The organism is Pseudarthrobacter sp. RHLT3-21, from assembly GCF_059383495.1.
Map to the genome: position 1 here is coordinate 56,595 of NZ_JBWZCI010000009.1, position 112,286 is coordinate 168,880.

Below are 112,286 nucleotides of genomic sequence, written 5' to 3' on the forward strand. Positions count from 1 at the left end.
CCGTTTTCAGCACCGCGCGGCCGTGATGCAGGGCGCCGATGGCCATCTTCACCGGATCCTCCTCGCCCAGGGCGGAGCGGCGGGCGTCATCGAGCAGGTACTCGACGACGGCAGCATCCAGTACAGCGCGCGATCCGAAGGACCTGCCCGCCAAGGGGGACGCGAGGCCCCGCAGATCCAGCCGGTGCCGCGGCCCGACGTGCACGGCCAGGACGCTCTCCACCGCGGCCTCCCAGTTGGCGGCGCTGTGGGCATGCGGGCGCAGCGCCTCATCCAGTGCGGCCAGGAACGCGGACGCGTCGGGGACGGCCGCGGGCTGTGAGCGCACCAGGGTGGAGTAGTAGGCCCAGAGGGTGTCGCGGTGCAGCAGCGGCCAGAGGTCGTGGTCGAAACCCGGGCGGATCCCGGTGGCCGCGAACCGCTCCAGCGCGGCCTCGGTCAGGTACCGCAGCGTGACCGACGCCGGGTAGTAGCCGGCCAGCGCGGCCTTGGCCCGGTACGGGGTACCGCGGCGGGAGGCAGCAATGATCAGGGGCTCCTGGCCGGAAGGCTGATACTCAAGCCGGGTTCCGGCGTCGATGAACTTTCCGCCGCGGCCCTCCGTGAGCTGGCCCATCGCGTCGAAGAAGTTCAGCCCCATGCCCCGGACCAGGACCGGTTCACCGGCCGGAATCGCGGCCCAGTCGACGTCCGCCGGGACGGCCGGCGGGAAGTAGCTCAGGCCCAGCTGTCCAGCCGATGCCTTGAGTTCGCGCTGCTCAGGGTTCAGCCGGGACGGAAGGTGCCCCAAGGCCAGCACCACGGAATCGACCGTGAGGGAACCGCCGCCGGCGAGTCCGACGTCGAACGTTCCGGTATTTGGGGTTGCCTCGCCTGGGGTGCCCTCCCCCCGCGTACTGGCTGTTCCGTCGACTGACGGGCGCACCGACATAGCGGTCGTTTCGTGGAAACTGACGGTGACGCCGTGGGGCAGTTTTTCCGTCAACTCGTCCAGGGTGCAGCGCAGGTAGCGGCCGTACAGTGCCCGGCTGGGGAAGTCCCGCGATCCCAAGGCAGCCAGTTCGGACCGCTCGTCCGGCGTCAGGGACGGCGCCGGCTCACGCTGCTGCCGGACCCGCCAGCGGTCGAACGTGGTGCCCGCGACCGGCGGCGCCAGCCGGGAGTCTTCAGGGATGACCGTGGGATAGAAGGACTGGGTGTTCATGAGGTACAGCCGGGACTGGCCGGGCTGCCACACGTGCCCCGGACCCGCGGGATAGGGGTCGATGACGTCGATATGCAGGGCTGCGGAGCCGGGGTGGGCAGCGGCGTGTGCCGCTGCGTGTGCGAGCAGACGCTCCAGCACACTGGTTCCCCGGGGTCCGGCGCCGATGATGGCTGCCCGGATGCTCTTCGATTTACCCACGGCATCCAGAGTATCGGCATGCGCCCCGGGCACTTGACTTGCCTGCGGCGCGAAAATGTTGTTTGGATGGGGCGCATGACCACCACTGCAGCTGATCAAGCGCCCGGTCCATCGTCCGCCCCCGAACCCACTGATGAGAACGTCTGGCTGGAGGAAATTTACGGCGAGGCCCCGCTTGCCTGGGTCCGGGAGCAGAACGCGCGCACCGAGGACCTCCTGGAGGACGCCGACTACGCGGGCCTGGAAGGAAGCATCCTGGAGGTGCTGGACTCCACGGACCGAATCGCCATGGTGGGCAAGCGCGGCGAGTGGTACTACAACTTTTGGAAGGACCAGGCGAACCCTAAGGGGCTGTGGCGCCGCACCACCTGGGAAAGCTACCTGACGGACTCCCCCGACTGGGACGTCCTGCTGGATGTGGATGCCCTCGCCGCCGCCGAAGGTGAGGAGTGGGTGTTCCACGGTGCCACGTTCCTGCGCCCTGCCGATGGCGAACCGTACCGCCTGGCCCTGCTGGCGCTCTCCCCCGACGGCGGCGACGCCAACCGCTACCGCGAGTTCAACGTGGCGACCCGGACCTTTGTTGACCCCGCCAACGGCGGTTTCGACCTGCCGACGGCGAAGGGGAACGTCTCGTGGCTGGACGCAGACACGCTGCTGGTCGCCTCCACGGCCGGAACCCTGCCGCGGACCGCCTCCTCCTACGCCCGGACGGCCGTCACCCTGCGGCGCGGCCAAACCCTTGGTGCTGCACCGCGCTTGTTCGAGGTCCCCGAAGACCACATGATGGCCGTGGTGGCGCACGATTCCACTCCCGGCTTCGAGCGCACGTTCGCTGTGGACTACATCGATTTCTACAACCGCAGCACGTTTATCCGCTGGGACGACGCCTGGCTCGAGATCGACGCGCCGACAGACGTGAACCTCAGCGCGCACCGCGAGTGGCTCCTGTTCCGGCCCCAGCAGGACTGGTCCCTGGACGGGACGACATATCCCGCCGGTTCGCTGCTCGCCGCGACGTTCGAGGACTACCTTGCAGGGTCGCGGGATCTCTTGGTGCTTTTTGCCCCTGATGCGCACACGTCGCTGCAGTCGTGGAGCTGGACCCGGAATTTCCTGCTGTTGAACCTGCTGCGGGACGTCTCGTCCGAAATCCGGGTGCTGGATCCCTCCGCGCCGGGGGCAGCGGCCGACGGCGGCGCGGCCGACCGGGGCGCCTGGGCTTCCTCGCTGCTCGACGCCTGCCCGCCGCTGCACGACGTCAACGCCTACGCGGTGGACGATGAGGACGACGGACCGGCCGACGGCGGTGCGGGCGACGACTTCTGGCTGGTCGCCACCGGTTTCACCACCCCCAGCACACTGATGCGCGGAACACTGGAGCGCGTTGCTTCCGGGAGCAGTGATGAGGGGGCGCCTGGCGTGGTGAGCGATGGAGTGGCGACCGCTGGCGTGGTGAGCCATCATGCGGAAGTGAAGGCGTCGCCGTCGTTCTTTGATGACGACCAGTACGAGGTGCAGCAGCACTTCGCCGTGTCCGCGGACGGCACCCGGATCCCTTATTTCCAGGTGGCCTCGCGGGACCTGGTCCTGGACGGGCAGAACCCCACGCAACTCTCCGGCTACGGCGGCTTTGAAGTTTCCCGGACCCCTGCGTACAGCGGAACCGTCGGCAGGGCTTGGCTGGAACGCAGGACCGCCACCTCCGGCGGACCTGGCGAGGCAGCGCATTCCCGCGGCGGTGTCTACGTGGTGGCCAACATCCGAGGCGGCGGCGAATACGGGCCGTCATGGCACCGGGCCGCGCTCAAGGAAAACCGGCACCGCGCCTTCGAGGACTTTGCCGCCGTGGCGCAGCACCTCGTCCACCGTGGTGTCACCTCCCGGGAGCGGCTTGGCTGCGTGGGCGGGTCCAACGGCGGGCTGCTGGTGGGCAACATGCTCACGCGCTACCCGGAACTTTTCGGAGCTGTCTCCTGCGGCGTTCCGCTGCTGGACATGCGGCGCTACACCAAGCTCTCCGCCGGGCACTCCTGGATCGCGGAATACGGCGACCCGAACGTGGCGGCGGAATGGGAGTACATCAAGACCTTCTCGCCGTACCACCTGCTCAAGGACGGCGTGGAGTACCCCGAAACATTCATCTGGACGGCCACGTCGGATGACAGGGTGGGGCCGGTCCAGGCCCGCAAGATGGCTGCCCGGATGCAGGCAATGGGCATCCCGAATGTCTGGTTCCACGAGGCGCTGGAAGGCGGCCACGCCGGGGCTTCGGACAACCGGCAGGCCGCCGCGCTGCAGGCACGCAGCCAGCATTTCCTGTGGCGGACGCTGGCCGGCGGATGAGCGTAGCGGCCGGCGTGGACGTCCGGCAGGCCGCCGCGCTGCAGGCACGCAGCCAGCATTTCCTGTGGCGGACGCTGGCCGGCGGATGAGCGTAGCGGCCGGCGTGGGCGGCCGGCAGGCCGGCGTGGGCGGCCGGCAGGCCGCCGCGCTGCAGGCACGCAGCCAGCATTTCCTGTGGCGGACGCTGGCCGGCGGATGAGCGTAGCGGCCGGCGTGGGCGGCCGGCGGGCCACGCCGGCCGATGCCGTCCCCACTGGCCGAGGTCCACACCCGGTGCTGGCAGCAGACCTACCGTGGCTTAATGTCGGACGCATTCCTGGCTGCCCTGAAACCGGCCGACCGGCTGGCGACGTGGTGTCGGCTGCTGCTTGCCCCCGAGCCTGCGGCGTGGGTTGCGTGCGTGGACGGCTCAGTGGTGGGGTTCTCCGCAACCCGCGCAGTGCCGCAAGGGGACCTTGATCAGGACTTGCCCGCTTCAGGGAGCCTGGAGCTGTGGGGGCTCTATCTGCTGAGGGCCCATCAGGGCCTCGGTCTGGGACGGAGGCTGCTTGAGGCTTCAGTCGGTGCAGGGCCCGCCAGTCTCTGGGTGGCCGCGGGCAATGCCAAGGCCATCGGATTCTACGAACGGCTGGGATTCGCTCCTGACGGGGCCGAGGACCGCATGGCCGAGTGGGAAGACCTTCACGAAATCAGGATGATCCGCTCCTCTTGATCCGCTCCCGGCGCAGGTATTTGCGCCGGTATTTCCGCCGGTCGCACGGCGCCCCGGAGGTTGTGTGCTGGGGCTGAGCCAGGCGGTCGCTGGCCGTTTTGCACTGCGTGCCCCGTTCTGCGTATCCTTGGTGGGCTAGTAATAGCCATTGGAGACGTGCCAGAGCGGCCGAATGGGCTTCACTGCTAATGAAGTGTGGGGCACAACTCCACCGGGGGTTCAAATCCCCCCGTCTCCGCGTTTGGCCCCGGTCCTGGACCGGGGCCTTTTGCGTTCCCTGGGCAGGTTCCTTTGCGCCACCAGCCCAAAACTAGGTAGCAGTAACTGTCGTTATGAGCGCTCATAACGACAGTTACTGCTACCTACATGGGCGGGAGCCGGGGTGTGTGGGCGCATGGGCTGGGCAGGCCGTCCGGGGAACGGACGCACGAGGCTTCACCCGGGGCGGCGGTGGCAGGATGGTGGAATGGCAGCAAGCAATTCCCCGGGCGCGGAAACCAGCACAAGCCAGGCGTGGAATCCCCGCCTGGCGCTACTGGTGGCTGCCACGTTCTTTATGGAGTTCCTGGACGGCACCATCCTCACCACCGCGATCCCCAACATCGCCAGCGACTTTGGCGTTCCGGCCGCTGACGTAAACATCACCATGACGGCTTACCTCATGACCGTGGCCATGGGCATCCCGCTCAGCGGCTGGCTTGCTGAACGCGTGGGGGCGCGCAAAATATTCTGCGTCGCAATTGCCCTCTTTACGCTCGCCTCATTGGCCTGCGCCGTCAGCCCCGACCTGACCGTGCTGACGCTGAGCCGGATCCTGCAGGGCGCTGGTGGGGCCATGATGGTTCCGGTGGGCACCCTCCTGGTGCTGCGCGGCACACCCAAATCGGAGCTCCTGCGCGCCACGGCCTTCCTGGTGTGGCCCGCGCTGCTGGCGCCCGTACTGGCGCCGCTGGTGGGCGGCGCCTTGACCACCTACCTGTCGTGGCACTGGATCTTCCTCATCAACCTGCCATTGGGCGCGGCCGCCTTCATCGCCGCGCTCAGCCTGGTTCCAGCCGGTGCCGGAGACAGCACTCGCCGGCTGGACTGGCTGGGCCTGCTCCTCACGACAACCGGCGTGGGTGCCCTGGTGGTTGGCCTGGAACTGGCCACCGCACACCCCGACGGTCCATGGGCTGCACTGAGCGCCGCTGCAGGGGTATGCGCCCTCGCGGCCGCCGTGTTGTGGATGAGGCGGGCCAAAAACCCGCTGTTCGACCTCAGTGTTTTTTCCACCCGGACTTTCCGGGCCATGGCCACCGGCGGCTTTGTCTACCGCCTGACCATTTCTTCGGTGCCGTTCCTCCTGCCGCTTATGTTCCAGACCGGCTTCGGCTGGTCACCGCTGCACGCAGGAATCATGGTGGCTGCCGTGTTCATCGGCAACATTGGCATCAAGCCGGCCACCACGCCCCTAATCCGGCGTTTTGGTTTCCGGGCCATGCTGGTCTTCGGCTCGTTGGCCTCGGCGGTGACCTTCGCCCTGTGCGCCCTGCTCACTCCGGACACGCCGCAGGCCCTGATCTTCGCCTTGCTGGTCTGCAGCGGGGCTTTCCGCTCCATCGGCTTCTCCGCCTACGCGTCGGTGCAGTACGCGGACATCGCGCCCGCCCAGCTGACGTCGGCCAATTCCGTGTCAGCGACCCTGGTGCAGCTCGCCGCAGGCGCCGGCATCGCCGTTGGCGCCCTGCTGATCCGCATTTTCGACGGCGTGGCGGCCTTCCCCGCCGATCACGCCGGACCCTTCCGCGGAGCCTTCCTCACCATGGCCGTCCTGATGCTCTTCAGTACGGCGGACAGTCTGTCACTGCACCGGCATGCCGGTGCAGTGGTCAGCAGGCCTGGCAGTCCCGGACTCAATCAATCCGGCGATCGGAAACTCAGCCAATCCAGCGCCGAGGTCAGCCGGCCTGGGCAAGCACGAGCGGAAGAACAGCCCCCGCCCCCGCCTGGCGCAGGGCACGTCCAGCCACGGTAACGGTCCACCGGCTGTCCACGAGGTCGTCGATCAGCATCACGCCCTGGCCACGCAGTGATGCCATGGCAGCGTCCAACTCCGGCCCCACCACCACACGGTCCCAGACGCCCGCCAGCCGGTACGCGCTGTTGCCGCCGCGGCTTCCAGTGGGGCCGCCGTGGCCCAGGGCCAGCTCGCCCAGGTAAGGGATCCGGCCGATTTCCGAAATTCCCTGGGCAAGGGACCGGACCAGCTCGGGCTTGCTGCGGGAGGGCATGCTGACGATCGCGGCCGGCCGTCCCGCACCGCTCCAGCCCGGGTTCCGGCCGTCACCGGTGGCCCATTCCCGCAGGACCTGGACACAGGCCTGCAGCATGGCAGGATCCACCGGACGGTCCGCGGCGCCGGCCGCGAAGAGTTCCCGCAGCGCCCCGCCCCAGCCAAGATCAGTGAGCCTTGCCAGCACGCGGCCGTCCGCCAACCCTTCGTCCGGCTTGATCTTGCCCTTAACCGGAACACCAAGGCGGTCCATGCCGCTGGGCCACTGCAGCCGTGCCTCCAGGACACCGCCGGCGCGGGTGAGAGTCTGGCCCGCCGCTGCCGTGGCATCCGCGGCTATGTCCGCGCGGAACCAGCGGCCTGCGCAGTTGTCGCACCGCCCGCAGGGGTGCGCCGTCTCGTCGTCGAGGACCGAGGTGATGTATTCCATCCGGCACCCGGCGGTGTCCTGGTAGATCACCATGGAGTCCTGCTCGTCCACCCTGGCCTCGGCGATCCGGCGGTAGCGCTCGGCGTCGTAGATCCAGGGCTGGCCGGTGGAACGCCACCCGCCGCCGACCCGCTCGACGGCGCCGTCCACGGCAAGGACCTTCAGCAGCAGCTCCAGCGGAGTGCGGCGGAGATCAACCCGGGCCTCCAACGCAACCGTTGACACGGCAGTGCCGGCCTCACCCAACGCCGTCAGCACCGCTGTGGCTTTCTCCTCCGATGGCATGGAAGCGGTGGCGAAGTACTGCCAGATATCCCGGTCTTCAGAACCCGGCAGCAACAGGACGTCTGCGTTCGCCGCGCCACGGCCCGCACGGCCCACCTGCTGGTAGTACGCCACAGGGGAGGACGGCGCCCCCAGATGGACGACGAAGCCAAGGTCCGGTTTGTCAAAGCCCATGCCCAGCGCCGAGGTGGCTACCAGCGCCTTGACCTGGTTGTCTTTGAGCATCTGCTCTGCGCGCTCCCGGTCCGCGGGATCGGTCCTGCCGGTGTAGGCCTGCACGGTGTGCCCGGCTTCGGCGAGAAGCCGGGCGGTGTCCTCCGCGGCGGAGACTGTCAGCGTGTAGATGATGCCGCTGCCGGGCAGATCGGCCAGGTGCGTCAGGAGCCAGCCCAGCCGTTCGCGGGAATTCGGGAGTGTGAGGACGCCCAGCCGCAGGGAATCACGGCCAAGAGTTCCGCGGATGGTGAGGACGCCCGCGCCCAGCTGTTCCTCGATGTCGTGGACCACGCGCGAGTTGGCTGTGGCAGTGGTGGCCAGGACAGGCACGGACTCCGGCAGCTGGGTGATCAGGTCAGCGATCCGGCGGTAGTCCGGCCGGAAGTCGTGGCCCCAGTCCGAAATACAGTGTGCCTCGTCAATAACCAGCAGGCCTGTCCGCCGGATGAGCTCCGGCAGCTGGTTTTCACGGAAAGACGGGTTGGTCAGCCGTTCCGGCGAAACCAGCAGCACGTCGACTTCATCGGCGGCGAGCTGTTCCCGGACAGTGTCCCATTCCAGCTGGTTCGCGGAGTTGATGGCCACTGCACGCACTCCGGCGCGGGCGGCGGCAGCCACCTGATCCCGCATCAGGGCGAGCAGCGGAGAAACGATCAGGGTAGGGCCGGCCCCGCGGCGCCGGAGGAGCAGCGACGCCACAAAGTACACGGCCGATTTTCCCCAACCGGTGCGCTGCACCACCAAAGCCCGCCGGCCGCCGTCGACCAGCGCTTCAATCGCCTCAAACTGTCCGTCGTGGAAATCCGCCGCCGGATGCCCCACAAGTTCGCGGAGAACCTCCAAGGCCTGGGTTTTTGTGGCAGACAGTGAGTCAGGGGAAGCGGAAAGAAGGGCGGCGTTCTGGGTATCGACCATTGATTCAGTATCCCAGCCCGCACCGACACCCATAAAGCCGGGACCTCCGTATGTGGACAACCGGGAAGGTCCGCGGGTCCACGTAAGATAAGACCCGTGACTAGCGAACAGACAAAAACTTTTGACCTCTCGGCATCCTTCAAGGCCTACGACGTCCGGGGCATCGTGGGCGAATCCATCACCGCTGAAATCGTCGAAGCCGTGGGCGCCGCGTTCGTTGATGTCCTGGAACTGGAAGGCCAGACGATCCTGGTAGGCGGCGACATGCGTCCCTCCTCCCCCGAGTTCGCCAAGGCTTTCGCCGACGGTGCAGCCACCCGCGGCGCCGACGTCAAGCTCCTTGACCTGATCTCGACCGACGAGCTCTACTTCGCCTGCGGCTCCCTCAACGCCGCCGGCGCCACGTTCACCGCCAGCCACAACCCTGCCGAATACAACGGCATCAAGATGTCGAAGGCCGGCGCGCAGCCCATCTCCTCCGAATCAGGCCTCAAAGAGATCCAGGCCCTCGCCGAGCAGTACCTCAACGAAGGCTCCATCCCGGCGGCACCCGCCCGCGGCCTGATCGGCGTCCACGACGTCCTCAAGGACTACTCCGAGTACCTCCGCCAGCTGGTGGACCTCTCCGGATCCCGGCCGCTCAAGGTAGTTGTGGACGCAGGCAACGGCATGGCCGGCCTCACCACGCCGGCGGTGCTGGGCAACGCACTCCTGCCCAAGCTGCCGTTCAAGATCATCCCCCTCTACTTCGAGCTGGACGGCTCCTTCCCGAACCACCCGGCCAACCCCCTCGAGCCGGAGAACCTCCGCGACCTGCAGGCCGCCGTCATTGAGCACGGCGCCGATATCGGCCTGGCCTTCGACGGCGACGCCGACCGCTGCTTCGTCATCGACGAAAAGGGCGAGCCCGTGTCGCCGTCGGCCATCACCGGCATGGTGGCACGCCGCGAAATCGCCCGCGCCCAGGCGCAGGGCGAGGCAACGCCCACCGTCATCCACAATCTGCTCACCTCCCGTGCAGTGCCGGAACTGGTAGAGCACGACGGCGGCCGCGCCGTCCGCACGCGCGTGGGCCACTCGTTCATCAAGGCAGTCATGGCCGAGGAAGGTGCCGTGTTCGGCGGGGAGCACTCAGCCCACTTCTACTTCCGTGACTTCTGGAACGCGGACACCGGGATGCTCGCAGCAATGCACGTGCTCGCTGCCCTCGGCGAGCAGGACGGACCGCTGTCCGAGCTCGGCCGCGAGTACGAGCCCTATGTCTCCTCTGGCGAGATCAACTCCGAGATCGAGGACAAGGCCGGAGCCGTGGAGCGCGTCCGCACCGACTTCGCCGCCGAGGACATCACCGTGGACACCATGGATGGCAGCACGTTCACGGCAAATGACGGCAGCTTCTGGTTCAACCTGCGCCCGTCCAACACGGAGCCTTTCCTCCGGCTGAACGTGGAAGCAACGGACCGGGCCATGATGGAAAGCGTCCGCGACCGCGTATTGTCCAATGTCCGGCGCTAAGCCGGATCTGGCCCACGAAGCCACGGACGGCCCGGCTGCGGTGGCCTCTTGGCGGGATTCCGTTCCGGAAGCCTCAGCCACGGACCTGGAAAACCTGCTGGGCACGGGCGTCGGCGCAGCCCAGGAACAGCTCGAGCGAAACGGCGGCTTCCTGCCGTTCGCACTGGTGGTGGAGAACGACGGCGAAGTCCGCCTCGTGGCCGTCACACCGGCTGATGCCCAGGACGGCTCCGACGGTGACTTCGACGCGGACACGATGATCAGCGACCTCACCGAACTGCTCCGGCAGAACCGTGCTGATTTCCGCGCAGCCGCAATTGTCTGCGACATCCTCTTGGTCGAGGAAGAAACAGATGCCATCCATGTAGCTGCTGAACACCGCGACGGATCCGTTTTCGCCGCGGTCCTCCCTTACGCCGCCAACACCGGGACCCACGAACGGGAGTTTGGCCAGCTCGCCGCTGACACCAGCGAACCCACCGTCTGGGTGGACTAGACCGCACCCCGGTTGCCATGAAAATCAACGCTTTCGCAGACGTCAGCCTCCGGGCTCTGATGGTTCTGGCCGCCGCGCCCGGGGCGACCCTCCTGACCACGCAGAACATCGCCGATGCCGTGGGCACACCGTACAACCACGTCAGCAAGGCGATGGCCAGGCTGCGCAGCCTGGGCCTGATCGAGGTGGAGCGCGGCAGGTCGGGCGGATCCCGGCTCAGTTCCGCTGGCCGCCGGGCAACGGTGGGCCAGGTCCTGCGGGCCCTGGACACCCGGCCGGACGCCGCCGACTGTGTCGCTCCGGGCGGCGACTGCCCGCTGATCCATGAATGCAGGCTTCGCGCCGCGCTGGCCCGCGCCCGTGAGGCGTTTTACCGGGAACTTGATGCCGTGGTTGTGGCCGAACTTCCAGGATCGCGGCAGATGACACCCGTCTTCCAGATGATCGGCCTGCGCCCCGGCCTGTAGCCCGGCGCCGCGCCCACATCCCCCACCGATTTGATTCCAACTTCTACGAGGTGTAGAACTTGGGGTACGAATATACGCATTTCAAATGTAAGTATTCATATTGACCGGACGAAAACCCGGTCCCCTATCGCAGGAGTACACATGCTCTCGGACAAATCCCGCCCCGTCATTGAGGCCACCCTGCCGCTCGTCGGTTCCAGGATCGGCGCCATCACTCCCAAGTTCTATGCACGGCTGTTCGCCGCCCACCCTGAATTGCTGGACGGACTCTTCAGCCGCTCCAACCAGCGCTCGGGCAGCCAGCAGCAGGCGCTGGCCGGAAGCATCGCCGCTTTCGCCACGCACCTGGTCAACAACCCGGGCACCCTCCCCGAAACCGTGCTTTCCCGCATCGCCCACCGGCACGCGTCGCTCGGCATCACCGAGCCCCAGTACCAGGTGGTCTACGAGCACCTCTTCGCGGCCATCGCGGAGGACTTGGCCGAGGTCATCACACCGGAGATCGCCGAAGCCTGGACCGAGGTGTACTGGCTAATGGCCGACGCACTCATCAAGCTCGAAAAGGGCCTCTACGCAGCACAGGCCAACGGCACGATGTGGAGCCCCTGGAAGGTCGCCGCCAAGACCCCCGCCGGCACCGGCTCGATAACCTTCACCCTGGAACCGGCTGACGACACCCCCATCACGCCCGCCCTGCCCGGCCAGTACGTCAGCGTCAAGGTCACCCTCCCGGACGGGCTGCGCCAGGTCCGCCAGTATTCGCTCTCCGGCGACGCCGGCACGAGCCGCAGCTTCACTACCAAGAAGGACGACGGCGGCGAAGTCTCCCCCGTCCTGCACGACACCGTCCAGGTGGGCGACATCCTCGAGATCTCCAACCCCTACGGCGAGATCACGCTCAAGGAAGGCGAGGGCCCGGTGGTCCTGGCCTCCGCCGGCATTGGCTGCACGCCGACCGCGTCCATCCTGCGCTCCCTCGCGGACGCTGGTTCGGACCGCAAGGTCCTGGTGCTGCACGCGGAAAGCGATCTGGAGTCCTGGGCGCTGCGCTCCCAAATGACGGACGACGTCGAACGCCTCAAGGGGGCCGACCTCCAGCTCTGGCTGGAAGAACCGCAGGCCGGTTCCAACGCCGGCTTTATGTCACTGAGTGAAGTCGACCTGCCGGCCAACGCGTCGTTGTACCTCTGCGGACCGCTGCCGTTCATGAAGCACATCCGCAACGAGGCCATCAACGCCGGCATCCCGGCCACGAAGATCCACTACGAGGTCTTCGGTCCGGACATCTGGCTGGCCAGCTAAAACATTCATCGATTGTCCCCACCGCCCTTCTGACACCTCAAAAGGGCAGTTGCGGAGCAGTCGATGAGACAACGACGGCGGCCCCGCACCTTTCTTGCAAAAGGTGCGGGGCCGCCGTCGTAAGCGGGGCCTCCGTCTGGGCCCACGCTGCCGAGGGGCCCCAATCGAGCTTGCGAGATTGGGGAGGCAGCGGGGAGGGTTCCCTGGCTGAGCGGAGCGACGCGAGGGAGACGGTGGGGATTCAGCCCAGGCGGGACTTCAGGCCGGCAAGCTCGGACTGCAGTGCCTCGGGGAGGGAATCGCCGAAGTTGGCGAACCACTCCTCGATGGATGCGAGCTCGGTGGCCCACTCGGCCGGGTCAACGCGGACAGCTTCCTCGACCTGGGCGGGGGTCATGTCCAGGCCCTTGAGGTCGATGGATTCGCCGGTGGGAACAAAACCGATCGGCGTCTCGACGGCGTCCGCCTTGCCCTCCAGGCGCTCGATGGCCCACTTGAGGACGCGGGCGTTGTCGCCGAAGCCGGGCCAGGCGAAGCCACCCTCGGCCGTGCGCCGGAACCAGTTGACCAGGAAGATCTTGGGCAGGCGCTCCGGATTGCCCTTGGCCGACAGGTTCACCCAGTGGTTGAGGTAGTCACCGGCGTCGTAGCCGATGAAGGGCAGCATGGCCATGGGGTCGCGGCGCACAACGCCTACTGCTCCGGCTGCCGCGGCGGTGGTCTCGGAGGACAGCGTGGAGCCCATGAAGATGCCATTGGACCAGCTGCGGGCCTCGGTGACCAGCGGAATGGTGGTCTTGCGTCGGCCGCCGAACAGGATCGCGGAAAGCTCCACACCGTCGGGGCTGTTGTACTCCTCGGCCAGCATGTCGATCTGATCGATGGGGGTGCAGAAGCGCGAGTTCGGGTGGGCTGCGGGCTTGTCCGAGTCCGGGGTCCAGGAGTTGCCCTGCCAATCGGTCAGGTGCGCGGGCACTTCCTCGGTCATGCCCTCCCACCACACGCCGCCGTCGTCGGTCAGTGCGACGTTAGTGAAGACGCTGTTGCCCTTGGCGATGGCGCGCATCGCGTTGGGGTTGGTGCCCCAGCCGGTGCCCGGAGCCACGCCGAAGAGGCCGGCCTCGGGGTTGACGGCGCGGAGCTCGCCTTCCTTGCCGAAACGCATCCAGGTGATGTCGTCACCGAGCGTTTCCACCTTCCAGCCCTCGATGGTGGGATCGAGCAGCGCAAGGTTGGTCTTGCCGCAGGCGGAGGGGAAGGCAGCCGAGACGTAGTACGTCTTCTGCTCGGGCGAGGTCAGCTTCAGGATGAGCATGTGCTCGGCCAGCCAGCCTTCGTCGCGGGCCATGACGGAGGCGATACGCAGCGCGTAGCACTTCTTGCCCAGCAGGGCGTTGCCGCCGTAGCCGGAGCCGTAGGACCAGATGGAGCGTTCCTCGGGGAAGTGCACGATCCACTTGTCCGGGTTGCACGGCCACGGAACGTCCGCCTGGCCCGCTTCGAGAGGTGCACCCAGGGAGTGCAGGGCCGGGACGAAGAAGGCGTTGGTCTCGGTGATGCGGTTAAGCACGTCAGTGCCGATGCGGGCCATAATGCGCATCGAGGCAACAACGTAGGCGCTGTCGGTGATCTCGACGCCGAACTTGGGATCTTCGGCATCCAGGTGGCCCATGACGAACGGGATCACGTACATGGTGCGGCCGCGCATGGAGCCGGCGAACAGTCCGCGCAGCTTCTGCTTCATCTCGGCCGGGGCCATCCAGTTGTTGGTGAAGCCGGCGTCGCGTTCCTTTTCGGAACAGATAAACGTCTGCTCTTCGACGCGGGCTACATCCGCGGGATCGGAGAATGCAGCGAAAGAGTTGGGGAAAGTCTCCTGGTTCAGCCGGGTCAGCGTGCCCGCTGCGACGAGTTCATCGGTGAGGCGGCTGTTCTCTTCTTCGGATCCGTCAACCCAGTGGATGCGGTCCGGCTGCGTGAGTTCCGCAACCTCTTCGACCCATGCCAGCAGTGCAGCATGCGTGGTGGGTGCTTTCTCAAGCAGCGGCTTCTGCGCCAGATCGCCCATTGCGGTTCCCTTCCTCGGGTTCATCGGTGTGGACTAAATGCTATTGGCCACCCAGGCGCCCCAAGCCGGGCCAACCGTGCACGTTCGTGAGCGCTAGAGACGAAAACCGCGCAAATTCAAGGAAAACGCGCATAAATGGCTGAAATTAAGTGACGAAGGTCACGTAGACCGGTCTAGTCAGCTAGATTACATGCTCCTCGATTTGGTACTCCGGGCCCCCCTCGCGTAAAGTAATTCGAGGTTCGGGGAGCAAGAAACTCCGCGAAACACAAGATGCGCCCATAGCTCAGCTGGATAGAGCGTCTGTCTACGGAACAGAAGGCCGGGGGTTCGAATCCCTCTGGGCGCACAGAGAAAGGCCCGTATCGGTTCGCCGATGCGGGCTTTCTGACTTTAAGCGCTATGCCCCTGCCTGCCGCCCACCTCAGCAACAGGACGGACACCCTCGGGCTGCTCGACGAAAATGCGTCACTTTTGGTACCAACCCCCGCACCGCCCTTGGATTCGCGCGGGTGAGCCGGCCCTACGCGGTCAAAAGTTACGCAGTTCTGTCGCCCCTGATTGACGACGGCGGCGCCCCCGCCTCGAGGGAGGCGGGCGTAGGCTGGACGAATGACGCCTGAGCCGCTGCAACGTGAATTCGATGTCATTGTGATCGGCGCCGGCGCCGTGGGGGAAAACGTCGCCGACCGCGTGGTCCAGGGCGGCCTGACGGCTGTTCTTATTGAAGCCGAACTGGTGGGCGGCGAATGCTCCTACTGGGCCTGCATGCCGTCCAAAGCCCTGCTCCGCCCAGGCACAGCCCTGCACGGCGCACAGTCTGTGCCCGGCGCAGTAGAAGCCGTCACCCTGACACTGGATGCAGCCGCGGTCCTTAAGCGCAGGGACTATTTCACCGCCAACTGGCAGGACGACAGCCAGGTGAAATGGCTGGAGGACACAGGGATCGAGCTGATCCGTGGCCACGGCTGGATCACCGCGCCGCGCACTGTTGAAGTAGCCGGGCTGGACGGCAACACTTACGAGCTCAAGGCGCGTCACGCCGTCGTACTGGCCACCGGCTCCACACCAACCGCACCTCCCATCAACGGGCTGGCGGATCTGCAGGTCTGGGGTACCCGCGAGGCCACCTCGGCCAAGGAGGTGCCGGAGCGCCTGGCTGTGATCGGCGGGGGCGTAGCGGGCACCGAGTTGGCGCAGGCATTTGCGCGCCTGGGCTCGGACGTGACGCTGGTGGCGAGGGGCGGACTGCTGGGCACGTTCCCTGCAGAGGCCACCAAACTTGTGGCGGCGGGGCTGCGCGCGGACGGCGTGGCCGTCCGCCTCAACACGTCCACCGAAAGTGTCCGGGAAAACGACGACGGCACCTTCACCCTGACGCTTCAGGACCCGACGCCGGGCGGCCGAACCACTGTCACTGCGGACAAGGTGCTCGTTTCAACCGGCCGGCATCCCGCTCTTGAAGGGCTTGGACTGGAAAGCCTGGGCTTCGAGGCCCGGGACGGGCAGGCTCTGAAACTCACCACCGACTCCACTGGCCTAGTCCAGGGCGTTCAGAGCCTCCAGGGCGCCCCGGGCACCCTGGACGCGAACGACAACAAGCGCTCGAAGGGCGAGGATCCCTGGCTCTACGCCGTTGGCGACGTCGCCGGCAGGAACTTTTTCACCCACCAGGGCAAGTACGAGGCCCGCGCTACGGGCGACGCCATCGCCGCCCGCGCCAAGGGCGAGCTCAGCGGTGCACCGGCGGCCTGGAGCCGGTACGCCCAGACCGCCAACCAGCACGCCGTGCCCAGCGTGGTGTTCACCGATCCCGAGCTAGCCGCCGTGGGGCGCACGGTGGAGCAGGCGAAGCAGGACGGCTACAACGTGTCGTCCGTGGAGCTGCCCATCGAGGTGTCGGGTTCGTTCCTGCACTCCGAACACTACGAAGGCTGGGCACAACTGGTGGTGGACGAGGACCGCCGGGTCCTGCTGGGCGCCACTTTCGCCGGCCCGGACGTGGGTGAGCTGCTGCACGCCGCCACCATCGCCGTGGTGGGCGAGGTCCCGCTGGAGCGGCTGTGGCATGCCGTGCCGTCGTTTCCCACCGTCAGCGAGGTGTGGCTGCGGCTCCTGGAGAAGTACGGCTTGTAGGAGAAGGAGGGGGCCGCAAGTGTCCGTTCGCGCTGGCCCACTCCACCGGCGCTATTTGAACTGACCAGTCAGTTCAGTTAGGCTGGAGGCGGACATACCCCGTCGAAAGGCCACTTTTGCTCTCCGTACAGCAGCTCCTTGTGAAAGGCCGGCGCGACGATTTGCTCCCGCCCACCTCTCTGCGGGTCGGCCGGGGTGAGCTCCTCCTCGTCACCGCCGAACGCCAGGACCAGCGGACAGCCCTGGCCCTGACCATCAGCGGGCGCATGAAACCCACTGGCGGCCGGATCGCGTGGGACGCCAACGAACGCACCAAATCCCTCCGGCTGGCGAGCGCCCTTGTGGATTCCCCCAACGTGAACGAACCCGAGCAGCACCTCAGCGTCCGCGACCTTGTCACCGAGGACCTCGCGCTGATCCCCCGCCGCTACCGGGGCGCGCTCCTCAGCAAACCCTGGCTCAAAGTCAACAGTTTCGAGGACATCGCGGACCTGTGGACGGAACAGCTGGCGCCGGACCGGCGCATTGAACTGCTCACGGCCCTCGCCCTCGCCAACCCGCACACCGACCTCCTGGTGGTGGACTCCCCCGACAGGCACGGTGCCCACGCTGCGGACTGGCTCCCCCGGCTTGAGGAGCTGGCGTACGACGGCGGCCGGCCGCTCGCCGTCGTCGTCACCGTGACTGCCCTCCCGGCAGGGTGGACGGGGCCGGCCACGGTGATCGGCAACGCCGTCCCGGACGTCGACGAAGCGCCTGATGAACCTGACCTGACAGACGTAGAAACAGAAGCTCTCTTACTCGAAACCGAGGATGCCAAGTGACCGTGCTGCGGCTGGCCCGTTCCGAACTCAAGCGGATGACCGGCGGGTTGCTGCCGAAGCTGACCATCCTGGCACTGATCATGGTGCCGCTCCTGTACGGGGCTGTCTACCTGTACGCCAACTGGAATCCTTACGGGAACCTGAACCAGATCGAAGCCGCCCTGGTGGTGGAAGATACCGGTGCCACATCCAGCGACGGCACCGATCTCCAGGCGGGCAGGAAAGTGGCGGACGGCCTGGTGGAGGGCAACGTCTTCAACTGGCAGTCGGTCCCCACGGCGGCCGAGGCCGATGCAGGGGTCAGCAGCGGCAAGTACGCGTTTGCGCTGAAGATCCCGGCAGAGTTCTCCACGAACCTCGTCTCACCCGGCAGCTTCGATTCGGCCAGCCAGGCGATGCTGAACGTCACCACCAACGATGCCAACAACTACTTGCTGAGCACCATTGTGGACAAGCTGACCACTGCGGTGCACACAACTGTGGCCAAGGAAGTGGGCGAAGAGACGGCGAACGAGCTGCTCACCGGCTTCGGCACCATCCACGCCCAGATGCTCAAGGCCGCAGACGGCGCCGGGCAGCTGGCGGACGGTGTGGCCACCCTCCGCGACGGGACCGTCACCCTGCATACGGGCACCAGCGAGCTCAGCGCAGGAGCGGGCGAGCTCTACAACGGGCAGCTGAAATTACGTGACGGCGCCAACCAGCTGACCGACGGCGCCGGGCAGCTCAGCAGCGGGCTCTCCGTCCTGAAGGACAAGACCGCCACCCTGCCCACGGACACCCAGACGCTGGCCAACGGCGCGGCCCAGGTGGCCGCGGGGAACGCTCAGCTGAACACCAAGGTCCAGGACGTCGTCACGCAGCTTGATGCCGCGGACCAGGGGCTCCGGACGCGCGTGATCGAGTCGAATGCCCGCCTGGTCTCGTCCGAAGCGATCACCCAGGTGCAGGCCGACAAGATCCTGGCCGACTTCGATGCTGTGGCTGCCTCCAGCCCCGTGGCCGCAGCGAAGGCCCGAATCCAGACCGACGCCGGCCAGATCCAGCAGCTGGCGGACGGCTCCGAGGCTGTGAGCGTCGGCGCAGCCCAGCTGGCAACGGCCACCCCTGCGCTGAAGGACGCCATTGTCCAGGCCTCCGGTGGCGCTGACCAGCTCCATACCGGGGCGGCCACGCTGGCCACCGGCGAGCAGTCTGCGCTGGACGGCGCCGGACGCCTCGTCGAAGGGGCGCAAACGCTCGACGCCGGCGCGGGGCAGCTTGAGGCGGGGGCCGGCACCGCCGCTGACGGCTCACGGACGCTGGCCGACGAAATTGCCAAGGGAGCCGGACAGGTTCCCAACCCCGACGATTCGCAGAAGAGCAGCCTCTCAGAGGTGATTGCTGACCCGGTTGCCGTCAGCAATGTCTCCCAGGCAAAAGCGGATTCCTACGGCGCGGGGCTGGCACCGTTCTTCCTGACGCTCGCCCTCTGGATCGGTATCTTCATGCTGGTCCAGGCGATGCGGCCCATCACCCAACGGGCCCTGGCGTCGAACGCCCCGGCCTGGAAAATCGCCGTCGGCGGCTGGCTTCCGTTCCTGGCCGTCTCGGTGGTGCAGGCCAGCCTGCTGACCCTCGTGGTGAATCTGGCGCTGGGCCTGAACCCCGCGCATCCCGTGCTGATGTGGCTGTTTATGCTTGCCGCGGCCATGGCATTCAGCGCCATCATCCAAGGCATCGTGGCGCTGCTGGGGTCACCCGGCAAGCTGGTGGTGCTGATCCTGCTGGTGCTTCAGCTGGTGTCCTCGGGCGGCACGTTCCCCTGGCAGACCACCCCGCAGCCGCTCCACGTGGTCCACGAGATCCTGCCCATGGGCTATGTGGTCACGGGCATGCGGCACCTCATCTACGGTGCGGACCTGTCCATGATCGTGCCCACCGTCCTGGGGCTGCTCGGCTACACGTTGCTGGGCGCGGCGATGTCCACCTTTGCGGTCCGGGAGCACAAGTACTGGACCCTCAAAACGCTCAAGCCGGAGATCGCGGTATGAGCCAGCCCGTGCCCGGACCTGCCGCGCATGATCCTGTTGGGCATGACCCTGCAGTGCATGATCCTGCCGTGGATAACCCTGTTGGGCATGACCCGGCCATGCACGGTCCGGCGGAGAAGAAACTCCGCCCGGCCCGGACCAATGCCACCCGGCAGAAGCTCTTCGACGCGTCCATGGAGCTGATCGGCCAACGGGGCGCAGCGGGTGTCACGGTGGACGAGATCGCAGCGGCGGCGGGCGTCTCCAAAGGCACTGTCTACTACAACTTCGGCAGCAAATCGGATCTGATCGCGCAGCTGCTGCGGCACGGCGTGGACATCCTGAAGGCGCGCCTGCTCAGCGAGGCCGGGCAGCCAGGGACCGATCCCCTGGTGGCCATGGAGGCAATGATCGGGCAGGCCATGGATTTTATGGCCGACTACCCATCCTTCGCCCGTTTGTGGGTGAGCGAAAACTGGCGGACTCCCAGCGAATGGCGGGACACATTCGCTGTGCTCCGGTCTGAACTCCTGGCCGTCATCGGTACGGCCATAGAGGACGTGGCCGCTGTCTATCCTGTAGACAGGTCTGTCTCGCGGGGCAGCCTGGAGACAGCGATCTTTGGCGCCTGCTTTGTGGTGGGGCTTGACCGGCAGACCTACAACCCCGAACGCACCCGTGACCAAAGCGTTGCAGCAATCATGGCAATCATGCGCGGCTACGTGCTGAAGTAGCTTTTGCCTCATGGATGATTGGACACATGCGCCACATGGGTAACAGCGGGAAGTTCGCCTTGATCGCGGCCGTCGCCGCCTTGGGCATGCTGGTGCTCACCGCCATCACCCTGGAAGAGGCGGTGATGGTCACCTTCCTGGGCCTCGTTGCGCTGGCCTACATTGCGGCTGTGGCGGAGGTCCTTGCACGCGGGCGCCACTTTGCGTTGGTGGCCACCGCAGCGGGATCCAGCCTCACCATTGCCTTTTCCCTGGCGTTCGTCAGCACCTGGGAGCTGGCCTTCGCCGAGCAGTCGTCATTCTTCGGCACACCGCTCCCCACCGGGGATCCGGACAATTATTTCTACTGGGGTGCGGCCTCAGCAGTGGCCACGTTGGCGGTCCTGTTCCTTGGCGCAGTCTGGCCCGCGGGAAGGCGGCTGGGGACTGCGAAGCGGAAGCCCTCGCCAGCGAAGCGGCGTCCCGCTTCCGGAACTGGCAGGCCTGCAGCGCGGCGCCCGGCAGCCCGGGGCGCGGCCACAGCTCAGCGCGCGTCAGGGCTCCGCGCGCCCGCCCGGATGCCTGCCTCGGCAGCCAAGCGGCCGCCGTCGTCCGCATCTCCGGTCCGCAAGCCGGCACCCAAACCAGGCACCAAGACGGGTGCCAAACCGGCGCCACGCCGCTGACCCCGCCGGCCTCGGCCGGCGAGCACCGCCGTCGCCACCCCGCCCAGGAGGAGCAGCCCGCCAGCCAGTTCGGCCGGCGTCGGCACCTCCCCCAATGCCAGCCAGGCCGCGCTCATGCCCACCACGGGAACCAGCAGGGTAAAGGGCACCACGGCCGACGACGGGTAGCTGGCCAGGAGCCGGTTCCAGATTCCGTACCCCACCAGCGACGCGAAAATGGCCGTATACAGTGCACTCAGGATCGTGGCCGGCTGGAGGTCAGCCAGCGTGCCGAACACCGCATCCGGGCCGTCCACCAGCAGCGACAGCCCGGCGAGGGGCAGCGGCACCACTGCGCCGGACCAGACCACCAGCCCCAGTCCGGAGGCGGCCTTGGCCTGACGAGCAATGACGTTGCCGGCGGCCCAGGACAGCGCGGCTCCCAGGACGATGATGAGCGGCAGCAGCGGGGCCACGGCACTGCGGCCGACGGCCACCACGGCCAGGCCCACAACGCCAAGAACGACGCCGGCCAGCTGGCTCCGGCTGGGCCGCTCGCGCAGTAACCCGGCAGCCAGGAGGACCGTGAGCAGCACCTGCGCCTGGAGGACCAGGGAGGCGAGGCCCGCTGGCATGCCCAGCGCCATGGCCAGGTAGAGGAGTCCGAACTGGCCCGCGCTCATGAAGGTGCCGACGCCGATGATCGCCTTCCAGCTGACGTCCGGCTTCCTGATGAAGAAAATCCAGGGGAAGACCACCAGGAGGAAGCGCATAGCCACAAAAAGCAGCGGCGGAACCTCACGGCCGTTCGCATGAAGGCCAAAGTCGATGGCCACGAAGTTCAGGCCCCAGAGAACGGCGACCAGGGCGGCGAGGAGGGAGTGTCGGAGGTTCACGGTCCCACTCTTGCAGAACTGCAGATGAAGCACCAGCGTTGAATTCCGCGTCGAATCATGTACGTTTGCTTCATGATTGAGATCGGTTCGCTCCGGGCCCTGGCGGCAATTGAACAACACGGTTCGGTCGTAGCGGCGTCGGAGGTGATGGGCTTCAGTCCGTCGGCCGTCTCCCAGCAGATCAAGAAGCTGGAGAAGCAGACCGGGTTCCCCGTCCTGGAACGCCGCGGCCGCGGCGTGCTGTTGACCGAGCGGGGGCTCGCCCTGGCAGCCTACGGCCGGCGCATCCTGTCGGAACTCGAGGAACTGGAATCCACGCTGTTGGCGGATCCGGCCAAACCCACCGGGCACCTCAGGGTTGTCTCCTTTTCCACCGCCTGCCGGGGCCTCGTGGGGCCGCTGCTGGGACGGCTGGCTTCATCCGGAGCGGACCTGGACATCAGCGTGCTGGCCGAGGACCCGCGGGAAGCCGTGGCGCGGGTGGCCAACGGGGAGGCGGACCTGGGTTTGGTGCACAACTGGAACTCCGTCCCGCTGGTGATACCGGAGCACATGACGCTCGACTGGCTGTGCGAGGACGTTGCGGACGTCCTGGTGCACCGCGACCATCCGCTGGCTGGACGCAGCCAGGTGGAGCCGGCGGACCTCGTGGACGAACGGTGGATCAGCACGCCGCACGGCGCGATCTGCAACGAGGCGCTGCTGCGGATCTTCGCCGATCGTGGCCGGGTGCCGGACATCAAGGTCTACGATCCTGACTTCGCAACCCACATCGCCTTGGTGGAGCAGGGAGCCGTTGTGGCGCTGGTCCCCCGCCTCGGCCGGCCCGCACTGCCTGCGGATGTCGTCGGCCTGCCCTTGGTCAACCCCACGCAGGTCAGGCAGGTGGGCATCGTGTACCGCCGGACCATGGCGGCCAGCCCGGGCATCCAGCACATCGCCGGACTGCTGCGGGTGGTCGCTGAGTCCAGTGTGGTCGCTGAGTCCACTGGGGTCACCGGGTCCCCTGGTGTCAGTGGGCTCGCGGGACCTTGAACTTGGTCAGCCGGGCGTCCTGCCCGTCCAGCTCGGCCCAGGATTTTTCCGTTTCCAGCACCGTGAGGCCGCTGGTGGGGTAGCGGGTGGCGGCGTCCATGTAGGCGTCGTGGTTTGAGTCGCGTGACGCCAGGTGCATGGCGAGGTCCTGGACGCCCGGCATGTGCGAGATGAGCATCAGGGTGGTGACGGTGTCAGGCACATGGTTGACCACGGCGAGCATCCGCAGTGCAGAGGCGGCGTAGAGGCCGTCCTCAAGTTTCGGCGTCGGGGCCTTATCCCCCAACTCGGAGCACACCCAGGTGCAGGTCTGGCGGGTGCGCAGCGCACTGGAACACAGGATGAAGTCCGGGAGGATGCCGTGCTTGACCAGCCACTTGCCAGCCAGGGGCGCCTCGCGGTGCCCGCGTTCCTCCAGCGGCCGCTCATGATCCGCCACGCCGCCGGGCCAGTCGGCCTTGGCGTGCCGCATGATCACCAGGCGTTTGATGTGGTGGTCGCTCATCCCCCAAGCCTAGACCCGTAGGACCCACGGCACCGCCCGTCACGCCCAGCGCGCTTTTTGGAGGCACCCGTGTCACGCCAAGCGCGCTTTTAGCCGCACCAAGAGTGCCCACCCGCGGGATGACGGGCCGGACCTGCGTTGGGTAAGCCAAAAGCATGCTCCCCGTGACAAACCTGGGCCACCGCGCCGTCGAACAATAGCCGCGGAGGCCAACACTCGCTGGCCCGGACGCACGAAAGCGGCATTTCGCGTAGAGAGGGCACTGCAGCGAAGCGGGACATCCCGAAAGCGCCGTTGTTGCGCGAGGTACGAGCGCAGGCGCAGAGGGATCGTGCCGCGAAAGCGAAAGCGGCCGCCCCGATGGGTACGGCCGCTTTGGTGCGTCGCTGAAGGACTAGATCGAGTATTCCGGAGCGGCCCAGACAATAACTTCGGGGTGCTCGTAGAAGCGGTAGCCCTGGCCGCGGACGGTGCGGACGGTGTTGGCGAGGCGGCCCAGCTTGGAGCGGAGGCGGCGGATGTGGACGTCGATGGTGCGCTCGTTGGGGACTTCCTCGGCGTTGCGCCACAGGCCCTCGAGCAATTCATCGCGGCCAACCGTGCGGGTGCCGTTTTCCACCAGGTAGTTCAGGAGTTCGAATTCCTTGAAGGTCAGGTTCAGGGATTCGCCGTCAAGGTGGACTTCGCGGCGGGCAAGGTCGATCAGGACGCCGGACGGGCGCGGATCCTGGGGCTGCTGCAGCCGCGCAGTCTCGCTACGCTTCTGTGCGTTCACGGTGGGGTCGCCAAAGGTGGAACGGACGACGTCGAGCGCGGAACCGGGAGTGCCGGCCGGGGCCACGGCCACGGCCGCGTAGCTTTCGGCACCGGTCACGAGTGACTGTGCGTAAGCGCGGATTTCCTGGGCAAGTTTGGCAATGGAGGTTCCGGCAGCCGCTGCGGTTTCCTCGTCGATGCCCATGTAGAGGACAAATCCCCGGGCCACGGTGTCGTTGGCGACGGGCCGAACGGCGTTTGGCCCCGCGACAACTGGAGTAGGCGCGGTCAGCGGGGCGGCTTCGGCAGGCTGGACAGCGCGGAGCTGGCCGTAGGAATTGGGGTTGTAGCCCTGGGGTGCGTAGCCGGGGGCAGGAAAGCTGGCGCCGGGGGCAGCCGGGGCGAACGCCGGTCGGGCACCGAACCCCTGCCGAAGGCCGGAAGCCTGGCCTGCCTTGCCTGCGTTACGGACGGAGATGTGGACGTATCCGGATGCAACTGACATGAATGCTTACCTCAATGTGAATGGCCGTCATCGCGGCTCGAATGCTGATTGTCCCCGCAATGAGATCTGGGGAGGGCGCCCGACGCTGGGCTGGGGGAATGCCTAGGAACTTCGTGGGGTCTGAAGGTCAGGCGTGCATTCGGCAACAGCGCATGTCCGCAGCAGCGGATGTGCTGGGCCAATATTCTGCGGCTGCAGGTGCTGTTGAGTTCTTGTTCACAATTCAAAGTGTGCAACGTAACAATGGAAACTTGCAAGTAACAATGGGTGCCTTGTTCCGCATACTGAGACAGAATGCGGTTTTGTGTTACAGATCACCATTCTGAAATGGCGGCAAAACGGGAGCTGCTGTCCCCCAAGGGTGTGCAAATAGGCGCTGACGGCGAACAATCTTCGCCTTTTCGCAATACTGAGCCCTTGAAATTCACCCTGGCATGGCTTGCCGAAATTGCTTGTTGCCTTTTGCCGCCTGTCCAGCGGAAACGGCTCCGGCCCGCGCATTATCGGCACCCATCTCCCCCCACTCAGCTCGCTAGGCTGGGATTCACAGCGTGCACACAGGAACCCCATAGCGCGGGCTAACCGAATGATCGGAGAGTTGTCCCATGGCCACTTCGCACTCCATGACCAACAACCTTCCGCAACTGACCCACCCGGACGGCTCCCCCATCCGCGCCCTGGTGGTTGACGACGAACTCAGCCTTTCCGAACTCATGAGCATGGGGCTGCGCATGGCCGGATGGTCCGTTGCCGTGGCTTCGGATGGCCCGGAGGCCGTCAAGCTTGCCAAGGAGTTCCGCCCGGACGTCCTGGTGCTGGACGTGATGCTGCCAGGGTTCGACGGCGTTGAGCTGCTGGGCAGGATCCGCGCCTTCACGCCGGAGGTACCCGCGCTTTTCCTGACCGCCAAGGACGCCGTCCAGGACAGGATCGTGGGCCTGGCGGCCGGCGGGGACGATTATGTGACCAAGCCCTTCAGCATGGAGGAGGTCCTGCTGCGGCTGCACCGCCTGGTTCAGCGGTCCGGCGTTGCCGCGACGACCACTGCCGAACTGGTGGTGGGCGATCTGGTGCTCAACATCGACACCCGCGAAGTGACCCGTGCGGGCGATGACCTCCAGCTCACAACCACCCAGTTCGAGCTGCTCCGGTACCTCATGGAGAACCCCAAACGCGTGATCAGCAAGGCCCAGATCCTGGACCGCGTCTGGAAATATGACTTCGGCGGCCAGGCCAACATCGTGGAGCTCTACATCTCCTACCTGCGGAAGAAAGTGGATGCAGTGCACCCGCCCATGATCCATACCGTGCGGGGCGCCGGCTACGTCATCAAGCCGGCCGAGTAGCAGCTCCATGTCCGCCCGACGGCCCGCCAATCCGCTCTACGTGCGCAGCTGGCGGAAGCCTGACACGTGGCATCTGCGCACCCGCCTGATCCTGTTGGCCATGACGTTGCTGGTGGCCATCTGCGGCGCCGTTGGCCTGTTCAGCTATGCGTCGATGGATTCCTTTCTCACCGGCCAGCTGGATGACCAGCTGAGCCAGGCCGCCAAACGCTCGAACGATCCGGGCCGCCCGCCCCTGGGCGGATTCAACGGCAGGCCGGACCCGCTCGACTCCCGCGGGCAGAGTGTCGGAACGCTGAATGCACGGATCCTGAAAGGCCAGATCAACAGTGGCGGCTTCCTGGACTCGGACACCACACGCCTGGCCCTCGATGCCGAAGACAAGCAAACCCTGCTGGCCCTGACGCAGAACGGCATTCCCGTGGACCGCTCGCTGTCCAACGGGGATTACCGGATTGTGGCCGTGGAAACCGGCTACGGCGATGTCCTCGTCACGGGACTTCCGCTCGCGGCCAAGGAGAGCACGCTGGCGTCGCTGGTCTGGACTTTTGTGTTCGTTTCCCTTGGCGGCCTGGTGCTGATCGGGCTGGCAGGAACCGTGCTCATCCGGCGCACCATGAAGCCGTTGGAGCAGCTTTCCGAGGTTGCAACCCGGGTGGCCCGGCTCCCGCTGGATGCGGGCGAGGTGGCACTCGCGGTGCGCGTCCCGCCGTCGAACTCCAACCCCGGAACCGAAGTGGGCAGCGTAGGACACGCCCTCAATCTGAGGCTTGATAACGTCGCCAGTGCACTCGAAGCGCGGCAGCGGAGCGAGACCAAGGTGAGGCAGTTCGTTGCGGACGCGTCCCATGAACTGCGCACCCCGCTGACCGCCATCCGCGGGTACACGGAGCTGATGCGGATGACCGAGGACTTCACGCCGGACGGCCGGAAATCCCTGGCCCGCGTACAGAGCCAGTCCGAACGCATGACCACCCTGGTGGAGGACCTGCTCCTGCTGGCCCGGCTCGATGAGGGGCGGCCCCTGAAACTCAGCGAAGTGGACCTCACACAGCTTGTGATCGAAACCGTCAGCGACGAGAAAGTCATCGCCCCGGACCACCACTGGCGCCTCAAACTGCCTGACGAGCCGCTCGCCGTCACCGGGGATGCGTCCCAACTGCGTCAGGTGCTGGTCAACCTGCTCTCCAATGCGCGCAAGCACACGCCGCCCGGGACCACGGTGGTCACCGCTGTGATGAGGTCTTCCGATGGCAGCGCGGCGGTGACGGTAACGGAAGACGGCGGAGGCATCCCTGCGGAGTTCGTGGACCATGTTTTCTCCCGGTTTGCCCGCGCAGACGCGGCCCGCAAGGGCACGGCCTCGGGCGCCGGGGCGTCGGAGGGCACCAGTGGCCTGGGCCTGTCCATTGTCCAGTCCATCATGGAAGCCCACGGCGGGAGCGTGAAAGTGACATCGCGGGCCGGGCGGACAGAGTTCGCCTTGCTCCTCCCTGCCGGCGCCATGGCGCGACCAGCCGACGCCCGGGCGCAGCAAGGCGACACGCCGTCGTCGTGATTCCTGTTACCAAAATGTGACTTAAGCTTCCAGCTCCTGTAGCGTCGAACGGGTGCGGATCCCGTTCGGGCCGCATATCCGGATGACGCCAAGCTCTGCCGCTTCCCGGATTCCGTTTTCAGAGGCAGAGGCGGGGGACCCACCGTCCCGGGCACCAAGTGCCCTTTGGGGTTAAGCCAACACGTGATTGTGCCGTGTGGCCGGATGCCCTCATCCGAACCCGACAGCTAACTCCGCAGGTGTGAGAGGCGATCCATCATGTCTGAATCCAAGGTACAAACGCGCCCGCAGGGCGATCCAAAGTCCGACAGCCACCGCAAGCAGACCCGCTTCGGTGCAGCAATGTCCCCCCTGTCCAAGGTTGCCCGGATTCCCTCCGTGGGCCAGCGCGCCGCGGTGTTCGCCACGGCGTGCGCCCTGCTGATCGGAGTCAGCGCCGCTGGACACGCTTCCGAGTCTGCATCGCTTGCGGCCAGCGCGGACCAGGCCGCCGAAGAAACCGGCGCCCAGTCGAAGCTGAGCTTCGAAGCAGCCCAGCTCCAGCCGCCGGCCGCCCCGGAAGCTGCACCGGCCGAGATGAACGTCGCACCCCAGGCTGCCGACCCGGCACCTGCCCCGGCCCCAGAGGCCGCTCCGGCTCCTGCTCCCGAGCCCGCTCCTGCCCCTGTTGTGGCCGTCGATGACCCGGCAGGGGCACAAGCCTATGCAGCCGGCCAGCTGGCGACCTACGGCTGGTCCGCTGACCAGATGCAGTGCCTGCAGACGCTGTGGACCAAGGAATCCGAATGGACCACCACGGCCACCAACGCCAGCAGCGGCGCGTACGGCATCGTCCAGTCGCTGCCCGCTGAGAAGATGGCGAGCGCCGGCGCGGACTACCTCACCAACTACCGCACGCAGATCAACTGGGGCCTGAACTACATTCAGGAGCGCTACCAGTCACCGTGCGGCGCGTTGAACTTCCACCTGTCGCACAAATGGTACTAAGCCGACTCCCCCGCGCCGACTCCCCGCGCCGGGGCTTCCCGGCGTGGCGGTCAGGGGTTCGGCGGTCAGGGGTTTCCTGCCCAGCGGCTCCAGGCCATACTTGGGCCATGAAATTCACCACCACCATCCTGGGCAGCGGCAACAAGGCGGGCATCGAGGTTCCGGAGGTGGTCATCTCGGCGCTCGACGCAGGCAAGCGTCCGCCGGTTGTGGTGACCATCAACGGCAAGAGCTACCGGAGCAGCATCGCGGTCATGGGCGGACAGAACCTGATTGGGGTGAGCACCGCCAACCGGGAATTCACCGGAGTTGCCGCTGGCGACACCGTCGAGGTGGACGTGGAACTGGACACCCAGCCGCGCATCATCGAGGTCCCCGACGATCTGGCCGCAGCCCTGGCCGCCGAACCCGAAGCGCAGGCGTTCTATGCCGCGCTGAACTACAGCGCCCAGCGCCGGTACGTGGAGCCAATCGGCGATGCCAAGACGGACGAAACCCGGGCCCGGCGGATCACGAAGGTGGTCGCCGACCTCAAAGCCGGAAAGAAATAACCGGCTGTCCCCCGGCCACAGAGGCGGTCACGGCACTGTAGTCCGGGATGTGGAGCACGCCGGCCGGCAATTCGCCCGTATTGGGACCCACGGCCACCGTCCGGATCCCCGCGGCAACACCTGCTGCGATCCCTGCGGGCGCATCTTCGAACACCACGGCATCCTCCGGCTTCACGCCCAGCAGCGCGGCTGCCTTCAGATACCCTTCCGGGTGCGGTTTGCCCCGTGTGACCAGTTCCGCTGTCACGGCCGTGGCCGGCATGGCCAGTCCCGCGGCGTCCATGCGGATGTCCGCCAGGGTCCTGTCCGCTGAGGTCACCAGCGCCACTGCCTCGGCCGGGAGGCTGCGGAGCAGCTCGGCAGCCCCCGGCAACGCGACGATACCGGCAGTCCGCGCCCTTTCCATGGCGCCGAGTTCCGCGGTGAGCGCCGCGACGTCGGCTCCGGCCGGCGCGAACCGGCGCACGGTGTCGGCGGCCTGGATGCCGTGCGAAGTGCGCAGGATTTCGTCGATGTCCAGACCGTACCGGGCAGCGAATTCTCCCCATACCTCTTCGACAACTGCCGTGGAGTCCACCAGCGTGCCGTCCATGTCGAAAAGGACGGCCCGGCAGGTCAGCGTTCGCGTCGCGGCAGGTGTTCGCGTGGCGGCAGGTGTGGGGATGTTCATGCTGCCTATCTTGCCTTAGGCGTCGCGACCTTAGGTGTCACGGGCCTAGGCGTCACGGCCCGGGATGTACTGCACCGCCCACTTGTTGCCGTCGGGATCGGCGAAATAGACGAAGTGCCCCCAGTCCTGCACGTCAATGTCACTCACCTCCACACCGTTGCCCTTGAGGTGGTCGTGGGCGGCCTGGATGTCGCTGACCACCATCTGCAGGCTTGGGGCCGTACCCGGAGGGGCGTCATTGAGGCCCTCGCCAATACAAATGGAGCAGGCGGATCCCGGCGGGGTCAGTTGGACGAAGCGGATGCCATCCATGGGCCGCTCGTCGAAATCCGGGTTGAATCCAACTTTGTTGACGTAGAAATCCTTGGCGCGGTCCACGTCGGATACGGGCACAAAAACGAGTTCAAGTTTCCAGTCCATTCGCCACAGGCTAACGGCGGCGGCGGGAAAGCGGAAGACCTAAGTCCTGGAACAGCCCCGTACTAGCCGGCGATGCCGTACAGGCGGTCGCCGGCGTCGCCCAGCCCGGGAACGATGTAGGACTTCTCGTCGAGCCGTTCGTCAATGGAGGCCAGCACGATGGTCACATTGGCCTCGGCAAGCTCCTCTTCGAGCTTGGCCAGGCCTTCCGGCGCGGCCAGGAGGCAAATGCACGTGACGTCGGAGGCGCCGCGCTTGAAAAGGAACTTGATGGCTTCGCGCAGGGTTCCGCCGGTGGCAAGCATGGGATCCAGCACAAAGATCTGCCGGTCCGTCAGGTCTTCCGGGAGCCGCTCGGCATAGGTGATGATGTCCAGCGTTTCTTCGTCGCGGGCCATGCCCAGGAAGCCCACCTCAGCGGTGGGGACCAGTTTGGTCATGCCCTCGAGCATGCCGAGTCCAGCACGCAGGATGGGGACCACCAAAGGCGTTGGCTTGGTGAAAGCGGTGCCCACTGTGGTGCTGACCGGGGTCTCGATAGTGACCGGCTGAGTGCGGACCTCGCGGGTGGCCTCGTAGGCCAGGAGGGTCACCAGCTCTTCCGTCAGCTGCCTGAAGACCGGTGAAGGAGTGTTCTTGTCCCGCAGGACGGTGAGCTTATGGGCGACCAGCGGGTGGTCCACAACGAGAGTGCGCATGCGTCAAAACTATCACCCGGTACTCCCCCTGCCGGGCCCGGTGATGCCGCCATCCTGGACCGCATCCCGCACCACCGGCCGGTCGAACGTGGGGGCCGGGCCATCATGATCTCGCCGCCTGATGAAATGGAAGAGCCGGTGCGCCAGGATCACGATGCCCAGCCAGGCCAGGCCCAGCAGCCAGGCGGCAATGACGTCCGTGAGCCAATGGTGCCCCAGGAACACCCGGCTGAGCCCCATGGCGACGATAAACAGTGTGCCGGCTGCGATCAGGGACACCCGGACCAGAGTCTTTTGGTACTGCAGACAGGCCAGGTAGACCACCAGCCCAATCACCACCGTGGTGTTCAGCGTGTGGCCGCTTGGAAACGACGGTGACGTCTCAAACGGCGGCACCGCGTCTGCGTGATCCGGCCGCGTACGGCCCACCAGCTTCTTCCCGATGGTGGTGGCGGTGACGGAAAAAGCTGCCGCACCACCAATGAGGACGATGGGGCGCCAGGTCCGCCCCACAAACGTCAGCCAGGCGGTCAGGATACTGGCGAGGATGGGCATTCCGATGCCTCCGCCGACATTCGTAAACCCGGTCACCACCGAGTCCAGCACCGGATTCCGCAGGTCTTCGGCATACCGGAGCGCAGGCTTGTCCAGGTTTGCCAGGCCGGCCGCGTCCACCACGTTGTCGTACACCTCGGCACCGAGGAGGGCCAGCGCAACGATGATCACGCCGCCGATCAGGATGGTGATGGTCAGCGCCGCGTACGGCTTGAACCAAGTCCTCAACCGTCCGGTGAAGGTGTCCACAAGTTCCTCCCGGCGTCAATGCTTTGCAGGCTGGATATCCTTCGAAACTATCATTGAGCCATGGTATCCACAGAAAAGAACCACCTCGATTGGATGGGTCTTGCCCTGGACGAAGCCCGGCGCGCGCTGGCCACCGAGGACGTGCCCATCGGTGCCGTGGTGATAGGTCCCGACGGCGCCGTGCTGGGTTCCGGACGGAACCAGCGGGAAGAGCTGGGAGACCCCACTGCCCATGCGGAGGTGGTGGCCATCCGCCAGGCGGCGGACCGGTTGCGTGCCTTGTCCAAGGTCGACGGCGGCACTGGGGACGGCTGGCGGCTGGCGGACTGCACGCTTGTGGTGACTCTCGAGCCGTGTGCCATGTGCGCCGGCGCTGTGGTGCTGGCCAGGATTCCCCGCGTGGTCTTTGGCGCATGGGATGAGAAGGCCGGAGCAGCGGGCTCCGTGTTCGACGTCCTCCGCGAGCGCCGGCTCAACCACTGGGTTGAGGTGTACGGCGGCGTCAGGGAAGAGGAGTGCGGCGCGGTCCTCAGGGACTTTTTTGCAGCACACCGCAGCCAGCTGTAACGCGGCTCAGCCGGTCGCAACGCGCTCACCCGGCAGCACGGGACTCATCCTGCGGCATCCAGGGCGTCGATCCTGTCCTGGCGTGAGGCCGGTGAGTCCAGGCTGAACGAGCGGAAGTCGCCCAGTTCGTCCCGGATCCAGGCCTCCACCTCGGCGATGCGCCGGGAGACTGCGGGCGTGGCCCCGTCAAAGAGCCAATGGGCAATCCGTGATCTCCCCGGATCGTATTGCCACAGCCCGATGATCCGGCCGCGATCGAAGATGGGGTGGTCCGGCAGGTCAGCCTGCAACGCTAACGTGGTACCCAGGACGTTCTTCCCCTTGTCCTGGTCGGCAAACAGATCCCCAGAGTTCCTGCGGAGCAGGACCAACGAGTCCGTGCCGGCCAGCAGCTGAATCTGTTCCTCCGCCGGCGCCTTGAACGAGGCAAGGCGGCCGACGTCGTCGGGCATCATCCACAGCACCTCACCGCTGGCGGTGGGAACCTCCAACGCCCCGGTGGCTGCCAAGGCCGCCTTGGTGTGGGCAAGCGTGAACCCCGTGAACCATTGCGACTGCTTGACCGTGGCACCGCCAGTCCAGCCGAGATAGCGCCCCAGCAGGAGGCTTCGGGCGGCATCGTCGTCCATCGCGGTGGGCGGCAGCCCCCACAGTGTGTAGGCGTAACGCTGCTGATCCAGCCGGCCATTGGCGGGCACGCGCCGGATCCGGCCGTCCGCCTGGAGGAGGCCCAGGGCCGTGGGCAACGTGGTGGCGGCGCCCTTCTTTTTGCCCTCTTCGCCGAGGTTCCGGACTGAATCGCCCAGCAGGTCCTTGAGCTGCTTAGGATCCAGCGGGCTGCCGGCTTCGGCCAGGGCATGGAGGATCTCCTCCTCCAGCAGCGTGATCTCGCCGCGCTCGACCCCCATTCTTGCCAGCACCCGGAACGGTGCCACGGCGGCGTCCCTGCCGATCTGGAGGCCCCACGCAAAGTCATCCCTTCCCAGCACGTAGGTGCAGCCGCGGGCGGTGGGCAGCTCGTGGATTTTCAGGGACAGGACGTCGGCATCCGCCTGCGCGCGGCTTGTGCCGGCACGGGCAAAGAGCGTGAGGTACGGGTTGGCGCCGCCGACGGAACGGGCCCAGCCTGCTCTGGTAAACACGTCGGCGGCGTCCGCGCCCTGCATGGTCCCGTCGAGGCCCTGTTGGTGCCAGGCCCATGCCCTGAGGAGTTCAGGGGTGAGCACCCGCGGATCCGGGGCTTCCGGGCACGAGGCATCTGGGCCCGAGGCTTCCGGGCCCAGTGTTTGTGGGATCAAGACGGTGGCAGAGGTCGGGTGCGTGGTCATGGCTCATTGTCCACCGGAGTTCCCCGCGGCGGTAGGCACTACAGCGTGCACTTCCTTGGCGGGCACACCGAGGATCTCAAGGACATTCCAGGCGGTGGAGTCCCAGCCTGGCAATTGTTCCCGTGCAGCGAGGGCAGCCGCACGCCAGCCGGCGCGGAGGGTTCCGTCCAGCAGCCATTGCCGGATCACGGCAGCGAGCACACCAGCGCGGCTGTCTTCGTGTCCGCTGTCTCCAGTTCCTGCGAGTCCGACGGCGGCTCCTGGCACCGCATATGACCCGCCATCACGCTCACCACCACGCTCGCCGTCCAGTGCTCCCGCGGGCCTGCCGACCAGTCTGCAGGCCAGGCCCAACGCGTCCACGGCGCCGGTTCCCTCCCGCACGATGACGGGAATCCCGCGGGCCAGCGATTCCGTCACCACAAGTCCAAAGGCTTCGGCCCGCGACACCAGCAGGCTCAGGTCCGTCCGGTTCCACTCGTCCGCCAGGGCCGTCCCGGCGAGCTGGCCGGTCACGCGCACCCGGTCCTCCATTCCGTAGGAGGCAATGGCTGCCCGGACCTGTGCCGCATAGGCGGGGTCGGCGTCGTCCGTTCCCACCAGGGACGCTGTCCAGGTGAGGTCCTGGAGCCTGGCCAGCGCCGCCACGGTCAGCAGCTGGTCCTTGTTGGGCAGCAGCGCGGCCACCGCAACGATGTGGGGCGGCGCCGAACCCGGCGCCACCGGCGCAGGGTCCGTCCCGGGCAAGGCAACCCGGCTGGCGGGGAGCCCGTGTTTTTCTGTCGCCGAGGCCGCAGCGGACGAACTGGTGCAGATCACTCCGGCGGCCGCCCGCAGTGCCCGCCCTTCGCCGTCAGGGTGGCTGGGCGACGGCATGTGCTGCAGGACCCAGGTGTGTTGTCCGGCGGCCGCGGCGTACTCCAGTTCGGCAGGGGCACCGCACGCAATCAGCCCATCCAAAAGGGCGACGGTTTCTGGGGTGGTGTCCGACCACGGCTGACCCGCCCCGGGGTCCCGGGCACCCAGCAGGCCGCCGAGCCGCCGTCGTTCCCTGGCGCTGGAATCCGGCCAGGAACCAGCCACCGCCAGAACCTCCACGGCAACGCCCAACGTCCTCAGGCCTTGCGTGAGCCGGGCGTTGTAGACGTTGCCGCCGGAGTTGTGGCGGATGTTGGCGGGGACCAGGAACCTGACCGGCATGGGATCAGGCGGACAGGTCGTGGGTGTAGGTTGCCCACGCGTCCGGATTTTCGCGCAGGGTGACGTCGATCCCCGCGAGCTCCCGGCCGTCGTCGTCATCTTTGAGCTTGGCTGCGACGGCGTGGGCGATGTACTCGGCGACTGCCTCGGTGGTGCTGAGCTTGCCCACGAAGTCCGGGTGCTCGTCCAGGTTTTTGTAGTTAAGGCCGGACAGCACGTCCTCGATGATGCCGCCGGCGGCCCCGATGTCCAGGACGATCGAGTCCTGGTTCAGCGCACGACGGCGGAACGTCACCTCCGCCACAAAGGTCGCCCCGTGGAGGGCCTGGGCCGGGCCAAATGCCTCCCGTGGGAGGCTGTGGGCGATCATAAAATGGCGGCGAACGGTCAGGCTGAACACGGCTACTTCCTGTCTTTGGGGTCGGCTTCTGCCGGGCTGTCCTGCCTGGGGTTGTACGCTCCAGGGCTGTCAGCGTTGGGGTATTCGATCACATGGCACAGGGCTTGGAGCGTGCCGTCGGCCAGGTGCTGGACTACTGCCGGGAGGTCCGTGAATGGAGAAGCGCCGGTGAGGAAGGCATCGAAGACCGGGTCTTTGAGGAGCTCAACAGCCAGTTCCAGGCGCTCGGCCGTGGTCCGGCGGTGGCGCCGCGCACGGGCAACCACTCCCACCTGGCTGGCCCGGATGGAGAGCCGGCGTGCGTGAAAGTCCTCACCCAGCGGCAGCGTGACCTTGCGGTTGGCGTACCAGGACATCTCGATGATCTCCCCCTCATCGCCGGCCAGCTGCAGGCTGCGTTCGAGGCCTTCCTGGGAGGCGGAACAGTGGAACACGATGTCGCAGTCCGCTTTAGCATCATCGGGGTGGGCGAACTCCACGCCAAGCTTGTCCGCCAAGTGCTTACGTTCCGGGTCCAGGTCCACCAGCTGGAAGCGGGCCAGCGGGAAAGTGCGCAGGAGTGTGGCCACCATGCCGCCCACCAGGCCGGCGCCGACGACGGCGATCCTGTCCCCCAGCCTCGGTCCAGCTTCCCAGAGGGCATTGACGGCGGTTTCCACGGTGCCGGTGAGGACGGCGCGGCGGGCCGGGACGCCGTCGGGAATCCTGGTGAGGGCGTCTGTGGAAATGACGTAGCGGTCCTGATGTGGATTGAGGCAGAAGACCTTCTGGCCCGCCCAGTCTTCGGGCCCCTCCTCTACGATGCCCACCGAGAGATACCCGAATTTCACGGGCGACGGGAAGGTTCCTTGCTGGTGCGGCGCGCGCATCTCCTCAGCGACGCGCGGCGGGACGGAGCCTGTGTGGACCACAATTTCCGTGCCCTTGCTGATCCCTGAATACAGCGTGCGGACCAACGCTTCGCCGGGCCCGGGGGCAGGCAGTGCCTCGTTCCGGAGCTCGCCGTGTTTCGGTCCGGTAGTCCAGTACGCGGTTGCCTGGGCATCTTTGCCTGAATTGGTCATCTTGCTTATGAATCTAGTCCGCGAGGGCCCTCCGCGACACCCACCCGGCGCGAACGGACACTTGCGGCCCTAGGAATCCGGGCTATGACTGTCCGTTCGCGCTGTCGATGGGAGGCAGCCGTGTTCTGCCCGCCCCGCCACTGCCTCAGACCTAACCCGGCCCTGCAGTCACTTGGAGTTGGCGGTCAGACTGTGGTGTGGGCAGCGAGGGAGAAGCCCCAGTTCGGGTAGGGGTCTTCGGGCAAGGGTCCGTCCGGCAGCGTGTCGTCCGGGAACAGGGCATAGCCGGGCGGGTCATCGGCGGGCGGGTCATCGGCGGGCGAATGAGGGCCGGCAGCGTGACGCTCCGGATCCGGATGGTTCGGCAGTTGGCCGACCGGAAATTCGTTTTCGGGGACGCCGGGATCTGCATCGAACGCCAACTCTGACCATTGGCCTGGTTGTCGCCGTGGCCAGTGGGGTGGTTCCCAGTCGGGGTGTTCGCTGGCGTAGCGCCGGCCGGTGGGTGAGATCCAGCCTGGTGGTTCGTTCTTGCTGGCGGCGGTGGGTTTCCAGGCTGTGGTGTGTCTGAGCCGGTGATGGCGGGGGCACGGCTGGCCGAGATTGCTGATCCCGGTGGAGCCTCCGTGTGCCCAGGCGAGGATGTGGTCCGCTTCGTTGTCGAGCGAGTGGTTGCTGCAGCCGGGAAACGGGCACTTGCTATCCCTTAGTCGCAGCCATTGGCGTTGGGCTTTCGTGAGCCGGTAGCTGGTCCGCCCGATCTCCAGCGGAGCTCCGTCGCGGGGGTCGATCAGGACACGGCGGAAGGAGTCGGCGCCCTCGGCGATCAGTTGGCGGGCCATGGACGGCGGAATCGGTCCGTACCCGTCGAGCATGGCTGGTTCATCCGTGACACCCAGGAGCGAAAGCACCGGGACCGTGACCAGCACCTGGGCCCGCGGCGACGGAACACCGACACCCACAACCACGCCGCCCATTTCGCCCATACCGCCGCCCACGCCCGTCATGCCACCGGTTCCGGCGCCGGCGATGTTGTTGCCGAGGAGCCAGGTGGCGGCCATATCTCCGCGAATCTGGCTGAGGGTCCGGTCCTCATGAGGTCCTTGGAGCGCTCTCGCGGCAGTGGTGGTACGTTCCCAGATCCCGGCCGCCTGATCGGCGGGAAGGTAAGCCGAGAGCCAGGCCATACCGTCACGATCCGGGGCATACTCCAACCTTCGATCGGCGGCACTCCTTGCGTGGCGCTTTTCGATACTGACCGGGTGATGCCGCTCCCGCCACGTCCGAGCCTTGTGCCGGAACCGCCCGGGCACGAGCTCACCGGCCGGGCACCCACGTGCCGGATTCGCTACCGCCGGATCCAGAAAATGCGCCTCGAGGGCTTGGGCGCCGTCAGGGTCCAGGTTCACGGTTTCATCGACCATGATCCGGGCGTGCTGCCACGAGATCGTCCCGGCCTGCAGCGCCGACAACGTCAACGGCAGGGCGGTGGTCAGTTCATGGGCTTCAGCGAGCAGGGCACCCGCGGCGCGTTCACTGACCGTCAGCACACAGGCCACCTCCGCAACCACAGCCATCTCCTGACCCCTGTGGTCCTGCGGAGACTCTGCCGGTCCCGCCAGGGCCGTGGACGAGGCGGCAAAATCAGCGGCAGCGTGAACCTTCAGGGCCGCCATCTTTGCCTCCCCGCTGGCGACTCCAGCCAGAGTCTGCAAGGCGATCTCGGCCCTACGGCGCAGCGGATCAGCACCACCGGAACCCTTGGAATCTGCCCCACCACGGAGCACTGCAGCAAGCTCAGCGAAGGACGCCGCGAGGGCCTCCGCTGTTGCCACAGCTGCTCTGCTATCCATACCCAAAGCATCCCAGAGGGGTCTGACAAAAACGGCGCAGAGGAATGGCTATGTGCATAACTCTGATCACCCCGGACCTCAAGGTTGCCGTCCGAGCCTACAGCCGCGTCGCTGCAGTTGAGAGCCTCACGTGTCCCTCGGGCGCTGGAGTGGGCTTAGGTGTCCCTTCGCACCATCCGGGGGCTGAACGCCTGCCGTTTTGTGGATGGGCGGTATGCTCCGGTAACCTATTCAGGTTGGTGACGTGTCCGAGCGGCCGAAGGTGCAACACTCGAAATGTTGTTTGGTGTCAAAGCCAACGTGGGTTCAAATCCCACCGTCACCGCCAATTGGCAAGCCCCTGCTTCCCTTATAAACAAAGGGAAGTGGGGGTTTTGTTTTGCCCCAAACTTGGCCCCTCAGTAACGCAGCGGTAACGAAATTCTGTTTTGGCCGGACCCAGTAAGCGTGGACCGTCGTCCGATGCTTGCTTTGTTGAGGTGGCCGTGCATCGTGGAGCGCGGAACCTGAAGCAGGTCGGCGATGCGTTGGAGAGTATGGTCGCCGGCGCACTTACGCCGGCTGGCGGCCACTCCGTCGTCGGGGCGGCCGCCAGTTTCAGTGCGCTGCGGGCGTTAGTGCTCGGTACCTGCCGCAGCAGCCTTCTTGGCGTTCTTCTCGGCGTCCTTCTCGGCGCGCAGCGCCTCCGCCTCGTGCTGCTCCTCGGCTTTTTCCTGGTGGATGACCTCTGCCAGGAGCTTCTCCATCTCCTTGGCCACGCCGGCCGCTGATGCTGGGTTCTGGCCGGTCACCAGCCGGTCGTCAACCACGACGTTCTCCTCAAAGACACCAGCGGAGACGTGGGTGGCGCCCTGTTCCTCAAGCCGGTCTGCCAAAAAGAACGGGATGACCTTGTCCTTCCCCGCGGCAACCTCCTCGTCGTTGGTGAAGGCCGCGACCTTCCGTCCCTCGACCAGCCGAAAGCCGTTGGCCAACTCGACGTTCAGCAGTCCGGCTGGCCCGTGACAGACAGCGCCCACCACGCCGCCGGCGTTGTAGACGCTGGCTACGAGGTTCTGCAAGCCTTCGCTGTCCGGGAAGTCCCACATGGTGCCGTGGCCTCCCACGAGGAAGACGGCGTCGTACTGGTCGGGATCAACGACGTCGACGCGGGCAGTGTTGTAGAGACCGGCGCGCGTGGTCTCGTCCTCCGTGAAGGCGACCTGGATGGGATCTTCTGAGTCCACCTCGTCGCGCGGGGGCTGGCCTCCCTGGATGGACGCGAAGTCGACGAAATGCCCTGAATCCTTGAAGACCTTCCAGGGATGTGCAGCCTCGGCCACATTGTACCCGGTCTTCTCTCCGGTATCGCCGATCTCGGAAACGCTGGTCAGTACCATGAGGATTTTCTTCATGAAGTGCTCCTTCCGTCTAACTTCCACCCTACGCCCAGCCCAATTCGGACCCTCCCTCCCCGTCTTAGACGGTGGTGGTCGTCTGCGCCTCGAATCGCCCGTACGAGGTCTCCTCGACCGCAGTCAGATGGCCTTTGTTGTACCCGAGGGACGGCTCCTCCGTCAGAGCTTGTCCGTCCTGTCATCTCCTTTGTGCCCGCCGCGCAGGTTTTCCTGGACCTTGCCGAAGAAGTCCTTGATGGTGGACTCGGTATTGGTGAGCATGTCGGGCTGCAAATACACGTGCTGACTGCCGGGGAGGCTGTAGCTGGACTGCAGGCCGCCACTTCCTTCAACGCCCTGCAAGGCCATGGTCACGCTGCCTTCCTTGCGTGCAATAGCCGCGATTTTTCCGAACACCAGCGTGAATTCGTCCGGCTCAAAACTGACCGTCTGACCCACGTGGGTCCTGTTGAGGTCGCTGGCCGGGGTGGATTTTTCGTTGCCAGTTCCTGAGTAGTTCATCATGTGCTCCCTGCGGTGGTTGGCGACTTACGCCAGCAGTCTAGCCCCGCCCCATGTTGCGGTACATGGCCCTACTGGATGCCTGCACAAACTGGTGCGGCATGCGTGGTCACATCCTCCATTGAGCAGACCACGACCCTTCGGGTTGGATGAATTGGACCGGCACACCTGACCGGCACCTGATCCTAAGGAAGAACCGTGACTTCGATGACGAATCGCGCAAATGGGCGGCCGCAGACTCTTCCGGGTCAGCGACTGCCTCGAACTCATATGGAGCCAGACGTGACCGATGCGTGCCCCGACGACTGCCATTACTGCTCGGGCCCGGAAACAGACTGACTCCGCACGCATAGGTTGGGCAGCAGAGCCCAGCCCTGCGAGACTGGGTCCTGAAGCCAAAACGTCGACCTTTCAGGAGCCGCCGCATGACGCCAGAGCACCGCACCTCTGCCCGGCCAAACCGCATCACCGAATTGTTCGGCACGGACGTTCCTGTGGTGCTGGGCCCTTTCGGCGGTGTCTCTTCCGTGGAGCTGACAGCAGCCGTGAGCGACGGCGGCGGGCTGGGTTCCTACGGCCTGTACGGTTATGGCGCCGACGCCATCCGGAACACGGCGGCTGAGCTGAGGAAGGCAACGGCGAAGCCGTTTGCCCTCAACCTCTGGATTCCCACCGGCGACGAAACCACGTCGCTCCCCCAGGCTGCGTTCGACCAGTACCTCGAGACCCTTAAGCCCTACTTCGACGAAGTGGGCCTGCCGCTTCCGCACATGCCGGACCGCTACCTGCCCGACTACGAAGAGCAAGTGGAGGCAACCCTGGCGGCGGGTCCCGCCGTCGTCAGCTTTGTATTCGGTGTGCCCGCACCGGAACTGGTTGAGGCGGCGCGCCGGCGTGGAATGGTCGTGGTGGGCACCGCCACCACCGTGGCGGAAGCCGTTGCCCTGGAAGCCGGCGGCGTGGATGCCGTGGTTGCCAGCGGCATGGAATCCGGCGGCCACCGTGTCTCGTTCCTGAAGCCCGCGGAAGAGTCCCTGATCGGAACGTTCGCACTTGTTCCGCAGGTGGCGGACGCCGTAACGATCCCGGTGATCGCGGCCGGGGGAATCGCGGACCGCCGCGGATACGCTGCCGCACGGGCCCTCGGTGCCGACGCGGTCCAGGTCGGTTCGGCCTTCCTGGCCACCCGCGAATCTGCGGCAGTGCCTGCGTACCGGGCCGTCCTCCACAGCCCAGCCGCGCGGGAAACAGTGCTGACAAGAGCCCTCAGCGGACGGCTGGCCCGCGGCATCCCCAACCGCATCATCGCGGAACTGTCAGCGGCCAAGCTGGCAGAGGGTGGACGCTCGGAGGCTGGAATAGCCCCGTTCCCCGCCCAGAACTGGCTCACCGGCCGATTCCGTCCACAGGCAGCAGCCCAGGGAAACACGGACCTCATGTCGCTTTGGGCGGGACAGGCCACAGCGCTGATCCGGCATGACTCGGCCGCGGATGTCCTCGCCGAACTGCTCGCCGGCACCCCGGTTTTGTAAGCTCGATACATCCGCGGTTATCCCAGGCAACCGACCTGGGGCGAGCGCCCGTTGACACCGGAGGCAATCCTTGACCAAAAAGACCGGCAAATCCAAGAGCAGAAACAAGGACCGGCGGCACCTCAAGGCCGTACCTTCGGCCCCCAAGATGTCCCTGCAGCTGGTCCTGAACCATCGGGTGGTTGATTCGATGGCTCGTGACTTCATTCAATGGCACGCGACGGAAGACCCTGATCCTGCCGGTGCCTTCGAGTGCCTCGAGCTGGTCAAACTCTTCCTCACCTCGCAGCACGCCATCAACGGTTCGAGCTCGGCCACCGCCATCGACAGTGAAAGCGTGGAGCAGGCGGCCGGAGCAATTGCGGCGTCGTTGGACCCCGACGAAATGGACGAGGCCTTCGACGACATCTATTTCGCCCTTCACTCGTACATCCATTTCCTGAAAGGGACCGGCCGCTGGAGCGGCACGGACGCCGCCTACGAGGAACTACATTCAGCACTGGGAAGCGGTATCGCCGCCGCAGTCCCGCAATTGCCGGCTATCCAGGTGCCTGACCTCAGCGACGACCACCAGGAGGCTGCGTTCAATGCCATGCCGCTGATCCAGCGTGCCACGTCCCTGCTGGAGTGGATCGGAACCGGCAGGGAAATCACCAGTACGGGCGCGCTGCGTCTGAAGGACATCGAGCTGGCAGCCGCGGCCGTCGGAGTCCAGGCCCGTGGAAAGCGTGGCGCGAGTGGAGCCGTGCCACTTTTCGATCTGGAAAATGCCGAGGCCCAGCCCGAAACGCTGCTGGAGGTCGGTACCATGCACGACGTCCCGGTACTCCGCGACATCTGGTCAGCCATGGTGGGAGCAAACCTGATCACGCTCGGATCCACCAAAGCCATTCCCGGCCCGGAAGTGGCCGCCTGGAACAGCACGAGGATCGAGGAACGGCTGGACATCCGCCGGATGCTGTCGGTGGTCCTCCTTGTCGGTTTACTCGCAGACCCGGACCAGGAGTGGGACCAGGAAGCGGTGGCCGGGACGCTGCTGGCCGTCCTCACCTATGGCACCACCACCGAACCCATGCCCGTGGCGGAACTCGAACGGATGGCGTCGCCGGACGTTGAGGGCGCCTTGCTTCAGGACGCAGACTTCGAGGACACGGAACTCAAGGACACAGCCCTCGAAGAGATGTACGCGTCGTTCGCAGCCCTGCAGGCGCAGCAGAAGCTGACCCTACTCGCCGAACTGGGATTGGTGGAGGCGGCGACTGATTACCGCGTTCCCCCGGTGGCCATCCAGTGTCTCGAGATGGCAATGGGTTTCTTCAACTTGGCAGACGAGCCATCCGACGCGACAGAGTTCCCGTCCAACGTGATCGCGCTGCACGGCCCGTCACACACCGGTGGCCCGCCCAAAGGCCGGTAGAATCTGAACGTTGCAGAAGAACCACTGTAAGAACGCGACTGAAGACCGTCACCGGCGACCGAAATAAGGAGGATTCGTGCGCACCAACCACGCCCGGCCACCCTTCCATTTCCTTCGCGCCGCGTCCCTCTCCACGGGAGTCCTGACACTTGCCGCCGGGGCCCACGTGGCAGGCGGCGGCGACCTTCCCGCTCCAGGCATCCTGCTGGCCGTGCTTGCGCTGACAGTGCTCGCGGCCACCACCGCCACGAGGCTGCGGCTCAATTTTCCGGCCATGCTCAGCGTCCTCGGCGCGGGACAGTTCATCCTGCACGAAGCCTTCACGGCCTTCAGTTCGTCGGGCACGGCTGTGAGCGGTGTTGCCGCCGGGCTCCATAACACCCACCTCGCCGGCGCCGCCGCACCTGTCATCGCAGCCTCCGGACACGTCCACGATTCCGGATCCGGTTCCGGTTCCGTCGCGGGCATCCTGATGCTCCTGACCCACGCACTCGCCACCGGCGCGTGCGCCCTCCTGCTTGCCAAGGGTGAGGCCGCCCTATGGGCACTGGCCGCGTGGCTGGGACCCCTCGTCCGGCTCCCCGAAGCAGTAACGCCCGACGCCGGCACGCCACCGGCGGTGCCCGGCCCGCCGGCGGTTCTCCCCCTCCGCCCCTGGCGGAACCTCAGGCAACACAGCCGGCGCGGCCCGCCTTCCGCCGTCGTACTTTCCTGACCCTGCCCGCACCGCACTTCCGCAGGCCGCGGGCCCCACCCCGTACTTCCGCACGCCCCCTCCGGCGTGCGTCCGAAAGGCAACCCCATGACCACCACATTCCTCCGCCGCACCCTCACCGCGGCAGCAGCCACCGGCGGCGCAGCCGTCCTGATCCTGACCGCCGCAGCGGGCGCGTCGGCCCACGTCGGCGTCACTCCGGACAAAACCGCCGCCAATTCCTACGCCCTGCTCACGTTCGGCATCCCCCACGGCTGCGAGGAGTCCGCCACCACCAAGGTGGCCATCACCCTGCCGGCCGAACTCAACGACGCCCAGCCCACGGTTAACCCCAACTGGACTGTGGAAAAAGTGACCGAACAGCTCGCCGAGCCGAAGAAACTGGCCGACGGTACCTCCATCACCAAACGCACCAGCCAGATTGTGTACACGGCCAAGGCTCCGCTGGAGCACGAGCTGCGCGATGCCCTGGTGCTGTCGGTCAAGCTGCCCGACACTGCCGGCTCCACGCTCTACTTCCCCACGCTGCAGTCCTGCGAAACCGGGCAGACGGACTGGTCGGAGATCGCCAAGGACGGCCAGGACCCGCACTCCCTGAAGGCGCCGGCGCCGTCCATCACCATCACCGAGGCGGCCAGTACGGACGGCCACGGCGCGGCTGCTGCCTCCGCGCACGCCAGCGAACCGCAGGCCACTGAGCAGGCAGCCGCGGTGACTGACAGCGGCGCGGACGCCCGTAGCTGGGCGGGGCTTGCTGCCGGTCTCGGCGGACTCGCCCTTGGCGGGGTGGCCTTCGCGCGCAGCGGCTCAAAGCGCCGGCAGGAATCCGCCACGTAACATTGCGGGATTTGATGCCCGGATGATCACGATCCGGGCATCAAATCGCCCCGCCTGCCCGTGGCATCGTTGACTCCCGTCACAGCAGCAACAAAGGTGGTGCCATGACGTCTCAGCGCATTTCACAAGGGTTTGTTATTACGACGGCGGTCGCTGCGGCGGCGCTGATGCTCACCGCCTGCGGACCGAGCCAGCCGCAGACGCAGGGGACGACGACGCCGGGGACCAACTCCGCGAGCCCGTCCACCACGCCGGCGTCTCCGGACGCGTCTCCGTCGCCGTCGTCGTCCGGCACCACTCAGTCCGGCCCCGCGCTCTGCAAGGCGGCCTCACTGTCGGCGGCTACCGATGCGTCCGGCGGGGGCGCGGCGGGCAGCGTCTACATGAAGCTGAACCTCACGAATACGGGCACGGCGCCCTGCCTGCTCAAGGGCTTCCCGGGGGTCTCGCTGACCGCCAACGCCGACGGTGCACCGATTGGCGCGGCGGCGACGCGCGACGAAACCACCCCCATAGCGGACGTCCTGCTGGCGCCAGGCCAGACCGGATCCGCCGTGCTCCGCTACACCCAGGCCGCAAACTACGGCGACTGCACCCTGACGGACGCGGCCGGATACCGCATCTACCCGCCGGAAGACACGGCGTCGTTGTTCCTGCCGCAGCCCACCAGCGCGTGCAGCAACGCCAACATCACCCTTCTGAGCATCGGAGCTTTCCAGCCCGCCTGAGGCTCTGGGCCTGACAGGCCGTGATAAGTACACTTAGCTTCCATGACGTCGCTCTGGTTGGACCGCGGGCAATCCTTCAGTACTGACACGTTTGAGGCAGGCAGCAGCTATGACACCGTCGTGGCGGGGGCTGGGCTGACGGGGCTGGTCACCGCGCTGTTGCTGGCACGCTCGGGGCAGCGAGTCCTGGTCCTGGAGGCGAGGTTTCCCGGGGCCGCGACCACAGGAAACACAACGGCGAAAATCAGTCTGCTGCAGGGGACCGTCCTGTCCGCCCTGGCTAGGCAGTATGCGCAGAAGCAGGTTGGGGCCTACGTTGAGGCCAACCAGGAGGGGCAGTCGTGGCTGCTTCGCTACCTCGAGGAACAACGCGTGCCGTATCAGCGCCGGGATGCTTACACGTACGCCACCACCGCCCAAGGGACCGAGCGATTGCTTGAGGAACTCGGCGCAGCGACCACCGCGGGCCTGGACGTGGAGTACGTGCGCGATGCACGCCTCCCCTTCCCCATCCAAGGCGCCCTGCTCCTGACCGATCAGGCCCAGATCAACCCCATGGACGTCCTGGACACACTGCTGCAGGACGTCCGGGCCCGCGGCGGGAGCGTGGTCGGCGGGACCCGGCTGCGGAATGTCTCCGGGAACGGACCACTAGCTGTCCACACGGACCAGGGCAACGTCACCGCCAACAACGTTGTTCTGGCCACGGGAATCCCCGTCCTGGACCGCGGGCTCTACTTCACCAAACTCAAGTCCCTGCGCTCCTACGCCACGGCCCTGGAACTGCCCGCCGGAGTCACCGCGCCGCCCGGAATGTACCTGTCAGCCGAGGAACCCACCCACTCCTTGCGGGACTATGAGGCTGACGGCCGTCAGTTCCTGCTGGTTGGCGGGCACGGGCATCAGGTGGGGCGGACCGAATCGGAAAAGTCACATCTGTCGGGTCTGCTGGACTGGGCTACCGGGCACTTCCCGGGCGCAGTGGCCACCCACACGTGGTCGGCCCAGGACTACCAGGCCACCAACCTCATGCCCTTCTTTGGCAAACTGCCCCGCGGCCGGGGCCACATCTTCTTCGGCACCGGTTACAACAAGTGGGGCATGACCAACGCGGTGGCCGCCGCCCTGGGCATTTCCGCGGACATCCTCGGCGGCAGCCTCGGCTGGGCCAACACGATCCATCACCGCGTGACGTCCCCCGGCGCGGCTCTGACCGCCGTCACCGTCAACGCGGGCGTGGCCGCGCGTCTCGCCACCGGCTGGGGGAAGCTGGCCATTGGCAAATCGGGGGTTGAGCCTGCCGAAACCGCGGTATCGGCAGGCGCAACCACCGGAGGTCCTGTACCGGCCGACGGCGGCGGGAGGGTCTACCGCGACGGCGCCCGGCCGGCGGCGGTCTCCATAGTGGACGGCACCACGTGCAGGCTCTCGGCCGTCTGCACGCATCTTGGCGGGATTGTCCACTGGAACGACAGCGAACTGACCTGGGACTGCCCGCTCCACGGCTCGCGCTTCAGCCCTGACGGCAAGCTCCTTGAAGGACCCGCCACCAAGGATCTCCCGAGGCTCGAGCAGGGTTGATCCGCGCCCTGCCCGGCGGGCTGGCCGGCGCCCTGGCCGGGCAGGCAATCCTGTCGGTGGGTTAGTGGATGATGGAGGCATGCAGGAGGATCAGCCAGCGGAAGCGGGCCAGGCAGCCCGTCGAGCAGCGCGCCCGGATGCCCGCGCGGCAGCCCGCCCGGCCGGTAGCAAAGAGGCACCCATGGGCCGTTTCAGCCGGCCCACGCGGGACTGGTTCCTGGGCGCCTTTGCGGAGCCAACACCTGCCCAGACCGGCGCCTGGAACGCCATCTCCTCCGGCTCTCACACCTTGGTTGTGGCGCCCACCGGTTCAGGCAAGACCCTCGCGGCGTTCCTCTGGGCCCTGGATCGACTGCTCGTTGAGGCGCCGGCCCCTGACCCGGAATTGCCCGGCCTGGATGCTGTGCCGGTCGAGGGGGCGTTCAAGGGAACGGCCGCAGCAACAGTCAAAGCGCCCGTCAAAGGAAAACGCCCGCGACCGCCCAAACGCAAGACCCGTGTCCTCTATATCTCGCCGCTGAAAGCCCTCGGCGTGGACGTGGAACGCAACCTCCGCTCGCCCCTGATCGGGATCACCCAGACTGCCAAGCGGCTGGGACTTCCGGCGCCCCTGATCACCGTGGGGGTCCGGTCCGGTGACACCACGACGGCGGACCGCCGCGCGCTGCTCAGCAACCCACCGGACATCCTCATCACCACGCCGGAATCGCTGTTCCTGATGCTCACCTCCAGGGCGCGCGAGACCCTCACCGAGGTGGACACCATCATCGTTGACGAGGTCCACGCCGTCGCCGGAACAAAGCGTGGCGCGCACCTGGCGGTCTCCCTGGAACGGCTGGACGCGCTGCTGCCCAAGCCCGCCCAGCGGATCGGGCTCTCCGCCACCGTGGAGCCGCGTGAGCTGGTGGCCCAGTTCCTGGCCGGTTCCGCGCCGGTGGAAATCGTGGCCCCGCCGTCGCGGAAGAACTGGGACCTCACCGTGTCCGTCCCGGTGGAGGACATGTCCGATCTCCCGGGCGCCGCGGGCGCCTTCGACTCCGGTCCCGCGTCAGGGCTGCAGCCTCAGGCCTCGATCTGGCCCCATGTGGAGGAGAAGATCGTTGACCTGGTGCTGGCCAACCAGTCGACGATCGTTTTCGCCAACTCACGCCGGCTGGCGGAGCGGCTAACCGCCCGCCTCAATGAGATCTACGCCGAACGGCAGCTGATCGCGGTCGGCGGTGGCTGGGACTCGCCTGACGCGGGTGCCGCAGACCCGGGGTTTTCGCCCGGCGCCCCTGCATTCGGTCCTGCTGCCGTTCCTGCTTCCACCGCGACGCCGGCCCACATGATGGCGCAGGCCGGCAGCACGGCGGGAGCCGATCCCCTGCTGGCCCGCGCCCACCACGGCTCGGTTTCCAAGGACCAGCGGGCGCTCATTGAGGACGCTCTCAAGTCCGGCCGCTTGCGCTGCGTCGTGGCCACTTCGTCCCTGGAACTCGGCATCGATATGGGCGCCGTGGACCTTGTGGTCCAGGTGGAATCACCGCCGTCGGTGGCCAGTGGACTCCAGCGTGTGGGCCGTGCCGGGCACCAGGTGGGAGAAATTTCGCAGGGCGTGCTGTTTCCCAAGCACCGCGCAGACCTGGTGCACACGGCCATCACCGTGGAGCGGATGCTCGAAGGAAAGATCGAGCGGCTTTTTGTCCCGGCCAATCCGCTGGACATCCTGGCCCAGCAGACCGTCGCGGCCACCGCCTTGGGCAGCATCGATGTGGAGGAATGGTTCGCCACTGTCCGGCGGTCCGCACCGTTCGCGTCCCTCCCCCGGTCCGCGTACGAGGCAACCCTTGACCTGCTGGCCGGCCGGTATCCGTCCGATGAATTCGCCGAACTGCGGCCCCGGATCATCTGGGACCGGAACGCCGGCACCATCGAAGGCAGGCCCGGAGCCCAACGGCTTGCCGTGACGTCAGGCGGCACCATCCCGGACCGCGGCCTCTTCGGCGTGTACATCATCGGCACCGAGGCGGAAGGCTCCGGTGCGCCGGGAGCGGACGGCAAACCCGCCGCGTCGCCCGCGAAGGGCGGCCGCCGCGTGGGCGAGCTCGACGAGGAGATGGTCTACGAGTCCCGGGTGGGTGACATTTTTGCGCTGGGCGCCACCAGCTGGAAAATCGAGGACATCACCCACGACCGCGTCCTGGTCTCCCCCGCCTTCGGCCAGCCGGGCAAGCTCCCGTTCTGGAAAGGTGATTCGCTGGGGCGGCCCGTTGACCTGGGCCGTGCGCTGGGCGCCTTCGTGCGTGAGCTGTCAGCGTCCGACGTCGGCCCTGCCACCGAACGCTGCAAGGCCAGCGGGCTAGATGAATTCGCCGCTAATAACCTGATCCAGTACCTCCGTGAACAGAAGCTCGCCACCGAGGTGGTCCCCTGCGACACCACGCTTGTGGTGGAGCGCTTCCATGACGAGCTGGGAGATTGGCGGGTGATTCTGCACAGCCCGTTCGGGATGCCGGTGCACGCTCCCTGGGCACTCGCCGTCGGGCAGCGCCTGCACCAGCGGTACGGCCTGGACGGGTCTGCCATGGCGGCGGACGACGGCATCGTACTGCGGGTCCCCATGATGGAGGACGAGCCGCCCGGTGCCGAGCTCTTCCTGTTTGATCCCGACGAGCTGGAGCAAATTGTCACCGCCGAGGTCGGCGGCAGTGCGCTTTTTGCCTCGCGTTTCCGGGAGTGTGCCGCGCGTGCCCTGCTGCTGCCCCGGCAGACCCCCGGCAAGCGGCAGCCGCTCTGGCAGCAGCGCCAGCGGTCCGCGCAGCTCCTCGACGTCGCGCGGAAATACCCCACGTTCCCCATCGTGCTGGAAACCGTCCGTGAATGCCTGCAGGATGTCTACGACCTTCCGGCCCTGAAGGACATCGCGGCCTCGGTGGAACGCCGCGAACTCAGGGTCGTGCAGACCACCACACAGCAGCCCTCGCCGTTCGCCAAGTCCCTGCTGTTCGGGTACGTGGCCCAGTTCCTGTATGAAGGGGACTCGCCCCTGGCCGAGCGCCGGGCCGCAGCCCTGGCATTGGATTCGACGCTCCTGAACGAGCTGCTCGGCCGTGTTGAGCTCCGCGAACTGCTGGATGCGAAGGTTATCGACGCCACCGAGCTTGAACTTCAGCGCCTTGCACCGGACCGCCGGGCCCGCGGCATGGAAGGGGTTGCCGACCTGCTCAGGTTGCTGGGTCCGCTGACCCCGGAAGAAGTCGCCGCCCGGCTGGAACCGGTGGTTGAGCCTGTCGAAACCCCGCACGCCGACACCCCACTGGCCACGACGCATCTGACCGCACTGCTGCGGGCCAACCGGGCCATCAAAGTCAACATAGGAGGGGCCGAGCGCTACGCCGCCGTCGAGGATGCCGCGCGGCTGCGTGATGCGATCGGCGTTCCGCTTCCCATGGGCGTTCCCCTTGCCTTCATCGAACCGGTGGCAGACCCCTTGGGCGACCTGGTTTCCCGGTACGCCCGCACTCACGGACCCTTCACCTCGGCGGAAGCCGCGGCCCGGTTGGGGCTTGGCGTCGCCGTGGTCACTACGGCGTTGAAACGGCTCGCCGCGGACGGCCGGGTGGTGGAAGGCGAGTTCCGGCCGCACGCCGCCCCGCCGGAACAGGCGGCCAGCGATGGGCCATCGGAAGAATCCACGCAGACGCGCCTGCCCACGCCCACCACCAGCGAATGGTGCGACGCCGAAGTGCTCCGCAAGCTCCGCCGTCGTTCGCTCGCAGCGCTGCGCGCCGAAGTGGAACCGGTGGACGCCGCCGCCTATGGGCGTTTCCTGCCGGCCTGGCAGCATGTCCGCACCCCGGGCGCCGGGCGCGGGCAGCCGTCCCTACGGGGGCTGGACGGAATTGTCACCGCGATCGACCAGCTTTCCGGCGTGCCGGTACCTGCTTCGGCGTGGGAGCCGCTGGTCCTGGCGAGCAGGGTTTCCAACTACCAGCCCGCCATGCTCGACGAGCTCATGGCCGCCGGCGAGCTCCTCTGGTCCGGCGCGGGAGCGCTGCCTGGAAACGACGGCTGGGTCAGCCTCCACCTGGCCGATTCCGCCGAACTGACGCTGAATCCCGCCGTCGAATATGAACCCGGGGACGCGCAGCAGCGCCTGCTTGACCATCTGAGGAACAACGGCGGCGGTTATTTCTTCCGCCAACTGAAGGACGTGGCCGGTGGCATGGACTCGGTGCTCAGCGACCAGGAAGTGGTATCCGCGCTGTGGGATCTGGCGTGGGCCGGCCGCATCACCGGCGACACGTTCGCCCCGGTCCGCGCCCTCATCGCCGGCGGCCACACGGCTCACCGCCAAGTGGCCCGCTCGCCCCGCACCCGCGCCCCCAGGCTGAGCAGGCTCGGCCGCTCGCACAGCACCGGCCTGCTGGGATCGCCCGGGTTGGGCTCCTCCGGTTTGGGCTCCCCCTCACTGGGCGCCGGACGGTACGGCTCTTTGTCAGGCACGGCGGCAACTCCCCCGCTGGCCGCGGGGCGTTGGTCTGCCCTGCCGTCGCCCGAACTCGACGCCACCATCCATGCCCGTGCCACTGCTGAACTTCTGCTGGACCGCTATGGCGTGGTGACCCGGGGATCGGTCATGGCGGAGCAGATCCTTGGCGGGTTCGGCCTGATGTACAAGGTGCTGGCGCGGCTGGAAGAGGCCGGACGCTGCCGCCGCGGGTACTTCATCGAGCACCTTGGGGCCGCGCAGTTCGCTGTTCCGGCAACCGTGGACCGGCTGCGCTCCTATTCCGAGGACACTCAGCTGGCCAAGCCCCAGCCCATGGCACTGGCCCTTGCAGCCACGGATCCCGCCAACCCCTATGGCGCGGCGCTTCCCTGGCCGGCACTCAACCAGGAAGCCGGGACGGGGCACCGGCCAGGGCGGAAAGCCGGCGCACTGGTGGTTATGGTGGACGGCGCCCTGGTCCTCTACGTGGAACGCGGCGGTAAGACTCTGCTGGCTTTCAGCGAGGACACGACAGTGTTGTCCGCCGCCGGGGCAGCCCTGGTGGGTGTAGTCACCCGGGGCGCGGTGGACAAACTGATCATGGAAAAAGTCAACGGCCACGGCATCCTGGACACCCCGGTGGCGGCCGCACTCGCCGCCGCCGGGGCATACTCCACACCCAAGGGTCTGAGGATCCGTGCCTGAGGGTGATTCTGTCTGGCGGGCCGCCGCCGAACTGCACAAGGCCTTGGCGGGGCAGACGCTCACGGGGTCGGACTTCCGCGTGCCGAGGTTCGCCACGCTCAACCTGGCCGGCTGGACCGTGGAGGAGGTGGTCCCGCGCGGCAAACACCTCTTGATGCGCGTGGCGGGACCGGAGGAGCGGAAACTCACTATCCATTCGCACCTGAAAATGGAAGGCACCTGGCAGGTTTATCCGCCGGGAGGACGCTGGCGGAAGCCGGGATTCACCGCCCGGTGCGTACTGCGCACAGCAGCGGCCGAGGCCGTCGGATTTTCCCTGGGCATCGTGGAAGTGGTCCGCACCGCGGACGAGGACACCATCGTGGGCCACCTGGGTCCGGACCTGCTGGGGCCGGACTGGGACGTGGCAGAAGCAGAGCAGCGAATCCGCGCGGCACCCGACGTACCCATCGGCGTCGCCCTGCTGGACCAGCGCAACCTGGCGGGCATCGGGAACATCTATCGCTGCGAGGCCTGCTTCCTGTCCGGTGTGCACCCGGCTACTCCGGTCTCAGCTGTCCCCGATCTCAGGACCCTGATGACGGATGCCAAGCAGCTGCTCGAAGCCAACCTGGGCCCGGGACGCCGGGTGACCATCCTTAATCCGCGAGGCATGCCCGTCGGGCGGATGGCGGGCCGTCCGGGCTACTGGGTTTACCGGCGGGAACACCAGCCGTGCCTGAAATGCCGGGCCCCCATCCGCCGCGGTGTACTGGGCAAACCCAACGGTGAAGAAGAGCGGGACATCTACTTCTGCCCGCAGTGCCAGCCGGTCCTGCCCTAGGCGGTCCTAGAAGTCCTGGCCACGCGTGCGACGGCGACCGGCTCGCCACCGTCCCAGCCGCCAGCGTCCAACTCGGCACCATCCGAGTCGCCGGCGTCCGGTTCGAGGACTGTGGGTTGAAGGAAGGTGGGTTCGAGGACGGCAGGTTCGGGCGGAAGCGCTGCAGGCACCATGAACCGCGGGAGCAGCAGCTGGACCAAGGGCCCGATGGCGAGGGCGTAGACCACCGTGCCCACGCCCACGGAACCGCCCAACAGCCAGCCCACTCCCAACACGACCACTTCGATCAGGGTGCGCGAGACCCGCACGGACCAGCCGGTGCGCCGAGCCAGCCCGGTCATCAGCCCGTCCCTGGCACCCGGACCGAACCGTGCGCCGATGTAGCACGCGGACGCGATGCCGTTCAGCAGCACTGCGCCTGCCAGCATGCCGATCTGGCCGCCCAGATGCGAGAACGTGGGGATCAGGGCCAGGCCGATATCCGCGAAAACGCCCACCAGCACGGCGTTGCAGAGCGTGCCGAACCCGGGCCACTGCCGGAGCGGGATCCAGAGCAGCAGCACCAGGAAACTCACAATGATGACCACCACGCCGATGCTCAGCCCCGTCCTGCCGGCCACCCCCTGATGGAACACATCCCACGGATCCAGTCCAAGTCCGGCACGGATGAACATGGCCAGGGAGATGCCGTACATGGCGAGGCCGATAAAGAGCTGGAGGAGTCTGCGGGTCAACATAACGACAACCCTGCCAGATAACTGGCATTGAATTACATAGCCAGTCTGAGATACTGGCCTCATGTCCCCTTCGCTGAACCCGTCCGCACTGGCCCGTCTCCTGGGCGAGTGGAACCTCGGCGTCGCGCCCGCCTACCGCGAGCTGGCCGACGTCGTACGCCTCCTGGTCCTGGACGGCCGGGTGGCCCTGGACACCGCGCTGCCCAGCGAGCGGGCACTGTCTGAGGCGCTGGGTGTCAGCCGCACCACCGTGACAGCTGCCTACGGGCACCTCCGCGAGCAGGGTTTCCTCAGCAGCGGGCAAGGCAGCCGGGGCCGGACCCGCATTCCGCGTCTGACGCCGCTGGGTACCACGGTGCTCACGGACCCGGGCCTGACAACCACGCGGCGGACTCCCGGAACAACATCTCCGGGGCTCGCGGCACCGGAGGGGCTGATCGACCTCGCGTACGCATCGCTGCCGGCCAGCGGAGAGGTGGTCCATCGTGCGTTCGCGGCCGCCGTCACCGAACTTCCTGCACTGCTGCCGGGTTTCGGCTACGACGCCATGGGCCTGCTCCCCCTGCGCGAGGCGGTGGCGGCACGATATACCGCGGCAGGCGTGCCGACAACTGCCGAACAGATCCTGGTGACATCGGGCGCGCAGCACGCCCTCAACATCATCATTCGCGCTTTGGCGGGCCGGCAGGACAGGGTGCTGGTGGAACACCCCAGCTATCCGAATGCCCTCGATGCCATCCGCGCGGCCGGCTGCCGGGCCATTCCGGTGGCGTTCACCGCAGTCCATGGCGCAGGCACTAACAGGGCCGACGGCGGTCCGCCCGCCTTGGCCTGGGACATGCACGCGCTGCAGGCCACCATGATGCAGCAGCGCCCCAGGATGGCGTACGTGGTGCCGGACTTCCACAACCCCACCGGGCAGCTGATGCCCGACGTCCAGCGCCGCCAATTGGTCCGGGCGGCCGCAGCGGCTGGTACGGTCCTGGTGGTGGACGAGACCCTCCGTGAGCTCAACCTCGACGCCGCCGAAACCAGTCCCGTGGCAGGTTTCAGTCCCGCCGTGGTCACCATCGGCTCGCTCAGCAAATCCCACTGGGGCGGCCTTCGGACGGGCTGGATCCGCGCCTCCGAAGCCATGATCCAGCGGTTTGCGGCGGCACGGACATCCCTGGACCTGGGCGGACCGCTCATGGAACAGCTGGCGGCGGCCCACCTGGTCCGCGCCCTCGACGAGCCGCTTCCCGCACGGCTCAGCGCCCTCCGGGACAACCGCGCTGCACTTTTGGAACTCCTGGCCGGACACCTCCCGGAGTGGGAAACGGGACGCCCGGCCGGCGGCCTGTCCGTCTGGTGCAGGCTGCCGGCGCCGGTCAGCACTGCACTCACGGTCATCGCTCCGGAATTTGGTATCCGGCTGGCCGCAGGGCCTCGGTTCGGCATCGGCGGCGCGTTCGAACGCTACCTCCGGGTGCCTTTCACCCTGCCACCCGAACAGCTGGAGACCGCTGTCCGGGCCCTGCGCTCAGCCCAGGACCGGCTCGACGCCGCCCCGCAGCTCCGCCGGACCCTGAAAAACGCGCCGGCACTGGCTATCGCGTGACGCTCGTGGGCTTTCGGGATCAGGCGCCCGTTGGGATCAAGCGGCGCCAGCACTCCTCCCTGCGGTCCGGCCCATCCGCTGCTTCGCGGTGTTGGTCCCGGCCCCAACGGGGACATGTGCCGTGGCCCTGGCCAGTCCGAACTGCGGCATCCCGTTGTAGACAACCTCAATCCCGCCGGCCGGCACCTGGTACGTCTCGTGCCAGACGCCAACGTCCCCTGTCCCGGAAAGTTCCTTCATAAATCGGCGCCACGGTTCCAGGTGAGGGGACTCCCGGTCCGCGGCGAACTTCCGCAGGTGCTCGGGGCTCTCCCAGTAGCTGAGCAGCACAGTGGTGCGCCCGAACCACTGCTCATATCCAAGCATTCCTGCCGCAGGGTCGGCGGCCAGATGCTGGAGCATCCGCGGCATGGCAGCAGCCACCTTGCCGACGGTCCCGACCTTCCACCACCGGTTCGCCCGCATCCCGATCAGGAAGACCGTCACCGATTCGCGGCCCGGGTCAGCGGTGTAGCGTCCCGGAAATACCTTCTGTGCCATGGGAACTCCTCAGGTTGTCAGTTTCATAACCTTGTTTCATAACGTTGTTACGAAACAAGGTTATGAAACAATGGACTCCATGGCAAGACCCGTAGTGCATAACGATTCCCTCAGGCAGGACCTGCTGGCCGTCACTGCTGACCTGGTGGACCGCGACGGTCCGGCGCGCGTGAACCTGCGGGATGTGGCAGCAGCTGCCCGAACGTCCACCACGGCCGTCTACTCACTGTTCGGCGGAAAATCCCAGCTCCTGACCGCCGTCGTGGACGACGGGTTCCGGTCATTCCGCGACTCACAGATAGCAGCGGCCCCAGGCGGGCTTCGGGGACTCGGCGCGGCCTACCGCATCTGGGCGCTGGAACATCGGGCGCTCTACCGGCTGATGTTCGGTGGCGCGCTGGCCGCCTACGTCGATTGCCAGCCCAGCCCGGACGTTGCGGCCGATGCCATGGTGCCCCTGATTGAAGCAGTGTCTTCCGCCCAGTCCGCGGGTACTGTACTGCAGGCACCCGCGGAAATGGTCGCCGTCGCAATATGGGGTCAGGTCCATGGCCTGGTGAGCCTGGAGCTGGCACAGGTTGGCCCTCCGGACGCAGACTGGGCCACAGTGTACGGCTCAGCCCTGGACGCCGTCGCCCGCGGCTGGGCCGCCTGACGCCAGGTCTGCCCGGAGCCGACGCGCGGACCTTTCGAGGCGCTAATCCGCCCGTGACACGCAAAATACCTGACGCGAGTGAAATTTCCACTGCGCCAGGTATTTTGCGAGTCGAGAATGTAGCCTGCCCTAGGAACCTCTACGTGTAGACCTCTTCGAGGAAGCCGCCCCAGGCCTCGGCGGTCGCTGAAGAGTCACCGCTGCCACTGAAATCGTGGACCGTCATGCCCACCGGAGCACCAAAGGCGTTGCGGCCGAAGAACCGGTACATCGCCTCCGACGTCCGCAGGCCCAGGAAGTGCTCGTTGGAGAAGTCCACTTCCCCGGTCAGCCGCCCCACGCCGTCGAGCTCCAGCTCAACCACAGAACCCCGCTCGGCAGAGTCCACGCCCAGCGCCTTCTTCAGGCGTTCAAAACCGTCCGGGGTCTGCGAGGCCGCGGGAGACTGGATGTCCGTGAACACCACCGATTTGCCGTCGAAATGCTGCAGATACTGGCCCAGCGTGTGGAGGTAGAACTCGGTGTGGCGGCTGGCGCCGTCGTACTGCTCATCCCAGTTGTCCGCGAAAATCCCGCTGTGGACATAGTGCAGCCGGGCGCGGCCGCCGCCGAGCGGTTCCAGAACGTGCTCCAGCTGGTTGAACCAGCCATCCGGCCCGTCCATCCGGGAGACGAGATGCGTGGGGTACTCCTGCACAGTCTTGACGTCCGGCCACTGGTCTGTGGGGAACATCCACGCCGGCGTTCCACTGGTCACGGCTTCCCAGACGCGCTCGGGTGTGCCGGGCAGTTCGGCGTCGTAGACGATCTCAAATTCACGGTTGTCAGTCATTGTCCTGCTCCTTCGCTGAAAGGGGTTTGATGGGGGTTTTGAGAACGGGGTGAAGGGCGACGACGAGCCGGTGCTTCCGTCCGCCGCCCGCAGAAGTGCCACTTGGGGAAGATCCGCCGGGGTGGGTGCCGCCCGATTGGGTGCCGCCCGATTGGGTGCCGCCCGATTGGGTGCCGCCCGATTGGGTGCCGCCCGATTGGGTGCCGCCCGATTGGGTGCCGCCCGATTGGGTGCCGCCCGGGCCGGCGACCGCACCGCCGTCGTGATATTTGTCCACCAGGCGGGTCACGGCAACGCCGAGCTCCTCGGCAAACGCGGCCCGGTCCGCCGCCGTCCGGAAGGTGATTTCGCCGTCGATCGCGAATGTGGCCAGCGTCTGCCTGGCGGCGGCCGCTCCGGCGATCAGCTTGCCCACCTCCTGGACCATCCGCCCGGCGAGCGCCAGCAGCCAGAAGGCCGAGAACCGATCCGAGAACCGGTGCGGATCCGGCGCAACGGATGCGAGGGCCACCGGCGAAATCAGGTACGAGGCCGCCGTCGCCTGGAGGACGCGCTCGGTGACGTTCCCCTTTCGCCGCTCCTCCACAAGTTCCACCAGCCCATGCCGCTCGAGAGCCTTGAGGTGGTAGTTGACCTTCTGCCGCGGCAGGCCCACTTTGGCGGCCAGCTGCGTGGCCGACCCCGGCTCGGCGAGCTCCTGGAGGATGCGCATCCGGATCGGGTCCAGCGACGCTTCCGCCGCGGCCGGGTCCTCGATCACTTCGATGTCCAACATGCTTCCATCATGCCAACCGACAACTTTTATTGTCAAGAACTTTTTTTCCGTCGGCGCTGGGATCGCCCGAAAGCGTCGGGGTCGCCGGAACGCTCCGGCGACAGGGCTGCGTTCCGGCGACTGGCGCTCCGGCTCGACGGTTCCCTGCTGGATCGACGGCGCTGCTGGACGTCGAGCGTGCAGGGAACCGTCGAAACGGACACCGGGCAGGGCCGCAGGAGCCGGCAAAGTAGAATGGACCGGTGATGCAATCCCCCCTCCCTGTGCGCGACGGCGTCAATGCCACCCGCCTGCGCCTCCCGGACGAGGGGCCGTGGACCACCGCGATGGACTACATGATGCACCGCTGGGGCCACATTGATCCGCAGGGCATCGAGGACAGGTTCGACGCCGGCGAGATCGTGGGCGAGGGCGGCATCGCACTGGACCGGGCCACCAGGCTCGAGGACCACACCTTCATCTGGTACTACCGCTCATTGCCGCCGGAGACCCGCATCCCGGTGGAAATCAGCATCCTGCACCAGGACGACCACCTCCTTGCGGTGGACAAGCCGCACTTCCTGCCCACCACCCCCGGCGGCACCTATATCCAGGAATCGGCCCTGGTCCGGCTCCGGAACCAGCTCAACCTGCCGGACCTGATCCCCATGCACCGCCTGGACCGGATGACCGCCGGCGTGCTGCTGCTGTCCACCAACCCGGAAACCCGCGGAAATTACCAGGTGCTCTTCGAGAAGCGGCAGGTGCAGAAGGAATACGAGTGTGTGTCCGCCGCGGAGCCCGCCGCCGGACACCCCGCCGTCGGCTTCCCCGTGGTGGTCCGGAACCGGATGACCAAATCCCGCAGCTACCTGCTGGCCGAAGTCATTGAGGGCGAGCCGAACGCGGAGACCCGGATTGAACGCCTGGAAACGTTCGACGGCGGCGCTTCAGCGGGTCCCGCTGGCACCGGCGACGCGGACCCGGGTAGTACGGCCCGCCTGGCGCGGTACCGGCTGGAGCCGCACTCCGGAAAGACGCACCAGCTGAGGGTGCACATGGCTTCGCTAGGCCTGGGCATCGTGAACGACGCGTTTTATCCGGATCTTCTGGACAAGGCCCCGGACGACTACACCAAGCCGCTGCAGCTTCTGGCCCGCGGCATCCGTTTTGTGGACCCCATCAGCAAAAAGCCCGTGGAGTACCGCAGCGGGCTAACCCTCAGCGAGGCTGCTCAAACACGGTCTTGAAGGCCTGCTCCATCTCAGGGCCGAACAGCACAAACTCCACCGACTCGAGCGCGCTGGCCGGATGTGCGGCACCAAACCCTGTGACGGCGTCGTACGCGGCCTCCGCCACCTGGCGCCCGTGCCAGCCGTAAACTCCGCCGCCCACCGCGGGGAACGCGAGGGACACCGCGCCCAGCGAATCCGCCAGCCGCAGGCTTTCGCTGAAGCAGGACACCAGCAGGGCCGGGTTGGTCTGCCCGGCGTGCCGGTTGGGCCCAACGGTGTGGATGACCCAGCGCGCCGGGAGCCGGAATCCGGGAGTGGCGACGGCGGCTCCCGGTGCCAGCCCGTGCGGCAGGTCCGTGTCGCGCAGTTTGCGGCAGGCGGCCAGCAGCTCCGGCCCGGCAGCACGGTGGATGGCCCCGTCCACACCGCCGCCGCCCAGGAGTGAGGAGTTGGCCGCGTTCACGATCGCATCCGCGGTGCGGGTGGTGATATCGCCTTGGAGGATGGTGATCCGCATGCCGCCAGTTTCCCACTTACGCGGTGCGGCTCAAAGGCCCCGCATCACGGCAGCCGAGGCACGCAACCAGGCCTCGCGGGTCGTCGGCAGCAGCGCCTGGTAGTTGAGCGGTCCGCCGGAGACGAGGGACTTGTCATACGGCACATCGAGGACTTCCCGTGTCAGGGATTCGAAGTGGGTCCGGGTCCTGTCATGAAGCTGCAGATCGGTCTTCAGGGACGGCGCGGCAAGCAGGGTCACCGCGTTGCGGACTTTGTCCTCGTAGCCGCGTTCACGCAGCCCGTCCACCAGCCAGACGGCGCTGGCCACGGTGTCTTCCCGCACAGTGGAAACGATGACCAGCTCGTCCGCCGCCGCCACCGCCGCTTCCCAGTTCGAGGACCGCATATTGTTTCCGGTATCAACCATGATGATCCGGTAGAACCGGCGCAGCGCCGTGTGGAGCCGATCGAATTCACGGCTGCCGATGGTGGCAGCCCCCGCCGCGTCCTCGTCCGAGGCCAACACGTCAAACTGCGTGGATCCCTGGTAGCGCACAAAGCGGTCAAGGTCCCCGATCCGCCCCAGGACAGGGTCTTCGAAGCGGTCCACTTCCTGCATCAGGTCAACGGCCGTGCCGGCGTGCCCGGCCAGCGGCGCCCGCCACCCCATGGTTCCGCGCGTTTCATTGTTGTCCCAGGCGAGCGTGTACCCGCCGCGCTGGATGCCCAGCGTCGCAGCCAGGAGCAGAGTCGCCGTGGTCTTGTGGGCGCCGCCCTTGGGGTTAACTACGACGACGGTCCGGGGGCCTTCCAGGCGCCGCTGAACCTCTTCGACGGCGTCCAGGTGGGCGAGTTCCCGCCGTCCGGGACCCAGGCTTAGGGAATTGCGGCTGAGCCGGCGGACGGCACCCTGCCAGCCCGCTTCGGCGAGCGGGGCCGGCTGCGTGGGCCTGTCGGCGAGGAAATCCTGGAGGGTGGGGACGTCGTCGGGGATGGCTGCCGGAGCCGGAAAATACGCGGGAGCTTGAAAATGCGCCGGAGCACGTAATGGCGCCTGGGGGACGTTGTCGTCGGGCATGGCCGCGGGAGGGACTGCGATAGCCATGGCGGACCTTCCTTTCTGTAGTGGCTTCCCCGTCTGTGGCGTCCCTGCCCGGAGGTGCCGAGGCACTCCGGCTTGCTCCGCCGTCGTGCTCCACGCGCGCTTGCCGAGGCGCCGAAGCAAGGAGATGACAACCGACAGCAGCCGGTACAGCAAGATAGCCAGGCCGATCACCGGCAGGGACAACATCAGGATGGACAATATGGAGAGCGCCGCGGCGGTCGGGTCGCCGGCAGCGATGGCGTCACCGGCGAGCCCCGCGTGCTGCCGGATGGCAGTGGCGGTCTGCTCGATGATCATGGGCAGGTTCAGCAACATCCAACCGAGCGCCAGGACCAGGAGCGGTACGGCCGTGACAACCCAGGCGGTCACGATGCGGCGGGCAAATGGACGCAGCTCACCAACGCGCGGATCGAGGGGGCGGCCGGGTATGAGGCTGAGCAGAACCGGGCGGATGCGGTTAAACAGGTCCGGGACGCCGGCGATGTCGGCCAGCACGAAATAGCCGTCGAAGCGCAGTGTCGGCACCAGCTGCTGGATCATCTGGAAATGCATCAATCCCGCCGCCAGCAGGAAGAACCCCTGCCCCGTCAGCAGGTACGCCCCACCCAATCCGATCAGGCAGAGACAGTTGAAGTACAGTCCACCAAGATCCGTGCGGATCCTGCCCGCCCGGCCCAGCCGGTAGGAGTCGGTGACATTGGTGAAGAATGCGGGAAAAACCAGATAAACGCCGACGCCGATCACGCCGGGCCTGGCGCCGCCATACCGGCACGCTGTGGCATGACCCAGTTCGTGGACTACTGCCGCCGCCGTCAGGAGCACGAAGATGCCCAGGAGCAGCGCCGGGGTGAGCAGTATTTGTTCCAGGGAAGCCCTAAAATCACTTCTGGCAATCACCAGGATGTCGACGGCGGCCAAAACCAGCAGGACAGTCACCACCACCGGACCCCAATACAGCGGGGCCAGGATCCGGGCCAACGCGTTGACTGCATGTTCCGGAACGAGCGTTCCCCGTAGCCGCAGTGCCAGCAACGGGTCTGCCTTCGGCGGGGTCGGAGTGTCGGCCGCGTCGGCCCCGGCGTTGTGGACCAGGCCTATCGGCGCCAGCCTGCTGTCGATGAGGTGGAGGAGCCCACTCACGCCCAGCTCACGGCCGTAGGCCTCGCTGATGTCATGCGCCGTGTCTTCGAGGGATTTCTCTGCCGAGATGGAGACCATCACCAGATGGAGCAACTCCGAAAGCTGCACAATCTGCCCGTCTCCGCGCTGCAGCAGGTAGCTGCGATCCTTAAGTCCCGAGCCTTCAACCGGGCCAAGGAAAACAATCCCGGGCGCAGGGGACCAGCGACGGACAAATGCGGCATCGGGTGCTGTTGTCACTTTCCCCACCAAGCTGTCACTTTCGCCACGAAGAGGCTGAGCCACCAGGTACGGCGGACATGCCCCGGCATTGGAGCATGTCCACCAGGTTAGCGATCCTGCAGGCCTACGGTTGTACTACCAGCAGGTTCTGCCAGGCGCCCGAGTTCGCAACGGATCCGATTGAGGCCGCATTAATGGCCATCGAAAGATTCACAGCGATTACGGGAGCGACGTTGATGTTGAAGAACAGCGTTTCCCGCATGGGTAGCAGTTCCAAAACTTCGGCGTCGAGTTCCACCGGTGATAGCTCGGTTGATGCCGTCATAGCACCTCACCTCTCTCCCCCGGGCATTCCCGGGGTCCAGATTTCAGATAGTTGGCGGACTAACCCTGGGCTACAAGGATTGTTTGAACGGCGGCGCTGTTTGCCGTTGCGAACAATGAGCCGGCATTCAGTGCGAGAGAGGTGTTGGTCGCGTAAACGCCTGCCCAGTTGGTGTCCAGAAACAGGGTTTCCCGTGAGGGCAACAGCTCCACCTGCTGACCTTCCAGTTCCTGAATTGTGAGTTCCTTCATCATGTCAATCACCCCCTTTCGAAGTCTCCCGATCAGTCAACGCGGAACCCCGTGGCAGCTTCGTTACTGCGGTGTTATTTTTGCGTTGTTCCGTGAAACTATGACGTGACACCTTTTGACTTGGGCGCCGAATAATCTATGTCTAGGATGGTCTTACCGGGCAGTAATGTTCGGGGATGATTGCGAATTGCAGACAAGGAAAGCAGGGCGCCCGCTCATGGCGGACATTGAAGGCACGATGGTCATCCGCGCGTGGGCGGAACCAGCCCAAAACAACCGGATTCGGGCACGCCTGATCTCCAGTCATCCGGGCCAGGAGCGGGAAGTTGTGGAAGCGGCCGGTGATGCCGAAGAAATCATCGTGGCTGTGCAGCGTTGGCTCGATTTGCTGAAAGCCTCGGAAGCCACTGCCAGCGCCTGACCCTGCAGATTCCTTTTCGGCTGAGTTGATGCTGGCGAGACCTTCCTGAATGACAACCGGCGCCATGTTGATTGACCAGTATGTGGACTTATTCCCGGTATCTAAACCCCCAAAATCCCCTGTAACTAAATTGACTTGACATGATGCGTCGCAGTGCCACGATGGTTATCTGGGGTATCGCGTGTTGTCCGGTCGCTTGAAGGGGATAGGCATGACGGTGGCTCTCGCACAGGATTGGCACTTGAGTTTGCTGGGGGCTTGGCGGTTGCGCCGCGGCAATAATCCAGTGACGGTGGCCAGCCGTGAGCAGAGGCTTATCGCCTGTGTCGGGCTTCTAGGTTGCCGCCACCGGAGTTTTCTGGCTGGCCTGCTGTGGCCGAAGAGCAGCGAAACGCAGGCTGCAGGGAATCTCCGCACCACCGTCTGGTGCATCTCCCACGCGTTCCCGCACCTCCTACAAGCCGGGGCGGACACGCTGGAGCTGGACCAATCGGTCCGCGTGGATGTCGCAGCACTGCAGCGACACGTCGCCAGAATGCAGGCACAGCCTGAAGCACAGATTCCGGACAGCTACCTGGACCACCTGAGCCGGGCCGAGCTTCTGCCCGGCTGGTATGACGACTGGGTGATCTTCGAACAGGAACGGCTGCGGCAAATGCGCCTCAGCACTCTGGAGCTCATTGCCCGGCAACAGCTGGCCGCGGGTGAACCCGGCAGTGCCGTCATCGCGGCGATCTCCGCGGCGAGCATCGAACCGCTGAGGGAATCGGCCCATCTGCTGCTGGTCCAGGCCCATCTGGCCGCCGGGAACCGAGCCGCCGCGGTCCGCGCCTACACGATGTTTGCCAGCCGGCTGGAAGTCGAACTCGGCGTCCAGCCCTCAAGCCAGCTAAGCGAGCTTGTCTCGGCATTCCACCCGCACTAGTGCCTGACTATTTGTAGAAGGCGAGGAAGCATCATGGATGCCCTCATCGAAATCCCCGGAGACCGCGCGGCGGCCAAGTTCGCCTACGCGGCCGCGGGCCTGGGCGTGGTGGGGGTGGCAACACTGGGCGCCATGTACGCCATCGAGGTACCAAAGAACGGACCCTACATCTTCGGCACCATCAACGATGCCACCGGCGGCATCTTCCATCTTGCGATCATCCCGGTGATTATCCAGGTCCACCGGCGGCTGCGCCGCACACCCGGCTCCGAGGCCGCCAAGTGGCTGGTGATCGCGGCCAGCGGCGCAGGATCGGCAAGCTCTTTCCTCCTCGTCGCGAAGAAGCTCGATTTCAATGTGTCCACCGGCATCTCGGTGGGCGCAATGATGGTCCAGGCCGGCTGGTTCCTGCTGGCCCACCGGGCACTGCTCAAGACGGGCGGCTACCCCCGGGATCTCGCGAAACTGGGACAGTTCATTGGCGGCGCCTTAATGGTGGCGTTGCCCTTGGCGGCGCTGACGGCGCTGGAACAGGCGCCGGTCTGGATCCGCTGGGGCATCGGCGGGGCGGGAATAGCCGCAGGTGCCACCGCGTGGGTCGCCTGGCCGTACTGGTATTTCCTGGCGGCCCGGCACCTCAGCCACGTTCCCAGGAAAGTTCCCGGAGGAGCCCCACCGCCACGCCGTCGGAACATCGGCGCCGTGTACTGAAGCACTCGCTGAACCCAACGCCGGGCAAGTCCGTGCCGCCGGCTGGCTCAGGCCATGCTGCCGCGCAAAAGTGCGGTACTTTGTGGCCATGGACTTTGGCAACGCCGACAGCTGGGGGGCGGCGATCTATTTCTGGATCATCCCCGTGGTCCTCGGCGATGCCATCTTCCCGCCCATCCCGTCAGAGATGGTGGTGATCACCGGCGGCGCCCTCTCGGCCGACGGCCGGGCCAACGTGTTCCTGGTGGGAGCACTGTCCGCGGTGGCGTCCTGGGTCGGCGACATGGTGGTGTTCCAGCTCTTCAAACGCCGGCTGAGCCATATTCTGGACCGGTGGCGTTGGGGCCGGAAGGTCCACCACGGCATCCATGATGCCATCGCCAAGGCCGGCCGCTCCTCCACCTACGGGACCATCATCGGCGCCCGCTTCATCCCCGGCGGGCGGCTGGCGACGTCGGCGGCTTCCGGCATCGCCGACGTTTCCGCCCGGGGTTTCAGCCTGTGCGCCGGCCTCGGCGCGGTCCTCTGGGCCAGTTGGCTGGTGGGCCTGGGCTACTTCACGGGATCGGCAACCAAGCTGCCGTTCTGGGCGAGTTCGCTGATCGGTGTGGTGCTGGGCCTGGTGATCGGCGTCGTCGTCGGCATCATTGTCACCCGCCGGCGCGGCACCCGCTCACCCGTGGACGAGCCCGCCCCCGGCGAGTGAGCTCGGGCGAGTGAGCTAGACAGGCGCCCAGCGGCCGCGGTTGCGGCGGAGCACCGTCAGTGAGCCGGTGAGCGCAACAAGTTCGACGGCGTCACGCATCATCGCTGCCGATTCGCGCGCCTGCTGGTTCTCACCGCTGTATTCGGTCGCCTCCACGAGGAAGCGGAGGTTCAGCTGCGGGACGCCGGCGGCAAGTTCGATCTGGTTGGATTCCACATGGTGACGGGTCTCCAACGCCTCGACAGCCGCTGCCATCACGGCTTCCGGCGGGTTGCCAGGCTTCAGTCCGGTGATTTTCAGGCGGGTCTGGAACGAAGGCATGCCTTCAACCCTATCCCGGCCGCCCGCTGGCCTGTCTGGTCCCGCCGCTGGTCCCGCTGCCGGTCCTGCTACTCCGGGCCGCCCTCCGGGACGGGCACTGACCAGCGCTCTTCGATATGGCCGAAACGCCACACGCCCAAGGCAAGGAGCCAGGTGAAGATGAACAGCGCCACCGTGGTGTATCCGACGGCTGCGAGGTCGAGTCCGCCGATCACAGCCAGCGGCCCGGACCGGATTCCGGCGCTGTCCACCAGGAGGGAAATCAGCTGCACGGAGCCGACGCCCAGCGCAACTGCCACGGACAGTCCGGTCACCACCACGTTGTAATAGATCCTGCGGACCGGTCTGGAAAGCGCCCAGCGGTAGGCGATAGTCATAAAGCAGCCGTCGAGCGAGTCCAGCAGGCTCATGCCCGCCGCGAAGAGAACCGGCAGCGTGAGGATCGCGTACCAGGGCAGGGCCGAAGCAGCGGCACCGGCGGCCAGGATCAGGAGGCTCACCTCCGTCGCGGTGTCGAACCCCAACCCGAACAGCAGCCCCACGCCATACATCTGCCGGGGCTTGGTGATCAGTCCCGTCAAGCGGCCGAAGAGCCGCGTCATCAGGCCACCGGCGGCAGGCTGGATTTCCAGGCCGGCGCCGTTGTCCTGGCTGGACCGCAGCCGCCGCGCCGACCGGAGCACCTCCAGGAGGATCACCAGGTTCAGGACACCGATGAGGTACAGAAAAACGCCCGAGACTGCCGTCCCGACGACCTGCAGGCCCGCCTCCGTTTCGCCCGAAACCACCCCGCCATGGTCCGACAGGCTCCGGATTCCGGCCGCCAGCAAAGCACACAGGCCAAAGACGATGCTCGAGTGGCCCAGGGAGAACCAGAAGCCCACCGTCATCGGCCTGTGCCTGTTGCCCGGGTGCCCATCACCCGCGAGTTTCCGCGTGGTGTTGTCGATGGCGGCGATGTGGTCGGCGTCGAACGCGTGGCGGAGCCCCAGCGTATAGGCGGCAACGCCGAGGCCAACGCCGAAAACGCCGGAGGAGCCCGGCGGAAGGTTTTCCGCTGCCACAACAGCCAGCAGCACGCCCCAGCCCACAGCATGCAGGAGCAACACAACGGCCGCCATTCCACCGATGGATGCCCGTTCCCGGCCGGTCAGCGCGTTCCCGGACCGTCCGGTCCTGGCCTGCGGCGGCGTGTTGCCTCCCGCTTCCGGTTGCTGCATTGTCGAGCCTCCGGCTTCCGCGTCATTGCAGAATAATGGGATGACTATACGCCCATAGCCGACGCATCCGCAGCTGTCAAATTGAATGGTTGCGTTTAACCCGGGACAAGCCTATCTTGACAGGGAGGGGGCACCACCATGCACGAACTCTCTATCGTACAAAGCCTCATTGACGCGGTACTGGACAGGACCGGCGGCAGGGCAGTCACGGGTGTCAACCTTCGGATCGGGCCGTTGTCAGGCGTGCTTCCAGACGCCCTCCGTTTCTGTTTTGATGTGGCTTCAGCGGGAACCACCTTGGCGGGGGCGAGGCTGAAGATTGACGAGCCGCAGGCCCGTGGGCATTGCCGCGAGTGCGGTGCCGACTTCGTGATGACCGACGTGTTCCTCCTGTGTCCCTGCGGCAGCGCCGACGTCGCAGTGGTCAGCGGGCGGGAACTCAACCTCGTTTCGGTGGAGGTGGCGTAGCGAAATGTGTGCAACGTGCGGCTGTGGCGATGAAGCCGCCCCCCGGGTGTACTCGTTGGAAGTGCCGGGGGCGCAGGCGTATGAGCATTCCCACGAACCTGGGCACGCGCACACGCATGACGGGCACACCCACAGCCACGACCATTCCCACGACCACGCGCACCCCCACCAGCATGACCACGACCACCCCCACGCCGACGCCGACGGTCACATGCACACCCCGGAACTCATCCCGCTGGAACAGAACCTGCTGGCCAAGAACGACCTCCTCGCGGAACGGAACCGCGGCTGGCTCGCCGGACGGAAGGTCCGGGCCCTGAACATGATGAGCTCCCCCGGCGCCGGCAAGACCACGCTCCTGGTGCGGACGCTCACGGAACTGGGCGACCGGCTGCAGGCCGGCGTCATTGAAGGGGACCAGGAAACCTCCCTCGACGCCGAGCGCATCCGCAAAGCCGGCCGGCCCGTGGTGCAGATCAACACAGGAGCGGGCTGCCACCTGGACGCCGATATGCTCCGCCGCGGACTCGACGCGCTCGATCCCCCGATGGGTTCCACGGTGTTTATCGAGAACGTGGGAAACCTCGTTTGCCCCGCCCTGTTTGATCTGGGCGAAGCAGCGAAAGTAGTAGTCGTCTCAGTGACGGAAGGTGATGACAAACCGCAGAAGTACCCGCACATGTTCATCGCAGCTGACCTGGTGATCATCAACAAGTCAGACCTGCTCCCCTACGTCGAGTTCGACGTCGACGAATGCGTTCGCCGCATCCGTCGCCTGAACGCGCACGCACAATTCCTGGTCCTCTCGGCCACTACCGGCGACGGCATTACCGCCTGGTACGACTGGCTGGACGGCCGCCCCTCCCGGACAGAGACCCTCGCAGGGTCTTTGTCAGGGCCTCCGGAAGAGTCCCTGACAGACGCACACTGAGCCCCCTCATGGGCTGCGGAAAGAGGCAACGATGCCTACCGAAACTTCCCTCAGAGCCGAAGAAACCCTGATTCACGTGCTCTGGATCAACGCAGGGCTGAGCTGCGACGGCGATTCCGTTGCCCTGACAGCGGCCACCCAGCCCAGCGTGGAGGAGATCGCGCTCGGCGCACTGCCCGGACTGCCCCGGATTGCCATGCACTGGCCCCTGATCGACTTTGAGTGCGGCCCCCAGGAAGGGGCGGACGACTTCCTGGAATGGTTCCGGAAAGCGGACCGCGGCGAGCTTGAACCGTTCGTCCTGGTGGTTGAGGGGTCCATCCCCAACGAGAAGCTCCACGATCCAGGCGGTTACTGGTGCGGGTTCGGCAACGACCTCGAGACCGGCCAGCCGATCACCACCAGCGAGTGGCTGGACCGCCTGGCACCCAAAGCCACGGCCATCATCGCCGCAGGCACTTGCGCAACGTACGGCGGCATCCATGCCATGGCGGGTAACCCCACCGGCGCCATGGGCGTCCCGGACTACCTCGGCTACGACTGGAAATCCAAGGCAGGCATCCCCATCGTCTGCGTGCCCGGCTGCCCCATCCAGCCAGACAATCTCTCCGAAACCATGACCTACCTCCTGTACCAGGCCACCGGCCAGGCCCCGATGATCCCGCTGGACGACGCGCTGCGGCCCACCTGGCTGTTCGGTAAGACAGTCCACGAGGGCTGCGACCGGGCCGGCTACTACGAGCAGGGCGATTTTGCCACCGAATACGGCTCCCCCAAGTGCATCGTCAAGCTTGGCTGCTGGGGCCCGGTGGTCAAGTGCAACGTACCCAAGCGTGGCTGGATGAACGGCATCGGCGGCTGCCCGAACGTGGGCGGCATCTGCATCGGCTGCACCATGCCGGGCTTCCCGGACAAGTTCATGCCGTTTATGGACGAGCCTCCCGGCGGCAAGCTCTCCACGAGCACCATCCGCCCGTACGGGGCCGCCATCAGGGCGTTGCGCGGCATCACCACCCACACGCTGGACCAGGAGCCCAAGTGGCGCCGGCCCGGACGCGAGCTCCTTACCGGCGCACAGCGCACCTGGTAACCATCCCATTCCAGACAGGTGAAGAACATGACCTCAACGATTCCAATGCCGTCCGGGAGCGGGACGGACAACAACAACCTGGTGGAGATGGCCTGGGATCCCATCACCAGAATTGTCGGCAGCCTGGGCATCTACACCAAGATCGATTTCGCGAACAAACAGGTGGTGGAGTGCAAGAGCACCTCCTCGATTTTCCGGGGCTACTCCATCTTCATGAAGGGCAAGGATCCGCGGGACGCCCACTTCATCACCAGCCGCATCTGCGGGATCTGCGGCGACAACCACGCCACCTGCTCCTGCTACGCGCAGAACATGGCCTACGGCGTGAAGCCGCCCAACCTGGGCGAATGGATCGTGAACCTCGGCGAGGCAGCCGAGTACATGTTCGACCACAACATCTTCCAGGAAAACCTGGTGGGCGTGGACTACTGCGAAAAGATGGTGTCCGAAACCAACCCCGGAGTCCTGGCCAAGGCGGAAAACACCCGGGCCCCCCATGAGGGCGAGCACGGCTACCGGACCATCGCGGACATCATGCGCTCGCTGAACCCCTTCACCGGGGAGTTCTACCGCGAGGCGCTGCAGGTCAGCCGCGCCACCCGCGAGATGTTCTGCCTGATGGAGGGGCGCCACGTGCACCCGTCCACGCTCTACCCGGGCGGCGTTGGCACGGTGGCTACCATCCAGCTCATGACTGACTACATCACCCGGCTCATGCGGTATGTGGAATTCATGAAAAAGGTGGTCCCCATGCATGACGACCTTTTCGATTTCTTCTATGAGGCCCTGCCCGGCTACGAACAGGTGGGGCTGCGCCGGACGCTGCTGGGCTGCTGGGGCTCCCTCCAGGACCCGGACTACTGCAACTTCGAATACAAGGACATGACCCAGTGGGGCCGGAAGATGTTCGTCACCCCGGGCGTGGTGGTGGACGGCAAACTTGTCACCACCGACCTGGTGCGGATCAACCTGGGCATCCGGATCATGCTGGGCTCCTCCTACTACGAGGACTGGGAAGACCAGGAGATGTTCGTGACCCACGATCCCCTGGGCAACCCGGTGGACCGCCGCCACCCCTGGAACCAGCACACCAACCCCAGGCCACAGAAGAGGGACCTGCAAGAGAAGTACAGCTGGGTCATGTCCCCGCGCTGGTTCGACGGCCAGGACAACCTGGCACTGGACACCGGCGGAGGACCCCTCGCACGGCTCTGGGCCACGGCGCTCGCCGGCCTGGTGGATATCGGCTACATCAAGGCGACCGGCAGGAGCGTCCAAATCAACCTCCCCAAGACGGCGCTCAAGGGCCCGGTGTCCTTCGAATGGAACATTCCGCAGTGGAGCAACACCCTGGAACGCAACAGGGCCCGCACCTACTTCCAGGCCTATGCGGCCGCGGCGGCGCTGCACTTCGCCGAAAAGGCCCTGGAGGAAATCCGTGCCGGACGGACCAAGACCTGGGAGACCTTCACGGTTCCGGACGAGGCCATCAGCTGCGGCTTCACCGAGGCCGTCCGCGGTGTCCTGTCGCACCACATGGTGATCCGCGACGGCAAGATCGCCAACTACCATCCGTATCCGCCCACCCCCTGGAACGCCAGCCCCACGGACTCGGCGGGGATCTCCGGACCCTACGAGGACGCGGTGCAGGGCCAACCGATCTTCGAAGAGAACGACCGCGAGCACTTCAAGGGCATCGACATCATGCGGACCGTCCGCAGCTTTGACCCGTGCCTTCCCTGCGGCGTCCATATGTACCTGGGCAACGGCCAGAGCCTGGACAAGCTGCACTCGCCCACCCAGATCCTTACCGGCGAGTAACAGGCCATGCCCGGCGGGGACCGGCCGCTGCAGACCGGCGAGCGGATAGGCACGCTCCTTGACGCCCTCGGAGCGGGCGGCGCGGTGGCCCGCGGCCGGGCGGAGGACCTGGTACGGCAAGTCACCGACATGTACGGCTCGGGGCTGGAACGGATCCTGGAGATCCTCGACGAACACGGAAAACTCGACGACGGAACCCTGGCCTCGCTGGCAGCGGACGAACTGGTGTCCGGCCTGCTGATCATCCACGGCCTCCATCCCGAATCGATGGAAACGCGGGTGGCCGGGGCACTGGACAGCGTCCGGCCGTACCTGGGCTCCCATGGCGGGGACGTGGAACTGCTGGACATCAGCCCGGAGGGCGTAGTGCGGTTGAAGCTGCTCGGCACCTGCCAGGGCTGCCCGTCGTCGTCCGTCACTTTGAAGTTCGCCGTCGAAGAGGCGATTGAAACGGCAGCCCCGGAAGTCACGGCCATCGAAGTGGTGGAAGCGGAAAAGCACGCCGCCACCCCTGCCTTCATCCCCGTGGACTCCCTGCTGGTCCGGATGACCCGCACGGACCCCAATACCAGCACAGGCAACGGCTGGCAGGACCAGCCGGACGGGTCGTGGGAGCCCGTCCCCGGCGTCGCCGACCTGGAACCCGGCGACGTGGCCGGGTTCCAGGTGGGCGGCTATTCGCTCTTGGCCTGCCGGACCGGGCAGGACGTCTACGCCTACCGGGACCACTGCCCGCGCTGCGACGGGTTTATGGCGGGCGCCGCCCTGCAGCGGGCTCTCGCCGCCCCTTCCGGGGGCGGCCTGCTGCGCTGCCCCACCTGCCGCGCACACTTCGATGTCCGCCAGGCCGGCTCCTGCCTTGAAGACCGCAGCCTGCACCTGGACCCGCTCCCGCTGCTGGTGCGGGGCGGCGTGATGTCCGTGGCCGTGCCGGTTGCGGCGGGGAAGGGCGGCTGACGTGGAGGCGCCCGGCCTGCCCATTGCGCTGTTGCGTCGGATCGCTGCCGCGCCGCCGGCCGCTCCCGCCGGCGAGCGCTGCGAAATGTGCGGGGAGCCCATCGCGGCCGAACACCAGCACGTGGTGGACCTGGACAGCCACGCCATGATGTGCGCGTGCCGGCCGTGCTACCTGCTCTTCACGGACAGCACCGCCCACCTCCGGTACCGGTCGGTGCCGGACCGGTACCTGTCGTTCCCCGATTTTGAACTTGGCCCCGGCCAGTGGGACGAGCTGGAGATACCCGTGGGACTGGCATTCTTCTTCCGCAGTTCCAGGATGGAGCGGACGGTTGCGTTCTATCCTGGCCCTGCCGGAGCCACTGAATCCGAGCTGCCCCTGGACGCGTGGGATGCCGTGCTGGCGCGGAATCCCGCCCTGTCCATTGCGGCACCGGACACCGAGGCGCTCCTGATCCGGGGACCCGGCGCCGACCGCACCCAGGCTGACTGCCATCTGGTCCCTGTGGATGCCTGCTATGAGCTGGTGGGGTACCTGCGGCGCGTGTGGCGGGGGTTCGACGGCGGCCAGGAGGCCCGCGACCAGCTCACCGCTTTCTTCGAAAAGGTCAGCAGCCGGAGCAGGCCGGTCCGCGAAGCCACCCGGGAATCAGCATCCGGAGGCCCGCAGTGATTGCGCTGGCATTCGAGGTCCTGGACATCCAGCCCGAGCCCTACGCGGCGGCACCCCAGCTCACCGCGAGGCTGCGGGTGACCGAGTCCACCGGTGCCGCTGTGCACGCCATCGCCCTGCGCTGCCAGGTCCGGATCCTGCCCCAGCGCCGCGGCTACACCCCCGGGGAAGAGGCTGGCCTGCTGGACCTTTTCGGCGAGCGCAGCCGGTGGCCCACCACGCTGAAGTCTTTCCTCTGGCTGCAGTGCAGCACCATGGTCCAGGGCTTCACCGGGGAAACCGAAGTGCGGCTCCCACTCTCGTGCACCTTTGACTTCGAGGTGTCCGCCGCCAAGTATCTGCAGTCCCTGCGTGACGGAATCATCCCGCTGGAACTGCTGTTTTCCGGCACGGTCTTTACCCGGGGTGAGGCAGGCTTCGGCGTGGAGCAGGTGCCCTGGGACCTCGAGGCCTCGTACCGGCTTCCCGTGGACGCTTGGCGCCGGCTGATGGACCAGTACTTTCCCAACACCGGCTGGCTCCGCCTGGACCGGGACGTGCTCGCCGCCCTGTCGCACTACAAGGCGGCCCGCGGCCTGACCTCGTGGGACGCCACCCTGGAGAGCCTGCTGGCGAACGCCGCGGCGGTGTCCCCGGCAGCGCTGTCCCCGGCCGCGCTGTCAGGAGACCCGCTGCCATGAACATGAGCCTGAGCCTGGCCCGCGCCGTGGCCGATGCCGTCCTGTACGAGGGCTACCTGCTCTACCCGTACCGCGCGTCCTCGCAGAAGAACCAGGCCCGGTGGCAGTTCGGCATCCTCGGTCCGCCTGGTGCGGCCGCTGCCGGTACCGGCGAGGAACCGGACATGTTCGCGGACTGCCTGCTCACCCCCGGCCCGCAGGCTGCCGTCGAAATCCACGTGCGCTTCCTGCAGCTCCAGAGCCGGTCCGCTGAGAAAATGGACGACGGCGGCGGGTTCACGGCGGTGGATGAGCTTACGGTCGGTGCCGCCCGCTGGCTGAGCTGGGACGAGGCAGTCGAAAGGGAAGTCACGCTGGGACCGTTCCCCCTGGCCGGGCTCAGCGGACAAGAGACGGTTCTGCCCGTGGAGGTTCCCGGCGGGGAGGACACCGAGGAACTCCGTGACGCCTCGGAGCGGCTCGCTGGGAGGCTGGTCCGCCGTCGTCGTCCGCTTCAGGGTGAGGTGAGGCTGGAAGCTGCGCCTGCCGGCGAGGCGCTGCTCAGGCTGCGCGTCGGCGTTGCTAATGGTGCTGCGAACACTGCGGCGGACCCTGCTACAAGCGCGGCGGCTGGCTGGACCCGGCCGGATGCCATCGCGGAATCCTTCATTGGCACGCACCTGCTCCTGAGCCTCCACGACGCGGACTTTGTCTCCCTGCTTGAGCCGCCACCGAACGCCCAGGCCGCGGCAGCCACGTGCAAACAGCACCGCTGCTGGCCCGTCCTGGCAGGGCCGGAAGGGCAGTCGGATGTGCTGCTGGTGTCCCCGATCATTCTCTACGACCACCCCGCAGTGGCGCCGGAAAGCTCGGTGGCGCTCTACGACTCCACGGAAATCGACGAAATCCTCACCCTGCGCGTGCTGACCCTCACCGAGGAGGAGAAGGCCGAAGCCCGCGCCACGGACCCACGGGCGGCGGCCATCATCGACCGGTGCGAGGCCATGTCCCCGGCCGAACTGCAGCAACTGCACGGCATCCTGCGCAATCCCCATGCCTTTGACGGCGCTGAATTGGATGTCACTGCCTTGGACGGTGACCCGGACAGCGCGGAACCCCCACCCGGACACAGCGGCGAGGAAGCGGCGTGGTGGACGCCAGAAGCCGAAGCCCTGGTCCAGCCGCATCTGGATGCCGTGCTGATCAAGGGGGTTCCGGTGGCCCGGGGCAGCAGGGTCAGGGTGAATCCGAGCAGGCGCGCCGATGCCCAGGACCTGTTCTTCGCCGGGCAAACGGGCCGCGTCACCAACGTCCACTTCGACGTTGACGGCAGCACCCATGTGGGTCTGGTCCTCGACCAGGACCCCGCCGCGGACCTCCACGAAGGCTACGGCCGGTCCTTCTACTACTCACCGGAAGAGCTCGAACCCCTGGGGCAGGATGGAAAGGAAAGCCCGCCATGAGAATCATAGGAATGGCCACCGTAGCGTTGCTGGCGGCGTTGGCACTCGGCGCCGTCTACGTGGGGATCCGGTCGGTCCCCGATGTACAGCGCTACCTGAAGGCACGGCGGATGTGAGCCCGGCATGACTGCGCTGGTGGCAGGCGTGGGCAACATGTTCCTGCGCGACGACGGCTTCGGCCCGGAAGTCGCCCGCCGGCTGGCCTCGGACGGAAACCTTCCGCCCGGCATCAAGGTGGCTGACTACGGCATCCGCGGCATGCACCTCGCGTACGATCTCCTGGCCGGAGTGGACATGCTGGTGCTTGTGGATGCCGTGCCGCCGGAGCACGGGACGGAACACGATGGTGCCCCCGGCAGCCTCCGTGTGCTCCGGATCCGCAGCGAGGATCTCGACGCCGGCGCCTCCCTGGACCCGCACGGCATGGACCCTGCCGCCGTCCTGGGCAAGCTCCGATCGCTGGGCGGCGAGGCCCCCGTGACCTACGTGGTGGGCTGCGTTCCGGCCGACGTCACCGAGGGCATCGGCCTGACACCGCCCGTGTCCGCCGCCATCCCGGGGGCGATGGCCGCCGTCGTCGATCTCCTCAGCCAGCACACCTCCCAGCCGACCCCCAAAAAGACCTAAGGCGGACCAACCATGTGCCTCGGAATCCCCGGCCAGGTCATCGGCCCGATCGATGGCTACGGCAACCAGCTCGCCCTGGTGGACGTGGCTGGCGTGCAGCGCAAGATCAACATCGGGCTCCTGGACGAAGGACCACTGCCCCCAGGCAGCTGGGTCCTGATCCACATGGGCTTCGCGCTCGAGCGGGTGGATGATGCAGGCGCCGAACGGGCGATGAGCGGCCTGGAACTGATGGGCCGGCCACGGCAACCCGGCGACGACGACATGCCGCCGCCGACTGACCACCAGCAAGATCAAGGAGAACACCATGACACCGATGAATCCGTCCGAACCAACTGACGAGGAGCCTCGTGAGGAGCCGGGAACTTCTCCCGGCACAGCTCGCGCGTGGGGCAGCAAGCCGCCCTTAGGGGAGCCCGCGCAACCGGGTTCTGATGAGACCCCAGAGGACGCGGCCATGGCGCCGGAAGGCGTGGGCGAGAGCACCACGAGGCGCGGCGAAGACGTAATCAAGGAGGAAGGCAAAGAGGCAGGCCGCGAAGATACCGGCACCGACGCGGGTCCGGTGAAGCGTCCCACCGGCGAATCCTCACCCCGCGACGCGACCGGCGTCGAACCTCCGGAGGACCCCGACACCGCGGCACCCCAAGCGCCCTAGGCCCGGGTACCAAGGCTGATGGTCGAGGTCCCAGTGCTTCATGGCTTAGCGCTCCACACTTTAGCGTTCGAGTCTTTATCGTTCGAGGGCGATGGCTGCGCCGCGATGCTCCACGCCACTGTTGGCGATCTTGAGGTGCCTGCCGGTGAAGAGCTTCAGCTGCTGCAGCTGGTGAGGCGTCAGCCGGTCACAGACCCAGTCCCAGTGGAGCGAGACGACATCACCTGCCGCGAGCCCGGCAATGAAGCCGGTTCCGTTCACGGCAAACTTCGCGGTCTCCACCACCGGTTCGCCGACGGCCAGGGATGTGCCGTCCCACGTCAGGGGACGTGACTTCACCACGGCTTCGTCGCCGGTTATTGCCAGGACCTCGCCCCACCGGATCCGGCAGCGGTCCAGGACGTTCAGCGCGGTGGCATACCGGCGCTCATCACGCAGCAGGCCCAGCCAGGGATAGATTTCGAAGACGTGGAAGCTGTGGTGCGGGACGCCGCCGGCCAGGACACCTTCCACGAGGTGCGGAAACTGCCGGCCGGTGCGTGCCCGGAACCGATCTTCCATCGAGTTGCCCATGGTGCTGATGCCCACGGTGTCCAGGAGGCTGTTCCCCACCCAGTAAGCCTCCACAACGCGGGCGTCGAGCGGATCGTGAATACCGTGGGCACCGGCAATCAGTTCCAGGTAGGGCCAGGCTCCGGCAAAGCCCTTCGCGAGTTCCCGCAGGCCCGGGTCGGTGACTCCGGACTGGCCGTAGTGAAGCAGGGCGTCACTGTCGGGAGGGCCGCAGCTGCCTCGGGAATTGGGCGGGTACGCGTACCGGACAAACAACTGGGCACCATCGACAACCATGGTATGGCCACTTTCTCCGAGGCTCTTTTGAACGTAGCACCGCAGCCGGTCCCGGACAAGGGCGGTTTGACCTCCGTGGCACCACAAAATCCGTTGACAACCTCCGCACGCGAGCGGATGCTGTGAAGACCGAAGCACAGGGGTCACACACATGGCAACCACTGATCTGAACCGCCGCGCCGCCCTTCAACTTCTGGTGGCGGGAGGCTCTGCAGCCCTGCTGGCCGGATGCGCCGGCACCCCCGGTTCCCCGCCGTCGTCGGGCCCTGCCACGAACGGTGGAAACGGCGGCAGTGGCGCGATCAGCGTCACCGACCAACGCGGCAAAACCCTCACCTTTGCCCGGCCGGTGACGCGGGTGGTGACCATCCCCATGCCGGCGGCGTCGCTGCTGGTGGCGGTGGACCGCACGGCGGACCACCTGGCCGCCATGCACAACGCCTCCTGGTTGGCCATGCGCGACGGCATCATGGGCACGATCTTTCCCAAAGCCCTGGAGCTGCCGCACGAGATTGCCACCCAGGATTTCACAGCCAACGTGGAGAGCGTGCGGGCCCTGGACCCGGACGTGGTGATCCAGTGGTCCGACGCGCAGCTCATCGACCCGCTGGAAAAGGCCGGCCTGAACGTCATCGGTCTGACCAACACCGGCAAGCAGGAGGATGTGGATGCCTGGGTGGCCATGTTCGCCACGATGCTGGGGAAGCCCGAACGCGCCGTCGATATTAAGGCCCGGAGCGACCTCGAACTCGCCGCCGTCAAGGACCTGGCGGCTGGCCGGAACTCCACCGGACCCAGCATCCTGTACTTCAACCGGTTCACCGGCGGCCTGAAGGTGGCCGCGGCCAACAGCTACAACGATTTCTACATCAAGCTGGTGGGCGGCACGAATCCCGCCACCGGGGTTGATCCGTTGAAGGGATCGGGGATGGTGGGCCTGGATGTGGAGCAGGTCCTGCGGTGGGATCCGGAGATCATCCTGTTAGGAAATTTCGACGGCGCCATGCCCCAGGACCTCTACTCGGATCCCGTCTGGCAGACCGTGTCCGCGGTCAAGAACCGGCGAGTGTACAAGGTGCCGCTGGGTGGATACCGGTGGGATCCCCCCGGGCAGGAATCACCGCTGATGTGGCACTGGCTCAGCGACATCGCGTTCCCCCAGCAGCGCTCCCTCCTCCGGAACAAGGTCACCGAGTACTTCGATTTCCTGTACAGCCACAAGCCCACGGCGGCGGAGCTGGACAAGGTCCTGTGGACCGCGGCCAACGCCGACTCCGACTACTACCGGCAGTTCAATGCTTCATGACGCCAGCGACGAACGGCTTGAGGCAAGCCGGGCCCGTGGGCCCGGTGGCCCGGACGCGGACACCGGCACCGCCGGGGGTGCTTACGACGCCGGCCGGGACGGGGACCGGCGGCGTGGGGAACTCGACGGAGGCGACCGGCGGCGGGGAGACCGCGACGGCGGTGGTGACCGGGACGGTGCCGGTGACGGGCGGCCTGGACCGTCGGCCCTGAAGCCCATCGCCATCAGCACCGTCTTCCTGGTTGCCGTAATTTTGGTTGCCCTCGCAGTAGGTCGCTACAACGTTCCGCTCTGGCACGTGGTGCAGATCCTGGTGGGGCAGGCCGTCCCGATCCCCTCCGAAGCCACCGCCACGGAAGGAAATGTAGTGCTGCTGGTCAGGCTCCCCCGCGTGCTGCTGGCGCTGCTGGTGGGCGGCGGACTGGCGATCGGCGGCGCCGCGCTGCAGGCCATCTTCCACAATCCGCTGGTCAGCCCTGACATCATCGGTGTTTCCGCTGGCGCGTCCTTCGGCGGCGCGCTGGCGATACTCCTGGGGCTGGGGACGTTCGCGCTGATCACCAGTTCCTTCGCTTTCGGACTGATTGCCCTGGCCATGCTGTTCCTCATCACCTCCGGGCGAGGAGGGACTCCCCTGCTGATGATCGTGCTGGGCGGCGTGGTCACGGGATCGTTCTTCTCCGCGCTGGTGGCCCTGGTCACCTACATCGCGGATCCCAACACCACCCTGCCGGCCATCGTGTTCTGGCTCCTGGGGAGCGTAGCCACGGCCACCTTCGGCAAGGTGGCCGTGGCGCTGATTCCCGTCGTCGGTGGCGCGCTGGTGCTCCTGGCCCTGCGGTGGCGCATCAACGTGCTCTCGCTGGGCGACGACGACGCCACCGCGCTGGGGATCCGGCCCCGTCCGCTGCGCTGGGTGGTGCTGGTCTCGGTGGCACTGATCGTGGCCGGGGCGGTGGCCGTCAGCGGCGCAGTCAGCTGGGTGGGCCTGGTGGTCCCGCATCTGGCCAGGATGTGGGTGGGTCCGGACCATCGGGTCCTGCTGCCGGTGTCCTTCCTCCTGGGCGGCGCCTACATCATGCTCGTGGACACCGTGGCGCGAACCGCGACGGCGGGCGAGATCCCGCTCGGCGTGCTGACGGCGCTGATCGGCGCGCCCGTGTTTTTTGTCCTGCTGCGCCGGAACCGGGACAGGATCTGGGAAAGTGCTTGAGCTCAACGGCGTGGGCTTCGGATACGGCCGGACGGACTGGGTCTTCCGGGACGTCAGCTTCCAGGTCCTCCCCGGAACCGCCACCGCCGTCCTGGGACCCAACGGCAGCGGCAAGACCACGCTGGTGCGCTGCGCCGCCGGCCTGCTGAACCCGGTAGAGGGAAGCGTTACACGGGCGGCCAGGGCGGGCTACGTCCCGCAGGCCCACGGCAGCACCTTCGCCTACCGGGCCCTGGACATGGTGCTGATGGGACGTGCCCGGCAGATCGGACTCTTCCGTTCGCCTGGTGCGGCTGACCGGGCTGCTTCCCTGGAGGCCATGGACAGGGTGGGCATCGCCGGCCTACGCAGCAGGTTCTTCCCCACACTCAGCGGGGGCGAGCAGCAGCTGGTCCTGATCGCCCGGGCCATCGCCGCCGGCTGCCCCGTCCTGGTGCTGGACGAGCCCGCCACCGGCCTGGACCTGAAGAACCAGGTCCGCGTCCTGCGGCTCCTGCGCGAACTGATGGCCGACGGCATGGCGGTGCTCCTCAGCACACACCACCCGGACCACGCCCTTTACCTCGCGGACCGGGCCGTCCTGCTCACTGCCAGCGGACCCCGCACCGGCGATGCCCTGAAGCTCCTGAGCGAGAAGGAACTCACGGCCCTTTACGGCGTGGGCGTCAGCACCATGGCCTACGCCGACGGGCGCAACACCCGCCGGACCGTAGTGGTGCACTACGGTGGCCGGTGAGCTGGCGCGGTTTGCGGAGTTGCGCGAGCTGGCAGCTAATGACGCCAAAAGGGACCGCAGAGGGTATTAGCTGCCTGTTCGCGTAGGGGTGCGAGAGTCGCGCGGGCGGGGGCGCGCAGGGGTGCGGGGGTCGCGCGGGCGGAGAACGTCCGGGGTTAGCCCGTGTTGCGCAGGCCGGCCGCTACGCCGTTGACGGTGATCAGCATGGCCCGCTGGAGGCGTTCGTCGATCTCGGCACCGCTGATGCTCCCGCCTTCGGCGCCCTGGGCGGCCCGCACGCGGCGGAGCAACTCCACCTGCAGGTAGCTGATGGGGTCCAGGTACTGGTCCCGGATCTCCAGGGAACGCTTGAGCGTCGGCTGGGCGTCCAGGAGCACGTTCTCGCCCGTAAGGTTCTGGATCTCGGTGACCGTGAGTTCGAACTCTTCACGGATGGCCCGGAAAATGTGGTGCAGGTCCTCGGGAACCAGGGTGGCCACGTAGTACCCGGCGATGTCCAGATCCGTCTTGGCCAGCGTCATCTCCACGTTGGAGACAACCGACCGGAAGAAATGCCAGTTCTCCATCATCTCCACCAGCTGCGGCGCGTTTCCGGCCTCGCGGGCAGCCTTCAGGCCCGAGCCCACACCGAACCAGCCCGGCACGATCTGCCGGGACTGCGTCCATCCGAACACCCAGGGGATGGCACGCAGGCCGCCGAGCCCCGCCCCGGAATCCGGGCGTTTGGACGGGCGGGAGCCGATGTTCAGCGAGCCCAGCTGCTCCACCGGAGTGGAGGCCAGGAAGTAGGCGGGCAGGTCAGGATGGTCGATCAGCTTCCGGTACCGGTCGAAGGCACCGTCGGAGATGATTTCCATAACGTGTCCGTACCGTTCGCGCTGGTCGTCCGACGTGCGCGGATCCCGGTGCAGGGCCGAGCCCTGAAGCACCGCCGCGAGGGACAGCTCCAGGTTTTCCCGGGCCAGCTCCGGCAGCGAGTACTTGTCCGAGATTACCTCGCCCTGTTCGGTGAACTTGATCTCGCCTTCCAGCACGCCATTGGGCTGGGCCATGATGGCGTCGTAGGTGGGTCCACCGCCGCGGCCCACGGAACCGCCGCGGCCGTGGAACAACCGGACGCGGACGCCATGCTTGGCCGCCACGTCGCGCAGGTTGCGCTGGGTCTTGTGGATCTCCCACTGGCTGGTCATCACACCGGATTCCTTATTGGAGTCCGAGTAGCCCAGCATGATTTCCTGGACGTCGCCGCGCAGCCGGACCAGGTCGCGGTAGGACGGAACGGACAGCAGCTGGTCCACGATCTCCGCGGAGGCACGCAGCTCCTCTACGGTCTCCAGCAGGGGCGCGAACCCGATCTTGGCGTAGGGAGTTTCGCCGAACAGGTTGATGAGGCCTGCCTCGCGGGCCAGGACGGCAGCGGCCAGGACGTCGTCCGCGCCGCGGGTCATGGAAATGATGTAGGTCTCGATGACGTCCGGCCCGTACGTGCGCAGGGCGCGGCGGATCTCCCGGAAGACGTCGTACGTGCCGTCAGCGACGCCGTCGAGCTTAATCGGGTGGCCGGACAGCGGCCGGCGTGAAGCCAGCTCCGAGCCCAGCACTTCAAAGCGTTCCCCACGGCTCAGTTCCGCGTAGCGGATGCCGGGGCCGCCCAGCCGGTCCATCAGCTGGCCAACGGCATCATGGTGGTGGTCGGCGTGTTCGCGGATGTCCAGGGTGGCCAGGTGCAGGCCAAAGGACGCGACGGCGCGGCGGACGCGGGCCAGCGCACCATCGGCAGCGAGCGACGCCGAGTGGTTGCGGAGGGACAGCTCCAACAGTTCGAGGTCGTTGAGGAGTTCCTCGGTGGAGCTGTAGTCACGGCCGTGCTCATGGGTGGAGTCGGCGGCAACCCGCTTGCCCGTGTTGATGAGCTTGGCCTTGATGCACGTGAGCTTGAGGCGGTAGGGCTCCTGGGCGTTGAGCACCAGGACGCGCCGGTCCAGGCCCGGCAGCTTCTTCAGGTCCACGTCGATGGAGTCCAGCAGGGTCTGGTCTGCGCCGGACAATGCGGTGGAGTTGGACAGGATGGAGATCAGCTCATCCATCATCGCGATGCTGATGCGGACGGCGTGCTGGTTCTGGATCTGCAGGATTTCCCTGGTGACCGCCGCCGTGACGTTGGGGTTGCCGTCCCTGTCGCCGCCGATCCAGGACCCAAACCGGATGGGTGCGTCCTGGGATGAAAGGCTGACGCCGTGCTCACCGAGCAGTTCCGAGAAATCCGAGAGCATCTCGGGCATGGCGTCCGTCAGGATGCCGCCGAGGTAATAGATCGCGTTGCGGGCCTCGTCCACCGGAGTGGGGCGTACCTGACGCAGTTCATCGGTCTGCCACATCTGGTCGATGACCTCCGAAAGCTGGCGATCCTGCCGGCGGCGCGCCGTGGTGCCTTCCTTCGTGGGCTCGGCCAGGACATCAGAGAGCTTGCGGATCTTGTCCAGCACGGAACGGCGCGAAGCCTCGGTGGGGTGGGCGGTGAAGATGGGGCGGACGTCCAGCCCGTTGACCACTTCCTGCAGGACTTCGGGCCCCGCCTGCGCGACGATTTCGGTGACGGCCTTGGCCAGCCACCCGTCCTTTTCCTGCCGTGTCCGCAGGCCGCGGACCCGGTGGACCTGCTCGGCCGCATTGGCCAGATGGAAGTAGAACGCGAACGCACGCACCAGGTCGGTGGCCTGCTCGATCGGCAGGGAGCCGAGCAGTTCGCGGACCTGTTCGACGACGTCGTGCGCGCTCCATGGGCCGGTGGCATCGGCACCGCCACGGGCGGCTTCCTTGGACTCCTTGGTGAGGAGGCGGACCTGCTCCACCAGATCCAGGAGTTCGGGGCCGTGCTGGCGGACCAGGGATTCACCCAGAAGGGTGGAGACGCGCCGGACGTCGGCCCTCAGTTCAGAGGCGAGGTCGGTTGCGGAATTCATTGCAGTGTTAGCCATGGAAACTGTCTTTCGAGGGTTTGGACTTGGCTCGTACACTGCGCTGGATACTGTGAGCCACGTTACTAGCTATCGATGCTACCCGCACGGGATGGCGAAGGCGGAATCCGTCTCACTTCATGTCACGCCATCCTCAGCGGGCCACCTTGAAGTTGAACTCGCCGGTCCCAAGCGCACCCCAGATCCGCAGCCAGAGGGGCATCATCATTTCCACGCCGCGGGCGGTGGTGATGTCGCCGAGGTCAAGCACGTCCGTGTGGCCCAGTGCCTGGAGGATTTCCGTCACTGCAGCCTTGGCCTGGGCATCATTGCCGGAAACAAAAACGGTGTGGTCGCCACCGGCCACGTGCCCGGGATCAACCATCACACTGTTGGTCATGGTGTTAAGTGTCTTGACCACCCGGGCTTCCGGAAAGGCACGCTGGATCTGTTCCCCCAGGCTGTCTGTATTCACCGGATTCAGTGACGGCGGGAACCCCCGGGAGAAATCGAGGGCGTTTGCGACGTCCATCACGATCTTCCCGGCCAGGTTCGCTGCACCGGCCGCGGCCAGCGCTTCGAGGGAGGCCCCGCCATTGGTGGCATTGACCACCAGTTCGCTGGCGGCGGCCGCATCGGCAAGCGTGGCGACGCCTATCTCCTGGTGGGATGCGTGCCACCGGGAAAACGGCGGGCCGCCGGTCGCACCCGGTTCGGTGCGTGCCAGCGTGGCCTGCGGATCACGGGTTCCAATCACCACATCGTGGCCAAGCCCGGACAAAGCCGCGGCGATGGCAGGCCCCACACTTCCGGTTCCAAGTACTGCAATCTTCATGATCACTCCAGTTCGGCTTGCGGTGGTCCATCACAGACGTTACTCGCCCACTGGAATGAACGCCGTGCCTGCGCGGTTGTAGCCGGGGAATCAAAACCCTTTTGGAGGAACCATGGACACCACCGCAGCCGCGCAGCTGGAACGCTGGCAGCGTTTCCGCACGAACCGGAACAAGGCCCTCGCCACCCGGCACGGCTGGCTGACCCTCACTTCCTTCCAGTGGCTGGAATCCCGGCCCGCCGGCGTCGACCTCGCCCCCGGTCTCTGGTCAACGGACGGCACGACGGCGACGCTCACCGTTGCGGCGCATGACCGCCTGACGCTGGTGGAAACCGGCGAGCCCGTGGACGGGACCCTTACGGCCTCCCTGGCCAACGAGGAATCGCTGATGTGGGTGCAGTTCGGCGGCGCGGACGGGCAGCAGGTAGTGGTGGAACTCGCCATGCGCGCTGACCGGTACGCCGTCCGGACCCGCGATTCCGGCTCGCCGGTCCTGACGGAGTTCGACGGCGTGCCTACCTTCGACTACAACCCGGACCTGGTAATTGAGGCTGCCTACGAGGCGTATCCGGAACCGGTGGCCATCCCGATCGGAACGGCCAATCCGCTGGTGGACGGCGTGCATTATTCGGTGGGCGAGCTGGTCTTCCGGCTGCCGGGGATCGACCATGAGTACCGGCTGCACGCAGAAGCGGAAAAACTGGGGGCGCTGACCATCACGTTCCATGACGGGACCAACGGGGAATCAACTGATGAGTGGCGGAAGGTCTCCACCCCCAGGCCGCGGGTTGATGCGACCGGGAAGGCCACCGTTGTCCTCGACTTCAACCGCGCCATCAACTACCCCAGCGCCTTCACCCCGTTCGGCACCTGCCCCATGCCCGTGAAGGGCAACAGCCTGGACGCGAAAATCGAAGCCGGCGAAAAGCAATCCGCGTTCGGTGATTGAACGCGAACGTGCAGGTAACCCCCTCAAGTTCAAGTTTTGAGGGGATTAGCTGCCAGTTCGCGCGAGTGCCGCCGGTCAGACGATCGCCGAGACTCCGGTGACCGCCCGGCCCACAATGAGCGTGTTGATTTCGAACGAGCCCTCGTAGGTGTAGATGGCCTCGGCGTCGGCGAAGATCTTGGCCATCCGGTAGTCGGTCACGATGCCGTTGCCGCCCAGGATGGACCGGCCCAGCGCCACGGTCTCGCGCATCCGGGCGCTGGTGTAGGACTTGGCGAGAGCCACCTGCGGCATATCGGCAGCGCCGTCGTCCTGCAGTTGGGCAATACGCGCCATCATGGCCATGCTGGCTACGGCGTTGCCGAGCATGGTGACCAGCTGCTGCTGGATGAGCTGGAATTTCGCCAGCGGCCGGCCGAACTGGTGGCGTTCGACGGCGTACTGCCGGGCGACGTCGAACGCCGCCAGCTGCTGCCCCACGGCCTGCCACGCCACCATGATCCGCGAGCCGCGCAGGAGCTGGTTGGTGTCCTCGAAACTGCTGATGCCGGCGAATCGATCGGCCTCGGCGACCCGGACATCCGTAAACACAATGTCCGCGTTCTGCACGGTCCGGAGCGCAATCTTGTTCTCGATCCGGCTCCGGCCCACACCCGGCAAGGAAGCATCAACAATGAACCCGCGGACGGCACCATGCCCGTCGGCGGCCACAGCCTCGTCCCTGGCCCACACCAGCATGTAGTCGCAGAACGTCCCGTTTCCGATCCAGCGCTTGGCGCCGTTAAGCACCCACGAGTCGCCGTCGTCGTCGGGCTCTCCCGTAGCGTTGGAGATGCGCCGGGCACTCGTTTCCATCCCACCGGCGACGTCGGAACCGTGGCCGGGTTCGGTGAGCGCGAAGGCGCCCGTGATGCGCAGGCTTGAGGCGTCGCTGAGCAGCCGCTCCTTCTGGTCAGCTGAGCCGAAACCGTAGAGCGACTCCACAAACAGGTCGTGGTGGACCAGGAAGAAGGTGGCGATCGACGTGTCAACGCGCGTCATCTCGGCGATGACCAGTCCGGCGAAGAGGTTGCTGTAGCCGCGCTGTGCCGGCGTGCTCAGCTCCAGCGCGGCGAGCTTGGGCAGGATCTGCGCCGGGAACTCCGCCTTGTTCCACCAGTCCGACGCGTAGGGGGCGATCTCCGTGGCCAGGAACTCCCGCAGCTCGGCCAGCTTGGCCCGCTCCTTCGAGCTGAGCAAGGACTCGAACGCGAAAAAATCGGCGGTGGGCAGCTCGTTCATTTCGGGCCCATCCGGATGGCACCATCGAGCCGGATGGTTTCGCCGTTGATCATCGCATTCTCCACAATGTGGGCCACCAGATTGGCGTATTCGGCGGGCCTGCCCAGGCGGGACGGGTGCGGGACCTGCTGGCCCAGCGAATCCTGCGCGTCCCGCGGGAGGGTTGCCATCATGGGTGTTTCGAAGATGCCCGGGGCAATGGTCACCACGCGCACCAGCGAGCGGGCCAGCTCACGGGCCAGTGGCAGCGTCATGGCGGCGACGGCGCCCTTGGATGCGGCGTAGGCCGGCTGGCCGATCTGCCCGTCGAAGGCAGCCACGGAGGCGGTGTTGATAATGACGCCGCGCTCGGGGCCGCCCAGCTCGGTGCTCACAGGTTCCGTTGAAACCATCGCAGCGGCCGCCAGGCGCAGCACGTTGAAGGTCCCGATCAGGTTGACCTGGATGACGCGGTTGAATGTGTCCAGCGGGAGGACCCCGTCCCGGCCCAGGACTTTGCCCGGCGTGGCGACGCCGGCGCAGTTCACAACAATCCGGAGCGGCCCCATCGCCACAGCGGTGTCGACGGCGGCCTGCACCTCAGCCTCGTTGGTGACGTCCGCGGGGACAAAGGCCGCTCGTGCCCCCGCACCGCCGGCGGCGTTCAGCGCGGCGGCGTTGAGCTCGGCGGCGTAGGCCGCACCGGCAGAGGACGGCAGGTCGATCAGCACCACCAAGGCGCCGGCGTCGAACAGTCGCTTCGCTGTGGCAGCCCCCAGCCCGGAGGCCCCACCCGTAATCAGCGCGACACTACCCAAGACGTCCATACATCCTCCTTGATGCGGTTCCAACGCCAAGTGACCGGCGAGGAACATTAGTTAGTGAATGTTAACTGAAATTCGGGCGGACTGCACCCGCTAGGCTAAACGGATGACCATGCCGGATACCGAACCCGCCAACTGGCAGGACCGGGCCAACGTGGCGGCCCGCTCCGTCACCGGACTCTTCGGCCGGCGGCTGCTGTTCCTGCCGGGAACCCACCTCGCTGCCGTTCAATGGCCGTCGAAACACCTGAAGAACCTCTTCCACCCCTGGCACTACTGGTGGCAGGCGCACTATGTGGACTGCCTGGTGGATGCCGGGCGCCGCGAACTGGGCAACGGAGGCACCCCCGCGGCAAGGTTCAACGGTCCACACCACCCCAGCGCCGGCAAGCTCGTGTCCAGGCTCGTCACGGGCATCCGGCTGCGCAACGCCTTCACCTTCGTAAACAACTACTACGACGACATGGCCTGGCTGGCGCTGGCAACGCACCGCCTGCAGCGCCTTGCCGAGGAGACGCGCAAACCCGGCCGCCGCCGCAACGCGAGGATGCACAAGACCCTCACCCTGCAGTTCGATTCCGCCTCCACCGATGACCTGGGCGGCGGCACCTTCTGGAGCAAAAAGCGCGACTTCAAGAACACTCCGGCCACCGCCCCCGTGGCGCTCTACTACGCCCGGACAGGCCAGCAAGCCAAGGCGCAGCGGCTGGTGGACTGGCTCAATGCCGTGCTGTTTGACGAAGCCCAAGGCCTCTATGTTGACGGGGCGCGGCTCAACGCGGCCGGCGAAGTGATGGTGGAGCACACCATCTACACCTACAACCAAGGGCCCGTGCTGGGAGCCCTGCTGGGGCTGGGCGGCGAGGCCAATCTCGCGAGGGCCGCGGCACTTGTGGACGCGGTCACCAACCAGCTCACCGTACCGGGGCAGCGCATCCTCCGCTGCGATGGAACGGGCGACGGCGGACTCTTCACCGGGATTCTCTGCCGGTACCTGGCACTCGCCGCCGTGGATGCCCGGCTTCCGGAGTCCGCCCGGAACACTGCGAAGGAGCTCGTGACAGCTACTGCCGAAGCCTTCTGGGCGGGCCGCCGGCCGGCCGCCCAGAAGGCTTCGGCGGGCAACCGCAGCGTCGTCTTTTCCATCCACGCGGCACAACCGGCGGATTCCACCTACCCGCCCGGTGCCGCCGTCGAACTGTCCACCCAGCTGCAGGCCTGGATGACCCTCGAAGCCGTCGCGGGCCTGAACCAGCCGCAGCTCACCGCGGCAGGCCCGGCCGGACCCGGACCGGGGCGGGCTGGGCGACCACCAGGACGGCAGTGACGGCTCCGGCCGCCATGACGGCCGCCAGCACCACGATCTGGAAACGCCCTGCCTCCAAGGGTGAAATCCCGCCGAAAATCGTCCCCACAAACGCTCCGGGCAGAGTGACCAGGCCCGTGGTTTTCGTCTGGTCGGTGGCCGGAAGCGTGGCGGTGATTCCCGCTGCCATCGAACCTCCCACGAGGGCGAGGTGCGGCCAGTTGCACCGCTCCCCCTGAGGATCGCGAGCGCGGGAGAAAACCCGGACGGCACCTGGAATGCCAGAAGCACGGACTGTGAGCATCACCAACAGACCGACTCCCGCCAGTGTCGGCAGGAAATCAGCGGGCTCAGGCATGAGGCCAGCATAGCCACCGGGTCTGCCCGTCATGTTTCGCCGATTAGCTCACAAAAAGTTTGCAGAATTCGCGAAGCTGGGTAATCTACCTTTTTAGGCAAGCCTAACCTTGGCGGCCACGAGCCGAGGTGTCCAACCCCAATGACAGCAAACTACCTGATTGGCCTGCGCGAAGGCCTCGAGGCGACCCTGATCGTAGTCCTGCTGATGGCGTACCTGGTGAAGAGCGACCGTAAGCACCTCCTGCCGCGGATGTGGGCGGGCGTCGGTTTCGCCGTCGCCCTATCCTGCGCTTTCGGCGCACTGCTCACCTACGGCCCGCGCGGCCTGACGTTCGAAGCCCAGGAGGCCATCGGCGGCAGCCTGTCGGTGCTGGCCGTAGGGCTTGTCACGTGGATGGTGTTCTGGATGGCCAGGACGGCCCGGACTCTTGGCAGTGACCTCCGCTCGCGCGTGGACCTGCAATCCGGGGGAACCGCGTGGGGGCTCGCAGTTGTTGCGGCCGTCGCCGTGGGCCGCGAAGGCCTCGAGACTGCACTGTTCCTGTGGGCGGCGGCGCAGTCCTCCGGCTCCTCGACATCGCCCCTGCTCGGGGCGTTGCTGGGGCTTGCCACAGCGGCAGTCCTGGGCTACCTGCTCCACAGGGGAGCCCTGAAGGTCAATCTCGGAATGTTCTTCACCTGGAGCGGGGCGGCCCTGATCGTTATCGCCAGCGGCGTCCTGGCCTACGCCGTCCACGATTTCCAGGAAGCAGGCATCCTCCCCGGCCTGCATAGCCTGGCCTTCGACGTCTCGGCTGCCGTGCCGCCGTCGTCCTGGTACGGCACCCTGCTCAAGGGAACACTGAACTTCTCCCCCGCCACCACCTGGTTTGAAGCCGCCGCATGGCTGCTCTACGTTCCGCCAGTTATGTACCTCTATTTCCGTTCCAACCGGGGCGCCCACACGGTCACCGCGGACCTCGCCACGGCCGCCGCAACAGTCTCCTAACTCCCCCAACCCAACGCATCACTTCCCCCAAAAGGATCCACCCGTGCCTTTCTTCCCCCTGCCCAATTTTCCCAAGCGGACTTCCAGCTTCGTTGCCCTCCTGGCCGCTGCCATGCTGCCGCTGACCCTGGCCGCCTGCACCGACAACAACGCCGCAGCGGCCGCCGGACCCATCAAGGTCTCCAGCACAGCCGACGCCTGCACGTTGTCCACCCAGACCACCAAGAGCGGCAACATCACCTTCGCCATCCAGAACGAAGGCAGCCAGGTCACGGAGTTCTACCTGCTGGCAGAGGACGGCCTGCGCATCATCGCCGAAGTCGAAAACATCGGCCCGGGCCTGACGCGGAACCTGGTGGTCACGGCCCCCGCCGGCACGTACACAACCGCGTGCAAGCCGGGCATGCAGGGCGACGGCATCCGCGCGGGCTTCGAGGTCACCGAGTCCGGGGAGAAGCCCCCCGTCGACACCAACATCAAGGCGCTCACGGACCAGGGCACCGCCCAGTACGTGTCGTACGTAAAGGACCAGACCGAGCAGCTGCTTGCCGGCACCAAGGACTTCGCCAAGGCCTACGCCGCCGGCGACACCGCCAACGCCCGCCAACTTTACGCCGCAACGCGCATGCACTGGGAGCGGATCGAACCTGTGGCGGAAGCCTTCGGCGACCTTGACCCGAAGCTGGACGCCCGCGAGGCCGACCTGGCGCCGGGTGAGGAATGGACCGGCTGGCACCGGGCCGAGAAGGACCTCTTCCCGCCAGCCGGTTTCGCCGCACTGACCGCCCCCGAGCGCGAAGCATTGGCAGCGCAGCTGGTTGTCGACACGGAGGAGCTGGCCGCCCGCACGCGGACGGTTGAGCTGACGGCGGACAAGCTGGGCAACGGGGCCAAGGAACTCCTCGATGAGGTGGCCACCGGCAAGGTCACCGGCGAGGAAGAGATCTGGTCCCACACGGACCTTTGGGACTTCCAGGCCAACGTTGACGGCGCAAGGATCGCCTTCGAGAACCTCCGGCCCGTCCTGGAGCTGAAGAACCCGGAACTCGCCACGTCCCTGGACGCCAAGTTCACCGCCCTCCAGGCCGAGCTGAAGCAGCACGCCCGCGGCGAAGGCTTCGTCTACTACGACGAGCTGAGCCAGGACCAGGTCCAGAAGCTGGCCGCCCTGGTTGACGCCCTCGGCGAACCCCTGTCCCACCTCACCGCGGCTGTTGTGCTGTGAGCGGCTGCCCGTTCGGGGGTGGCCAGCTCGACGCCGGCGCAGCGGGTTCCGCTGCCCAGGCACGTTCTGCTGCGGATGCCCACGCCCCTGCCACAGCCAGTGCCGCCGTCGCCGTCGCCGGAACGGCCCCCAGTCAGGAGGCAACGGCGTCGCGCTTGTCGCGCCGGGGACTCCTGTCCCTGGCCGGCGCCGGAGGCGCCGGTGCCTTGGCCGGCCTCGCCGCCGGACTGCTCAGTCGTGACACTCTGGCCGCCGTCGCCTCCCCGGCAACGGCCGGACCCACCGATGTGGTGCCATTCCACGGGGCAACACAGGCCGGGATCACCACCGCCGCGCAGGACCGCCTGCACATGGCCGCCTTCGATGTCATCACTGAGGACCGCAGTGCCCTCATCCAGCTGCTCAAGGACTGGACTGCCGCCGCCGAGGCCATGACACAAGGCCGGGAAACCGGCACCACCGGAGCCGTGGACGGCCCGTACGACGCACCGCCGGAGGACACGGGCGAGGCCCTGGGCCTGAGCGCCGGAAAGCTCACCGTGACGTTCGGTTTCGGTGCCGGGCTCTTCGAGAAGGACGGCAAGGCGCGGTTCGGCCTGGCAGGCCGCCGCCCGGAAGCCCTGATCGACCTTCCGCACTTCCCGGGCGATGACCTGGAGCCCAACCGCAGCGGCGGCGACATCATTGTCCAGGCCTGCGCCGACGATCCGCAGGTGGCTGTCCACGCCATCCGCAACCTGGCCCGGATCGGTTTCGGCAGGGTGCGCGTCCGCTGGTCCCAGCTCGGCTTCGGCCGCACGTCCTCCACGTCCCGGCAGCAGCAGACTCCGCGGAACCTGTTCGGCTTCAAGGACGGCACCAACAACCTTAAGGCCGAAGACACATCGCTCCTGCAGGAGCACGTCTGGGCCGGGGCAGGCTCCCGCCCGGAGGCAGCCTGGATGCAGGGCGGCAGCTACCTGGTGGCACGCCGGATCCGGATGCACATCGAGATCTGGGACCGCACCTCGCTGCGGGAACAGGAACAGCTGATCGGACGGACCAAGTCCGAAGGTGCGCCACTCTCCGGCGGCAAGGAGTTCAGCGCCCCGGACTTCGCCATCCAGGGAAGGGACGGCGAACCCCTGATGGGCATAGACTCGCACGTCCGGCTCGCCCACGCGGACCAGAACGACGGCGTGCGGATGCTCCGCCGCGGCTACAACTACACCGACGGCTCCGATGGGCTGGGGCACCTGGACGCGGGGCTGTTCTTCATCGCCTTCGTCAAGGATCCCCGCACCCACTACGTCCCCATGCAGCTTGCCATGGCCAAACAGGACACGCTTGCACTGGAATACCTCAAGCACACCGGCTCGGCCCTTGCCGCGGTTCCGCCGGGCATCCGGCCCGGCGGGTTCGTTGGCCAAGGCCTCTTCACATGATGGACGGCCGGGCATGAGCGCCCCCGCAGTAAGCTCAGCACTGTCCAGGCCGAGGCTATTGATTCCGGTTCTGACCGTGGCAGCAATGGGCGCGTGGGGCACTTCTGTCGCCGTCGGCAGTACCTGCATCTTTGAACATGGCGTCCACCGGCTGGCACTGTCCGCGCACGTCCTGGCCATGGTGCTGGCCTTCGGTTCGGTCATAGTGGTGGACTGGGTCGGCTTCCTGTGGCTCATCGGCAAACGCGGCCTGCACGACACGAGCCGGCTGGAATCCGCTGCGGCCCCGCTGATCTGGATCGGACTGGCGGGGCTGCTGCTGACCGGTGCATTCATCCATCCGGACATCACCAACCCGGGCACTCAGCTCAAGATGTGCTGCGTCCTGGGGCTGATGCTCAACGGCATTTCCCTGATCCCCGCCATGCGCACCTTGCATGCACTGCCCGATGGGACCATGTTCAAGGAGATCGCGGTGAACCTCCGGGCGCGGCTCCTGGTGGCGCTGGTTCTCTCACAGGGCTTCTGGTGGACGGCGATCATCTTCGGCTTTGCAACAGCATGAGCCGCCGCTAGCCGCGCTCTGAATTCATTACGTCACGCAACACTTACGTAATTCTTGTGATCCTGCTCACTTAAAGCGTCGATGGCTTGGAGGCTTAGGTATGGCTAACCTACGCTTTCTCAGGTGAGCCTCCCCGAATCCCCGGCCCACAAGGACTCCGGTCCCGTTGACTTTGTTCGCAGAAAGTAGCATTCAATGAAGATCCGCAACAGCGCTCTGGCCGGCATCGCATTCGCCGCCACCGCAGCCCTCGGACTGGCAGCCTGCGGCTCCAGCGCCCCCGCCCCTGCCGGTTCTGCGTCCGGAGGAGCCAGCCCCTCCGGCGAGATCACGGTCTACAACGCCCAGCACGAAAGCCTGACCCAGGAGTGGGTGGACGCCTTCACCAAGGAGACCGGCATCAAGGTCACTCTGCGCAACGGCGAAGACCCGGAGATGGCCCAGCAGATCATCCAGGAAGGCGAGGCCTCGCCGGCAGACGTCTTCCTCACGGAGAACTCCCCCGCAATGGCGCAAGTTGAGAACGCCGGACTGTTCGCGGACGTGGACAAGGCCATCGTGGACCAGGTGCCGGCCGGGTTCCGTCCGTCCACCAACAAGTGGACCGGCATCGCTGCCCGCTCCACCGTCCTGGTCTACGACAAGTCCAAGCTCACCGAGGACCAGCTGCCCAAGTCCATGCTGGATCTGGCCAAGCCGGAGTGGAAGGGCAAGTGGGCTGCATCGCCGTCAGGCGCTGACTTCCAGGCGATCGTTTCTGCACTGCTCGAGCTTAAGGGCGAGGCCGCCACTGAAGAGTGGCTCAAGGCCATGAAGGAAAACGTCAAGGCGTACAAGGGCAACAGCACCGCCATGAAGGCTGTCAACGCCGGCGAAGTCGACGCCGCTCTGATCTACCACTACTACTACTTCGGCGACCAGGCCAAGACCGGTGAAAACTCCAAGAACGTGGGCCAGCACTACTTCAAGAACCAGGACCCGGGCGCTTTCCTCTCCGTTTCCGGCGGCGGTGTGCTCAAGTCTTCCAAGAATGCTGCGGCAGCGCAGGCGTTCCTGAAGTTCATCACCGGCAAACAGGGCCAGGAAGTCCTCCAGAAGGGCACCTCCTTCGAGTACGCCATCGCCTCCGATATTCCGGCTAACGACAAGCTGGTGCCGATCAAGGAGCTGCAGGCTCCCGAGGTTGACCCAGCCAAGCTGAACTCCGAGAAGGTCACCGAGCTGATGAACACGGCAGGACTGCTGTAATTCTGTGACCACTGATCTATCGGCGCCGGAAACATCCGGAAGCACGACGACGGCGGGCCGGGGCAAACGCCCCCGCCCGCCTATCGGCTTTTCTGCGGTAGCCCTTCTGGCGGTGCTGATTGGACTGTTTTCCCTCGTCCCGCTGGGCTATGTCATCTATATGACGGCTGCCACGGGCTGGGACACGGCGGTCGGGCTGATCTTCAGGGCACGCGTCGGCGAGCTGCTGCTGAACACGGTCCTGCTGATTGTGATCACCGTGCCGCTATGCCTTGCGCTGGGCGTGGGGGCCGCGTGGCTGGTGGAGCGCACCAAGCTCCGCGGGCACAAGACTTGGGCGGTCCTGCTGGCCGCGCCGCTGGCCATTCCGGCTTTCGTGAACAGCTACGCGTGGGTTTCCGCGGTCCCCTCGCTGGAAGGCCTGTGGTCCGGCGTGCTGATCGCTACGCTCTCCTATTTTCCGCTGGTCTATATTCCCGCAGCAGCCACGCTGAGCCGGCTGGATCCGGCCATTGAACAGTCCGCCGCATCCCTGGGCCTGGGTGCCTGGCGCGTCTTTTTCCGGGTTGTGCTGCCGCAGCTGCGCATCGCAGTGACCGGTGGCGCCCTGCTGGTGTCGCTCCACCTGCTGGCCGAATACGGCGCCTTCGCGATGATCCGTTTTGATACGTTCACCACGGCGATCATGGTGCAGTACCGATCCACGTTCAACGGCACCGCCGGGAACATGCTGGCCAGTGTGCTGGTGTTCTTCTGCCTGATCCTGCTGCTTGTGGAAGTCCGCGGCCGTGGTTCAGCACGTTATGCCCGCGTTGGCTCGGGCGCCCAGGCCAGGGCGCTGCGGCTGCCCCTGCATGCATACCAGCTGCCCGGCCAGCTCGCCCTGCTTGCCCTTACAGGACTGGCCTTCGGGCTCCCGCTGTTTTTTGTACTGCGCTGGATTGTTGCCGGCGGCGCCGATATCTGGGCGGCGGACGAGTTCATGCCCGCGCTTCTGCAGACCCTCGGTTACGGACTCGCCGGCGCGGTGGTGACCACCGCCGTCGCGTTTCCCATGGCATACTTGGCCGTGCGGCACCCCAGCTGGTTCAGCAAGGCCCTGGAACTGTCCAACTACGTCACCAGCTCCATGCCGGGGATTGTGGTGGGGCTTGCGTTTGTCACCGTCAGTATCCGCCTGGCCCCCGGGGTTTACCAGACTGCAGGCGTGCTCATCGCCGCATATGTACTTTTGTTCCTGCCCCGGGCGCTCGTGAATATCCGCTCCGGGCTGTCGCAGGCGCCCAAGGAGCTGGATGAGGCCGCGCAGGCCCTGGGCAAACCTCCGCTGCAGTCCTTCATCCGGGTGACGCTCCGGCTGACGGCGCCCGCTGCAGCGGGTGGCGCGGCTTTGGTGTTCCTGGCTATCGCCAACGAACTGACTGCCACGCTCCTGCTCTCACCGAACGGCACCCGGACGCTCGCCACCGAGTTCTGGAGCAAGAGCAGCGAGATCGACTACGCCGGCGCCGCCCCCTACGCCCTGCTGATGATCCTCCTCTCGGCACCCATGACTTACCTTCTCTTCCAGCAGTCCAAGAAAGTGGCCGGACAGTGACCGAACAATCCCCCTCCAGGCCTCCGGAACCGCGGATCGCGCCGTCGGTAGCACCCTCCACCAACAGCCATCTGCAGATCACCGACGTCACCAAGAACTTTGCGTCCCAGGCCGTCCTCAAGGGCGTCAATTTGTCAGTCGCCAAGGGCGGCACCACCGCCATCGTGGGGCCCTCCGGCTCGGGCAAGACCACGCTGCTGCGGCTCATCGCCGGCTTTGAACACCCCGCCACCGGCAGCATCTCGCTCAACGGCAGCAAGGTGGCGGGCGACGGCGTGTGGTTGCCTGCGTATAAGCGCCAGGTGGGGTACGTGGCCCAGGACGGGGCGCTTTTCCCGCACCTGACGGTGGGCCAGAACATCGCTTTCGGACTGGACACGGCCAGGCTCGCGGGCGGCCGCCGCGGGGCGGCGGGCCGGATCAGCGAGCTGCTGGACATGGTCTCGCTGGACGCCTCCATGGCCAAGCGGCGGCCACACCAACTCTCCGGCGGGCAACAGCAGCGGGTGGCCCTGGCCCGCGCACTGGCCCGCGAACCCGAACTGATGCTGCTGGACGAGCCCTTTTCAGCCCTCGACGCCGGCCTGCGCGTGGCGACCCGGCGGGCCGTGGCCAAGGTCCTCAACAAAGCCGGCGTCACCACCATCCTCGTCACCCACGACCAGGCCGAGGCCCTGTCCTTCGCTGACCAGGTGGCCGTGATGCGCGGGGGCAAGCTGGCACAGATCGGCAACCCGTTTGTGGTTTACACCCGCCCCGCCGACCGCGCCACTGCGGAATTCCTCGGCGACGCCGTCATCCTTGACGCCTGGATGGAAGGCTCGCTGGCCACGTGCTCACTGGGCGGAATTCCCGTGCGCCGCCCGCCCGCGCAGGGCCGGGTGCAGCTGATGCTGCGTCCGGAACAGATCCGCATTGCCGAGGATGGCCCCATCCGCGGCGTGGTGGTGGACACCGACTACTTCGGCCCGGAAACCACCGTGCGACTCAAACTCTCTGTGCCACCTGAGCTGGCCGGCCGCGCCGACCACCGCTATCCCGGCGGCGGCGAAGTCATCACCATCCGGCACTGGAACGCCTCGATTGCCCGGCCGGGCATGGAACTCTGCCTGCGGGTGGTTGGCGAAGCCGTCGCTTTCCGGCAGGACGACTAACCCCAACTGAGTAGCAGTAACTGTCGTTATGAGCCCTCAAAACGACACTTACTGCTACTCAGTTGGGTGGGGGCGGCGGGTCGGCGGGCTTCTTCTTCTGCGGATACGGCGCCTCGCCCCGGGCCAGCATCTCCACAAAGCCGGCAATTTTCCGTTCACGCGTGGACGCCTGCTTCACGGAATTCGTCCGGTAAATCAGCGCATACCGGTTCACGGAGGTGAGGACGTCGAACATGGCCTGGGCCTCGGGGACGGCAGCGATGGCGGCGGCCAAATCCTGCGGAACTTCCGCCGTCGACTGTCCCACATAGGCTGCTTCCCAGCGCCCATCCGCCTTGGCGGCGTCGACGGCCGCGCGGCCCGCTGCGGTCATCCTGCCGGCAGCCTCAAGCTTCCCGATCCGGTCCACATTCCGCGCCGACCAGACGCTCTTCGGGCCGCGGCGGGTCATCCGCTGGAAGGAGGTGTCGTCGTCGCGCCTTTTGCCCTGACCGTCGATCCAGCCGAAGCACAGCGCCTCCTGCAACGCTGCTTCGTAGTCCAGTTCAGTGGTGTTGCCGCCCTTCTTGTGCAGGACCAGCCACACGCCAGGACTGGTGGCGTGGTGCTGTTCCAGCCACAGCCGCCACGTCGCCGCGTCCGCTACCAGCAGTTCCTCGAGTTCAATGGCCATGGCCCTATTCTGCCCGCCTTCTGCTGGAAGTGGCATGATGGCGGTAACCGACCTGTCCCGGTTTCGAGGAGGAACCCATGCTGCGTGTCCGACCCGTCCATTTCACCTCCCGGCCGGACCGTTGGGAACAGCTCCTGACTGCCCTGGGGTTGGCCAAGACAGTTGATGACGGCCCATGGCGGGAGTTCGACGCCGGTTCCGGCCGGCTGGCCCTGCATGTGGCCGACGCCAGTGCCACGGAGGACGGCACCACCGCCCTGGGCGTTGAGGTGGGCGATCTGGCGGAATTCGCCCGGCGCACCACCCTGGCCGCGGAGGAATCCGGGAACACCGTTGCCGAGCTCATCGCCGCTGACCACGGCAAGTCCTGCCGCGTCACCGGCCGGGATGGCTTCAGTTTCCTGGCTGACAAGGGGGCCCGCGAGCCGAACGCGACTGACGCTGATCCGGCCATGACCGTCGTCGGGGTCTGGTTTACGGAGGATCCCGGCGCCGCCGCGGTGACGCTGCAGGACATCGGCGCCAGGTTCCGCCCTGTCCCGGACGCCGACGAAACCGCCGACTTTACCGCCAAGAATGGCGGCGTGCTGATGGTACGCCCGGCGTCCGGCCCCGCGCGGTCCGGCTTGGGATTTGAGTACGACGGCGATCTGGGCGCCTTGCGTGACCGGCTCACCGCCGCCGGGCTGGACGTCAGCGAAACGGAGGAAGCCTTCGGCCGGACCCTGCACGTGGCCAACCCCGACGCCGCAGGAAGTTCCGGCCGTGCCACAACCGCCTCGCATGTTTCACCCACGCTCTGGATCTCGCAGCGCCTCGCCGCAGAGTGATCCGCCCGTAATCCGGCCATGATCCGGCCATGGGGTACCCCAGGGTAAGCCGGGAGTAAGCCGGCCGAGGGGTGAGATCCGGCGCTTTGGGCGACGCTTTACGCTGATAGCTCACCCCTCAGCGGTCCGCGGCCGTCCGATGGGGTAGAACTTAACCATGAACGTTCGCACTCCTGACCCCAATCCCGGCTGGCTCTCTGAAGAAGACCTTTTTGAGGCCCGCGGGAGGCTCCCCATGATCTACGTGGAGGCCGTGCCGGTCAGGCTGGATCCGCTGGGTTTTGTGAACGAGGTTGGCACGCTGCTCCAGGCCGATGAGGACGGAAACATGATCCGGTCGCTTGTATCGGGCCGAGTGATCTACCGCGAGACCATCCGCGCCGCACTCCTTCGCCATATGGAAAAGGACCTGGGGCCGCTCGCCTTTCCGCAGCTCCCCATCAGCCCGGTCCCTTTCACGGTGGCCGAGTACTTCCCGGCCCCGTCCCAGACCGGCTTCACCGACGACCGCCAACACGCCGTGTCCCTGGCGTACGTCATCCCCGTCACGGGCGAATGCGAGCCCCGCCAGGATGCCCTGGAACTGACTTGGATGACTCCTGCGGAAGTGCTTAGCGCCGACGTCCAGCTCGAATTCAGCGGCGGCCGCGGCTCCCTGGTACGCCAAGCGCTGGCCTTTGCCGGAGTGGGTAACTGACGCCCGCGGGTTCCCCGGCGTCCCCGACTTCCGGGGCCCCGCTTTGTAGACTGTAGGGCGGACCGCAAGAGAACTTAAGGACTCCCATGACCGAAACCCCAGCCGCCAGGCACTACAGCGAACAGCAGGCTGGATCTCTGACCACCGGCGATCAGCTCCTCCTCCCCGACGGTGAACGCACCGCCGAAATCCAGCGCGTGGAGTTTGAACCGGATGATTTCGGGACCCCGGCGTTGGTCCTGGCAAACCTCACCGGCGGCGGCACTCTCCGCATCGCAGCCGGCTCCACCGTGAAGATTCTGGACACAACAGTCCGGGTCATCACGGTTCCGGACCCCACCCTCCAGGACACAACGCCCGACGCCGTCACGCAGCTTCCGGTCGCGGCGCAACCCCCTGCCGAACAGCCCCAACACACCGGCGAAGCGGAGGCAGCCCCGGCGGCTCCCGCCGTCGTCGTACCTCCCCTGCCGGCCATCCCGCCCGCGGCGAGTGGCCCGTCCGAGGAAGAACTGGCTCGGATTCCGGCGCCGCAGGGCACACCCGAAGCGGTGGTGGAGGCTGCCGCGGAAGCGCATCCGGACGCCGTTGGGGTGCTGCTGCTGGCGGACAAGCTGGCCAAGGGCATCAACTTCAAGTCCGGCAGCTGCCTCAAGGACCTCAGCGACCTCGCCCACGAACTGTTCATCACACACAAGGATCCGGACGGTGCGCTCACCGTGGCGGACCTGCTCAACGTCCTGCCGTTCGATGGCAACCCGGGCCGGTGGGCGTCCGTGGAGGCGTCGCTGGCGTTGTCCAGCTTCATCTGCCGCCAGGAGCGGCAGGAGGAGCGCGCCGAAGTCTACGAAAAGCTGCTGCGCACGCCGGAAAACCAGGAAACAGACCCATTCAAGGCGCGGATGAACGCCAAGGTGCGCCAGCGTTCGCTGAACGAACCAAATCTGTACGACAAAGAGATCTTCCGCTCGATCGACAACTCCAACCATGAAGCCGAGCGGGAGTGGCGGCTGCTGCGCCTCGAATCCCTGCTGTTCCTCCGGGCACACGGCGGGTCTGAGACGATCGGCGTCGGCGAACTCCAGCGCCGGATCAGCAACGAACTCGAGGCCGTCCGGGCCTGAGCTGTCCGGGCGGGGGAATTACCCCCTACCCGGGGCTGCGCCCGCGTTGTAGATTCGGGCTATGACGAACAATCTAAGCGTGGTGATAAATGCTGACGCGCCGCAGGTCTGGACCATGCTGCGCGAACCGGCCAAAGTGGCCCAGTGGCACGGCTGGGAGGCTGACGAACTGGCTGATGAGATTGACGGGATCTACTTCAGCAGCAACGTCGTTGAAGCCCCGGACCACACCAGCCTGACCACCAACGGCGGCGACGTCTTCGACCTGAAACCGGTGCCCGCCGGGACTCTGGTCAGCGTCACCCGGGCAGCCCTGGACCATAACTCGGAATGGGCGGCCTGGGACGAGGACATCACCCAGGGCTGGCTGACGTTCCTCCAGCAACTCCGCTTCGCGCTGGAACACCACCCGCACGGCAAACGGCACACGTTGTTCTTCGAACTTCCCGGTGAGCCGGCTTCCGCCATCGAAAAGCTGGGGTTATCGGACGTGCCCGCGCCGGGTGAGACGTACGTGCTGACGCTGGCTACCGGCGAGGAGATCACCGGCAAGGTCTGGTTCCACAGCAACCACCAGGTGGGGCTCACCGTCCACGGTTACGCGGGGCACGGGGACGGCCTGCTGATTGTGGCGGACCAGCCCGTCATTGAAGGGCTCAGGCCCCACGGCGGCGCCAGGGTGATCGCGTCGACATACGATCTGGGGGCCCACAAAGTGGAGTCCATCCATTCGCTCTGGGACAGCTGGCGGGCTGAGAACTACCCCACATCGGAAGCGGCCCACTGAGGGATCGGCGACGTTTGCTGGCACACTGGAACCGTGCCAGCCAACCCCGCCTCCGCTACATCTGTGTCCGTTTCGGCCGTCTCACCTGATCCCCTCTCAGCCGCGGCAGTCTCCGCCATAGCAGCGGACCAGTCGCAGTTTTCCTTCACCGTTGGCACACGGCTTGCTGACAGCTGTGCGGCGTCGGCCGCCCAGCTATCTGCCAACGGCGGCGAATTCCTGGGCCGCACGGGGACCATCAGCACGCCCCACGGCGAGATCCGCACGCCGGCGTTCATCGCCGTCGGGACCAAAGCCACGGTGAAGTCCGTCCTGCCGGAATCCATGGCGGACCTGGGTGCACAGGCGCTCCTGGCCAACGCGTACCACCTGTACCTGCAGCCCGGAGCGGACATCCTGGACGAGGCCGGCGGGCTGGGAACGTTCATGAACTGGTCCGGCCCGACGTTCACGGACTCCGGCGGGTTCCAGGTGATGAGCCTCGGGTCCGGGTTCAAGAAGGTCATCGACATGAAGTCGGTGGACACCTCCGGCCCGGACGACGCCGTAGCACCGGGCAAGGAACGCCTGGCCCACATCGACGACGACGGCGTCTGGTTCAAATCGTATCTCAACGGGGACCGCCACCGCTTCTCCCCCGAAATTTCCATGCTGGTCCAGCACCAGATCGGCGCGGACATCATGTTCGCCTTCGACGAGCTGACCACGCTGCAGAACTCCCGCGGCTACCAGGAGGAATCGCTGGAGCGCACCCGGTTGTGGGCACTGCGCTGCCTCGAGGAGCATTTCCGGCTGACCTCCGAGCGGGTGGGGAAGCCGTACCAGGCCCTGTTCGGCGTGATCCAGGGTGCGCAGTATGAGGACCTGCGCCGGAAGGCCTGCCGGGACCTTGGCGCCATGGACTTCGACGGCTACGGCATCGGCGGGGCGCTGGAGAAGGAGAACCTGGGCACGATTGTGCGCTGGTGCAACGAGGAGCTGCCGGAGGACAAGCCGCGGCACCTGCTGGGTATCTCGGAGCCGGACGACATCTTCACGGCCATCGAGAACGGCGCGGACACCTTCGACTGCGTCTCCCCCACCCGGGTGGCCCGCAACTCCGCGTTCTACACGCCTGCGGGCCGCTTCAACCTGTCCGGCGCCAAGTACAAGCGCGACTTCGGGCCGCTCCAGGAGGGGTGTGACTGCTACGCCTGCGCCAACTACTCGCGGGCCTATATCCATCACCTGTTCAAGGCCAAGGAAATGCTCTCCGCCACGCTGATCTCCATCCACAACGAACGCTTTGTGGTGAAGATGGTGGACGACGCCCGGCTGGCCATCGAAGCCGGGACCTTCTTCGAGTTCAAGGCCGAGACCCTGGCGCAGTACTACTGAGTCACACGCTCCCGGGTGGGCGGCGCCCGAAGGCGAGTCCCGCCGTCGTCCTCCGATATCCTGACCAAATGCTCATCGAAATCGCTGCCGCAGAAGGCACAGCCGAGGCCCTCATGGCCCGCCCCTCTTCCGGCGAAGGCCCCTTCCCCGGCGTCATCCTCTACATGGACGCCTTCGGCCTGCGCCCCCGCATCGAGGAGATGGCGCAGCGCATCGCCGACTGGGGCTACGTGGTCCTCGCGCCGAACGCCTTCTACCGCGAAGGCACGGCCGCGGAACTCGCGCCGGCCCTGGACATGACCACTCCGGATGGCCGGGCAGCTGCCGGCAAGGCCGCGTTCCCGCGCGTCGGACGCCTCACCACGGACAAAGCGCTGCCGGACATTGATGCGTGGGTGGAAGCGCTGGGAACGCTCGACGGCGTCGCGCCGGGTCCGATCGGCACGTTCGGCTACTGCATGGGCGCCCGTCTCGCCGTCCGCACGGCCATCGCCCACCCCGAAGCGGTGGCAGCCTGTGGCGGCTTCCACGGCGGCGGGCTTGCGAGCGATGCCCCGGACAGCCCCCATCTGGGACTCGACAAGGCCCGGGCGCGGTTCGTCTTCGGCCACGCCGACCACGACAAGAGCATGGATCCCGACGCCGTTGCGCGCCTGGGCGCGGCGCTTGACGATGCCGGGCTCAAGGCTTCCAACGAGATCTACGCCGGGGCGCCGCACGGCTATTCGATGGCGGACACCTCGATGTTCCACTCGGAGGCCACGGAGCGGCACTACGCCGAGCTCCGCGCCCTCCTCGACGGGACGCTCAAGGGCTGAGGCTAGGCGGGGGCTGACCCTGCGCCGTAGCTTGGTTCGCGCTTCTTGATCCACCCGATCACCAGGGACGTCACCGGGACGAACAGGAACTCAACCAGGGTCTTGTAGACAAAGCCCACCACCACGTAGTTCACGAACGTGCCGAAGTCGGTGATGCCGATGACGGAGGCGGCGATGCTGCAGAAAATCAGGGTGTCCACGAATTCACCGGCACCGGTAGAGCTCATCAGCCGCGCCCAGAGGGATTTCTCCCCGGAGCGGGCCTTCATCTTCACCAGGATCCACGAGTTGATGGTCTGGCCGGCCAGGAATGCCACCAGCGAGGCGAGCACAATCTGCGGCACCGGACCCAAAGCCCCCTCAAGGGCCACCTGCTTGGACGTGCCGAAGTCATCATCAAAGCCGGGCAGGGCGATGATCACCCAGTAGCAAATTGAGGCGAACACGGACAGTGCGAAAGTGGTGAAGATGGCTTTGCGAGCCACCTTGAAGCCGTAGACCTCGCTGATGACGTCGCCCAGGATGTAGGCAAGCGGGAAGAGGAAGAAGCCGCCGTCGGTGATGATCGGGCCGATCGCCACGCCCTTGGATGCGCCGATGTTCGACAGGATCAGCACCACGGCCATAAAGGCCAGCATGATGCCGAAGTACGGCGAGCCGATCGATGCAAATTTGGGTGCCGTCGGGGCGGAGCTGTCGATGGGCAGGGCGTCAGGGCCCGAGGGGGAAGACATGGGGAGATTCCATTCGTAGTGGTTCGCTCGGCGTACCGTTCCCGCAACGAAATTTGCGGCGGACGCCGGCTGTATTAGCACTGTCACGACATTCTCCCACCGAACATACATCGCCGCAGTTTTGAACACGTTCAGTTTCATGCCATACTCACTTTTGAACACGTTCAAAAGGGGAGAAATCATGGCCGCCAAGAGCGAACAGACCAGGCAACTGGTAGCGGACGTCGCGCTGCGCATGTTCCGCGAGATCGGATTCGAGAAGACCACCATGCGGGCCATCGCGGCCGAAGCCGGGGTCTCCGTGGGCAACGCGTATTACTACTTCGCCTCCAAGGACGACCTGGTGCAGGAACTGTACGTCCAGGTCCAGGCAGAGCATGCGGCCAAGGCGGACGAGGCACTCGAGGGCCTCACCGATCTGGGCAGCCGCCTGAAGGCCACGCTGCACGCCGGCCTGGATGTCATGGCGCCGTACCACCGCTTCGGCGCCGACTTCGCGGCCACTGCCATCCGGCCGACGTCGCCCGTCAACCCCTTCGCGGGCGAGTCGACGGCGGCCCGAGAGGCCTCGCTCGGCATCTTCCGGGCAGCGGTGGAAGGCGCCAGCCCGCCGGCCCCGAAGAAACTCCGTGCGGACCTGCCGGAACTGCTCTGGCTGGGCTACATGGGGATCGCGCTGTTCTGGGTGTACGACACGTCGGAAGGCCAGCGCCGCACCCGGAAACTCGTGGACGGAGCCGTCCCGTTGATCGCCCGGGGGCTTTCGCTGGCAAGGATTCCCGGCGTCAACAAGGTGCTGGACGATGTCCTCAGCCTGAGCCGCAGCATCCGCGACTGAACACGCCACCGAACACAAAGCAGGGGGAAGAAATGAACAGGACAAACACCGTGGTGCTCGCCGGAGCCTCGGGCTTCATCGGCACCTATCTCCGGGACCGCTTCGAACAGGACGGCTGGACGGTGCGCACCATCGGCCGCCGGGCCACCGAGGGTACGGCCGAAGCGGCCAACTGGAACGACGACGGCGCCATCACCAGGGTTCTGGACGGCGCCGACCTGCTGGTGAACCTTGCCGGACGATCGGTCAACTGCCGCTATAACGCCAGGAACAAGGCGGCCATCCTCGATTCCCGCGTCTCCACCACGGCGGCACTCGGCCGTGCCCTCGGACGTTGCGAGGCGCCGCCGTCGGCCTGGCTCAACGCCAGCACCGGCACCATCTACCGGCACGCGGACGACCGGCCCCAAACAGAGTCCGACGGCGAACTCGGCACCGGGTTTTCCGTGGACGTGGCTCGCGCCTGGGAAGGCGCCCTGGACAAGGCCCGCACCCCCGGGACGCGGAAAATCCCGCTGCGGATCTCGATCGTCCTGGGGCCTGGCGGCGGCGCCCTGCGGCCCTTTGCTACGTTGGCGCGGCTTGGCCTGGGCGGACACATGGGCCACGGCAATCAGAAGTTCAGCTGGATTCACGTGGAAGACCTGTACCGCGCCGTCCGCTTCCTCCAGGCGCGAACGGACATTTCGGGCCCCGTGAATGTCGCCTCCCCCGACGTCGTGGATAACCGGGAACTGATGCGGCTGGTCCGCCGGGCCTACGGCGCCAGACTGGGCATCCCCACACCCGCCTGGCTGCTCCGGCTTGGGGCCGTACTGGTCCGCACGGACACCGAATTGGTGCTGAAAAGCCGGTGGGTGCAGCCGCAGAAGCTTCTCGATGCGGGGTTCATCTTCCGGCAGCCCGAGCTGGGCCGCGCACTGCTCACCATCGCCAAAGGGACGGCATGAGCCGGCCGCACCGGCTGACGTTCGGCCCCGGAGCGTTCCTGTTGGGAGCCGCCATCACCGTACTGCTGTTCGGCTTTCCGCATGGTGCGACAGGCTACGTTTTCGGAATCCTTGCCGCCGTGATTCTCGGCATGCCCCTGGCCCTGGCGACGGGAATCCTGATGCGGCCCGTCCGTGACCAGTGGCTCCATATCCTGGCGATTGGCGGGGCGGGGTTGGTCACAGGCCTTCTTACCCTCCCCTTCCTCATGGGGACCCACTGGCACACCATGTGGGGGTTGGTCCTGTGGACCGGATTCTGCGCGGCCGTAGGGAGATCGGCTGTGGTTGGCCGCGTGACCACACATGACCACGGTGAACACGCCGAGCATGTTGGCCCGACGCCGGATGGCAGGATAGTGCCATGACTTTAGCTTCAGCTGCCCTCCAGTCCCCCGTGTCCGCTCCCGCCGTCGTCCTGACCATCGCGGGGTCCGAAGCGACGGGTGGCGCCGGTGCCCAGGCCGACCTGAAGACGTTCCAGGAGCTGGGCGTGTTTGGTATCGCCAACCTGACCTGCATCGTGTCCTTCGATCCGAGCGACAACTGGAACCACCGCTTTGTGCCGGTGGACCAGCAGGTGATCGCGGACCAGTTGGAAGCCACGACGGCGGCCTACGGTCCGGCGTCAGGGGTCACCGCTGGCGGGGCGTCAGGCGAGCCGTCGGTGCCGGGCCGTCCGGTCCTGGACACCGTGAAGATCGGCATGCTGGGCAGCCCTGCCACCATCAGCACGGTTGCGGCGGCACTGAAAACGGGCCAGTTCCGTAACGTGGTGCTGGATCCGGTGCTGATCTGCAAGGGCCAGGAGCCGGGCCACGCACTGGACACGGACCAGGCCCTGAAGACGCAGATCCTGCCGCTGGCCACGTTCGTCACGCCCAACCACTTCGAAGCCGAATCGCTGTCCGGCCTGGCGATCACCGACGTCGAGTCCTTGAAAGCCGCAGCAGTCCTCATCCACGAGCTCAGCGGCGCTGCAGTTCTCGCCAAGGGCGGGGTGCGGCTGGCTGGCCCGGACGCCGTCGACGTTTACTACGACGGCGAGACCCTCGAAGTCCTCAGCGCTCCCAAGGTGGGCGACGTGGCGGTGTCCGGTGCCGGCTGCTCGCTCGCCGCGGCGGTGACGGCAGAACTTGCCAAGGGGGCCACGCCGCTGGAAGCTGCCCGGGCCGCCAAGGACTTTGTCACGGCAGGCATCCGCAACCGCGTGGCCTCCGGCGCGCCGTTCGACGCCCTCTGGCAGGGTGGCCCGCGCTAAACCAGCAACCCCGGACGCTCTCTCACTTCCTGCATGTTTTTCCCACACGCTCTATCAGACGGCACGGCTAGCGGGGGTCGGCCACCGTTCCCATGAACAGCGGCAGGCCGGTCTCCACGTGCACGATCTGGTAGTGGAACGGCCTGTCGAAATCGATGGTCCGCTCGGGCTGCGGCGGGCGCTGGTGGCCATTCCGTTGATCTGGGTTACCGCGGCCGCGATGGTGCCCTTTTCGGCGACCGTGATGTTGGCAGCCTGGGCGGCCTGGGTGATCATCATCTGCGGCTGGATGTTGTTGAAGTCCTCCGTGGTGTCGAGCGTCTTCTGCAGGCCCAGCGACTCGAAGACCTTGCGCAGGTCAAAACTGCTCTTGTGGTCCCAGCGCGGTAGCTGGATGTGCACTGACGCGGGCTGGGGTGTATCAAAGATGTCGGCGATTTCCATAAGCTTTTCCACGCCAAAGGCCGCAGAGGCGGGGCGGGTCGCGGGATCGGTCGTTTCTTCCGGCAGGACCAGCCGCATGACGAAACCGTCGGCGTAGGGAAGGTCCACACCCTGCCAGCCAACACCTTCCGCAAACTTCATCTTGAGTTCGTTATGCATGGCTGGCGCCTCGATTTCCTCGCCCGCGGCTGTTGTGAAGGGCAGGTCAGAGGTGGCGTTCGGGTCGAACGGTGCGCTCCAGGCGGAGGCAAAGTACAGGGAATTGAGCAGGCTGAATGTGTTGTCCGGGTCGTACTTCGCGGGGGCTTCCTTGATCCGGCCGCCAGTGTTCCGGTTCACCCAGGCATCAATGGCGGGCTTCGTTGCTCCCTCATCGCTGAAGTCCACGGGATACACGCCGGTTCCGTAATGCCGGGCCAGAGTGTCCAGGAAGGACTCCCCGGTGGGCACGTCCTTGTCCACGAAGAGTCCGTTGGCGGCGTGCATGACCGGTTTTCGCGGCGGGTTGTCCTCATCAACGGCGCCGGGGTCGCCGTCGAACATTTCGAGCGAGCGGAGAACCGAGTTCATGGCCTCATCGCGCTTCTCCGCGGGGAATCGCAGGACGCTGTCCATCTCGGCCGCCGTCTCGCCGGACGCTCCCGCACGAAGCATGGCGAGGGCAATCAGGAGGCTCCCGGGCGAGGACACCACGTTTCCGTTGGAGCCGTCGCCGCCGTCGGTCAGCAGTGCCTCGCCGAGGACGAGAGCGGAAGTCCGGAAGGAACGCAGCTCGGCGGTATACGCCGCCCGGTCCACCGAGACCCGTTCGACGCCGTCGGCTGTGAGGAGTTCCGGCGGCGCCGGGGCTGCACACCCTGCCACTGCCAGCACCGCGCCGAGCGCCATCATCTGCTGTAAACGAAACATTTTCGGTTGCCTCCCGCGGCGCACAAGGGCGGGAATCCGCCTTCTCCCAGTCAAACAGCGACGGCGGTGCGAGACGATGCCGGCAGGGTCACACTTTGCACTCATTTTGGTCTCGCGCGATGCGCGGGGCGCACCGGACGCGCCGAACCCTGGAGCCTAGCGCCGCGGAATGTTCCGCAGGTTGCTCCGGGCCATACTGACCGCTTCACCTGCACCGCGGTTCAGGACCACCTTGGACATGGCGGTAGCGAAACCAAGCACTTGGGAACCCGAAATCTTCGGCGGAATCGAGAGTGCCTTCGGATCGGTGATCAGCTCCACCAGCGACGGGCCGGGGTGGGCGAACGCCGCACGGTAGGCCTCCTCGATCCGCGCCGGGTCGGTGACCCGCACGGCGTGGAAACCCAGGGCCCGGGCGACGGCCGCGTAGTCGGCGTCGGGCACGTCCACCCCGAAGTCAGGAAGTCCGTCGACGAGCATTTCAAGTTTGACCATGCCCAGCGTGGAATTGTTGAAGACCACAACGTTGACCGGAAGTTTGTGCACGGCCACGGTGATGAGTTCGCCCAGCAGCATCGACAGCCCGCCGTCTCCTGACACCGAGACCACCTGGCGCCCCGGATAGGCCAGTTGGGCGCCGATGGCGTGCGGGAGGGCGTTGGCCATGGAACCGTGCAGGTAGGAACCGATCAGCCGGCGGGTGCCCAGCGGATTGATGTACCGGGCCGTCCAGACGTTGCACATGCCGGTGTCCGCCGTGAAAATGGCATCCTCCGCAGCCACCTGGTCCAGCAGGGACGCCGCGTATTCCGGGTGGATCGGCTGCTTTTTCTCCACGTTGCGGGTGTAGGCTCCCACGGCCTTGTTCATGAGCCTGTCGTGCTTCCTAAGCATCTGATCAAGGAACCGGCGGCTCTTTTTCGCCTTCACCAGTGGCATCAGCGCGGCAAGGGTGGGCAGCACGTCGCCGTGGACTGCGATGTCGACGTCGGTCCGCCGGCCCAGTCTGTGGGCTGCCCGGTCCACCTGTGCGGTGCGGGTTTCCGGCAGGAACTGGTCATAGGGAAAGTCGGTGCCCAGCAGGATCAGCAGGTCGGCGTCCTCGATCCCTTCGGCAGCGGCGCCGTAGCCCAGCAGACCGGTCATGCCGATGTCGTAGGGGTTGTTGTACTGGACGAAGTCCTTGCCGCGGAGTGAGTGGCCGATGGGCGCGTTGATCAGTTCCGCAAGAGCGATCAGTTCGTCATGGGCGCCCGCAACGCCGGCCCCTGCGAAGATCGCCACCTTCCCGGCCGCATCGATCGCATCTGCCAACTCCCGGACGCTTGCCGGGTCCGGGATCAGGCTCGCTGGCCGGAACGTGGCGGGCAGCGGCGTTTCGGCGGTACCTTCCAGGCCTGCGATATCGCCGGGAAGTGTCACGACGGCGACTCCCCCGAGGCCAACGGCGTGCTGGATGGCGCTGTGCATCACGCGCGGCGCCTGCTCTGCAGTGCTGACCATTTCCGAATAGACCGAGCACTCGTTGAAGAGCCGGTCCGGATGCGTTTCCTGGAAGAAGCTGCTGCCGATCTGCTTGCTGGGAATGTGCGAGGCGATGGCCAGCACGGGAGCTCCGGACCGGTTCGCGTCATACAGCCCGTTGATCAGGTGCAGGTTACCTGGCCCGCAGGACCCTGCGCAGACCGCGAGCTTCCCGGTCAGCTGGGCTTCGGCAGCGGCGGCGAAGGCGGCTGCCTCTTCATGCCGGACGTGGATCCAGTCGATCCCACCCTGGCCGGAGCCTCCAGTCTTGCGGACGGCATCCACGATCGGGTTGAGGCTGTCCCCCACGATCCCGTAAATCCGCTGCACACCGGCAGCCTGGAGCTGTTCAATGAGTTGGGTGGCGAGTTCCTTGGCCATGAGTGCACACTCCCGCGATGAGGTTGATGGGCTGACTGGTTGATGAGCTGACAGGGCCAATATAGCCCCGCCGCCTAAACGAGCGTCAGGACCCAACGTCCAGTGCGGTGAGCGGACGACGGCGGGCGGCCACCCGCCGTCGTACGCTCACTGGAGCCTGCCCCGGCGCTAGACGTCGATGAGGTCCTTGTCCTTGTCTTCGTCCTTGGCCGGGCGGTTCCAGGCATCGCCCTGTTCGCGGTCCAGGTGGGTGGCCTTCTTGTTCTTCAGGGCGAAGATGTAGACCACCAGCGAGATGGCGATGGCAACGGTGACGTAGGTGAAGAACAGGTCCACGCGCTCAGCCTTCTGGAAGGCCGCACCAAGGAGCGGGACGGTGCCGCCGAAGAGCGAGTTGGCGATCGCGTAGCCCAGGCCGACGCCGAGGGCGCGGATGGAGGCTGGGAACAGCTCAGCCTTCACCAAAGCGTTGATGGAGGTGTAGCCGCCAACGATCAGCAGGCCGCCCATCATGAGCAGGAACGCGGTGAACGGGTCCTTGGTGTTGGACAGGGTGGACAGCAGCGGCCAGGTGAAGAGGACGCCGGTGATGCCGAACCACAGGAGCAGCGGTTTGCGGCCTACCTTGTCCGAGATGATGCCATAGACGGGCTGGAGGATCATGAAGATGAACAGCGCCCAGAAGTTGATGACCGACGTCTCGGTCTTGGCGATGCCGGACGTATCGTTCATGAACTTCAGGATGAAGTTGGTGTAGGTGTAGAACGCCACGGTGCCGCCGAGGGTGACTCCGATGCAGATCAGCAGCGGCTTCCAGTACTGGGTGAACAGCAGCCGCATGGTGCCCGGCTGGGCCTCGCCAGCCGCGACGGGCCTCTTGGCGGCCTCGACCTGCTCTGCGGAGACGGTTTCCTCCATGGAACGCCGCAGCCACAGGACCACCAGGGCGGCCACGCCGCCGATGGCGAACGGGATGCGCCAGCCCCACTCGGTCAGATCGCCCTTGGGCATAACGTTCTGCAGGACGACCAGAACCAGCAGGGCCAGCATCTGGCCGCCGATCAGCGTCACGTACTGGAAGCTGGAGAAGAAGCCGCGGCGCTTGGACGTGGCGGCCTCGGACATGTAGGTGGCGCTGGTGCCGTATTCTCCGCCCACGGAGAAGCCCTGGATCAGGCGGATGACAATCAGCATCACCAACGCCCAGACGCCCACCTGCTGCGTAGTGGGCAGGAGCGCGATGGCGAAGGAGCCCGCGGACATCAGCGTCACGCTGAGCGTCAGCGCGGCCTTGCGGCCCTTGCGGTCGGCGTAGCGGCCGAAGAACCAGGCGCCGATGGGGCGCATGAGGAACGACGTCGAGAAGACAGCCATCGCCTCCAGGCCGGCCTGGAGGTCGTCCGTGGAGTTGAAGAAGTGGGACTGGAAGTAGGCGGCGAAGACGGTGTAGACGTAGAGGTCGTACCACTCCACAAGGTTGCCCGCTGAACCTTTGAGGATGTTGCTCACGGCCCGGCGGGTCTGGGCCGCCTCGCTCTGGACTTCGGCCTGCGGGGTGCTCATCGCTGAACCTCCCCGTGCTGCGGCGATTCCTTGCTTGCTTTCGTGCTGTCCATGGCTACGTTGCCCATGGTTCCTCCTCGACGTTGACGGTCCCCCTCAAACGCCGAGGGCCTCATCCAAGTTATGCGTGATCCAAGGCACATCCAACGTGGGAGGGCATTTCCTAACACTTCCTTAGGTTTCGCCGGAGGCTAGGGGTAATCTCCAAAGCGGGCAGATTGCAGCTGCCCAGTCATCGAAAAGGGACCGTGCCATGGAATTGCTGATCGTCGAGGACGACGACGCCATGGCCTCGGCGCTGGCCGCGGCCGTGGTGACCGCGGGGCACAACCCCACCCGGGTTGCCCGCGGAGCCGACGCC

Annotated in this window: 104 protein-coding genes, 3 tRNA genes, 1 pseudogene and 1 riboswitch (2 of these 109 cut by a window edge); of the genes and pseudogenes, 70 read left to right on the forward strand and 38 right to left on the reverse strand. The window is 66.5% G+C overall.

Annotated features, from left to right (window positions below; translation table 11 throughout):
* Positions 1-1,405 carry the 5' portion of an FAD/NAD(P)-binding protein gene (locus tag AC50YA_RS11830; RefSeq protein ID WP_494982469.1) on the reverse strand. The gene continues 590 nt to the left of window position 1, outside the view, so 1,405 of the gene's 1,995 nt are visible here — the first part of the coding sequence; its start codon is at positions 1,403-1,405; its stop codon lies off the left edge, out of view.
* A gap of 75 nt (positions 1,406-1,480) precedes the next feature.
* Between AC50YA_RS11830 and AC50YA_RS11835 the strand changes: the two genes are divergently transcribed.
* From AC50YA_RS11835 to AC50YA_RS11850, 4 genes are all read left to right on the forward strand, one after another.
* Positions 1,481-3,751 carry a prolyl oligopeptidase family serine peptidase gene (locus AC50YA_RS11835; protein ID WP_494982470.1) on the forward strand — a complete coding sequence of 757 codons (2,271 nt, stop codon included), beginning with the start codon at positions 1,481-1,483 and terminating at the stop codon, positions 3,749-3,751.
* A gap of 301 nt (positions 3,752-4,052) precedes the next feature.
* Complete coding sequence (locus AC50YA_RS11840) at positions 4,053-4,463, forward strand: GNAT family N-acetyltransferase (RefSeq protein WP_494982471.1); 411 nt, start codon at positions 4,053-4,055, stop codon at positions 4,461-4,463.
* Positions 4,464-4,613: 150 nt separating this feature from the next.
* Positions 4,614-4,701 (forward strand) — tRNA-Ser (locus AC50YA_RS11845).
* Between the two features lie 228 nt (positions 4,702-4,929).
* Positions 4,930-6,480, forward strand: a complete 1,551-nt coding sequence (locus AC50YA_RS11850; RefSeq protein ID WP_494982472.1) for an MFS transporter — start codon at positions 4,930-4,932, stop codon at positions 6,478-6,480.
* Here AC50YA_RS11850 and AC50YA_RS11855 read toward each other — a convergent pair.
* The gene (locus tag AC50YA_RS11855; RefSeq protein WP_494982473.1) at positions 6,404-8,584 is read right to left on the reverse strand and encodes a RecQ family ATP-dependent DNA helicase; all 2,181 of its coding nucleotides are present in this window, start codon (positions 8,582-8,584) and stop codon (positions 6,404-6,406) included. The two genes, AC50YA_RS11850 and AC50YA_RS11855, sit on opposite strands and share 77 nt — an antisense overlap.
* Positions 8,585-8,680: 96 nt before the next feature.
* On the opposite strand from AC50YA_RS11855, the gene AC50YA_RS11860 reads away from it, so the two are divergent.
* From AC50YA_RS11860 to AC50YA_RS11875, 4 genes are all read left to right on the forward strand, one after another.
* On the forward strand, positions 8,681-10,099 hold the full coding sequence (locus AC50YA_RS11860; protein ID WP_494982474.1) for a phosphomannomutase/phosphoglucomutase: 1,419 nt from the start codon (positions 8,681-8,683) through the stop codon (positions 10,097-10,099).
* Positions 10,086-10,595 carry a hypothetical protein gene (locus AC50YA_RS11865; protein ID WP_494982475.1) on the forward strand — a complete coding sequence of 170 codons (510 nt, stop codon included), beginning with the start codon at positions 10,086-10,088 and terminating at the stop codon, positions 10,593-10,595. Before AC50YA_RS11860 ends, AC50YA_RS11865 begins: the two co-directional genes overlap by 14 nt.
* 17 nt (positions 10,596-10,612) lie before the next feature.
* The gene (locus tag AC50YA_RS11870; protein WP_494982476.1) at positions 10,613-11,062 is read left to right on the forward strand and encodes an RrF2 family transcriptional regulator; all 450 of its coding nucleotides are present in this window, start codon (positions 10,613-10,615) and stop codon (positions 11,060-11,062) included.
* Between the two features lie 141 nt (positions 11,063-11,203).
* Positions 11,204-12,364: a globin domain-containing protein gene (locus tag AC50YA_RS11875; protein WP_494982477.1), complete on the forward strand. Its 1,161-nt coding sequence runs from the start codon at positions 11,204-11,206 to the stop codon at positions 12,362-12,364.
* A 241-nt stretch (positions 12,365-12,605) separates the two neighbouring features.
* On the opposite strand, the gene AC50YA_RS11880 is transcribed toward AC50YA_RS11875, so the two are convergent.
* Positions 12,606-14,432 (reverse strand): phosphoenolpyruvate carboxykinase (GTP), encoded by a 1,827-nt coding sequence (locus tag AC50YA_RS11880; RefSeq protein ID WP_494982478.1) that lies wholly within the window; start codon positions 14,430-14,432, stop codon positions 12,606-12,608.
* A gap of 275 nt (positions 14,433-14,707) precedes the next feature.
* Between AC50YA_RS11880 and AC50YA_RS11885 the strand changes: the two genes are divergently transcribed.
* From AC50YA_RS11885 to AC50YA_RS11905, 5 genes are all read left to right on the forward strand, one after another.
* Positions 14,708-14,781 (forward strand) — tRNA-Arg (locus tag AC50YA_RS11885).
* 263 nt (positions 14,782-15,044) lie between these two features.
* Positions 15,045-16,568 (forward strand): dihydrolipoyl dehydrogenase family protein, encoded by a 1,524-nt coding sequence (locus AC50YA_RS11890; RefSeq protein ID WP_494982479.1) that lies wholly within the window; start codon positions 15,045-15,047, stop codon positions 16,566-16,568.
* Between the two features lie 116 nt (positions 16,569-16,684).
* Positions 16,685-17,392 (forward strand): ABC transporter ATP-binding protein, encoded by a 708-nt coding sequence (locus AC50YA_RS11895; protein ID WP_494982480.1) that lies wholly within the window; start codon positions 16,685-16,687, stop codon positions 17,390-17,392.
* Complete coding sequence (locus AC50YA_RS11900) at positions 17,389-19,425, forward strand: YhgE/Pip family protein (protein ID WP_494982481.1); 2,037 nt, start codon at positions 17,389-17,391, stop codon at positions 19,423-19,425. Before AC50YA_RS11895 ends, AC50YA_RS11900 begins: the two co-directional genes overlap by 4 nt.
* 98 nt (positions 19,426-19,523) lie before the next feature.
* Positions 19,524-20,138 carry a TetR/AcrR family transcriptional regulator gene (locus AC50YA_RS11905; RefSeq protein WP_494982589.1) on the forward strand — a complete coding sequence of 205 codons (615 nt, stop codon included), beginning with the start codon at positions 19,524-19,526 and terminating at the stop codon, positions 20,136-20,138.
* A gap of 523 nt (positions 20,139-20,661) precedes the next feature.
* Here the strand turns inward: AC50YA_RS11905 and AC50YA_RS11910 are convergent.
* Positions 20,662-21,678 (reverse strand): EamA family transporter, encoded by a 1,017-nt coding sequence (locus AC50YA_RS11910; RefSeq protein ID WP_494982482.1) that lies wholly within the window; start codon positions 21,676-21,678, stop codon positions 20,662-20,664.
* Positions 21,679-21,750: 72 nt separating this feature from the next.
* Between AC50YA_RS11910 and AC50YA_RS11915 the strand changes: the two genes are divergently transcribed.
* Positions 21,751-22,713: a LysR family transcriptional regulator gene (locus tag AC50YA_RS11915; RefSeq protein ID WP_494982483.1), complete on the forward strand. Its 963-nt coding sequence runs from the start codon at positions 21,751-21,753 to the stop codon at positions 22,711-22,713.
* Here AC50YA_RS11915 and AC50YA_RS11920 read toward each other — a convergent pair.
* Together AC50YA_RS11920 and AC50YA_RS11925 are read right to left on the reverse strand one after the other, a co-directional pair.
* Positions 22,691-23,218 (reverse strand): SixA phosphatase family protein, encoded by a 528-nt coding sequence (locus tag AC50YA_RS11920; RefSeq protein ID WP_494982484.1) that lies wholly within the window; start codon positions 23,216-23,218, stop codon positions 22,691-22,693. The two genes, AC50YA_RS11915 and AC50YA_RS11920, sit on opposite strands and share 23 nt — an antisense overlap.
* 394 nt (positions 23,219-23,612) lie before the next feature.
* Positions 23,613-24,479, reverse strand: coding sequence for a winged helix-turn-helix domain-containing protein (locus tag AC50YA_RS11925; RefSeq protein ID WP_494982485.1), 867 nt, complete (start codon positions 24,477-24,479; stop codon positions 23,613-23,615).
* A gap of 605 nt (positions 24,480-25,084) precedes the next feature.
* Here AC50YA_RS11925 and AC50YA_RS11930 point away from each other — a divergent pair.
* The 4 genes from AC50YA_RS11930 to AC50YA_RS11945 all read left to right on the forward strand — a co-directional run bounded on the left by AC50YA_RS11930 (position 25,085) and on the right by AC50YA_RS11945 (position 28,921).
* Positions 25,085-25,825: a response regulator transcription factor gene (locus tag AC50YA_RS11930; RefSeq protein ID WP_494982486.1), complete on the forward strand. Its 741-nt coding sequence runs from the start codon at positions 25,085-25,087 to the stop codon at positions 25,823-25,825.
* Positions 25,826-25,832: 7 nt separating this feature from the next.
* Positions 25,833-27,383 carry a sensor histidine kinase gene (locus tag AC50YA_RS11935; RefSeq protein WP_494982487.1) on the forward strand — a complete coding sequence of 517 codons (1,551 nt, stop codon included), beginning with the start codon at positions 25,833-25,835 and terminating at the stop codon, positions 27,381-27,383.
* 100 nt (positions 27,384-27,483) lie between these two features.
* Positions 27,484-27,636: riboswitch (cyclic di-AMP (ydaO/yuaA leader) on the forward strand.
* Positions 27,637-27,641: 5 nt separating this feature from the next.
* Positions 27,642-28,370: an aggregation-promoting factor C-terminal-like domain-containing protein gene (locus tag AC50YA_RS11940; protein WP_494982488.1), complete on the forward strand. Its 729-nt coding sequence runs from the start codon at positions 27,642-27,644 to the stop codon at positions 28,368-28,370.
* A 107-nt stretch (positions 28,371-28,477) separates the two neighbouring features.
* On the forward strand, positions 28,478-28,921 hold the full coding sequence (locus tag AC50YA_RS11945) for a DUF1905 domain-containing protein (protein WP_494982489.1): 444 nt from the start codon (positions 28,478-28,480) through the stop codon (positions 28,919-28,921).
* Here the strand turns inward: AC50YA_RS11945 and AC50YA_RS11950 are convergent.
* The 4 genes from AC50YA_RS11950 to AC50YA_RS11965 form a co-directional block, all read right to left on the reverse strand.
* Positions 28,902-29,591 carry an HAD-IA family hydrolase gene (locus AC50YA_RS11950; protein ID WP_494982490.1) on the reverse strand — a complete coding sequence of 230 codons (690 nt, stop codon included), beginning with the start codon at positions 29,589-29,591 and terminating at the stop codon, positions 28,902-28,904. The two genes, AC50YA_RS11945 and AC50YA_RS11950, sit on opposite strands and share 20 nt — an antisense overlap.
* A gap of 45 nt (positions 29,592-29,636) precedes the next feature.
* Positions 29,637-30,011, reverse strand: a complete 375-nt coding sequence (locus AC50YA_RS11955; RefSeq protein ID WP_160677702.1) for a VOC family protein — start codon at positions 30,009-30,011, stop codon at positions 29,637-29,639.
* Positions 30,012-30,073: 62 nt separating this feature from the next.
* Positions 30,074-30,709 carry a uracil phosphoribosyltransferase gene (gene upp, locus AC50YA_RS11960; RefSeq protein ID WP_056342624.1) on the reverse strand — a complete coding sequence of 212 codons (636 nt, stop codon included), beginning with the start codon at positions 30,707-30,709 and terminating at the stop codon, positions 30,074-30,076.
* Positions 30,710-30,721: 12 nt separating this feature from the next.
* The gene (locus tag AC50YA_RS11965; RefSeq protein ID WP_494982491.1) at positions 30,722-31,513 is read right to left on the reverse strand and encodes a phosphatase PAP2 family protein; all 792 of its coding nucleotides are present in this window, start codon (positions 31,511-31,513) and stop codon (positions 30,722-30,724) included.
* 60 nt (positions 31,514-31,573) lie between these two features.
* Between AC50YA_RS11965 and tadA the strand changes: the two genes are divergently transcribed.
* A complete protein-coding gene (tadA, locus tag AC50YA_RS11970; RefSeq protein ID WP_494982492.1) occupies positions 31,574-32,080 on the forward strand; it encodes a tRNA adenosine(34) deaminase TadA in 507 nt (168 codons plus the stop codon).
* Between the two features lie 44 nt (positions 32,081-32,124).
* On the opposite strand, the gene AC50YA_RS11975 is transcribed toward tadA, so the two are convergent.
* From AC50YA_RS11975 to AC50YA_RS11995, 5 genes are all read right to left on the reverse strand, one after another.
* Positions 32,125-33,408 (reverse strand): DNA glycosylase AlkZ-like family protein, encoded by a 1,284-nt coding sequence (locus AC50YA_RS11975; protein ID WP_494982493.1) that lies wholly within the window; start codon positions 33,406-33,408, stop codon positions 32,125-32,127.
* Positions 33,409-33,411: 3 nt separating this feature from the next.
* On the reverse strand, positions 33,412-34,608 hold the full coding sequence (locus tag AC50YA_RS11980; RefSeq protein WP_494982494.1) for a glycosyltransferase: 1,197 nt from the start codon (positions 34,606-34,608) through the stop codon (positions 33,412-33,414).
* A 4-nt stretch (positions 34,609-34,612) separates the two neighbouring features.
* Positions 34,613-35,008, reverse strand: a complete 396-nt coding sequence (locus tag AC50YA_RS11985; RefSeq protein ID WP_494982495.1) for a 6-pyruvoyl trahydropterin synthase family protein — start codon at positions 35,006-35,008, stop codon at positions 34,613-34,615.
* A 2-nt stretch (positions 35,009-35,010) separates the two neighbouring features.
* A complete protein-coding gene (locus AC50YA_RS11990; RefSeq protein WP_494982496.1) occupies positions 35,011-36,072 on the reverse strand; it encodes a zinc-dependent alcohol dehydrogenase in 1,062 nt (353 codons plus the stop codon).
* Between the two features lie 185 nt (positions 36,073-36,257).
* Positions 36,258-37,925, reverse strand: a complete 1,668-nt coding sequence (locus AC50YA_RS11995) for an HNH endonuclease signature motif containing protein (RefSeq protein WP_494982497.1) — start codon at positions 37,923-37,925, stop codon at positions 36,258-36,260.
* 238 nt (positions 37,926-38,163) lie between these two features.
* On the opposite strand from AC50YA_RS11995, the gene AC50YA_RS12000 reads away from it, so the two are divergent.
* Positions 38,164-38,253, forward strand: a tRNA-Ser gene (locus AC50YA_RS12000).
* A gap of 286 nt (positions 38,254-38,539) precedes the next feature.
* Here the strand turns inward: AC50YA_RS12000 and AC50YA_RS12005 are convergent.
* Together AC50YA_RS12005 and AC50YA_RS12010 are read right to left on the reverse strand one after the other, a co-directional pair.
* The gene (locus AC50YA_RS12005) at positions 38,540-39,319 is read right to left on the reverse strand and encodes a type 1 glutamine amidotransferase domain-containing protein (protein ID WP_494982498.1); all 780 of its coding nucleotides are present in this window, start codon (positions 39,317-39,319) and stop codon (positions 38,540-38,542) included.
* A gap of 162 nt (positions 39,320-39,481) precedes the next feature.
* Positions 39,482-39,823: a hypothetical protein gene (locus AC50YA_RS12010; RefSeq protein WP_494982499.1), complete on the reverse strand. Its 342-nt coding sequence runs from the start codon at positions 39,821-39,823 to the stop codon at positions 39,482-39,484.
* A 425-nt stretch (positions 39,824-40,248) separates the two neighbouring features.
* Here AC50YA_RS12010 and AC50YA_RS12015 point away from each other — a divergent pair, with 425 nt between their 5' ends.
* The 8 genes from AC50YA_RS12015 (at position 40,249) to AC50YA_RS12050 (ending at position 52,635) form a co-directional block, all read left to right on the forward strand.
* Positions 40,249-41,355, forward strand: a complete 1,107-nt coding sequence (locus tag AC50YA_RS12015; RefSeq protein WP_494982500.1) for an NAD(P)H-dependent flavin oxidoreductase — start codon at positions 40,249-40,251, stop codon at positions 41,353-41,355.
* 70 nt (positions 41,356-41,425) lie between these two features.
* A complete protein-coding gene (locus tag AC50YA_RS12020) occupies positions 41,426-42,772 on the forward strand; it encodes a hypothetical protein (RefSeq protein ID WP_494982501.1) in 1,347 nt (448 codons plus the stop codon).
* Positions 42,773-42,848: 76 nt separating this feature from the next.
* Positions 42,849-43,487 carry a hypothetical protein gene (locus AC50YA_RS12025; RefSeq protein WP_494982502.1) on the forward strand — a complete coding sequence of 213 codons (639 nt, stop codon included), beginning with the start codon at positions 42,849-42,851 and terminating at the stop codon, positions 43,485-43,487.
* Between the two features lie 87 nt (positions 43,488-43,574).
* Positions 43,575-44,324, forward strand: coding sequence for a YcnI family copper-binding membrane protein (locus AC50YA_RS12030; protein ID WP_494982503.1), 750 nt, complete (start codon positions 43,575-43,577; stop codon positions 44,322-44,324).
* Positions 44,325-44,428: 104 nt separating this feature from the next.
* Positions 44,429-45,052 (forward strand): DUF4232 domain-containing protein, encoded by a 624-nt coding sequence (locus AC50YA_RS12035; protein WP_494982504.1) that lies wholly within the window; start codon positions 44,429-44,431, stop codon positions 45,050-45,052.
* Positions 45,053-45,094: 42 nt separating this feature from the next.
* On the forward strand, positions 45,095-46,633 hold the full coding sequence (locus tag AC50YA_RS12040) for an FAD-dependent oxidoreductase (protein WP_494982505.1): 1,539 nt from the start codon (positions 45,095-45,097) through the stop codon (positions 46,631-46,633).
* 181 nt (positions 46,634-46,814) lie between these two features.
* Positions 46,815-51,812 carry an ATP-dependent helicase gene (locus AC50YA_RS12045; protein ID WP_494982506.1) on the forward strand — a complete coding sequence of 1,666 codons (4,998 nt, stop codon included), beginning with the start codon at positions 46,815-46,817 and terminating at the stop codon, positions 51,810-51,812.
* Positions 51,805-52,635 carry an Fpg/Nei family DNA glycosylase gene (locus AC50YA_RS12050; protein WP_494982507.1) on the forward strand — a complete coding sequence of 277 codons (831 nt, stop codon included), beginning with the start codon at positions 51,805-51,807 and terminating at the stop codon, positions 52,633-52,635. Before AC50YA_RS12045 ends, AC50YA_RS12050 begins: the two co-directional genes overlap by 8 nt.
* Here AC50YA_RS12050 and yczE read toward each other — a convergent pair.
* Entirely contained in the window at positions 52,632-53,372 is a 741-nt protein-coding gene (gene yczE / locus AC50YA_RS12055) for a membrane protein YczE (RefSeq protein WP_494982508.1), read from the reverse strand. The genes AC50YA_RS12050 and yczE overlap by 4 nt on opposite strands.
* Before the next feature lie 61 nt (positions 53,373-53,433).
* Between yczE and yczR the strand changes: the two genes are divergently transcribed.
* Positions 53,434-54,972 carry a MocR-like transcription factor YczR gene (gene yczR / locus AC50YA_RS12060; RefSeq protein ID WP_494982509.1) on the forward strand — a complete coding sequence of 513 codons (1,539 nt, stop codon included), beginning with the start codon at positions 53,434-53,436 and terminating at the stop codon, positions 54,970-54,972.
* 36 nt (positions 54,973-55,008) lie between these two features.
* On the opposite strand, the gene AC50YA_RS12065 is transcribed toward yczR, so the two are convergent.
* Positions 55,009-55,512 (reverse strand): DUF4188 domain-containing protein, encoded by a 504-nt coding sequence (locus tag AC50YA_RS12065; protein WP_494982510.1) that lies wholly within the window; start codon positions 55,510-55,512, stop codon positions 55,009-55,011.
* 79 nt (positions 55,513-55,591) lie between these two features.
* Here AC50YA_RS12065 and AC50YA_RS12070 point away from each other — a divergent pair, with 79 nt between their 5' ends.
* Positions 55,592-56,167 (forward strand): TetR-like C-terminal domain-containing protein, encoded by a 576-nt coding sequence (locus AC50YA_RS12070; RefSeq protein WP_494982511.1) that lies wholly within the window; start codon positions 55,592-55,594, stop codon positions 56,165-56,167.
* A gap of 139 nt (positions 56,168-56,306) precedes the next feature.
* On the opposite strand, the gene AC50YA_RS12075 is transcribed toward AC50YA_RS12070, so the two are convergent.
* Entirely contained in the window at positions 56,307-56,999 is a 693-nt protein-coding gene (locus tag AC50YA_RS12075; RefSeq protein WP_494982512.1) for an SRPBCC family protein, read from the reverse strand.
* Entirely contained in the window at positions 56,992-57,774 is a 783-nt protein-coding gene (locus AC50YA_RS12080; protein WP_494982513.1) for a helix-turn-helix domain-containing protein, read from the reverse strand. The genes AC50YA_RS12075 and AC50YA_RS12080 overlap by 8 nt, the downstream gene beginning before the upstream one ends.
* 245 nt (positions 57,775-58,019) lie before the next feature.
* On the opposite strand from AC50YA_RS12080, the gene AC50YA_RS12085 reads away from it, so the two are divergent.
* Positions 58,020-59,003: an RluA family pseudouridine synthase gene (locus AC50YA_RS12085; protein ID WP_494982590.1), complete on the forward strand. Its 984-nt coding sequence runs from the start codon at positions 58,020-58,022 to the stop codon at positions 59,001-59,003.
* On the opposite strand, the gene AC50YA_RS12090 is transcribed toward AC50YA_RS12085, so the two are convergent.
* The 4 genes from AC50YA_RS12090 to AC50YA_RS12105 form a co-directional block, all read right to left on the reverse strand.
* Positions 58,975-59,505: an O-acetyl-ADP-ribose deacetylase gene (locus AC50YA_RS12090; protein WP_494982514.1), complete on the reverse strand. Its 531-nt coding sequence runs from the start codon at positions 59,503-59,505 to the stop codon at positions 58,975-58,977. The two genes, AC50YA_RS12085 and AC50YA_RS12090, sit on opposite strands and share 29 nt — an antisense overlap.
* A 30-nt stretch (positions 59,506-59,535) precedes the next feature.
* Entirely contained in the window at positions 59,536-61,971 is a 2,436-nt protein-coding gene (locus AC50YA_RS12095; RefSeq protein WP_494982515.1) for a MinD/ParA family ATP-binding protein, read from the reverse strand.
* A gap of 106 nt (positions 61,972-62,077) precedes the next feature.
* The gene (locus AC50YA_RS12100) at positions 62,078-62,278 is read right to left on the reverse strand and encodes a hypothetical protein (RefSeq protein WP_494982516.1); all 201 of its coding nucleotides are present in this window, start codon (positions 62,276-62,278) and stop codon (positions 62,078-62,080) included.
* Positions 62,279-62,337: 59 nt separating this feature from the next.
* Entirely contained in the window at positions 62,338-62,532 is a 195-nt protein-coding gene (locus AC50YA_RS12105) for a hypothetical protein (protein WP_494982517.1), read from the reverse strand.
* 163 nt (positions 62,533-62,695) lie between these two features.
* On the opposite strand from AC50YA_RS12105, the gene AC50YA_RS12110 reads away from it, so the two are divergent.
* The 4 genes from AC50YA_RS12110 (at position 62,696) to AC50YA_RS12125 (ending at position 65,292) form a co-directional block, all read left to right on the forward strand.
* On the forward strand, positions 62,696-62,950 hold the full coding sequence (locus tag AC50YA_RS12110) for a hypothetical protein (RefSeq protein WP_494982518.1): 255 nt from the start codon (positions 62,696-62,698) through the stop codon (positions 62,948-62,950).
* A 241-nt stretch (positions 62,951-63,191) separates the two neighbouring features.
* Positions 63,192-63,875 carry an AfsR/SARP family transcriptional regulator gene (locus AC50YA_RS12115; protein ID WP_494982519.1) on the forward strand — a complete coding sequence of 228 codons (684 nt, stop codon included), beginning with the start codon at positions 63,192-63,194 and terminating at the stop codon, positions 63,873-63,875.
* A gap of 33 nt (positions 63,876-63,908) precedes the next feature.
* Positions 63,909-64,586, forward strand: coding sequence for a hypothetical protein (locus tag AC50YA_RS12120; protein ID WP_494982520.1), 678 nt, complete (start codon positions 63,909-63,911; stop codon positions 64,584-64,586).
* Positions 64,587-64,674: 88 nt separating this feature from the next.
* Positions 64,675-65,292: a DedA family protein gene (locus AC50YA_RS12125; RefSeq protein WP_494982521.1), complete on the forward strand. Its 618-nt coding sequence runs from the start codon at positions 64,675-64,677 to the stop codon at positions 65,290-65,292.
* A 15-nt stretch (positions 65,293-65,307) separates the two neighbouring features.
* Here the strand turns inward: AC50YA_RS12125 and AC50YA_RS12130 are convergent, their stop codons facing one another.
* Both AC50YA_RS12130 and AC50YA_RS12135 read right to left on the reverse strand, forming a co-directional pair.
* A complete protein-coding gene (locus AC50YA_RS12130; protein WP_494982522.1) occupies positions 65,308-65,613 on the reverse strand; it encodes a hypothetical protein in 306 nt (101 codons plus the stop codon).
* 68 nt (positions 65,614-65,681) lie between these two features.
* Positions 65,682-66,833 (reverse strand): HoxN/HupN/NixA family nickel/cobalt transporter, encoded by a 1,152-nt coding sequence (locus AC50YA_RS12135; protein ID WP_494982523.1) that lies wholly within the window; start codon positions 66,831-66,833, stop codon positions 65,682-65,684.
* A 138-nt stretch (positions 66,834-66,971) separates the two neighbouring features.
* Between AC50YA_RS12135 and AC50YA_RS12140 the strand changes: the two genes are divergently transcribed.
* From AC50YA_RS12140 to AC50YA_RS12195, 12 genes are all read left to right on the forward strand, one after another.
* Complete coding sequence (locus tag AC50YA_RS12140; protein ID WP_494982524.1) at positions 66,972-67,301, forward strand: hydrogenase maturation nickel metallochaperone HypA/HybF; 330 nt, start codon at positions 66,972-66,974, stop codon at positions 67,299-67,301.
* A 46-nt stretch (positions 67,302-67,347) separates the two neighbouring features.
* Positions 67,348-68,232 (forward strand): hydrogenase nickel incorporation protein HypB, encoded by an 885-nt coding sequence (hypB, locus tag AC50YA_RS12145; RefSeq protein WP_494982525.1) that lies wholly within the window; start codon positions 67,348-67,350, stop codon positions 68,230-68,232.
* 31 nt (positions 68,233-68,263) lie between these two features.
* Positions 68,264-69,322, forward strand: coding sequence for an NADH-quinone oxidoreductase subunit B family protein (locus AC50YA_RS12150; RefSeq protein WP_160677615.1), 1,059 nt, complete (start codon positions 68,264-68,266; stop codon positions 69,320-69,322).
* Positions 69,323-69,349: 27 nt separating this feature from the next.
* Entirely contained in the window at positions 69,350-71,143 is a 1,794-nt protein-coding gene (locus AC50YA_RS12155; protein ID WP_494982526.1) for a nickel-dependent hydrogenase large subunit, read from the forward strand.
* A gap of 6 nt (positions 71,144-71,149) precedes the next feature.
* On the forward strand, positions 71,150-72,100 hold the full coding sequence (locus AC50YA_RS12160; RefSeq protein ID WP_494982527.1) for a NifU family protein: 951 nt from the start codon (positions 71,150-71,152) through the stop codon (positions 72,098-72,100).
* A 1-nt stretch (position 72,101) separates the two neighbouring features.
* Positions 72,102-72,773, forward strand: a complete 672-nt coding sequence (locus tag AC50YA_RS12165) for a DUF5947 family protein (RefSeq protein ID WP_494982528.1) — start codon at positions 72,102-72,104, stop codon at positions 72,771-72,773.
* A complete protein-coding gene (locus AC50YA_RS12170) occupies positions 72,770-73,453 on the forward strand; it encodes a DUF6084 family protein (RefSeq protein ID WP_494982529.1) in 684 nt (227 codons plus the stop codon). The genes AC50YA_RS12165 and AC50YA_RS12170 overlap by 4 nt, the downstream gene beginning before the upstream one ends.
* On the forward strand, positions 73,450-74,895 hold the full coding sequence (locus AC50YA_RS12175; RefSeq protein ID WP_494982530.1) for a hypothetical protein: 1,446 nt from the start codon (positions 73,450-73,452) through the stop codon (positions 74,893-74,895). Before AC50YA_RS12170 ends, AC50YA_RS12175 begins: the two co-directional genes overlap by 4 nt.
* Positions 74,892-75,011 carry a DUF6893 family small protein gene (locus tag AC50YA_RS12180; protein WP_371875982.1) on the forward strand — a complete coding sequence of 40 codons (120 nt, stop codon included), beginning with the start codon at positions 74,892-74,894 and terminating at the stop codon, positions 75,009-75,011. Before AC50YA_RS12175 ends, AC50YA_RS12180 begins: the two co-directional genes overlap by 4 nt.
* Positions 75,012-75,018: 7 nt before the next feature.
* Positions 75,019-75,522, forward strand: a complete 504-nt coding sequence (locus AC50YA_RS12185) for a hydrogenase maturation protease (protein ID WP_494982531.1) — start codon at positions 75,019-75,021, stop codon at positions 75,520-75,522.
* Positions 75,523-75,534: 12 nt separating this feature from the next.
* A complete protein-coding gene (locus AC50YA_RS12190; RefSeq protein ID WP_494982532.1) occupies positions 75,535-75,861 on the forward strand; it encodes a HypC/HybG/HupF family hydrogenase formation chaperone in 327 nt (108 codons plus the stop codon).
* A 118-nt stretch (positions 75,862-75,979) separates the two neighbouring features.
* Entirely contained in the window at positions 75,980-76,180 is a 201-nt protein-coding gene (locus AC50YA_RS12195) for a hypothetical protein (RefSeq protein ID WP_494982533.1), read from the forward strand.
* Between the two features lie 75 nt (positions 76,181-76,255).
* On the opposite strand, the gene AC50YA_RS12200 is transcribed toward AC50YA_RS12195, so the two are convergent.
* Entirely contained in the window at positions 76,256-77,029 is a 774-nt protein-coding gene (locus AC50YA_RS12200; protein ID WP_494982534.1) for a DUF6390 family protein, read from the reverse strand.
* A gap of 151 nt (positions 77,030-77,180) precedes the next feature.
* Between AC50YA_RS12200 and AC50YA_RS12205 the strand changes: the two genes are divergently transcribed.
* Genes AC50YA_RS12205 through AC50YA_RS12215 form a run of 3 tightly spaced genes read left to right on the forward strand, consistent with a single transcriptional unit; the run spans position 77,181 to position 80,284 of the window.
* Positions 77,181-78,335 (forward strand): ABC transporter substrate-binding protein, encoded by a 1,155-nt coding sequence (locus tag AC50YA_RS12205; RefSeq protein ID WP_494982535.1) that lies wholly within the window; start codon positions 77,181-77,183, stop codon positions 78,333-78,335.
* Entirely contained in the window at positions 78,325-79,548 is a 1,224-nt protein-coding gene (locus tag AC50YA_RS12210) for a FecCD family ABC transporter permease (RefSeq protein WP_494982536.1), read from the forward strand. The genes AC50YA_RS12205 and AC50YA_RS12210 overlap by 11 nt, the downstream gene beginning before the upstream one ends.
* Entirely contained in the window at positions 79,541-80,284 is a 744-nt protein-coding gene (locus tag AC50YA_RS12215) for an ABC transporter ATP-binding protein (protein WP_494982537.1), read from the forward strand. The genes AC50YA_RS12210 and AC50YA_RS12215 overlap by 8 nt, the downstream gene beginning before the upstream one ends.
* A gap of 155 nt (positions 80,285-80,439) precedes the next feature.
* Here the strand turns inward: AC50YA_RS12215 and ppc are convergent, their stop codons facing one another.
* A complete protein-coding gene (gene ppc / locus AC50YA_RS12220) occupies positions 80,440-83,262 on the reverse strand; it encodes a phosphoenolpyruvate carboxylase (protein WP_494982538.1) in 2,823 nt (940 codons plus the stop codon).
* Between the two features lie 133 nt (positions 83,263-83,395).
* Positions 83,396-84,076, reverse strand: a complete 681-nt coding sequence (locus tag AC50YA_RS12225; RefSeq protein WP_494982539.1) for an NADPH-dependent F420 reductase — start codon at positions 84,074-84,076, stop codon at positions 83,396-83,398.
* A gap of 112 nt (positions 84,077-84,188) precedes the next feature.
* On the opposite strand from AC50YA_RS12225, the gene AC50YA_RS12230 reads away from it, so the two are divergent.
* Complete coding sequence (locus AC50YA_RS12230; RefSeq protein ID WP_494982540.1) at positions 84,189-85,025, forward strand: DUF1684 domain-containing protein; 837 nt, start codon at positions 84,189-84,191, stop codon at positions 85,023-85,025.
* A gap of 75 nt (positions 85,026-85,100) precedes the next feature.
* On the opposite strand, the gene AC50YA_RS12235 is transcribed toward AC50YA_RS12230, so the two are convergent.
* Entirely contained in the window at positions 85,101-86,306 is a 1,206-nt protein-coding gene (locus AC50YA_RS12235; protein ID WP_494982541.1) for an acyl-CoA dehydrogenase family protein, read from the reverse strand.
* Positions 86,303-87,112, reverse strand: a complete 810-nt coding sequence (locus tag AC50YA_RS12240) for an SDR family NAD(P)-dependent oxidoreductase (RefSeq protein ID WP_494982542.1) — start codon at positions 87,110-87,112, stop codon at positions 86,303-86,305. Before AC50YA_RS12240 ends, AC50YA_RS12235 begins: the two co-directional genes overlap by 4 nt.
* A 103-nt stretch (positions 87,113-87,215) precedes the next feature.
* On the opposite strand from AC50YA_RS12240, the gene AC50YA_RS12245 reads away from it, so the two are divergent.
* A complete protein-coding gene (locus tag AC50YA_RS12245; RefSeq protein WP_494982543.1) occupies positions 87,216-88,436 on the forward strand; it encodes a glycoside hydrolase family 76 protein in 1,221 nt (406 codons plus the stop codon).
* Here AC50YA_RS12245 and AC50YA_RS12250 read toward each other — a convergent pair.
* Positions 88,372-88,578, reverse strand: a pseudogene (locus tag AC50YA_RS12250) (ABC transporter permease); the annotation flags it as partial. The gene AC50YA_RS12245 and the pseudogene AC50YA_RS12250 sit on opposite strands and share 65 nt — an antisense overlap.
* Before the next feature lie 336 nt (positions 88,579-88,914).
* Here AC50YA_RS12250 and efeU point away from each other — a divergent pair.
* From efeU to AC50YA_RS12285, 7 genes are all read left to right on the forward strand, one after another.
* Entirely contained in the window at positions 88,915-89,763 is an 849-nt protein-coding gene (gene efeU, locus AC50YA_RS12255; RefSeq protein ID WP_494982544.1) for an iron uptake transporter permease EfeU, read from the forward strand.
* A gap of 43 nt (positions 89,764-89,806) precedes the next feature.
* Positions 89,807-90,988 (forward strand): iron uptake system protein EfeO, encoded by a 1,182-nt coding sequence (gene efeO / locus AC50YA_RS12260; RefSeq protein WP_494982545.1) that lies wholly within the window; start codon positions 89,807-89,809, stop codon positions 90,986-90,988.
* Positions 90,985-92,412 (forward strand): iron uptake transporter deferrochelatase/peroxidase subunit, encoded by a 1,428-nt coding sequence (efeB, locus tag AC50YA_RS12265; protein WP_494982546.1) that lies wholly within the window; start codon positions 90,985-90,987, stop codon positions 92,410-92,412. Before efeO ends, efeB begins: the two co-directional genes overlap by 4 nt.
* A gap of 13 nt (positions 92,413-92,425) precedes the next feature.
* The gene (locus AC50YA_RS12270) at positions 92,426-92,977 is read left to right on the forward strand and encodes a hypothetical protein (RefSeq protein WP_494982547.1); all 552 of its coding nucleotides are present in this window, start codon (positions 92,426-92,428) and stop codon (positions 92,975-92,977) included.
* Positions 92,978-93,172: 195 nt separating this feature from the next.
* Positions 93,173-94,225 carry an iron ABC transporter substrate-binding protein gene (locus tag AC50YA_RS12275; protein ID WP_494982548.1) on the forward strand — a complete coding sequence of 351 codons (1,053 nt, stop codon included), beginning with the start codon at positions 93,173-93,175 and terminating at the stop codon, positions 94,223-94,225.
* Between the two features lie 4 nt (positions 94,226-94,229).
* Positions 94,230-95,822 carry an ABC transporter permease gene (locus AC50YA_RS12280; RefSeq protein ID WP_494982549.1) on the forward strand — a complete coding sequence of 531 codons (1,593 nt, stop codon included), beginning with the start codon at positions 94,230-94,232 and terminating at the stop codon, positions 95,820-95,822.
* The gene (locus AC50YA_RS12285; RefSeq protein ID WP_494982550.1) at positions 95,819-96,976 is read left to right on the forward strand and encodes an ABC transporter ATP-binding protein; all 1,158 of its coding nucleotides are present in this window, start codon (positions 95,819-95,821) and stop codon (positions 96,974-96,976) included. The genes AC50YA_RS12280 and AC50YA_RS12285 overlap by 4 nt, the downstream gene beginning before the upstream one ends.
* 58 nt (positions 96,977-97,034) lie before the next feature.
* Here AC50YA_RS12285 and AC50YA_RS12290 read toward each other — a convergent pair whose 3' ends face one another.
* Complete coding sequence (locus tag AC50YA_RS12290; protein WP_494982551.1) at positions 97,035-97,649, reverse strand: YdeI/OmpD-associated family protein; 615 nt, start codon at positions 97,647-97,649, stop codon at positions 97,035-97,037.
* 77 nt (positions 97,650-97,726) lie between these two features.
* Between AC50YA_RS12290 and AC50YA_RS12295 the strand changes: the two genes are divergently transcribed.
* From AC50YA_RS12295 to AC50YA_RS12320, 6 genes are all read left to right on the forward strand, one after another.
* On the forward strand, positions 97,727-98,479 hold the full coding sequence (locus tag AC50YA_RS12295; RefSeq protein WP_494982552.1) for a VOC family protein: 753 nt from the start codon (positions 97,727-97,729) through the stop codon (positions 98,477-98,479).
* Between the two features lie 157 nt (positions 98,480-98,636).
* Positions 98,637-99,176 carry an NUDIX hydrolase family protein gene (locus tag AC50YA_RS12300; protein ID WP_252566979.1) on the forward strand — a complete coding sequence of 180 codons (540 nt, stop codon included), beginning with the start codon at positions 98,637-98,639 and terminating at the stop codon, positions 99,174-99,176.
* Positions 99,177-99,262: 86 nt separating this feature from the next.
* A complete protein-coding gene (locus AC50YA_RS12305; protein ID WP_494982553.1) occupies positions 99,263-100,300 on the forward strand; it encodes a DUF6707 family protein in 1,038 nt (345 codons plus the stop codon).
* Positions 100,301-100,361: 61 nt separating this feature from the next.
* Positions 100,362-101,087 (forward strand): SRPBCC family protein, encoded by a 726-nt coding sequence (locus AC50YA_RS12310; RefSeq protein WP_494982554.1) that lies wholly within the window; start codon positions 100,362-100,364, stop codon positions 101,085-101,087.
* Positions 101,088-101,120: 33 nt separating this feature from the next.
* Positions 101,121-102,464, forward strand: a complete 1,344-nt coding sequence (gene tgt, locus AC50YA_RS12315; protein WP_494982555.1) for a tRNA guanosine(34) transglycosylase Tgt — start codon at positions 101,121-101,123, stop codon at positions 102,462-102,464.
* Positions 102,465-102,532: 68 nt separating this feature from the next.
* A complete protein-coding gene (locus AC50YA_RS12320; protein ID WP_494982556.1) occupies positions 102,533-103,282 on the forward strand; it encodes a dienelactone hydrolase family protein in 750 nt (249 codons plus the stop codon).
* A gap of 2 nt (positions 103,283-103,284) precedes the next feature.
* Here AC50YA_RS12320 and AC50YA_RS12325 read toward each other — a convergent pair whose 3' ends face one another.
* Entirely contained in the window at positions 103,285-104,016 is a 732-nt protein-coding gene (locus tag AC50YA_RS12325; RefSeq protein WP_494982557.1) for a queuosine precursor transporter, read from the reverse strand.
* Positions 104,017-104,197: 181 nt separating this feature from the next.
* On the opposite strand from AC50YA_RS12325, the gene AC50YA_RS12330 reads away from it, so the two are divergent.
* The 4 genes from AC50YA_RS12330 to AC50YA_RS12345 are packed head-to-tail and all read left to right on the forward strand — an operon-like array spanning position 104,198 to position 107,104.
* Positions 104,198-104,854: a TetR/AcrR family transcriptional regulator gene (locus AC50YA_RS12330; RefSeq protein ID WP_494982558.1), complete on the forward strand. Its 657-nt coding sequence runs from the start codon at positions 104,198-104,200 to the stop codon at positions 104,852-104,854.
* Between the two features lie 32 nt (positions 104,855-104,886).
* On the forward strand, positions 104,887-105,804 hold the full coding sequence (locus tag AC50YA_RS12335; protein ID WP_494982559.1) for a TIGR01777 family oxidoreductase: 918 nt from the start codon (positions 104,887-104,889) through the stop codon (positions 105,802-105,804).
* Positions 105,801-106,211 carry a hypothetical protein gene (locus AC50YA_RS12340; protein ID WP_494982560.1) on the forward strand — a complete coding sequence of 137 codons (411 nt, stop codon included), beginning with the start codon at positions 105,801-105,803 and terminating at the stop codon, positions 106,209-106,211. The genes AC50YA_RS12335 and AC50YA_RS12340 overlap by 4 nt, the downstream gene beginning before the upstream one ends.
* Positions 106,208-107,104 carry a hydroxymethylpyrimidine/phosphomethylpyrimidine kinase gene (locus AC50YA_RS12345; RefSeq protein ID WP_494982561.1) on the forward strand — a complete coding sequence of 299 codons (897 nt, stop codon included), beginning with the start codon at positions 106,208-106,210 and terminating at the stop codon, positions 107,102-107,104. The genes AC50YA_RS12340 and AC50YA_RS12345 overlap by 4 nt, the downstream gene beginning before the upstream one ends.
* Before the next feature lie 54 nt (positions 107,105-107,158).
* Here AC50YA_RS12345 and AC50YA_RS12350 read toward each other — a convergent pair whose 3' ends face one another.
* The 3 genes from AC50YA_RS12350 to AC50YA_RS12360 form a co-directional block, all read right to left on the reverse strand.
* Positions 107,159-108,457 (reverse strand): serpin family protein, encoded by a 1,299-nt coding sequence (locus AC50YA_RS12350; protein WP_494982562.1) that lies wholly within the window; start codon positions 108,455-108,457, stop codon positions 107,159-107,161.
* A gap of 156 nt (positions 108,458-108,613) precedes the next feature.
* On the reverse strand, positions 108,614-110,362 hold the full coding sequence (locus AC50YA_RS12355) for a pyruvate dehydrogenase (RefSeq protein ID WP_494982563.1): 1,749 nt from the start codon (positions 110,360-110,362) through the stop codon (positions 108,614-108,616).
* Between the two features lie 168 nt (positions 110,363-110,530).
* Positions 110,531-111,925, reverse strand: coding sequence for an MFS transporter (locus AC50YA_RS12360; protein ID WP_494982564.1), 1,395 nt, complete (start codon positions 111,923-111,925; stop codon positions 110,531-110,533).
* 253 nt (positions 111,926-112,178) lie between these two features.
* Between AC50YA_RS12360 and AC50YA_RS12365 the strand changes: the two genes are divergently transcribed.
* A protein-coding gene (locus AC50YA_RS12365) for a response regulator transcription factor (protein ID WP_494982565.1) crosses the window boundary here: on the forward strand, positions 112,179-112,286 show its beginning. It continues 561 nt past the right edge of the window; the window shows 108 of its 669 coding nt (coding positions 1-108); the start codon lies at positions 112,179-112,181; its stop codon lies off the right edge, out of view.

What these genes read in the sequence shown, in the direction of transcription:
- AC50YA_RS11835 (WP_494982470.1), top strand. Translation starts at nt 1,481, where the DNA reads ATGACCACCACTGCAGCTGATCAAGCGCCCGGTCCATCGTCCGCCCCC.
- AC50YA_RS11840 (WP_494982471.1), top strand. Translation starts at nt 4,053, where the DNA reads ATGTCGGACGCATTCCTGGCTGCCCTGAAACCGGCCGACCGGCTGGCG.
- AC50YA_RS11850 (WP_494982472.1), top strand. Translation starts at nt 4,930, where the DNA reads ATGGCAGCAAGCAATTCCCCGGGCGCGGAAACCAGCACAAGCCAGGCG.
- AC50YA_RS11855 (WP_494982473.1), bottom strand. Translation starts at nt 8,584, where the DNA reads ATGGTCGATACCCAGAACGCCGCCCTTCTTTCCGCTTCCCCTGACTCA.
- AC50YA_RS11865 (WP_494982475.1), top strand. Translation starts at nt 10,086, where the DNA reads ATGTCCGGCGCTAAGCCGGATCTGGCCCACGAAGCCACGGACGGCCCG.
- AC50YA_RS11870 (WP_494982476.1), top strand. Translation starts at nt 10,613, where the DNA reads ATGAAAATCAACGCTTTCGCAGACGTCAGCCTCCGGGCTCTGATGGTT.
- AC50YA_RS11875 (WP_494982477.1), top strand. Translation starts at nt 11,204, where the DNA reads ATGCTCTCGGACAAATCCCGCCCCGTCATTGAGGCCACCCTGCCGCTC.
- AC50YA_RS11880 (WP_494982478.1), bottom strand. Translation starts at nt 14,432, where the DNA reads ATGGGCGATCTGGCGCAGAAGCCGCTGCTTGAGAAAGCACCCACCACG.
- AC50YA_RS11890 (WP_494982479.1), top strand. Translation starts at nt 15,045, where the DNA reads ATGACGCCTGAGCCGCTGCAACGTGAATTCGATGTCATTGTGATCGGC.
- AC50YA_RS11905 (WP_494982589.1), top strand. Translation starts at nt 19,524, where the DNA reads ATGCACGGTCCGGCGGAGAAGAAACTCCGCCCGGCCCGGACCAATGCC.
- AC50YA_RS11915 (WP_494982483.1), top strand. Translation starts at nt 21,751, where the DNA reads ATGATTGAGATCGGTTCGCTCCGGGCCCTGGCGGCAATTGAACAACAC.
- AC50YA_RS11920 (WP_494982484.1), bottom strand. Translation starts at nt 23,218, where the DNA reads ATGAGCGACCACCACATCAAACGCCTGGTGATCATGCGGCACGCCAAG.
- AC50YA_RS11925 (WP_494982485.1), bottom strand. Translation starts at nt 24,479, where the DNA reads ATGTCAGTTGCATCCGGATACGTCCACATCTCCGTCCGTAACGCAGGC.
- AC50YA_RS11930 (WP_494982486.1), top strand. Translation starts at nt 25,085, where the DNA reads ATGGCCACTTCGCACTCCATGACCAACAACCTTCCGCAACTGACCCAC.
- AC50YA_RS11935 (WP_494982487.1), top strand. Translation starts at nt 25,833, where the DNA reads ATGTCCGCCCGACGGCCCGCCAATCCGCTCTACGTGCGCAGCTGGCGG.
- AC50YA_RS11940 (WP_494982488.1), top strand. Translation starts at nt 27,642, where the DNA reads ATGTCTGAATCCAAGGTACAAACGCGCCCGCAGGGCGATCCAAAGTCC.
- AC50YA_RS11945 (WP_494982489.1), top strand. Translation starts at nt 28,478, where the DNA reads ATGAAATTCACCACCACCATCCTGGGCAGCGGCAACAAGGCGGGCATC.
- AC50YA_RS11950 (WP_494982490.1), bottom strand. Translation starts at nt 29,591, where the DNA reads ATGAACATCCCCACACCTGCCGCCACGCGAACACCTGCCGCGACGCGA.
- AC50YA_RS11955 (WP_160677702.1), bottom strand. Translation starts at nt 30,011, where the DNA reads ATGGACTGGAAACTTGAACTCGTTTTTGTGCCCGTATCCGACGTGGAC.
- upp (WP_056342624.1), bottom strand. Translation starts at nt 30,709, where the DNA reads ATGCGCACTCTCGTTGTGGACCACCCGCTGGTCGCCCATAAGCTCACC.
- tadA (WP_494982492.1), top strand. Translation starts at nt 31,574, where the DNA reads ATGGTATCCACAGAAAAGAACCACCTCGATTGGATGGGTCTTGCCCTG.
- AC50YA_RS11975 (WP_494982493.1), bottom strand. Translation starts at nt 33,408, where the DNA reads ATGACCACGCACCCGACCTCTGCCACCGTCTTGATCCCACAAACACTG.
- AC50YA_RS11980 (WP_494982494.1), bottom strand. Translation starts at nt 34,608, where the DNA reads ATGCCGGTCAGGTTCCTGGTCCCCGCCAACATCCGCCACAACTCCGGC.
- AC50YA_RS11990 (WP_494982496.1), bottom strand. Translation starts at nt 36,072, where the DNA reads ATGACCAATTCAGGCAAAGATGCCCAGGCAACCGCGTACTGGACTACC.
- AC50YA_RS11995 (WP_494982497.1), bottom strand. Translation starts at nt 37,925, where the DNA reads ATGGATAGCAGAGCAGCTGTGGCAACAGCGGAGGCCCTCGCGGCGTCC.
- AC50YA_RS12005 (WP_494982498.1), bottom strand. Translation starts at nt 39,319, where the DNA reads ATGAAGAAAATCCTCATGGTACTGACCAGCGTTTCCGAGATCGGCGAT.
- AC50YA_RS12010 (WP_494982499.1), bottom strand. Translation starts at nt 39,823, where the DNA reads ATGAACTACTCAGGAACTGGCAACGAAAAATCCACCCCGGCCAGCGAC.
- AC50YA_RS12015 (WP_494982500.1), top strand. Translation starts at nt 40,249, where the DNA reads ATGACGCCAGAGCACCGCACCTCTGCCCGGCCAAACCGCATCACCGAA.
- AC50YA_RS12030 (WP_494982503.1), top strand. Translation starts at nt 43,575, where the DNA reads ATGACCACCACATTCCTCCGCCGCACCCTCACCGCGGCAGCAGCCACC.
- AC50YA_RS12035 (WP_494982504.1), top strand. Translation starts at nt 44,429, where the DNA reads ATGACGTCTCAGCGCATTTCACAAGGGTTTGTTATTACGACGGCGGTC.
- AC50YA_RS12040 (WP_494982505.1), top strand. Translation starts at nt 45,095, where the DNA reads ATGACGTCGCTCTGGTTGGACCGCGGGCAATCCTTCAGTACTGACACG.
- AC50YA_RS12045 (WP_494982506.1), top strand. Translation starts at nt 46,815, where the DNA reads ATGGGCCGTTTCAGCCGGCCCACGCGGGACTGGTTCCTGGGCGCCTTT.
- yczE (WP_494982508.1), bottom strand. Translation starts at nt 53,372, where the DNA reads ATGTTGACCCGCAGACTCCTCCAGCTCTTTATCGGCCTCGCCATGTAC.
- yczR (WP_494982509.1), top strand. Translation starts at nt 53,434, where the DNA reads ATGTCCCCTTCGCTGAACCCGTCCGCACTGGCCCGTCTCCTGGGCGAG.
- AC50YA_RS12065 (WP_494982510.1), bottom strand. Translation starts at nt 55,512, where the DNA reads ATGGCACAGAAGGTATTTCCGGGACGCTACACCGCTGACCCGGGCCGC.
- AC50YA_RS12070 (WP_494982511.1), top strand. Translation starts at nt 55,592, where the DNA reads ATGGCAAGACCCGTAGTGCATAACGATTCCCTCAGGCAGGACCTGCTG.
- AC50YA_RS12075 (WP_494982512.1), bottom strand. Translation starts at nt 56,999, where the DNA reads ATGACTGACAACCGTGAATTTGAGATCGTCTACGACGCCGAACTGCCC.
- AC50YA_RS12080 (WP_494982513.1), bottom strand. Translation starts at nt 57,774, where the DNA reads ATGTTGGACATCGAAGTGATCGAGGACCCGGCCGCGGCGGAAGCGTCG.
- AC50YA_RS12085 (WP_494982590.1), top strand. Translation starts at nt 58,020, where the DNA reads ATGCAATCCCCCCTCCCTGTGCGCGACGGCGTCAATGCCACCCGCCTG.
- AC50YA_RS12090 (WP_494982514.1), bottom strand. Translation starts at nt 59,505, where the DNA reads ATGCGGATCACCATCCTCCAAGGCGATATCACCACCCGCACCGCGGAT.
- AC50YA_RS12100 (WP_494982516.1), bottom strand. Translation starts at nt 62,278, where the DNA reads ATGACGGCATCAACCGAGCTATCACCGGTGGAACTCGACGCCGAAGTT.
- AC50YA_RS12105 (WP_494982517.1), bottom strand. Translation starts at nt 62,532, where the DNA reads ATGATGAAGGAACTCACAATTCAGGAACTGGAAGGTCAGCAGGTGGAG.
- AC50YA_RS12110 (WP_494982518.1), top strand. Translation starts at nt 62,696, where the DNA reads ATGTTCGGGGATGATTGCGAATTGCAGACAAGGAAAGCAGGGCGCCCG.
- AC50YA_RS12120 (WP_494982520.1), top strand. Translation starts at nt 63,909, where the DNA reads ATGGATGCCCTCATCGAAATCCCCGGAGACCGCGCGGCGGCCAAGTTC.
- AC50YA_RS12125 (WP_494982521.1), top strand. Translation starts at nt 64,675, where the DNA reads ATGGACTTTGGCAACGCCGACAGCTGGGGGGCGGCGATCTATTTCTGG.
- AC50YA_RS12130 (WP_494982522.1), bottom strand. Translation starts at nt 65,613, where the DNA reads ATGCCTTCGTTCCAGACCCGCCTGAAAATCACCGGACTGAAGCCTGGC.
- AC50YA_RS12135 (WP_494982523.1), bottom strand. Translation starts at nt 66,833, where the DNA reads ATGCAGCAACCGGAAGCGGGAGGCAACACGCCGCCGCAGGCCAGGACC.
- AC50YA_RS12140 (WP_494982524.1), top strand. Translation starts at nt 66,972, where the DNA reads ATGCACGAACTCTCTATCGTACAAAGCCTCATTGACGCGGTACTGGAC.
- AC50YA_RS12150 (WP_160677615.1), top strand. Translation starts at nt 68,264, where the DNA reads ATGCCTACCGAAACTTCCCTCAGAGCCGAAGAAACCCTGATTCACGTG.
- AC50YA_RS12155 (WP_494982526.1), top strand. Translation starts at nt 69,350, where the DNA reads ATGACCTCAACGATTCCAATGCCGTCCGGGAGCGGGACGGACAACAAC.
- AC50YA_RS12160 (WP_494982527.1), top strand. Translation starts at nt 71,150, where the DNA reads ATGCCCGGCGGGGACCGGCCGCTGCAGACCGGCGAGCGGATAGGCACG.
- AC50YA_RS12175 (WP_494982530.1), top strand. Translation starts at nt 73,450, where the DNA reads ATGAACATGAGCCTGAGCCTGGCCCGCGCCGTGGCCGATGCCGTCCTG.
- AC50YA_RS12180 (WP_371875982.1), top strand. Translation starts at nt 74,892, where the DNA reads ATGAGAATCATAGGAATGGCCACCGTAGCGTTGCTGGCGGCGTTGGCA.
- AC50YA_RS12185 (WP_494982531.1), top strand. Translation starts at nt 75,019, where the DNA reads ATGACTGCGCTGGTGGCAGGCGTGGGCAACATGTTCCTGCGCGACGAC.
- AC50YA_RS12190 (WP_494982532.1), top strand. Translation starts at nt 75,535, where the DNA reads ATGTGCCTCGGAATCCCCGGCCAGGTCATCGGCCCGATCGATGGCTAC.
- AC50YA_RS12195 (WP_494982533.1), top strand. Translation starts at nt 75,980, where the DNA reads ATGGCGCCGGAAGGCGTGGGCGAGAGCACCACGAGGCGCGGCGAAGAC.
- AC50YA_RS12200 (WP_494982534.1), bottom strand. Translation starts at nt 77,029, where the DNA reads ATGGTTGTCGATGGTGCCCAGTTGTTTGTCCGGTACGCGTACCCGCCC.
- AC50YA_RS12205 (WP_494982535.1), top strand. Translation starts at nt 77,181, where the DNA reads ATGGCAACCACTGATCTGAACCGCCGCGCCGCCCTTCAACTTCTGGTG.
- AC50YA_RS12210 (WP_494982536.1), top strand. Translation starts at nt 78,325, where the DNA reads ATGCTTCATGACGCCAGCGACGAACGGCTTGAGGCAAGCCGGGCCCGT.
- ppc (WP_494982538.1), bottom strand. Translation starts at nt 83,262, where the DNA reads ATGGCTAACACTGCAATGAATTCCGCAACCGACCTCGCCTCTGAACTG.
- AC50YA_RS12225 (WP_494982539.1), bottom strand. Translation starts at nt 84,076, where the DNA reads ATGAAGATTGCAGTACTTGGAACCGGAAGTGTGGGGCCTGCCATCGCC.
- AC50YA_RS12230 (WP_494982540.1), top strand. Translation starts at nt 84,189, where the DNA reads ATGGACACCACCGCAGCCGCGCAGCTGGAACGCTGGCAGCGTTTCCGC.
- AC50YA_RS12235 (WP_494982541.1), bottom strand. Translation starts at nt 86,306, where the DNA reads ATGAACGAGCTGCCCACCGCCGATTTTTTCGCGTTCGAGTCCTTGCTC.
- AC50YA_RS12240 (WP_494982542.1), bottom strand. Translation starts at nt 87,112, where the DNA reads ATGGACGTCTTGGGTAGTGTCGCGCTGATTACGGGTGGGGCCTCCGGG.
- AC50YA_RS12245 (WP_494982543.1), top strand. Translation starts at nt 87,216, where the DNA reads ATGACCATGCCGGATACCGAACCCGCCAACTGGCAGGACCGGGCCAAC.
- efeU (WP_494982544.1), top strand. Translation starts at nt 88,915, where the DNA reads ATGACAGCAAACTACCTGATTGGCCTGCGCGAAGGCCTCGAGGCGACC.
- AC50YA_RS12270 (WP_494982547.1), top strand. Translation starts at nt 92,426, where the DNA reads ATGAGCGCCCCCGCAGTAAGCTCAGCACTGTCCAGGCCGAGGCTATTG.
- AC50YA_RS12275 (WP_494982548.1), top strand. Translation starts at nt 93,173, where the DNA reads ATGAAGATCCGCAACAGCGCTCTGGCCGGCATCGCATTCGCCGCCACC.
- AC50YA_RS12290 (WP_494982551.1), bottom strand. Translation starts at nt 97,649, where the DNA reads ATGGCCATTGAACTCGAGGAACTGCTGGTAGCGGACGCGGCGACGTGG.
- AC50YA_RS12295 (WP_494982552.1), top strand. Translation starts at nt 97,727, where the DNA reads ATGCTGCGTGTCCGACCCGTCCATTTCACCTCCCGGCCGGACCGTTGG.
- AC50YA_RS12300 (WP_252566979.1), top strand. Translation starts at nt 98,637, where the DNA reads ATGAACGTTCGCACTCCTGACCCCAATCCCGGCTGGCTCTCTGAAGAA.
- AC50YA_RS12305 (WP_494982553.1), top strand. Translation starts at nt 99,263, where the DNA reads ATGACCGAAACCCCAGCCGCCAGGCACTACAGCGAACAGCAGGCTGGA.
- AC50YA_RS12310 (WP_494982554.1), top strand. Translation starts at nt 100,362, where the DNA reads ATGACGAACAATCTAAGCGTGGTGATAAATGCTGACGCGCCGCAGGTC.
- AC50YA_RS12320 (WP_494982556.1), top strand. Translation starts at nt 102,533, where the DNA reads ATGCTCATCGAAATCGCTGCCGCAGAAGGCACAGCCGAGGCCCTCATG.
- AC50YA_RS12325 (WP_494982557.1), bottom strand. Translation starts at nt 104,016, where the DNA reads ATGTCTTCCCCCTCGGGCCCTGACGCCCTGCCCATCGACAGCTCCGCC.
- AC50YA_RS12330 (WP_494982558.1), top strand. Translation starts at nt 104,198, where the DNA reads ATGGCCGCCAAGAGCGAACAGACCAGGCAACTGGTAGCGGACGTCGCG.
- AC50YA_RS12335 (WP_494982559.1), top strand. Translation starts at nt 104,887, where the DNA reads ATGAACAGGACAAACACCGTGGTGCTCGCCGGAGCCTCGGGCTTCATC.
- AC50YA_RS12340 (WP_494982560.1), top strand. Translation starts at nt 105,801, where the DNA reads ATGAGCCGGCCGCACCGGCTGACGTTCGGCCCCGGAGCGTTCCTGTTG.
- AC50YA_RS12345 (WP_494982561.1), top strand. Translation starts at nt 106,208, where the DNA reads ATGACTTTAGCTTCAGCTGCCCTCCAGTCCCCCGTGTCCGCTCCCGCC.
- AC50YA_RS12350 (WP_494982562.1), bottom strand. Translation starts at nt 108,457, where the DNA reads ATGTTTCGTTTACAGCAGATGATGGCGCTCGGCGCGGTGCTGGCAGTG.
- AC50YA_RS12355 (WP_494982563.1), bottom strand. Translation starts at nt 110,362, where the DNA reads ATGGCCAAGGAACTCGCCACCCAACTCATTGAACAGCTCCAGGCTGCC.
- AC50YA_RS12360 (WP_494982564.1), bottom strand. Translation starts at nt 111,925, where the DNA reads ATGAGCACCCCGCAGGCCGAAGTCCAGAGCGAGGCGGCCCAGACCCGC.